At 61.0% G+C, this 110,819-nt stretch carries 113 protein-coding genes, 1 tRNA gene and 1 pseudogene (2 of these 115 cut by a window edge); 60 read left to right on the top strand and 55 right to left on the bottom strand.

Annotated features, from left to right (window positions below):
• Positions 1–165, top strand: the end of a protein-coding gene (locus SPHINGO391_RS21090) for an NADP-dependent malic enzyme (RefSeq protein WP_152010683.1). It extends 2,121 nt beyond the left edge of the window; 165 of the gene's 2,286 nt are visible here — the last part of the coding sequence; its start codon lies off the left edge, out of view; its stop codon occupies positions 163–165.
• A gap of 27 nt (positions 166–192) precedes the next feature.
• On the opposite strand, the gene SPHINGO391_RS21085 is transcribed toward SPHINGO391_RS21090, so the two are convergent.
• Complete coding sequence (locus SPHINGO391_RS21085; protein WP_152010682.1) at positions 193–933, bottom strand: TylF/MycF/NovP-related O-methyltransferase; 741 nt, start codon at positions 931–933, stop codon at positions 193–195.
• A 592-nt stretch (positions 934–1,525) separates the two neighbouring features.
• On the opposite strand from SPHINGO391_RS21085, the gene SPHINGO391_RS21080 reads away from it, so the two are divergent.
• Positions 1,526–2,758, top strand: a complete 1,233-nt coding sequence (locus SPHINGO391_RS21080; protein WP_193217367.1) for an O-antigen ligase family protein — start codon at positions 1,526–1,528, stop codon at positions 2,756–2,758.
• 154 nt (positions 2,759–2,912) lie between these two features.
• Here SPHINGO391_RS21080 and SPHINGO391_RS21075 read toward each other — a convergent pair whose 3' ends face one another.
• From SPHINGO391_RS21075 to SPHINGO391_RS21050, 6 genes are all read right to left on the bottom strand, one after another.
• A complete protein-coding gene (locus SPHINGO391_RS21075; RefSeq protein ID WP_152010680.1) occupies positions 2,913–3,782 on the bottom strand; it encodes a GNAT family N-acetyltransferase in 870 nt (289 codons plus the stop codon).
• 170 nt (positions 3,783–3,952) lie between these two features.
• Positions 3,953–6,274, bottom strand: coding sequence for an ATP-binding protein (locus SPHINGO391_RS21070; RefSeq protein ID WP_193217366.1), 2,322 nt, complete (start codon positions 6,272–6,274; stop codon positions 3,953–3,955).
• 72 nt (positions 6,275–6,346) lie between these two features.
• Positions 6,347–7,345 (bottom strand): MDR family oxidoreductase, encoded by a 999-nt coding sequence (locus tag SPHINGO391_RS21065; protein ID WP_152010678.1) that lies wholly within the window; start codon positions 7,343–7,345, stop codon positions 6,347–6,349.
• Positions 7,346–7,422: 77 nt separating this feature from the next.
• A complete protein-coding gene (gene lspA / locus SPHINGO391_RS21060; protein ID WP_152010677.1) occupies positions 7,423–7,932 on the bottom strand; it encodes a signal peptidase II in 510 nt (169 codons plus the stop codon).
• Positions 7,929–8,795 carry an RNA methyltransferase gene (locus tag SPHINGO391_RS21055; RefSeq protein WP_152010676.1) on the bottom strand — a complete coding sequence of 289 codons (867 nt, stop codon included), beginning with the start codon at positions 8,793–8,795 and terminating at the stop codon, positions 7,929–7,931. The genes lspA and SPHINGO391_RS21055 overlap by 4 nt, the downstream gene beginning before the upstream one ends.
• A complete protein-coding gene (locus tag SPHINGO391_RS21050; RefSeq protein ID WP_152010675.1) occupies positions 8,792–10,018 on the bottom strand; it encodes a class I SAM-dependent methyltransferase in 1,227 nt (408 codons plus the stop codon). The genes SPHINGO391_RS21055 and SPHINGO391_RS21050 overlap by 4 nt, the downstream gene beginning before the upstream one ends.
• 155 nt (positions 10,019–10,173) lie before the next feature.
• Here SPHINGO391_RS21050 and SPHINGO391_RS21045 point away from each other — a divergent pair, with 155 nt between their 5' ends.
• The gene (locus tag SPHINGO391_RS21045; RefSeq protein WP_152010674.1) at positions 10,174–10,629 is read left to right on the top strand and encodes a carbon monoxide dehydrogenase subunit G; all 456 of its coding nucleotides are present in this window, start codon (positions 10,174–10,176) and stop codon (positions 10,627–10,629) included.
• 49 nt (positions 10,630–10,678) lie between these two features.
• On the opposite strand, the gene SPHINGO391_RS21040 is transcribed toward SPHINGO391_RS21045, so the two are convergent.
• Complete coding sequence (locus tag SPHINGO391_RS21040) at positions 10,679–11,215, bottom strand: Crp/Fnr family transcriptional regulator (RefSeq protein WP_152010673.1); 537 nt, start codon at positions 11,213–11,215, stop codon at positions 10,679–10,681.
• A gap of 81 nt (positions 11,216–11,296) precedes the next feature.
• Here SPHINGO391_RS21040 and SPHINGO391_RS21035 point away from each other — a divergent pair, with 81 nt between their 5' ends.
• Together SPHINGO391_RS21035 and SPHINGO391_RS21030 are read left to right on the top strand one after the other, a co-directional pair.
• Entirely contained in the window at positions 11,297–12,028 is a 732-nt protein-coding gene (locus SPHINGO391_RS21035) for an SDR family NAD(P)-dependent oxidoreductase (RefSeq protein ID WP_152010672.1), read from the top strand.
• Between the two features lie 3 nt (positions 12,029–12,031).
• The gene (locus tag SPHINGO391_RS21030) at positions 12,032–12,694 is read left to right on the top strand and encodes a VTT domain-containing protein (RefSeq protein ID WP_152010671.1); all 663 of its coding nucleotides are present in this window, start codon (positions 12,032–12,034) and stop codon (positions 12,692–12,694) included.
• A 123-nt stretch (positions 12,695–12,817) separates the two neighbouring features.
• On the opposite strand, the gene SPHINGO391_RS21025 is transcribed toward SPHINGO391_RS21030, so the two are convergent.
• The 3 genes from SPHINGO391_RS21025 to sppA form a co-directional block, all read right to left on the bottom strand.
• Positions 12,818–13,168: a DUF1049 domain-containing protein gene (locus SPHINGO391_RS21025; protein WP_152010670.1), complete on the bottom strand. Its 351-nt coding sequence runs from the start codon at positions 13,166–13,168 to the stop codon at positions 12,818–12,820.
• Positions 13,169–13,280: 112 nt separating this feature from the next.
• Positions 13,281–13,571, bottom strand: coding sequence for an integration host factor subunit beta (locus tag SPHINGO391_RS21020; protein WP_152010669.1), 291 nt, complete (start codon positions 13,569–13,571; stop codon positions 13,281–13,283).
• A gap of 12 nt (positions 13,572–13,583) precedes the next feature.
• On the bottom strand, positions 13,584–14,552 hold the full coding sequence (sppA, locus tag SPHINGO391_RS21015) for a signal peptide peptidase SppA (RefSeq protein WP_244615298.1): 969 nt from the start codon (positions 14,550–14,552) through the stop codon (positions 13,584–13,586).
• Between the two features lie 350 nt (positions 14,553–14,902).
• Here sppA and lptC point away from each other — a divergent pair, with 350 nt between their 5' ends.
• The 6 genes from lptC to ptsN all read left to right on the top strand — a co-directional run bounded on the left by lptC (position 14,903) and on the right by ptsN (position 20,133).
• A complete protein-coding gene (gene lptC / locus SPHINGO391_RS21010; RefSeq protein WP_152010668.1) occupies positions 14,903–15,583 on the top strand; it encodes an LPS export ABC transporter periplasmic protein LptC in 681 nt (226 codons plus the stop codon).
• 1 nt (position 15,584) lies between these two features.
• Positions 15,585–16,133 carry an LptA/OstA family protein gene (locus SPHINGO391_RS21005; protein ID WP_152010667.1) on the top strand — a complete coding sequence of 183 codons (549 nt, stop codon included), beginning with the start codon at positions 15,585–15,587 and terminating at the stop codon, positions 16,131–16,133.
• A 35-nt stretch (positions 16,134–16,168) separates the two neighbouring features.
• Complete coding sequence (gene lptB / locus SPHINGO391_RS21000) at positions 16,169–16,936, top strand: LPS export ABC transporter ATP-binding protein (protein WP_244615297.1); 768 nt, start codon at positions 16,169–16,171, stop codon at positions 16,934–16,936.
• Positions 16,937–17,172: 236 nt separating this feature from the next.
• The gene (gene rpoN / locus SPHINGO391_RS20995; RefSeq protein WP_152010666.1) at positions 17,173–18,723 is read left to right on the top strand and encodes an RNA polymerase factor sigma-54; all 1,551 of its coding nucleotides are present in this window, start codon (positions 17,173–17,175) and stop codon (positions 18,721–18,723) included.
• A 247-nt stretch (positions 18,724–18,970) separates the two neighbouring features.
• Positions 18,971–19,543, top strand: a complete 573-nt coding sequence (raiA, locus tag SPHINGO391_RS20990) for a ribosome-associated translation inhibitor RaiA (RefSeq protein ID WP_152010665.1) — start codon at positions 18,971–18,973, stop codon at positions 19,541–19,543.
• Between the two features lie 125 nt (positions 19,544–19,668).
• Positions 19,669–20,133, top strand: coding sequence for a PTS IIA-like nitrogen regulatory protein PtsN (gene ptsN, locus SPHINGO391_RS20985; protein WP_152010664.1), 465 nt, complete (start codon positions 19,669–19,671; stop codon positions 20,131–20,133).
• A 160-nt stretch (positions 20,134–20,293) separates the two neighbouring features.
• Here the strand turns inward: ptsN and SPHINGO391_RS20980 are convergent, their stop codons facing one another.
• Together SPHINGO391_RS20980 and SPHINGO391_RS20975 are read right to left on the bottom strand one after the other, a co-directional pair.
• Positions 20,294–20,551, bottom strand: coding sequence for a DUF1150 family protein (locus SPHINGO391_RS20980; protein ID WP_152010663.1), 258 nt, complete (start codon positions 20,549–20,551; stop codon positions 20,294–20,296).
• 55 nt (positions 20,552–20,606) lie between these two features.
• Positions 20,607–21,038, bottom strand: coding sequence for an Hsp20 family protein (locus SPHINGO391_RS20975; RefSeq protein WP_152010662.1), 432 nt, complete (start codon positions 21,036–21,038; stop codon positions 20,607–20,609).
• Positions 21,039–21,199: 161 nt separating this feature from the next.
• Between SPHINGO391_RS20975 and SPHINGO391_RS20970 the strand changes: the two genes are divergently transcribed.
• Positions 21,200–22,138 carry a nucleoside hydrolase gene (locus SPHINGO391_RS20970; protein ID WP_152010661.1) on the top strand — a complete coding sequence of 313 codons (939 nt, stop codon included), beginning with the start codon at positions 21,200–21,202 and terminating at the stop codon, positions 22,136–22,138.
• Here SPHINGO391_RS20970 and SPHINGO391_RS20965 read toward each other — a convergent pair.
• Together SPHINGO391_RS20965 and rmuC are read right to left on the bottom strand one after the other, a co-directional pair.
• Positions 22,135–23,034, bottom strand: a complete 900-nt coding sequence (locus tag SPHINGO391_RS20965) for a ribokinase (RefSeq protein WP_152010660.1) — start codon at positions 23,032–23,034, stop codon at positions 22,135–22,137. The two genes, SPHINGO391_RS20970 and SPHINGO391_RS20965, sit on opposite strands and share 4 nt — an antisense overlap.
• A 102-nt stretch (positions 23,035–23,136) precedes the next feature.
• Positions 23,137–24,420, bottom strand: coding sequence for a DNA recombination protein RmuC (gene rmuC, locus SPHINGO391_RS20960; protein ID WP_152011670.1), 1,284 nt, complete (start codon positions 24,418–24,420; stop codon positions 23,137–23,139).
• A gap of 112 nt (positions 24,421–24,532) precedes the next feature.
• On the opposite strand from rmuC, the gene def reads away from it, so the two are divergent.
• The 5 genes from def (at position 24,533) to SPHINGO391_RS20935 (ending at position 30,213) form a co-directional block, all read left to right on the top strand.
• Complete coding sequence (def, locus tag SPHINGO391_RS20955) at positions 24,533–25,051, top strand: peptide deformylase (RefSeq protein WP_152010659.1); 519 nt, start codon at positions 24,533–24,535, stop codon at positions 25,049–25,051.
• A 66-nt stretch (positions 25,052–25,117) separates the two neighbouring features.
• Entirely contained in the window at positions 25,118–26,059 is a 942-nt protein-coding gene (gene fmt / locus SPHINGO391_RS20950; RefSeq protein WP_152010658.1) for a methionyl-tRNA formyltransferase, read from the top strand.
• A complete protein-coding gene (gene truA / locus SPHINGO391_RS20945; RefSeq protein ID WP_152010657.1) occupies positions 26,059–26,823 on the top strand; it encodes a tRNA pseudouridine(38-40) synthase TruA in 765 nt (254 codons plus the stop codon). Before fmt ends, truA begins: the two co-directional genes overlap by 1 nt.
• Positions 26,824–27,256: 433 nt before the next feature.
• Complete coding sequence (locus SPHINGO391_RS20940; RefSeq protein WP_244615295.1) at positions 27,257–29,740, top strand: methyl-accepting chemotaxis protein; 2,484 nt, start codon at positions 27,257–27,259, stop codon at positions 29,738–29,740.
• Positions 29,740–30,213: a chemotaxis protein CheW gene (locus SPHINGO391_RS20935; RefSeq protein ID WP_152010656.1), complete on the top strand. Its 474-nt coding sequence runs from the start codon at positions 29,740–29,742 to the stop codon at positions 30,211–30,213. Before SPHINGO391_RS20940 ends, SPHINGO391_RS20935 begins: the two co-directional genes overlap by 1 nt.
• Positions 30,214–30,329: 116 nt before the next feature.
• Here the strand turns inward: SPHINGO391_RS20935 and SPHINGO391_RS20930 are convergent, their stop codons facing one another.
• From SPHINGO391_RS20930 to dapD, 4 genes are all read right to left on the bottom strand, one after another.
• Positions 30,330–30,932, bottom strand: coding sequence for a hypothetical protein (locus SPHINGO391_RS20930; RefSeq protein WP_152010655.1), 603 nt, complete (start codon positions 30,930–30,932; stop codon positions 30,330–30,332).
• Between the two features lie 2 nt (positions 30,933–30,934).
• A complete protein-coding gene (gene dapE / locus SPHINGO391_RS20925; protein WP_152010654.1) occupies positions 30,935–32,137 on the bottom strand; it encodes a succinyl-diaminopimelate desuccinylase in 1,203 nt (400 codons plus the stop codon).
• Positions 32,138–32,201: 64 nt separating this feature from the next.
• Positions 32,202–32,582: a DUF805 domain-containing protein gene (locus SPHINGO391_RS20920; protein ID WP_152010653.1), complete on the bottom strand. Its 381-nt coding sequence runs from the start codon at positions 32,580–32,582 to the stop codon at positions 32,202–32,204.
• Positions 32,583–32,591: 9 nt separating this feature from the next.
• A complete protein-coding gene (dapD, locus tag SPHINGO391_RS20915) occupies positions 32,592–33,446 on the bottom strand; it encodes a 2,3,4,5-tetrahydropyridine-2,6-dicarboxylate N-succinyltransferase (protein ID WP_152010652.1) in 855 nt (284 codons plus the stop codon).
• Positions 33,447–33,593: 147 nt separating this feature from the next.
• Between dapD and SPHINGO391_RS20910 the strand changes: the two genes are divergently transcribed.
• Positions 33,594–34,448, top strand: a complete 855-nt coding sequence (locus SPHINGO391_RS20910; protein WP_152010651.1) for an LOG family protein — start codon at positions 33,594–33,596, stop codon at positions 34,446–34,448.
• 56 nt (positions 34,449–34,504) lie between these two features.
• On the opposite strand, the gene SPHINGO391_RS20905 is transcribed toward SPHINGO391_RS20910, so the two are convergent.
• Both SPHINGO391_RS20905 and SPHINGO391_RS20900 read right to left on the bottom strand, forming a co-directional pair.
• Positions 34,505–35,098, bottom strand: coding sequence for a hypothetical protein (locus SPHINGO391_RS20905; RefSeq protein ID WP_152010650.1), 594 nt, complete (start codon positions 35,096–35,098; stop codon positions 34,505–34,507).
• 171 nt (positions 35,099–35,269) lie between these two features.
• Positions 35,270–35,977 (bottom strand): pyrimidine 5'-nucleotidase, encoded by a 708-nt coding sequence (locus SPHINGO391_RS20900; protein WP_152010649.1) that lies wholly within the window; start codon positions 35,975–35,977, stop codon positions 35,270–35,272.
• 150 nt (positions 35,978–36,127) lie between these two features.
• Between SPHINGO391_RS20900 and SPHINGO391_RS20895 the strand changes: the two genes are divergently transcribed.
• The 3 genes from SPHINGO391_RS20895 to SPHINGO391_RS20885 all read left to right on the top strand — a co-directional run bounded on the left by SPHINGO391_RS20895 (position 36,128) and on the right by SPHINGO391_RS20885 (position 39,393).
• The gene (locus SPHINGO391_RS20895; protein ID WP_152010648.1) at positions 36,128–36,943 is read left to right on the top strand and encodes a GGDEF domain-containing protein; all 816 of its coding nucleotides are present in this window, start codon (positions 36,128–36,130) and stop codon (positions 36,941–36,943) included.
• Positions 36,944–37,098: 155 nt separating this feature from the next.
• The gene (locus SPHINGO391_RS20890; RefSeq protein WP_152010647.1) at positions 37,099–38,001 is read left to right on the top strand and encodes a DMT family transporter; all 903 of its coding nucleotides are present in this window, start codon (positions 37,099–37,101) and stop codon (positions 37,999–38,001) included.
• An 87-nt stretch (positions 38,002–38,088) separates the two neighbouring features.
• The gene (locus tag SPHINGO391_RS20885) at positions 38,089–39,393 is read left to right on the top strand and encodes an alpha/beta hydrolase (RefSeq protein ID WP_152010646.1); all 1,305 of its coding nucleotides are present in this window, start codon (positions 38,089–38,091) and stop codon (positions 39,391–39,393) included.
• A 67-nt stretch (positions 39,394–39,460) separates the two neighbouring features.
• On the opposite strand, the gene argB is transcribed toward SPHINGO391_RS20885, so the two are convergent.
• Positions 39,461–40,357, bottom strand: a complete 897-nt coding sequence (gene argB / locus SPHINGO391_RS20880) for an acetylglutamate kinase (RefSeq protein ID WP_152010645.1) — start codon at positions 40,355–40,357, stop codon at positions 39,461–39,463.
• Positions 40,358–40,567: 210 nt separating this feature from the next.
• On the opposite strand from argB, the gene SPHINGO391_RS20875 reads away from it, so the two are divergent.
• The 4 genes from SPHINGO391_RS20875 to msrB all read left to right on the top strand — a co-directional run bounded on the left by SPHINGO391_RS20875 (position 40,568) and on the right by msrB (position 43,191).
• Entirely contained in the window at positions 40,568–41,107 is a 540-nt protein-coding gene (locus tag SPHINGO391_RS20875) for a sigma-70 family RNA polymerase sigma factor (protein ID WP_152010644.1), read from the top strand.
• Positions 41,104–41,808, top strand: a complete 705-nt coding sequence (locus SPHINGO391_RS20870; protein WP_152010643.1) for an anti-sigma factor — start codon at positions 41,104–41,106, stop codon at positions 41,806–41,808. The genes SPHINGO391_RS20875 and SPHINGO391_RS20870 overlap by 4 nt, the downstream gene beginning before the upstream one ends.
• Positions 41,809–41,928: 120 nt before the next feature.
• Complete coding sequence (locus SPHINGO391_RS20865) at positions 41,929–42,495, top strand: fasciclin domain-containing protein (protein ID WP_152010642.1); 567 nt, start codon at positions 41,929–41,931, stop codon at positions 42,493–42,495.
• Between the two features lie 189 nt (positions 42,496–42,684).
• Positions 42,685–43,191, top strand: a complete 507-nt coding sequence (gene msrB / locus SPHINGO391_RS20860; protein WP_152010641.1) for a peptide-methionine (R)-S-oxide reductase MsrB — start codon at positions 42,685–42,687, stop codon at positions 43,189–43,191.
• An 11-nt stretch (positions 43,192–43,202) separates the two neighbouring features.
• Here msrB and yihA read toward each other — a convergent pair whose 3' ends face one another.
• The 4 genes from yihA to rpmH are packed head-to-tail and all read right to left on the bottom strand — an operon-like array spanning position 43,203 to position 46,338.
• Positions 43,203–43,880, bottom strand: a complete 678-nt coding sequence (gene yihA, locus SPHINGO391_RS20855) for a ribosome biogenesis GTP-binding protein YihA/YsxC (RefSeq protein ID WP_193217365.1) — start codon at positions 43,878–43,880, stop codon at positions 43,203–43,205.
• Positions 43,881–43,900: 20 nt separating this feature from the next.
• The gene (gene yidC, locus SPHINGO391_RS20850) at positions 43,901–45,718 is read right to left on the bottom strand and encodes a membrane protein insertase YidC (RefSeq protein WP_152010640.1); all 1,818 of its coding nucleotides are present in this window, start codon (positions 45,716–45,718) and stop codon (positions 43,901–43,903) included.
• Between the two features lie 3 nt (positions 45,719–45,721).
• Positions 45,722–46,144 (bottom strand): ribonuclease P protein component, encoded by a 423-nt coding sequence (gene rnpA, locus SPHINGO391_RS20845; protein ID WP_152011667.1) that lies wholly within the window; start codon positions 46,142–46,144, stop codon positions 45,722–45,724.
• Positions 46,145–46,200: 56 nt separating this feature from the next.
• Positions 46,201–46,338, bottom strand: a complete 138-nt coding sequence (gene rpmH, locus SPHINGO391_RS20840) for a 50S ribosomal protein L34 (protein WP_007199880.1) — start codon at positions 46,336–46,338, stop codon at positions 46,201–46,203.
• Positions 46,339–46,688: 350 nt separating this feature from the next.
• Here rpmH and SPHINGO391_RS20835 point away from each other — a divergent pair, with 350 nt between their 5' ends.
• The 6 genes from SPHINGO391_RS20835 to SPHINGO391_RS20810 all read left to right on the top strand — a co-directional run bounded on the left by SPHINGO391_RS20835 (position 46,689) and on the right by SPHINGO391_RS20810 (position 52,404).
• The gene (locus tag SPHINGO391_RS20835; RefSeq protein WP_193217364.1) at positions 46,689–47,498 is read left to right on the top strand and encodes a DUF547 domain-containing protein; all 810 of its coding nucleotides are present in this window, start codon (positions 46,689–46,691) and stop codon (positions 47,496–47,498) included.
• A 208-nt stretch (positions 47,499–47,706) separates the two neighbouring features.
• Positions 47,707–48,447 (top strand): TVP38/TMEM64 family protein, encoded by a 741-nt coding sequence (locus SPHINGO391_RS20830; RefSeq protein WP_152011666.1) that lies wholly within the window; start codon positions 47,707–47,709, stop codon positions 48,445–48,447.
• A gap of 52 nt (positions 48,448–48,499) precedes the next feature.
• Positions 48,500–49,930, top strand: a complete 1,431-nt coding sequence (locus SPHINGO391_RS20825; RefSeq protein ID WP_152010638.1) for an FAD-dependent oxidoreductase — start codon at positions 48,500–48,502, stop codon at positions 49,928–49,930.
• A 75-nt stretch (positions 49,931–50,005) separates the two neighbouring features.
• On the top strand, positions 50,006–51,433 hold the full coding sequence (locus tag SPHINGO391_RS20820; protein WP_244615467.1) for a HAMP domain-containing sensor histidine kinase: 1,428 nt from the start codon (positions 50,006–50,008) through the stop codon (positions 51,431–51,433).
• Between the two features lie 209 nt (positions 51,434–51,642).
• A tRNA-Arg gene (locus SPHINGO391_RS20815) sits at positions 51,643–51,719 on the top strand.
• A 280-nt stretch (positions 51,720–51,999) separates the two neighbouring features.
• Positions 52,000–52,404: a hypothetical protein gene (locus SPHINGO391_RS20810; protein WP_152010636.1), complete on the top strand. Its 405-nt coding sequence runs from the start codon at positions 52,000–52,002 to the stop codon at positions 52,402–52,404.
• Here SPHINGO391_RS20810 and SPHINGO391_RS20805 read toward each other — a convergent pair.
• From SPHINGO391_RS20805 to SPHINGO391_RS20780, 6 genes are all read right to left on the bottom strand, one after another.
• On the bottom strand, positions 52,394–53,131 hold the full coding sequence (locus SPHINGO391_RS20805) for an amino acid ABC transporter ATP-binding protein (protein ID WP_193217363.1): 738 nt from the start codon (positions 53,129–53,131) through the stop codon (positions 52,394–52,396). The genes SPHINGO391_RS20810 and SPHINGO391_RS20805 overlap by 11 nt on opposite strands.
• Positions 53,082–53,795: an amino acid ABC transporter permease gene (locus SPHINGO391_RS20800; RefSeq protein ID WP_210385806.1), complete on the bottom strand. Its 714-nt coding sequence runs from the start codon at positions 53,793–53,795 to the stop codon at positions 53,082–53,084. The genes SPHINGO391_RS20805 and SPHINGO391_RS20800 overlap by 50 nt, the downstream gene beginning before the upstream one ends.
• A complete protein-coding gene (locus tag SPHINGO391_RS20795) occupies positions 53,795–54,472 on the bottom strand; it encodes an amino acid ABC transporter permease (protein ID WP_152010635.1) in 678 nt (225 codons plus the stop codon). The genes SPHINGO391_RS20800 and SPHINGO391_RS20795 overlap by 1 nt, the downstream gene beginning before the upstream one ends.
• Before the next feature lie 63 nt (positions 54,473–54,535).
• Positions 54,536–55,345, bottom strand: coding sequence for a transporter substrate-binding domain-containing protein (locus tag SPHINGO391_RS20790; protein ID WP_152010634.1), 810 nt, complete (start codon positions 55,343–55,345; stop codon positions 54,536–54,538).
• Positions 55,346–55,642: 297 nt separating this feature from the next.
• The gene (locus SPHINGO391_RS20785; protein ID WP_152010633.1) at positions 55,643–56,539 is read right to left on the bottom strand and encodes a polysaccharide deacetylase; all 897 of its coding nucleotides are present in this window, start codon (positions 56,537–56,539) and stop codon (positions 55,643–55,645) included.
• Between the two features lie 184 nt (positions 56,540–56,723).
• On the bottom strand, positions 56,724–57,416 hold the full coding sequence (locus SPHINGO391_RS20780) for a glutathione S-transferase N-terminal domain-containing protein (protein WP_152010632.1): 693 nt from the start codon (positions 57,414–57,416) through the stop codon (positions 56,724–56,726).
• Positions 57,417–57,649: 233 nt separating this feature from the next.
• Here SPHINGO391_RS20780 and SPHINGO391_RS20775 point away from each other — a divergent pair, with 233 nt between their 5' ends.
• Genes SPHINGO391_RS20775 through gcvPB form a run of 3 tightly spaced genes read left to right on the top strand, consistent with a single transcriptional unit; the run spans position 57,650 to position 61,771 of the window.
• The gene (locus SPHINGO391_RS20775) at positions 57,650–58,762 is read left to right on the top strand and encodes an NAD(+)/NADH kinase (RefSeq protein WP_152010631.1); all 1,113 of its coding nucleotides are present in this window, start codon (positions 57,650–57,652) and stop codon (positions 58,760–58,762) included.
• Positions 58,763–58,820: 58 nt separating this feature from the next.
• Positions 58,821–60,227, top strand: coding sequence for an aminomethyl-transferring glycine dehydrogenase subunit GcvPA (gene gcvPA, locus SPHINGO391_RS20770; RefSeq protein ID WP_210385805.1), 1,407 nt, complete (start codon positions 58,821–58,823; stop codon positions 60,225–60,227).
• Positions 60,224–61,771, top strand: a complete 1,548-nt coding sequence (gcvPB, locus tag SPHINGO391_RS20765; protein ID WP_152010630.1) for an aminomethyl-transferring glycine dehydrogenase subunit GcvPB — start codon at positions 60,224–60,226, stop codon at positions 61,769–61,771. The genes gcvPA and gcvPB overlap by 4 nt, the downstream gene beginning before the upstream one ends.
• Positions 61,772–61,801: 30 nt before the next feature.
• On the opposite strand, the gene SPHINGO391_RS20760 is transcribed toward gcvPB, so the two are convergent.
• Positions 61,802–62,932, bottom strand: coding sequence for an FAD-binding oxidoreductase (locus tag SPHINGO391_RS20760; RefSeq protein WP_152010629.1), 1,131 nt, complete (start codon positions 62,930–62,932; stop codon positions 61,802–61,804).
• A gap of 52 nt (positions 62,933–62,984) precedes the next feature.
• On the opposite strand from SPHINGO391_RS20760, the gene SPHINGO391_RS20755 reads away from it, so the two are divergent.
• Positions 62,985–63,923: a dihydrodipicolinate synthase family protein gene (locus tag SPHINGO391_RS20755; protein ID WP_152010628.1), complete on the top strand. Its 939-nt coding sequence runs from the start codon at positions 62,985–62,987 to the stop codon at positions 63,921–63,923.
• Between the two features lie 77 nt (positions 63,924–64,000).
• On the opposite strand, the gene SPHINGO391_RS20750 is transcribed toward SPHINGO391_RS20755, so the two are convergent.
• Together SPHINGO391_RS20750 and SPHINGO391_RS20745 are read right to left on the bottom strand one after the other, a co-directional pair.
• A complete protein-coding gene (locus SPHINGO391_RS20750; protein ID WP_152010627.1) occupies positions 64,001–64,774 on the bottom strand; it encodes an SDR family oxidoreductase in 774 nt (257 codons plus the stop codon).
• A gap of 2 nt (positions 64,775–64,776) precedes the next feature.
• Positions 64,777–65,880 (bottom strand): NADH:flavin oxidoreductase/NADH oxidase, encoded by a 1,104-nt coding sequence (locus SPHINGO391_RS20745; protein WP_152010626.1) that lies wholly within the window; start codon positions 65,878–65,880, stop codon positions 64,777–64,779.
• Positions 65,881–65,986: 106 nt separating this feature from the next.
• Between SPHINGO391_RS20745 and SPHINGO391_RS20740 the strand changes: the two genes are divergently transcribed.
• The gene (locus SPHINGO391_RS20740) at positions 65,987–66,826 is read left to right on the top strand and encodes a sugar phosphate isomerase/epimerase family protein (RefSeq protein WP_152010625.1); all 840 of its coding nucleotides are present in this window, start codon (positions 65,987–65,989) and stop codon (positions 66,824–66,826) included.
• Here the strand turns inward: SPHINGO391_RS20740 and SPHINGO391_RS20735 are convergent, their stop codons facing one another.
• Complete coding sequence (locus SPHINGO391_RS20735; RefSeq protein ID WP_152010624.1) at positions 66,827–67,591, bottom strand: SDR family oxidoreductase; 765 nt, start codon at positions 67,589–67,591, stop codon at positions 66,827–66,829.
• A gap of 83 nt (positions 67,592–67,674) precedes the next feature.
• Between SPHINGO391_RS20735 and SPHINGO391_RS20730 the strand changes: the two genes are divergently transcribed.
• From SPHINGO391_RS20730 to SPHINGO391_RS20720, 3 genes are read left to right on the top strand one after another with little or no spacing between them, the layout of a single operon-like run.
• A complete protein-coding gene (locus SPHINGO391_RS20730) occupies positions 67,675–68,619 on the top strand; it encodes a 3-hydroxyacyl-CoA dehydrogenase NAD-binding domain-containing protein (protein WP_152010623.1) in 945 nt (314 codons plus the stop codon).
• Positions 68,612–70,285, top strand: coding sequence for an FAD-dependent oxidoreductase (locus SPHINGO391_RS20725; protein WP_152010622.1), 1,674 nt, complete (start codon positions 68,612–68,614; stop codon positions 70,283–70,285). Before SPHINGO391_RS20730 ends, SPHINGO391_RS20725 begins: the two co-directional genes overlap by 8 nt.
• Positions 70,272–71,399, top strand: coding sequence for an FAD-binding oxidoreductase (locus tag SPHINGO391_RS20720; protein WP_152010621.1), 1,128 nt, complete (start codon positions 70,272–70,274; stop codon positions 71,397–71,399). Before SPHINGO391_RS20725 ends, SPHINGO391_RS20720 begins: the two co-directional genes overlap by 14 nt.
• On the opposite strand, the gene SPHINGO391_RS20715 is transcribed toward SPHINGO391_RS20720, so the two are convergent.
• Positions 71,389–72,270 (bottom strand): IclR family transcriptional regulator C-terminal domain-containing protein, encoded by an 882-nt coding sequence (locus tag SPHINGO391_RS20715; protein WP_152010620.1) that lies wholly within the window; start codon positions 72,268–72,270, stop codon positions 71,389–71,391. The two genes, SPHINGO391_RS20720 and SPHINGO391_RS20715, sit on opposite strands and share 11 nt — an antisense overlap.
• A 171-nt stretch (positions 72,271–72,441) precedes the next feature.
• Between SPHINGO391_RS20715 and SPHINGO391_RS20710 the strand changes: the two genes are divergently transcribed.
• The 10 genes from SPHINGO391_RS20710 (at position 72,442) to SPHINGO391_RS20665 (ending at position 82,465) form a co-directional block, all read left to right on the top strand.
• A complete protein-coding gene (locus SPHINGO391_RS20710; protein WP_152010619.1) occupies positions 72,442–73,776 on the top strand; it encodes an extracellular solute-binding protein in 1,335 nt (444 codons plus the stop codon).
• 53 nt (positions 73,777–73,829) lie between these two features.
• Positions 73,830–74,726: a sugar ABC transporter permease gene (locus SPHINGO391_RS20705; RefSeq protein WP_193217361.1), complete on the top strand. Its 897-nt coding sequence runs from the start codon at positions 73,830–73,832 to the stop codon at positions 74,724–74,726.
• Positions 74,723–75,544, top strand: a complete 822-nt coding sequence (locus tag SPHINGO391_RS20700; RefSeq protein ID WP_152010617.1) for a carbohydrate ABC transporter permease — start codon at positions 74,723–74,725, stop codon at positions 75,542–75,544. Before SPHINGO391_RS20705 ends, SPHINGO391_RS20700 begins: the two co-directional genes overlap by 4 nt.
• 2 nt (positions 75,545–75,546) lie before the next feature.
• Positions 75,547–76,641, top strand: a complete 1,095-nt coding sequence (locus SPHINGO391_RS20695) for an ABC transporter ATP-binding protein (RefSeq protein WP_152010616.1) — start codon at positions 75,547–75,549, stop codon at positions 76,639–76,641.
• Between the two features lie 76 nt (positions 76,642–76,717).
• Positions 76,718–77,605: a dihydrodipicolinate synthase family protein gene (locus SPHINGO391_RS20690; RefSeq protein ID WP_152010615.1), complete on the top strand. Its 888-nt coding sequence runs from the start codon at positions 76,718–76,720 to the stop codon at positions 77,603–77,605.
• A 15-nt stretch (positions 77,606–77,620) separates the two neighbouring features.
• Complete coding sequence (locus tag SPHINGO391_RS20685; RefSeq protein ID WP_152010614.1) at positions 77,621–78,403, top strand: SDR family oxidoreductase; 783 nt, start codon at positions 77,621–77,623, stop codon at positions 78,401–78,403.
• A complete protein-coding gene (locus SPHINGO391_RS20680) occupies positions 78,404–79,114 on the top strand; it encodes an SDR family NAD(P)-dependent oxidoreductase (protein WP_152010613.1) in 711 nt (236 codons plus the stop codon). It begins immediately after the preceding gene.
• On the top strand, positions 79,111–80,493 hold the full coding sequence (locus tag SPHINGO391_RS20675) for an aminotransferase (protein WP_152010612.1): 1,383 nt from the start codon (positions 79,111–79,113) through the stop codon (positions 80,491–80,493). Before SPHINGO391_RS20680 ends, SPHINGO391_RS20675 begins: the two co-directional genes overlap by 4 nt.
• A gap of 61 nt (positions 80,494–80,554) precedes the next feature.
• Positions 80,555–82,000, top strand: coding sequence for an NAD-dependent succinate-semialdehyde dehydrogenase (locus SPHINGO391_RS20670; RefSeq protein ID WP_244615292.1), 1,446 nt, complete (start codon positions 80,555–80,557; stop codon positions 81,998–82,000).
• Positions 82,001–82,261: 261 nt separating this feature from the next.
• Positions 82,262–82,465 (top strand): hypothetical protein, encoded by a 204-nt coding sequence (locus SPHINGO391_RS20665; RefSeq protein ID WP_152010611.1) that lies wholly within the window; start codon positions 82,262–82,264, stop codon positions 82,463–82,465.
• A gap of 76 nt (positions 82,466–82,541) precedes the next feature.
• Here SPHINGO391_RS20665 and SPHINGO391_RS20660 read toward each other — a convergent pair whose 3' ends face one another.
• The 7 genes from SPHINGO391_RS20660 to cydD form a co-directional block, all read right to left on the bottom strand.
• Positions 82,542–82,892 (bottom strand): DUF5368 domain-containing protein, encoded by a 351-nt coding sequence (locus tag SPHINGO391_RS20660; RefSeq protein WP_152010610.1) that lies wholly within the window; start codon positions 82,890–82,892, stop codon positions 82,542–82,544.
• A 10-nt stretch (positions 82,893–82,902) separates the two neighbouring features.
• Positions 82,903–84,216 carry an FAD/NAD(P)-binding oxidoreductase gene (locus tag SPHINGO391_RS20655; protein ID WP_152010609.1) on the bottom strand — a complete coding sequence of 438 codons (1,314 nt, stop codon included), beginning with the start codon at positions 84,214–84,216 and terminating at the stop codon, positions 82,903–82,905.
• A 167-nt stretch (positions 84,217–84,383) separates the two neighbouring features.
• On the bottom strand, positions 84,384–84,527 hold the full coding sequence (gene cydX, locus SPHINGO391_RS20650) for a cytochrome bd-I oxidase subunit CydX (protein WP_152010608.1): 144 nt from the start codon (positions 84,525–84,527) through the stop codon (positions 84,384–84,386).
• Between the two features lie 16 nt (positions 84,528–84,543).
• Positions 84,544–85,707 (bottom strand): cytochrome d ubiquinol oxidase subunit II, encoded by a 1,164-nt coding sequence (cydB, locus tag SPHINGO391_RS20645; RefSeq protein ID WP_152010607.1) that lies wholly within the window; start codon positions 85,705–85,707, stop codon positions 84,544–84,546.
• 5 nt (positions 85,708–85,712) lie between these two features.
• Entirely contained in the window at positions 85,713–87,323 is a 1,611-nt protein-coding gene (locus SPHINGO391_RS20640; RefSeq protein WP_152010606.1) for a cytochrome ubiquinol oxidase subunit I, read from the bottom strand.
• 126 nt (positions 87,324–87,449) lie between these two features.
• On the bottom strand, positions 87,450–89,177 hold the full coding sequence (locus SPHINGO391_RS20635) for an ATP-binding cassette domain-containing protein (RefSeq protein WP_152010605.1): 1,728 nt from the start codon (positions 89,175–89,177) through the stop codon (positions 87,450–87,452).
• Positions 89,174–90,841, bottom strand: a complete 1,668-nt coding sequence (gene cydD / locus SPHINGO391_RS20630; RefSeq protein WP_152010604.1) for a thiol reductant ABC exporter subunit CydD — start codon at positions 90,839–90,841, stop codon at positions 89,174–89,176. Before cydD ends, SPHINGO391_RS20635 begins: the two co-directional genes overlap by 4 nt.
• 130 nt (positions 90,842–90,971) lie before the next feature.
• Between cydD and SPHINGO391_RS20625 the strand changes: the two genes are divergently transcribed.
• The gene (locus tag SPHINGO391_RS20625; protein ID WP_152010603.1) at positions 90,972–91,460 is read left to right on the top strand and encodes an Rrf2 family transcriptional regulator; all 489 of its coding nucleotides are present in this window, start codon (positions 90,972–90,974) and stop codon (positions 91,458–91,460) included.
• Between the two features lie 56 nt (positions 91,461–91,516).
• On the opposite strand, the gene SPHINGO391_RS20620 is transcribed toward SPHINGO391_RS20625, so the two are convergent.
• Positions 91,517–92,197 carry a GntR family transcriptional regulator gene (locus SPHINGO391_RS20620; protein WP_244615290.1) on the bottom strand — a complete coding sequence of 227 codons (681 nt, stop codon included), beginning with the start codon at positions 92,195–92,197 and terminating at the stop codon, positions 91,517–91,519.
• 162 nt (positions 92,198–92,359) lie between these two features.
• Between SPHINGO391_RS20620 and dctP the strand changes: the two genes are divergently transcribed.
• The 9 genes from dctP (at position 92,360) to SPHINGO391_RS20575 (ending at position 101,844) form a co-directional block, all read left to right on the top strand.
• Positions 92,360–93,325, top strand: coding sequence for a TRAP transporter substrate-binding protein DctP (dctP, locus tag SPHINGO391_RS20615; RefSeq protein ID WP_244615463.1), 966 nt, complete (start codon positions 92,360–92,362; stop codon positions 93,323–93,325).
• 79 nt (positions 93,326–93,404) lie between these two features.
• Positions 93,405–93,902 (top strand): TRAP transporter small permease, encoded by a 498-nt coding sequence (locus SPHINGO391_RS20610; RefSeq protein WP_152010601.1) that lies wholly within the window; start codon positions 93,405–93,407, stop codon positions 93,900–93,902.
• On the top strand, positions 93,899–95,215 hold the full coding sequence (locus SPHINGO391_RS20605; RefSeq protein ID WP_152010600.1) for a TRAP transporter large permease: 1,317 nt from the start codon (positions 93,899–93,901) through the stop codon (positions 95,213–95,215). The genes SPHINGO391_RS20610 and SPHINGO391_RS20605 overlap by 4 nt, the downstream gene beginning before the upstream one ends.
• Positions 95,212–96,534 carry a malonyl-CoA decarboxylase gene (locus tag SPHINGO391_RS20600; RefSeq protein WP_152010599.1) on the top strand — a complete coding sequence of 441 codons (1,323 nt, stop codon included), beginning with the start codon at positions 95,212–95,214 and terminating at the stop codon, positions 96,532–96,534. The genes SPHINGO391_RS20605 and SPHINGO391_RS20600 overlap by 4 nt, the downstream gene beginning before the upstream one ends.
• Positions 96,531–98,084, top strand: coding sequence for a malonyl-CoA synthase (locus tag SPHINGO391_RS20595; protein WP_152010598.1), 1,554 nt, complete (start codon positions 96,531–96,533; stop codon positions 98,082–98,084). Before SPHINGO391_RS20600 ends, SPHINGO391_RS20595 begins: the two co-directional genes overlap by 4 nt.
• Positions 98,085–98,359: 275 nt before the next feature.
• Positions 98,360–98,740, top strand: coding sequence for a GtrA family protein (locus tag SPHINGO391_RS20590; RefSeq protein WP_152010597.1), 381 nt, complete (start codon positions 98,360–98,362; stop codon positions 98,738–98,740).
• Complete coding sequence (locus tag SPHINGO391_RS20585; protein WP_152010596.1) at positions 98,737–99,714, top strand: glycosyltransferase family 2 protein; 978 nt, start codon at positions 98,737–98,739, stop codon at positions 99,712–99,714. The genes SPHINGO391_RS20590 and SPHINGO391_RS20585 overlap by 4 nt, the downstream gene beginning before the upstream one ends.
• Complete coding sequence (locus SPHINGO391_RS20580; RefSeq protein ID WP_152010595.1) at positions 99,698–100,450, top strand: ChbG/HpnK family deacetylase; 753 nt, start codon at positions 99,698–99,700, stop codon at positions 100,448–100,450. The genes SPHINGO391_RS20585 and SPHINGO391_RS20580 overlap by 17 nt, the downstream gene beginning before the upstream one ends.
• The gene (locus tag SPHINGO391_RS20575; protein WP_152010594.1) at positions 100,447–101,844 is read left to right on the top strand and encodes a glycosyltransferase family 39 protein; all 1,398 of its coding nucleotides are present in this window, start codon (positions 100,447–100,449) and stop codon (positions 101,842–101,844) included. The genes SPHINGO391_RS20580 and SPHINGO391_RS20575 overlap by 4 nt, the downstream gene beginning before the upstream one ends.
• A gap of 61 nt (positions 101,845–101,905) precedes the next feature.
• On the opposite strand, the gene SPHINGO391_RS20570 is transcribed toward SPHINGO391_RS20575, so the two are convergent.
• Complete coding sequence (locus tag SPHINGO391_RS20570) at positions 101,906–102,358, bottom strand: RbsD/FucU family protein (protein ID WP_152010593.1); 453 nt, start codon at positions 102,356–102,358, stop codon at positions 101,906–101,908.
• A 198-nt stretch (positions 102,359–102,556) separates the two neighbouring features.
• Between SPHINGO391_RS20570 and SPHINGO391_RS20565 the strand changes: the two are divergent.
• Positions 102,557–103,102: pseudogene (locus SPHINGO391_RS20565) on the top strand (aldo/keto reductase); the annotation flags it as partial.
• Positions 103,103–103,312: 210 nt separating this feature from the next.
• Here SPHINGO391_RS20565 and SPHINGO391_RS25370 read toward each other — a convergent pair.
• From SPHINGO391_RS25370 to SPHINGO391_RS20520, 9 genes are all read right to left on the bottom strand, one after another.
• Positions 103,313–103,942 carry a hypothetical protein gene (locus SPHINGO391_RS25370; RefSeq protein ID WP_343200335.1) on the bottom strand — a complete coding sequence of 210 codons (630 nt, stop codon included), beginning with the start codon at positions 103,940–103,942 and terminating at the stop codon, positions 103,313–103,315.
• A gap of 15 nt (positions 103,943–103,957) precedes the next feature.
• Positions 103,958–104,839: a hypothetical protein gene (locus SPHINGO391_RS20555; protein ID WP_152010592.1), complete on the bottom strand. Its 882-nt coding sequence runs from the start codon at positions 104,837–104,839 to the stop codon at positions 103,958–103,960.
• Between the two features lie 107 nt (positions 104,840–104,946).
• A complete protein-coding gene (locus SPHINGO391_RS20550) occupies positions 104,947–105,183 on the bottom strand; it encodes a hypothetical protein (protein WP_152010591.1) in 237 nt (78 codons plus the stop codon).
• A gap of 85 nt (positions 105,184–105,268) precedes the next feature.
• Positions 105,269–105,994 carry a TfuA-like protein gene (locus SPHINGO391_RS20545; protein WP_152010590.1) on the bottom strand — a complete coding sequence of 242 codons (726 nt, stop codon included), beginning with the start codon at positions 105,992–105,994 and terminating at the stop codon, positions 105,269–105,271.
• Positions 105,991–107,163 carry a YcaO-like family protein gene (locus tag SPHINGO391_RS20540; protein ID WP_152010589.1) on the bottom strand — a complete coding sequence of 391 codons (1,173 nt, stop codon included), beginning with the start codon at positions 107,161–107,163 and terminating at the stop codon, positions 105,991–105,993. The genes SPHINGO391_RS20545 and SPHINGO391_RS20540 overlap by 4 nt, the downstream gene beginning before the upstream one ends.
• 51 nt (positions 107,164–107,214) lie before the next feature.
• Positions 107,215–107,478 (bottom strand): hypothetical protein, encoded by a 264-nt coding sequence (locus tag SPHINGO391_RS20535; protein ID WP_152010588.1) that lies wholly within the window; start codon positions 107,476–107,478, stop codon positions 107,215–107,217.
• 26 nt (positions 107,479–107,504) lie between these two features.
• Positions 107,505–109,469, bottom strand: a complete 1,965-nt coding sequence (locus tag SPHINGO391_RS20530; protein WP_152010587.1) for a DNA-binding protein — start codon at positions 109,467–109,469, stop codon at positions 107,505–107,507.
• Positions 109,470–109,509: 40 nt separating this feature from the next.
• The gene (locus SPHINGO391_RS20525; RefSeq protein WP_280177933.1) at positions 109,510–109,968 is read right to left on the bottom strand and encodes a helix-turn-helix transcriptional regulator; all 459 of its coding nucleotides are present in this window, start codon (positions 109,966–109,968) and stop codon (positions 109,510–109,512) included.
• Positions 109,969–110,158: 190 nt separating this feature from the next.
• On the bottom strand, positions 110,159–110,819 hold the 3' portion of the coding sequence (locus tag SPHINGO391_RS20520; RefSeq protein WP_152010586.1) for an endonuclease/exonuclease/phosphatase family protein. The gene runs 434 nt beyond the window's last position; 661 of the gene's 1,095 nt are visible here — the last part of the coding sequence; its start codon lies beyond the right edge, outside the window — the gene reads right to left on this strand; the stop codon is at positions 110,159–110,161.

Genomic DNA, 110,819 nt, shown 5'->3' with positions numbered 1-110,819 from the left:
TCGGCCTCGATCTCGACCAAGATGCTGCAGGAACTCGGTGGCTCAACCGTCATCGGCCCGCTGCTGGTCGGCCTCGACAAGTCGATCCAGATCGTCTCGATGGGTGCCAAGGATTCCGACATCGTCAACATGGCGGCGATTGCGGCCTACAACGCGTCGAACTGAGGCTCGGGGAGCAGGCAGTGCTTCGGTTCAGGCGCGCTTGAGCAATAGCGGTTCGTAAATTTCCGCCGGTTGTTGTTCGGCCTGCGGCTTGCGAACGAACCAGACCGACTTGCGTCCGAGCATCAGCTGTTCCGGCTTGACCGGCTGGTCTGCAAAGAACTCGTCCACGGCGCGCGAGGCGCCGGGCCATTTCGGTTCGGCGTAATCATCGAACACCACGATGCCGCCCGGGACCAGCTGGTCATAGAGCACGTTGAGGCAGTCGAGATGCGATTCATAGATATCGCAGTCGATGAACATGAAGCAGTATTTGCGCCGGCGCATCCGGCGCAGCGTTTCTGAAAAGAACCCCTTCACCACGTGGCCGTTGACACGGTAGGTGTCGAAGAATGCAATCAGCCGACCCGGCACATCCATCGCATGGCGGAACTTGCGGCGGATCTTGAAGCGGAAGCGGAACGGGCCGAGATCGGCGTCGAGAATCCGGTCTTGGGGAAATCCCTCGAAACTGTCGCAGGCAAAAAGCCGCTTTCCGGGCGCGAGATCGCGCATCCTGCGGCCCATCAGGCGGGTGCTGCCGCCGCGGTACACGCCACACTCGATGACGTCACCCTCAAGCTCCAGGCTCTCTTCCAGAAGCCAGATCAAAGGGCTCTGATGGCATTCGTCATCAAGCCGGCGCCAGTACTCCGCCTGGCCGGCTTCTGTTTCCATCAATTTTGCGATCTCGTCGTCGTGACGGATCCGGAGCCGGTCAACCCGCTTCATCCGCGGTCCGCCATCTGCTGATGGCGGTTCGGAAATTCTGCGGCCTTTTGCAAATGCTGCACGAACTCAAACCTTCAAAGTGCATTTTCGGCTTGCAGCAGACCGTGCGGAAGCGATCCTCGGGTTCGGCTGCAACATGAAGATCCAGACTGCGGCATTCATGGTTAATTTTGGTTTAATTCCGGATGGTCACTCACAGCAATACGCCTTTGAAATGCAACCCTAAAAGGTGGCCTGTAACTCAGATGCGGACAATTCACTGGTAACGCGGGCCGCCGCGCTGGCCCCGGTGCCGCGATACGCGTATCTGCACTCGGGGATTTGGCCATGCCGCCCGTCAGAAAACGGCTTTCCGGTAACCGACGGGACGCGGGAAGCGGTCACGGTCTGGCAACCGAACTGACCTCAAGCCGGAAAGAAAATGATTCCTTGAGCGGGTTGGGTGAGATAATCGCAAGCAGTGCGCCCGTGTCAGTGGACTTTGGTCGGAGCTTTGTCCAGTGTTGACGCCCTTTCGGAGCCAAATCGAAAACGGAGATATCAATTCTCGATGAGCGCCTTAACAGCTGAAACACCTGCCCGGAAACCGGATTTGGTCTCGATACTGGCAAGCCTTGGCCTGATGGTTTTTCTGGCGGCAAGCCTGTCGGTGCCGGGGGGGTATTCAATCGGCACCGCGATAATTGCCATTGCGGGTCTGGTCTTTCTCGCGAAGCGCCTTTTCGCCCGCGCACCGTTGATCCAGCCCACTCTGGCTGGAAAGCTGCCTCTGGTCTTCATGGCTTTTGCGTTCGTCGGCGCAGCGATCAGCCTGTGGCAGCAGGCCCCGGCCGGCTACTATGAAATGTATATTCCGTTCCTGTGGGCGCCGCTGATTTTCCTGGCCGTGCTGGACGGTCGGGTCGATCGCCGCTTCATATGGCTTGGGTGTTTGCTGGGCGCCGGCCTTGCATGCGCCATCGCCATGTATCAATCGATCCACCTTGGCGCCGAACGGCCGAGCGGCTTCCTGACCAGTCCGATTTTCTTCGGCAACAATGCGCTTCTGTTGGGCTCGGTTACGCTTGCCGGCAGACATGACCCGCCCTTCAACCTGCGCAAGCCGGTTTGGCTTGCATTGGCCTATGCCGGTTTCTTTCTGGGACTCGCCGCCAGTCTGTTGACCCTTTCAAAGGGAGGTTGGCCGCTCGCGCCTCTCGTTTTTGCCTGGGTTGTCGTCGAGGATTTCTGGCGCGCCTCGAGGCGCGAAAGGCTGTCACTGGTTCTCGTGGCCTTGACCTTTCTCGCGCTTCTGCCGCTCATGCCGGTCAAGAGTACCATGGAACGCATCAACCATGCCGCGAACGGGGCGATGGAATGGTTCCGGAGCGGGGAAATGGTTGACGGTTCCGTATCGCCGCGCCTGGAGCTGTGGAAGCTCGGGTTGACCATATGGCCTGAAAAACCCTGGCTTGGGCACACAAGGGAGGGGGTGACGCAGAGAATTGAGCAAAACTTCGCTCACAAAGATGTAGCCAATGGGCTGGGTGGCTTCGGAGCCCTGCACAGTGAGCCGATACAGATCCTTGCGGAAAAGGGCCTGGCTGGCCTGTTGAGCTGGGCATTGGTGTACGCCGTGTCCGCTGTCGTGTTCTGGCGCGCTTACTTGAGGCCAGAACCGGTAAGGAAGATGCTGGGACAGGCCGGGCTCATCACCCTCGCGGGATCGTTTGTCTTCGGCCTCTCGGATACGTATCTGATCTGGAACGTCAACCGGCAGCTCTTTGTATTCTTCGTCATGGCGATGGCGGCGCTGCTGCTTGCGGAAAGCAACAGATCGGCATAGCGACCGATCATTTTACCTTCTCGCGCCAGCCAGAACGAACGCCTTGCCCTTCTGCTGCTGTCTGCAGTTGATCGGCAGCGCACGCGAAGACGCAAGGCGTCTGGCCCTTCAAGGGGGTCCGATTGGTTCGCGCAGAGCGAAAAGTCCGCGATGTTTACGCCGCGAAACGCGAAGCGTCGGCGCCGTAGTGATTGATGTAACGGCCGTTGATCTGCTTGACCGGCAGGATCACCAGCACATCGGTGGTGCCGAAGGCGCTATCGACGACGGCTTCGTGAGAGACCAGCGCCCCGATCCTGAGATAGCCCTTGATCAGCGGCGGCATCGCGGTGAGCGCTGCGCGGGGATTGATCGCTTCGACGGGCATCATGTCCGTTGACAGGCCACGGCCGGCGATCGCGCTCACTTTCCAGTCCGCATCGGCTGCGCAGCTGTGATTGAGAAACGACAGCGCCAGCGCATGCGCATGGGGACGGTCGCCGGGGAACGAGGCGCACCCGAACATCACGTCAATGCCATGGGCAAGCGCATAGGCCCAGTTGCCCTGCCACAGCGCTTCAAGCGTCCGGCGGGTGCGGTATTCGCGCAGCACGCAGGATCTGCCGAGCTCGAGAAAGCGCTTGCCAGGATTGCGCGCGGCCAGATCCATCACATCGTACTCGCTTTGCGAGTAGAAACCGTCATGGCGCGCTGCGACCTCCTGCCGGAGCAGCCGGTAGGTCCCGACGATCTGTTCCTCGACGGCACCGGCAAGGGCCGTGTCGAGCACCAGGAGATGATCGCAATAACGGTCGATCGTGTCGAAATCCCGCTTCTGCCGCATGGCGTCTTCGGGAAGTTTTGCCCCCATCTCCTCGACGAACACCCTGTAGCGCAACACCTGTGCGGCCTCGATCTCGCTCCGCGTTGCGGCCAGCCGGACTTCCAGCGAACCGATACGGCCAAGCACCCGGCTTGCCGGCTCGTAGCCGGCGAGGGGGGCCGGGAATGGATGAGAAACAGACCGGTTCAATTGCGTTTCCATGGGTAATCTCCCGCTTGGTGATGCCGGGTATCAACCATGATTCTGCGACATCCGAGTGACATTTGCCATCCCGCATGTGGTAATTTGGAGGTCATACTGTGTTCCGGCAAGGCCGATGCGATGAAAACCCTTGCTGACCTTCAAGTGGAGCCTTGTCTGCGAGACGGACCTTAGCCCGCAGCGCGCACTCTCTTGCCGGCAGTCATGGTCACAAGCTGCAGCAGCCACTCCGGATCGACCGGTTTTTCCGCATGTCCATCAGCTCCAGCGGCAAGCAGGTCGTCCCGGGTCGACGCCTGTCCGTCGGCCGTCAGCACGATGATCGGCAGACGGGCGAGGTGGCCCGCGGCTTCCTCCGCGCGGATCTGTTCGATGGCGCTGCGTCCATCGAGTTCCGGCATGGACAGGTCGGTGATGACGAGGTCGTAGCCGGCGGAGCCGCCGGGGCGTTCCATCGCCTGGGTTACCAGGTCGCGTCCGTTGACCACGACAGTAACGCGGTGGCCCTGACGTGCGAGATTGGTGCGCACGACCAGCGCGTTGACCGGATCGTCCTCGGCAAGAAGGATATCGAGGGTCGGGTTGTCGGACGACCGCTCCAGCATCACCGGCTTGGGCTTGCCGCACAACCGGTCGCGATCCTCACGGTCGTCGCGGCGGGTCAGCACATTGATCAGCGAGTCCCGCCGGACCGGACGAACCAGCCAGGCATTGGCGCCATGACCGGAATGACTTTCCAGATCGCGGCTGTCTTCTGGCGCGATCACCAGAGTACGGGCGATGTCGTTGGGAAGTTCGATCGGCGCCGATGCCAGAAGGCTATCCGCGCGATCGGCAAACCGGCGGTCGATGACGATGTCGCTGATCTGGGCGCCTGAGCGGCACAACCGGGTCAGCGCTGCAATCATGCTTTCGGCGTCGTCGGCAGTCTCGGCGATTCCGCCAAGATCCCGGATCGTCCACAGCAGGGCTGTCGAGACCGGACCGCGTGGTGCGATCAACAGCACGGCACGGTCGGCCAGCGGGCCACGAACCGGAGCGCCGTTCTCCGGCACCGCCAGTTCCCTCACCGGTACGGTGAAACGGAAAGCGCTGCCTTGCCCCGGCGTCGAGGCCACGCCGATTTCACCGCCCAGCGCCTCGACGATGCGCGCGGAAATGGACAGCCCAAGACCGGCACCGCCATGCTTGCGGGTCGGACCGTTGCTGGCCCGTTCGAACTCACCAAAAATGCGCGCCTGATCGGAGTCTTTGAGTCCCGGTCCGGTGTCGGACACGATGAACGCAAGCTGTCCGTCCTCACGCGTCACTTCGATCAGCACGCCGCCGGTTTCGGTAAACTTTATAGCGTTGCCGACCAGGTTGAACAGCACCTGTCGCAGCCTGCCGATGTCGGAGGTGATCTGCCGCGGCGCTTCCGGTGCGATGTGAACCGCAATCTCGATGCCTTTCTCGTGGGCGCGCGAGGCCATCAGTTCCGACACGCCGTTGACCAGGTCTTCGAGACTGCCTTCCTCGTGCCGAAGGTGAAGGCGGCCGGCCTCGATCGAGGTTACATCGAGCAGATCCTCGATCAGCGACAAGAGCGCCATGCCGGATTCGCTTGCGGTTTTCAGATAGCTTGCCTGTTCGGGCGTTGTCTGGGTCTGCTCGAGCAGGTGGGTCATGCCCAGAATGCCGTTGAGCGGCGTGCGGATCTCGTGGCTGACGGTTGCCAGGAAACGCGATTTGGCGTGGTTGGCGGCTTCCGCTCTTTCCCTTGCATCGACCAGTTCGGCTTCGGTGCGCCTTGCCTCGGTGATGTTGCGACCGATGCATTGCCGGGTCAGTGTGCCGGATACGGGATCGCGGGCCGTGGTCTCGTGCCAGGACCAGATGGTCTGCTCCGGCCCTTCGCCGAGCAGCAGTTCGAGAGGGCCTTGGCCGCTGGAATCGACCGGTTCGATCCCGGCCATGGCAAGTGTCAGGCCGACCGGATTGTCAAATCCCGTCGCGGTCCTGAAAGTCTCGTTTGCATAGACGATCTGGCCGTTCAGGCTGCAAATGACCACCATGTCGCCTAGCGCATCAAACAGCCCGGCGAGTTGATTGGAAAATTCGCCCAGTTCCCACTTGCGGTCACTCTCATGTTCCTGGAACCGGTTGGCGACCGGTTTCGCACGGGCCGGGTTTGTCGCTGCGGAGATGTTGAAGGACCGTCGCAACAAGGGCATGGCCGCGAAAACCGCGATCCCGGCCACCGAGGCAAGCAGCACAGCGGGCGCGTTGAAGGCCACCGAGGCTGCGGTGGCGCCCAGCGCGGCTGCAACCGCGAACAACGGTCGCGATGCCGGGGTATCCGGGATCTCCGGCGAGCGCCGTTCGCTGTCAACGACAATGTCGGGAACTGGTTGCCGGTGTGCCAGGTCGATGTGCGGCGCGCTAGAATGCGCCGCAACCTGTTCGCTCAGGGCGCGCTGGAGGGTTTCTTGCAGTCGGAGCGGTTCTGTCATCATGGGCCCGTGATAGCACGGGCCCCGTGAGCAAAGACTTCAGCGAAACCGTCAAATTTTAGAGATTGCGCATTAGCTCTTCTTCATGTCGACGACCACGCGTCCACGGATTTTGCCGTCTATGATCGAATGCGCCGCATCGACGATGCCGTCAAAGCCGATCTCGGTCGACAGCGCCTCGAGTTTGCCCATGTCCAGATCCTTGACCAGGCGCGACCAGGCTTCCTGCCTGAGCGCCAGCGGAGCCATCACCGAATCGATGCCGAGCAGCGAAACGCCGCGCAGGATGAACGGCGCTACCGATGTGGGCAGGTCCATGCCCTGTGCCAGGCCACAGGCAGTCACCGCGCCGCCGTAAGAGGTCATCGACAGAACGTTTGCCAGCGTGTGGCTGCCCACGGCGTCAACCGCACCGGCCCAGCGTTCCTTGTTGAGCGGCTTGGCCGGGCCGGAGAGTTCGTCGCGATGGATGACCTCGGAGGCGCCGAGGCTCTTGAGGAACTCGGCTTCCTCGGTGCGTCCGGTCGAGGCGATGACCTCGTAGCCGAGCTTGCCCAGCACCGCGATCGCAACCGTGCCGACGCCGCCATTGGCGCCGGTGACCACCACCGGGCCGCGTCCGGGCGTGATGCCATGGCGTTCAAGCGCCATCACCGACAGCATGGCGGTGTAGCCGGCAGTGCCGATCGCCATCGCCGAGCGGCCGTCCATGCCCTCGGGCATCGGGATCAACCAGTCACCCTTGAGCCGCGCGTAAGCCGCATAGGCGCCGGTATGCACTTCGCCGACGCCGAAGCCGTTGAGGATGACCTTGTCCCCGGGCTTGAAACGTTCGTTTTCGGAACTGACGACTGTACCGGCGCAGTCGATGCCGGGCACCATCGGCCAGCGCCGCACCACCGGGCCCTTGCCGGTGATGGCGAGACCGTCCTTGTAGTTGACGGTGGTCCATTCGACCTCGACGACCACGTCGCCTTCCATCAGATCGTCAAGGCCGAGTTCGGTCACATTGACCGACATCACCTTGTTTTCGTCGCGGGTGAGCAGAATGCCCTTGAAACGGTCTTGCATGGAAGCTCCTCTCATGTGTTGGCCCAGACTGGCCCGCCCCGATCCCAAGATCAAGGGTGGCGGCGCCGGGTCGGATCTCAGGTTCGGTTCTTGCGCTCGCGGAGTGTGGCGATCACTTCATCAAGCACGATCAGCCCTGCACCGATGCTGATGAAGCTGTCGGCAAGATTGAACACGGCAAACGACCAGCTTTCGGTATGAAACAGGATGTAGTCGACCACGTGGCCATAGACGGCCCGGTCAATCAGGTTGCCGAGCGCTCCGCCGATGATCAGCGCAAAACCCAGATGCGCAATGCCGCGGTCCGAAGGCGTCCGCCACCAAAGGTAAAGCACGAAGACGATCACCACAGCTGTCAGCGCGAGCAGGCCTGAATCGGGCAGCCCCTTGAGCAGCGAAAACGCGATTCCCTCATTCCAGGTCCGGTAGAGCGCGAACATGGGGATCACCGGTACCAGCTCGTGAAACGGCAGGCGTGTTTCCACCAGCCACTTGATCAGCTGATCCAGCGCCACGGCGCCGGTCACCAGCGACAGCATCGGCACGATCCGGCTCAGCGCCGACGGTTTCTTCACGCTCCCGCTCATGCGCTGGGCTCGTCAAGCTCGAGCAGGTGCCTGCGCGCCTCGAACAGCATGACGCCGGTGGCGATCGCCAGGTTGAGCGAGTCCGCCCGGCCGGTCTGCGGGATGCGCGCCAGCTTGCCACAGGCTGTGGCCAGGGTATCGGGCAGGCCCTGCTGCTCGTTGCCCATCAAGAGCACCACCGGCTGGTCTTTGTAGCCGATCGTGCGGTAATCGACGCTGCCCTTGAGGTGGCTGCCGACCACAAGTGCTGAGGCTTTCTTCGACCAGTTCAGGAATTCGGTTTCCGTGGCCCTCACCAGCGGAACGGCGAACACCGATCCCATGGTGGCGCGCACCGTTTCCATCGAGAATGGATCGACGGTTTCACCGATCAGGATCACGCCGGATGCACCGGCTGCATCCGCAGTGCGGATGATGGTACCCAGATTGCCCGGGTCGCGGACCCGGTCAAGTGCGATCCAGGTCTCGTCCCTTGCCGGGGCCATGCCCGCAAGCGGTGCCAGTTTCTGGTCGAAAACGGCAATCACGGCCTGCGGATTGTCGCGCCGGGTGATCGCGGTCAACACCTTCTCGCTGACTTCCAGAACCAGCCCGCCGCGCGCGACTGTCAGCGCCGCGATCTTTTCGACCTGTGGCTTGCCGCGCTGCGCCTTGGCGTAGATCAGCGTCCGGATGGTCCAGCCGAGATCGATCGCGTCGATCACCAGCTTGAGCCCTTCGGCGAGAAAGGTCCCGGTCTCGTCGCGGTGCTTCTTCATCGACAGTGCGCGGATGTCCTTGACGATCGGATTGGACAGGCTGGTGATGTCCTTCACCTGTCCCACCCGAGCCGCACCACTCCGTGGAGTTTCGTGATCGCTCATTGGGGCAGCCACCTTGAAAAAAGCGATGTCGACAGCGCCCGGCACTCGTCCGCCTCCGGCTTGCCGCTCTCGCGGATGATCAGTTCGCCCGACTCCACCCGGCCGCCGGCGCCGCGCATGGTTTCGCGCAGCAACTCGTGTGTGGCGTAGAACGAGGCCCGGATCGAGTACGCCGTCAGCACCAGGCCCACCGGCTTGTCGCTCAACAGTTCGCGGCAGATGTCGAGCATCAGCGGCAGATGCTCGAACAGCTGCCAGACTTCGCCATTCGGTCCCCGTCCGAATTTCGGAGGATCGGTCAGAATGATGTCGTAGCGGTTGCCGCGGCGTTCTTCGCGGGCGATGAACTTCATCGCGTCCTCGCAGATCCAGCGGATCGGCTTGTCCTCGAGCCGGGCCAGCGCCTGGTTCTCCCGCGCCCAGCCGATCGCCTTCTTCGAGGCATCGACATGGGTGACTTCGGCTCCGGCCTTGGCCGCCACCAGCGAGGCGACCCCGGTATAACCAAACAGATTGAGCACTTTCAGAGGCCGCCTGGAGTCCGTGATCCTGTCCGCCATCCAGCGCCAGTGGGCGATCTGCTCGGGAAACACCCCGACATGGCGGAACGAAGTCAGCCGGCCGTGAAAGTCGACCCCGAGCAGCTTCATCGGCCAGGTTTCACCGAGCGGGACATTGGGAAATGCCCAGCGGCCGATGCCGTCCTCGTCGGTGTCGCCGGTAAACACCGCGTCCGCCTTGGTCCATTCCGAATCCGGCAGCCCGCGGCTCCACAGCGCCTGCGCTTCCGGGCGGACGATCCTGAGGCTGCCATATTGCTCAAGCTTCTCGCCCTGGCCGGTCTCGTTCAGCCCCATGTCGAGCAGCTGGTAGCCGTCCTCGTTGCCGGTTTCCAGGATCAGCGGCGCGGTCTGCCCGGGCAGCGCCCCGCTGCGCTTGATCAATGGTCTAATCGGCGCTTGCTGTTGAACATCCCCGCGCTTGTCGGGCGCGGGCCTGTCAGCGGGCTTCCGGTCCGGCCGCGCGCGCGGGGCCGTACGGGCGCCTGCAGCAGCCGGCTTTGGACCCGACACACCGTCCCTCGGGCCGTCGCTCCGTTTGTCATCACGGGGCCTGCCGCCGCCCGGTCCGCCAGCCTTCGACCTGGCGGCGGCCTTCGGTCTGGCATCACCGGGTCTGGAAGAACTGCCGCGTCGTGGCTTTTGGGTGCGCTTGTCGGCCAAGGTCCGGAATGTCCAGTCTGCGAATGGGGTCAGGGCACAGGTGATGCCATGACCGGCGATTTCATGAGGGTTTGGACATAGCAACCCGATATGGACTTGGCAAAGCCGTTTTCGCTTTGCATAGATAGGGAAGCATTCAGGGAGGAACATGTCCGATGGAAATGAACGGCGAAGAACGCATTGCCGCCCCGCGTCAACTGGTCTGGGAGGCGCTCAATGACCCTGACGTGCTGCGCGAGTGCATTCCGGGCTGCGAAAGCCTGGAAAAGAGCTCCGACACCGAGATGTCGGCGACGGTCAAGATCAAGATCGGCCCGGTCTCGGCCAAATTCACCGGCGATGTGACGCTCGAAAACATCAACGCGCCGGAGAGCTACACGATTTCCGGCGAAGGCAAGGGCGGCATCGCCGGCTTCGCCAAGGGTGGCGCCGACGTCAAGCTCGTCGAGGACGGTGCGGAAACCGTGCTCACCTACGATGTGAAGGCCCAGGTCGGCGGCAAGCTCGCCCAGCTCGGCTCCCGCCTGATCGATTCCACCTCGAAAAAGCTCGCCGGCCAGTTCTTCACCAAATTCAACGAAGTGGTTAGTGCGAAGGCTGCAGGGGCGTGAGGGGGGCGGTTGCCGCCGCGCGGCACCGCAGGGAAATCGCCGACGCGCGCTAGGCCCGACGGTCGAGCACTCGCTTTTTGATGCGGCTCAGTCCGACCGGGGTGACGCCCAGATAACGCGCGATCTCGTTCTGGGTGACGCGCTCGAACAGCTGGGGCGTTGCCTGAAGCAGCCGCCGGTATCGTTCCTCCGCGGAAAGACACAAAAGCTCATATTCGCGCATTTCCTTCTTCATGCCGAAGCCCAGCAGGAAGTCCACGGTCTCGGCCGACAGTTCCGCATCCGAGCGGATTGCGGCGGAAAGTTCGGTGAAGCTGAACCGGATCAGTTCCGAGGGTTCCAGGCATATCAGGCTGAAGGTGCAGCTCGCGCCGCCATGGCAGGATGCCAAGCTACCGATGACATCGCCCTGCAGAATGAAGGACTTGATGTTCTCCTTCCCGTCGCCTGAGAGATAATAGGCCTTCAGCAGGCCACGGTTCACCAGGAACAGGGATGAGACCTCGTCGCCCTGGCGAAACAGATGCTCTCCGGTTTCCCTTTCAAGGTGGCGGCCATTGGCGGCGATGAAGTCGGCAATTTTCATCCGTGTTATCCCGGGTTAATTCCAGAGCGCGGTCGCAAGCCTAGTTTCCACGAAAAGTGACGTGGAAAACAGGTAATCAGCATGAACCTTCACGACAAACATATTGTTATCACCGGCGCGGCCTCGGGCCTTGGACTGGAGTTGCTGCGCCAGCTTCAACCCGGCAACCGCCTCTCGGTCATCGCTCGACCTTCCGCGGGATTGGAGGCATTGCGTCGGGCGTTCCCGAATGTTGACATCTATGAAGCCGATTTTGCCGACCTCGGCTCCGTTGAGCGTGCTGCCGATGCGCTGGCGAAATCCGCCGGGACGATCGACGTGCTGATCAACAATGCGGCTGTGCAGTACACCCCCCGCTTTACCGATCCGGATTTCCGCTACGAAACCATCCGGCGCGAGATCGATGTCAATTTCGCTTCCATCTGCACCCTCGTTCATCTTCTGTTGCCAAGCCTGATGCAGTCGGGCGCCGGAATGATCGTGAACGTCAATTCCGGCCTGGCGCTGGCTCCGAAGGCCGGTTCCGCGATCTATTGCGCCACCAAGGCTGCTTTGAACATCTTCTCGCAGTCGCTGGCCTATCAGCTGGAGGACACGGATGTTGCAGTGAAGCAGGTTTTCCTTCCTCTGGTCGATACCGCAATGACACATGGGCGCGGCAGTGGAAAACTGCCACCCGGCAGGGTTGCCGCAATGATCATTGCCGGGCTCGCGTCGGATCGGACCACCATCGATATAGGCAGGGTAAAGGCCCTGCGGATCCTCCTGCGCATAGCCCCGGGCCTTGCCGCCAAGATCATGAAAAGGGGATAAGCGATGAGATCTCTTCTCAAAGTCATGTTGACCCTCGGCTCTATCTTCGCCCTTACATTCATTGTCGGGCGGCTGCTCGGCATTCTCACCGTCGACAACGTACGGCTCTGGCTGGAATGGGCCCAGTCCGTGGATCCTGTCTGGGTCATCAGCGTTGTCGTGTTGTTGCTGTACGCGGACCTCTTCGTCGCTGTGCCGACATTGACCATAACGATCCTGGCCGGGTTCTTCGTGGGTTTTCCGGCAGGCGCAGCGGCGGCGTTCGCCGGCATGTCTCTGGCGGCGTTTTCCGGGTTCTGGATCAGCCGTATGTGGGGTGAAGGCGCCATCGCGCTGCTGATCAGGGATCCCGACGAGCGCCGGTCGCTCGCTCGTTCCTTCCAGCAAAGCGGACCGGTCATGATCATGCTGTCGCGGGCCGTTCCGATAGTGCCTGAGGTGACCGCCTGCATCGCGGGAGCCACCGGGATGCGGTTTGCCCGCTACTGCATGTTCTATGCGGTAGGCACCCTTCCTTACGTGCTGATCGCCAGCTATGCCGGCTCGATCAGCTCGATTGAAAGCCCGCAACCGGCAATCTATTCAGTTCTGCTGCTCAATGTCGTCCTTTGGGGCGGCTGGTTCTTGTTTCGCCGTCGAACAAAGCGATCGCGTGAGGTCGCCTAGGCGAGAGACTCACTGGGGGGAGGGGGCGGTCCGGCGGGGTGGCTTGTCGCCGGGAGGAAGATGTGTGCTGGCTGCGCCTTGTGTGGGGTTCGTCCCAAGGTGGCCGGATGGTCCGCTACTGCCTCAGGCAGCGTCGCGCTTGTCGGGTGCGGGCAGGGCGGCGGCGATCTGCTGGGCCTTGGCCTTCTGGCGGTCGGCTTCCGTATGCCACTTCACCGCTTCATTGGCCTGAACCCGCGCCTGCTTGCGATGCTTGCCTTGCTTGAACCAGGTTGCCAGCGATCCGAGGATCATGCCGGTGATCAGGGCAAGAAACAGAAACACGAAGAACGGCAGCGTGACCGAAAGCACCGTGTCCGTTGGATCGAACGGATTGAGCGCCAGCGTCACGGCGGTGCGGTTGGCAACCGACAGCATGATGAGAACGATGCCCAATGGAACCAAGATGGCCAGTGCGATGATGCGCTTGATCATGTTTCGATCCTGTCTTGTCCTTGATCCACGCGGCTAGCCCGCCTTTTTGTCGAGGCCGAAAACCGCTCAGCCTCGATCCTGCAGATAGGGCCGCACCGCGGATCGCGCAAGCTCAGTCCTTGTCGTCCGGATTGAGCCGCTCGCGCAACTCCTTGCCGGTCTTGAAGAACGGCACCCATTTTTCCTCGACGAACACCGGATCGCCCGTGCGCGGGTTGCGTCCCGAGCGTGGTGGACGGTTCTTCACCGAAAAGGCCCCGAACCCGCGCAGTTCGACGCGGTTGCCATCGGACAGAGCCTCGGTGATCTCGTCCAGCACGGCATTGACGATATTCTCGACATCACGGTGATAGAGGTGCGGGTTTCGCGCCGCAACCGCTTGAACCAACTCCGATTTGATCATGTTTCCTCGCCCCTACTCGACACGCTCCGACTGGGAGCCAACCTGCCAAACAGACACAAGGCCGTCAAGGAACAACTTGCCACCCGACAGGCGGTCGATTTCATCGGAAAGCGATGCCGGCAGGCCGGTCAGTTGACGCAGAATGCTCGCCACGCCTGCTCCGAGCAACAGGTTTTCGCTTTCGCTGGCAGGTTCCCAGTCGACAAACTCGAGCGTATCGTCGATATCGCGGCTTTTGAGATAGGCGCGGATTTCGGCTTCGCCCCCCAGCGCGTCGACGAGGCCGTTGGCCAGCGCCTGGCGTCCGGTGAAAATCGAGCCGTCGGCCAGCGTCAGAACTTGTGAACGTTCCATCTCGCGGCGCGCGGCCACCAGATCGACGAACCAGTCATAGCTGTCGAGCACCATCGAGCGGATCATCGCCTTGGCTTCTTCGCTCGCTTCGTGGAATGGGGACGGCTCGGCCTTAAGCGGCGAGGATTTGATCTCCTCGAGCCTGACTCCGATCTTGTCGAGCAGATCCTGTGCCTGCGCATACTGGAAGATCACCCCGATCGAGCCGACGATCGAGCTTTCGCCGGCCACGATATGGTCGGTGGAGGCCGCGACCATGTAGCCTGCCGATGCGGCCAGCGTGTGGATGTCGGCAACCACCGGCTTTGATTTGCCGGCTTCGACCAGCGCCTTGTGAATGCGCTCGCCGCCATAGGTGGTGCCGCCCGGTGAGGAGATCGAAACCACCAGCGCCTTTGCCGCCTCGTTCTCGGTGGCGTCCTCGATCAGGTCGAGCAGCCGCTGGTCGTCGGTGATCACCCCGCTGATATCGATGCGGGCGATATGGTCGCTGTTCCGGCCCGAACCCTGGAAACGCGCGAACAGGCCGGCCACCAGCGCAATCGCCACGACAACGGTCATGAACCGCCAGAAGCTCAGCTTGCGCCGGATCCGGCGGCGGTCTGCAAGAATGTTCGGGTCAGTCACGCGTGTTCCTCCCAAAACGGGCAGTTACTGCACCATGCAGTGGTTTACAGTCTTGCAGCGGCGTGCGCTTGATCAAACGCACGCCGCTGCAGGTTCGGCATCGGCCGCTATCGCCTATTTAAGGCAGCAAGCCGGCAGGGCCAGAGCATTTTGCCTGTGCCCGATATCCGCTATGGTTTTGCCATTGTCGCCAAGGCGTGGCAATCTGCGTCGACTGCTTCGCAAAATCACCATATTGGCATGTGAAACCAACCGCAACCGACACTTGGCGCCACAGCCGGACTGAAAATCTGACCTTGCCGCATCCGAGTGCAGATCGGCGCCGAAAGCCATCAAGACCGCAGGACCGAATGACAACATCGTCAGTCTCAGGGATGCCCAACAGCGGCAGTTATGCCGGGCGGTCTCATGCCGAATACAAGCGCGCGCTGGCCCATTCCCGGCTGGTCAGATTGTTCAAGATCCTGCTGCCGCTGTCGGCGGCTCTTGTAATCCTCGCCTTCATTCTCGTCTCCTGGGTCGATGGCCTGGTGCCGGAGGGCGTCGGCATCGAATCGGTGGTGATCCGCGATGGAAAGCTCGTCATGCAGAACCCGGTGATGAGCGGCGAGGGGCCCGGTGCACGGCCCTACACCATGCGCGCCGCCCGCGCGGTGCAGGACCTGACCTCGCCCGACGTCATCGTGCTCGAGGAGATTCTTGCCGATCTTCCGGTGTCGAACGGCGACCAGGCGGTGCTCAATGCCGTCAGCGGAACCTATAATCGCACCGCTCAAACCATGATGTTCGACAAGCCCTTTACCGTGACCAGTGAAAACGGCTTTTCAGCGGAGCTGCAATCGGCGAACATTGATCTTGCCAGCGGCGGACTGAGCTCGGATGCACCGGTCTCGATCAGTTCGGGGGAGGCCTCCGTGGTTGCGCAATCCATGCAGATGACAGATAAGGGCCGCGTCATCATCTTTCAGGACAAGGTCCGCATGACGATCAACCCATCGGCCATCAAGCCGACGGATGGAGCGAAGAACTGACATGGCAAGAACGCCTTTGCATATCTTGAGGGTTGCTGCGGTCGTTTTCGCCGCCGTCCTGCTTGCGCCTGCCGCCCAGGCCCAGACGACCGAAAGCCGGATGTCGGGCCTCGCCCTTTCGGGCGACGAGCCGATCCAGATCGAAAGCGACCTGCTCAAGATCAACGAGGAAACCAGCCAGGCCACCTTCACCGGCAACGTCAAGGTGGTGCAGGGCGATACCGTGCTGCAGGCCGGCGAGATGATCGTCAACTACACCAATGACGGTGGTTCGGTATCCTCCGGCACGGCTGATATCCGCGAGATCGAACTTTACAAGAAGGTGCTGATCCGCTCGGGCACCCAGACGGCCACCGCCGATGCAGGTAATTTCAACATGGCCGACGAGATCCTGGTGCTCACGGGCGAGAAGGTCGTGCTCACCGACGCCGAAAACGTCTTCATTGGCTGCAAGCTGACCGTGCAGATGAAGAATGGCCAGGCCAAGCTCGACAGCTGCGGCCGCCGGGTGATGATCCAGCTTGACCCCAAATCGCGACCCAAACAGTGATCCGCGGCCTGTTCTCGAAGCGAGTTGACGAGAGTGTGATCGGGAGCGGCGAGGAGCCCCCCGCCGCCAGCGCACGTTATGACGGTACATTGATTGCCCGCAATCTGACCAAGTCCTACAAGTCGCGCCGCGTGGTCGACGGTGTTTCTCTGGGTGTGCGCCGCGGCGAGGCGGTGGGTCTTCTCGGCCCGAACGGCGCCGGCAAGACCACCTGTTTCTACATGATCACCGGGCTGGTGCCGGTCGATGCCGGCTCGATCGAGATCGACGGCCATGATGTCTCAAGCCTGCCGATGTACCGCCGCGCCCGCCTCGGCGTCGGCTACCTGCCGCAGGAAGCCTCGATCTTCCGCGGACTGAGTGTCGAGGCCAATATCCGCGCTGTACTCGAAGTGGTCGAAAAGGACCGCGCCAAGCGCGAGCACAAGCTCGACAGTCTGCTGGAGGAATTCCATATCTCGCATCTGCGCAAGTCCCCTTCGATTGCACTGTCCGGCGGAGAACGGCGCCGGCTGGAAATCGCCCGCGCGCTCGCTTCCGATCCGACGTTCATGCTGCTCGATGAACCCTTTGCCGGCGTTGATCCGATCGCTGTTTCCGACATTCAGGACCTGGTGCGCCACCTCACCCGGCGCGGCATCGGTGTTTTGATCACCGATCACAATGTGCGTGAGACGCTTGGCCTGATCGACCGGGCCTACATCATGAATGCGGGCGTGCTCCTGACCCATGGCCGTCCCTCCGATATTGTCGCCAATCCCGATGTGCGACGGCTCTATCTCGGCGAACAATTCTCCCTCTGACTTGGTGGAGCCTTGTGCCGGGCTTCCGGACGATGGTTTTTCCTGCATTCCGGGGCCGGCGGGAGGCATTTTTACCCTGTCCATAGGTCGCACTTGACCCGAAGGGAGAAAAAAGCAATTTTCGGGCCAGATGGGTCGAAGGGGCGTCGATGGAGGCGTCCCGAATCCGGACAGAAGGAAGGCGGCGGTGCCGTTTTTGTTCTGGCGGCGGCCCGAGCGGGGAGTAGTGCGTCGCCATGGCCTTGTCAGCCGGTCTTCAACTGCGTCAGAGCCAATCACTGGTCATGACGCCACAACTGATGCAGTCGATCCGTCTGCTGCAATTCAGTCATGTCGAGCTGACCCGATTCATCGAACAGGAAGTCGAGCGCAACCCGCTGCTTGAACTGGTCAGTTCCGAAAACGATCAGCCCGATACTGTCTCCGAAGCCGCAGAACCGGCCAAGCCGCAGGTGGCAGAAGGTGATCTGGGGGAGGATGCCACCTGGGCTGGAAATGCAGATTCCCAGGCGGAGCGGATGACCTCGGAAATCGACGCGCGCTATGAAAATGTCTTTCCCGACGATCATGGCACCGAACGAGTGGATCAGCCCGAATTCATCGACAACTGGAAATCGATGCCCGGCAGCGATGGCGGTCGGTCGGGTGAAGGCTACGATCTTGATGATTTTGCCGCCAGAGCGCCGACCTTGCGCGATCATGTCGCCGAACAGATCGCCTTCGCCTTTGCCGAGCCCGCCGAGCGTCTGATCGCCACCGAGCTTGCCGACCAGCTTGATGCTGCCGGCTACATGGTCGGAGACATGGCGGAAACCGTTGAGCGGCTGAGCGCCGATCCGGAGCAGGTCGACGGCGTGCTGGCCCGGCTTCAGGAGTTCGAGCCCGCCGGCCTGTTTGCCCGCTCGCTGTCCGAGTGTCTCGCCCTGCAGCTCGCCCGCAAGGACCGGCTGGATCCGGCAATGGCGGCCCTGGTCAACAATCTCGAACTGCTGGCGCGCCGTGACTTTGCCGCGCTGACCCGGATTTGCGGTGTCGACGAGGAAGATCTGCTCGACATGATGGCCGAGATCCGGGCGCTCGATCCCAAGCCGGGCACCCGGTTCGAGACCGGTTCGAGCGAGATGATTGTGCCGGATGTTTCGGTCCGCCCCTCCTCTGATGGAGGATGGAACGTCGAACTCAACCCGGACACGCTGCCTCGGGTGCTCGTCAACCAGACCTATTTCACCACCGTCACCGGCAAGATGCCAAAAGATGCCGCCGGACATGATTTTCTCGGTGAGTGCCTGCAGACCGCCAACTGGCTGGCACGGTCGCTTGACCAGAGGGCCCGCACGATCATGAAGGTGGCCTCCGAAATCGTCCGTCAGCAGGATGCATTTCTGCTCCATGGCGTTGATCACCTGCGGCCGCTCAATCTCAAGGCGGTGGCCGAGGCCATCGGCATGCATGAATCCACCGTCAGCCGGGTGACCTCCAACAAGTACATGATCACGCCGCGCGGCGTTTTCGAGCTGAAATACTTCTTCACCGTCTCCATCGCTTCGGCGCAGGCCGGCGGCGACGCGCATTCTGCCGAATCAGTGCGTCACCGGATCCGTGTGCTGGTTGATCAGGAAGCCCCTGAAGCGGTGCTGTCCGATGATGATCTCGTTGACCTGCTCAAGAAGGCAGGGATCGAGATTGCCCGGCGAACGGTGGCCAAGTACCGCGAAGCCATGGCCATTCCCTCGTCGGTGCAGCGGCGTCGCGAAAAACGGGCGAGGGCCCGCGCGGCGGCGGTTTGATCCGCGGCCGTCAATGGCTTGAATTTGTTTTCGATTTAAGCAAAAGCCGTGCCAAACTTGACAGTCTGGCAACATCGGCGTAGAAGCCGCTCCGCATTGGGTGGCGTGTTTTGACCGCGCGCCTCGAGCCGGTACTGTCAAGCGAAAAATTGCATGGACCGGACCATTTGACCGCCGTCGGACGCTTGGATGAGCGCGGCGCATGGCTTAGACTAAATTCCCAAGTCATAACAAGAAGGGATGACCCATGAGCGTGCGAGTGTCGGGTAAGCATATGGAAATCGGCGAGTCGTTCATGACCCGCATTGAGGACCATGTCACAGGTGCGGTTCGGAAGTACTACGACGGTGGCTTTTCGAGCCATGTGATCGTGGAAAAGTCGGGGTCGCGTTTCAAGGCTGATTGCAAGATCCATCTCGACACCGGTGTCGTGCTGCACGCCACTGGGGAGGCCCAGGATCCGCAGCCGGCTTTCGACGCTGCAGCGGAACGCGTGGAAAAGCGCCTTCGCCGCTACAAGCGCCGTCTCAAGGATCATCACGCCAACAATCATCAGGCTCAGGCGGAGCTGGCCTATGCGGTTGTGGACTCGGCCAATGACGATGCCGTTGAAGTGCCTGAGGACTATGCCCCGGCGATTATCGCCGAAAGCACCAAGCAACTGGTGACGATGAGCGTGGCCAATGCTGTTATGGCTCTGGACATGACGGACGAACGGATCCTCATGTTCCGCAATGCGGGCAATGATGCCCTTAACGTCGTGTATCGCCGCGATGATGGAAATATCGGCTGGATAGACGCAGGCGGGGTCAGGTCCTGACGGCGTTGGCTGATATGATATAAGGCAGGCAGGCTGGCGCCCGATGGAACCGGCGGCGGCCTGCAGCCGTTCACATGATGCGAACAATGAGGTCCGGAAAGCGGACCCGGAACAAGGAATTTATTATGGCGCTTGCTGATCTGATTGCGCAGAACTCTGTTCTGCCAGCGCTCAAGGCAAACTCCAAGAAACAGCTGTTGCAGGAACTGGCAGCCAAAGCCTCGGAAGTCACCGGACTTGCCGAGCGCGAGGTGTTTGACGTCATTCTGCAGCGTGAGCGGCTCGGCTCCACCGGCGTTGGCAACGGTATTGCCATCCCGCACGGCAAGTTGGCCTCTCTTGACAAGATTGTCGGCGTGTTCGCGCGCCTCGACCAGCCCGTCGATTTCGAGGCGCTGGACGATCAGCCCGTCGACCTGGTGTTTCTGCTGCTGGCGCCCGAGGGGGCAGGAGCCGATCACCTCAAGGCACTCTCGCGGATCGCCCGTGTCATGCGCGACAGCGAGATGGTGGCCAAGTTGCGCGCCACCGACAACGCCGCGTCGCTGCATGCCTTCCTGACCGAGGAGCCGGAATCCAACGCCGCCTGAGGGCGCGTGCGTTCTGAAGGCTGCCGACAGCGCAAGCACCAATCTTCAAATTGACCACAGTGAAAAGCCCGGAAATCCAACGGATTTTCGGGCTTCAATTTTTGCGCATCCAGGTTTTGGCCGATGGGGCTGGAGCGATTCCAGCCGAAGATGACTGACTTTAGTGCAGGGCGACTGTCTTGAGTTCGTCTTCGGCGGCGCGGTAGAAGGTGCTCGACCGGTTGTCGGTCAACAGGATCGGCGTACCGTCGGCGCCGAACAGCGCCCAGAGTTCAAGGCCGGGGTCGAGCACCGGCGCTTCCGGAAAGCGGGCGCTGACGTCCTCGGAACGCATCTTGCGGATATAACCGATCTTGCCGGCGCCCAGCAGGGCCAGATCATTGGCGGACAATTGGGTCTTTCCCGATTTGGCAATCACGTCGATTTCCTCCTGTAGGTGGCAGGAAACATCCTGTTGGCTCGAACTCTAATCTTCAGTCTCGAACCGAAATGTTAATTTTTCGCACCATGCGCTCCGGTTCTGGTCGAATTAGATCGACGGAAAGCAATCCGTTCTTCAATTCGGCGCTGACGACCTGCATGCCATCGGCCAGCACGAACATGCGCTGGAATTGCCGCGCGGCGATGCCGCGGTGCAGGTATTCCCGGCCGTCATTGTCGGACTGGCGTCCACGGATGACGAGCTGGTTTTCTTCCGTCGTCACCTCCAGATCCTCGTCACAGAAGCCGGCAACAGCGAGCGTTATCCTGAGCCGCTCGGCCTTGCTTCCGTCGGCCGAGGCCCGGATTCGTTCGATATTGTAGGGTGGGTAGCCTTCAGAGCCCTTGGCGATCCGCTCCAGGGTCTTTTCCATCGTGTCAAAGCCCAGCAGCAGCGGGCTTGAAAAGGGCGTCATGCGAGACATGGCTTGTCCTCGTTTTCAAGCGACAGGCGCCAGACCCTCGATCGGCATCCGGCATGCATGTAATATGGGAACTTCATTCCTGCTTCGCAAGAACCTTGCCCGATCGCGGTTACGGCTCTTAAGGTCGCGCCAACCGAATCGCATTCCCCGAAGGACCGACCATGACGCCGCGCAAGATCATCATCGACACCGACCCTGGCCAGGACGACGCTGCCGCGATCATGCTGGCCCTCGCCAGCCCGGAACTGGAGGTGCTCGGGGTGACCGCGGTCGCTGGCAACGTGCCGCTGGCGCTGACGGCGCGCAACGCAGGTATCGTCACCGAGATCTGCGGAAGAAGTGACATCTCGGTCTATGCGGGGGCCGACAGGCCGCTTGCCCGCAAGCTGGTGACCGCCGAGCACGTGCATGGTAAGACCGGCCTTGACGGTATCGATCTGTTCGAGCCCGCGAGACCCTTGGAGACAGTTCATGCTGTCGACTTCATCATCGAGACCCTGCGCAGGGAGCCGGCAGGCACAGTTACGCTTTGCCCGCTTGGTCCGCTCACCAACATCGCCACGGTCATTGAGCGCGCGCCGGATGTCGTTGAACGGATCAAGGAGATCGTACTGATGGGCGGCGGCTATTTCGAGGGCGGCAACATCACGCCTTCTGCCGAGTTCAACATCTATGTCGATCCCGAAGCCGCGAAGATCGTCTTTGGCACCGGTGTCGCCATCACCATGATGCCGCTCGATGTCACCCACAAGGTTTTGACCACCAGGGTCAGGGTCGAGCGCCTGCGCGCCAATGGCAACCGTCCTTCGGTGGCCATGGCCGACATGCTGGAGTTCTTCGAGCGATTTGACGAGGAAAAATACGGCACCGACGGCGGCCCGCTGCATGACCCCACGGTTATCGCCTGGCTGATCGATCCCGGCATGTTTTCCGGCCGCTCATGCAATGTCGAGATCGAGACCGGTTCTGACCTCACCCTCGGCGCCACCGTGGTCGACTGGTGGAAGGTCACCGGCCGGACGGAGAATGCCTTTGTCGTCAGGGACGTCGACGCCGACCGCTTTTTCGATCTGTTTATCGAGCGCGTCAGCCGGCTTTAGAGCCGGGCATCTACTTCTCCAGAAAGCGGAATCGACGGCTGTGCGCCGGGTTTGAGGCAGGCCAGCGCGCCTGCCACGGCGGCGCGGCGGACGGCTGTGGCGAAATCCATCCCCGCGTCGAGCCCCTGGGCCAGATAGCCGCAAAATGTGTCGCCGGCGCCCACCGTGTCGACCGGCTTGATTTTCAGCGATGCCACGTGCTCCACTTGTCCGTCCCTGGCCCAGAGCACGCCGTCGCCGCCCAGCGTGACGATCAGGCATTGACCGGTTCTGGCATGCAACGCCTCGACTTCGTCGCGCGCCAGAGCGAGCGTTTCCGCCGGACGGCCGGACAGCCGGCTGAATTCGGTCTCGTTGGCGATGACGATGTCGGCAAGCGGCGCAAGCCGTTCGACCGCATCGGTTAGCGGCGCGATGTTGAGGATGCTTCTGACGCCCTTGGTCTTTGCGGCCTTCAGCGCCGCCTCTATCGCCGCCGCCGGGATCTCCATTTGCAGGACCAGCGTGTCGCTCGCCGCCATCGCCGCTACCGCCTGGTCGGCGTCCTCAGCCGTCACATGGCCGTTGGCGCCGGGAATGACGGCGATCATGTTCTCGCCATCACCACCAACAAGGATCAGCGCGGTGCCCGTGGGGCCTTCGATGTGGCGGACGCGGCCGAGGTCCGAGCCGGCGTCTTCAAGCAGGGCGAGCGCTTCGGTGGCGAAGCTATCATTGCCGACTGCGCCACACATCTTCACCGTTGCGCCGGCCCGTTGCGCCGCCAGCGCCTGGTTGGCGCCCTTGCCGCCCTGCGCCGTGGTGAAATCCGTGCCGGAGACGGTCTCGCCCGGTTCAGGAAGTCTCGGCGTGGTGGCGATCAGGTCCATGTTGACTGATCCGATGACGGTGATCATGGCGGCCTCCCTTGCTTGCCCGCATCCGCCATGTGGCAACCGGGCTGCGCTCGCAATCGTGTCGCAAGCTTTCTGTCAGCTTATCGGTGTGGAGAAAAGGGGTCAGTCGTCTTCATCGACAACACGCAGTTTGAGCGTTGAGGAGCGCGGTTCGAATTTCGGGCTCTCGCGTGACCCGGCGTCGGTCGTGGTCTGTTCCGGAGCAGGCGCTGCTGCCGTCCCCTCGCTCAGTTGCGCAAATTCCAGCGCCTCGATCTTTGCGCCGCGCCTGGTCAACTTGTCAGAGGAGGTCAGGATCAGGTCGACATCCTTCTGCGCCATCGAGAAATGCGCCTGCAGCTTGCGCACTCGGTCATCGAGCCGCGAGACATCCTCCATCAGCCGGATCACTTCGCCCTGGATCAGGTGCGCCTGTTCGCGCATCCGTGCGTCCTTGAGCAGCGCCTGGATCACCTGGATCGACAGCATCAGCAGCGACGGCGAGACGATCACCACCCGTGAGCGCTGCGCCTTGTGAACGATCGCCTCGAACCTCTCATGGATCTCCGCGAAGATCGATTCCGAGGGCACGAACAGGAACGCCGTGTCCTGGGTTTCACCGGCAATCAGGTACTTGTCCGAAATGTCGCGGATATGGACCTCGATGTCCCGGCGAAAGCGTTGCTGTGCACTTTGTGCCGCCTGCTCGCCGCTACCTTCGGCCTCCGCCTCGCGCATCGCGTTCCAGGCTTCCAGCGGAAACTTTGCATCGATGACAAGGTCCGGCGCACCATTCGGCATGGCGATGGTGCAGTCGGGCCGCATCCCGTTCGTCAGCGTCGGCTGAAACCGGAACGCCCCCATAGGCAGCCCGTCCTGGATGATCGTTTCCATCCGCGACTGGCCGAAAGCACCTCGGGTCTGCTTGTTCGACAGGATCGCCTGAAGCCCGACCACATCGCGCGCCAGCGACTGGATGTTGTTCTGCGCCGTATCGATCACCGCCAGCCGCTCTTGCAGTTTCGACAGGTTTTCGTGCGTCGACCTGGTCTGCTCGGTGATCGAGGATCCAAGCCGTTGGGTCATGCCGTCGATACGCTGGCCGATGGATTGATTGAGTTCGGCCTGCCGCGCACCAAACAGCTCGGCCATGGCGCCCATGCGGCCCTGCATTTCCGATTGCGCCTTAAGGATCTCGGCGAGCCGTGCTTCGGCCTGAGCTGTTCGCTCCGCGGCATCGGCCTCTGCCGTGGCTCGTCTCCGGCTGGTGCGCGCCAGGCTGACACCGATCCAGATCGCAATCAGCATGAGCGCTGCCAGCGCGCCAAGCAGGGTTTCGCCCAGCGTGACCATGTGGCCGTTGAGCTCGAGAAGCGGGGTTGAAAACAGCGTGGTGCCAGTCTGCATCGACATGGCCTAGCTGATTCTCCGCCCTTTGTCAGATCAAAACGGGAACATTGTGTTGGGGCGATGTCGGTCACAGATTGACGCCGCGCGGATCAATGACTATTTCAGCGCCATGACCATCAAGCCGATCATCTACCTGCCCGACCCAGTCCTCCGCCAGCAAAGTCTGGCGGTGGAGCGTGTCGATTCGGAAATGAACAGTTTCATCGATGACATGCTCGAAACCATGTACGACGCGCCGGGCATCGGCCTGGCGGCGATACAGGTCGGCGTGCCGCGGCGGCTGCTTGTGATCGATGTTGCCGGCAAGGACGAAGAGCCCGATCCGCAGGTCTTCATCAACCCCGAACTGGTGGCGACCGGCGACGAGACCAGCGTCTACGAAGAGGGCTGCCTTTCGATCCCCGACTACTATGCCGAGGTCGAGCGTCCCGCCACGATTACCGTCAGGCATCTCGACCGTGCCGGCAAGGAACAGGTGACCGAGGCCGACGGCCTGCTCGCCACCTGCCTGCAGCACGAGATGGACCATTTGAACGGCGTCCTGTTCATCGACCACATCTCCAAGCTCAAGCGGGACATGGTGGTGCGCAAGTTCACAAAGCTCGCCAAGCAGCGCGTCACCGCCTGAGACCAGGCTTGGAATTTGCCGTTTGGCGGCTGTTCGCCTGCCGCGACCGTGTTTTGAGGAACCGCCATGCGCATCATCTTCATGGGAACGCCGGACTACGCGGCGCCTACACTTGAGGCGCTGCATCAGGCTGGCCACGAGATCGTTGCGGTCTACTCCCAGCCGCCGCGCCCGGCCGGCCGCCGCGGGCTTGAAGTGCTTCCGTCACCGGTTCACCGCATCGCAGAGCGGCTGGGCATTCCTGTGTTCACCCCAAAGAGCCTCCGGAACGAACAGGAGCAGGCGGCGTTTCGGGCGCTTGAAGCCGACGCGGCGGTGGTCGTCGCCTACGGTCTGATCCTGCCCAAAGCAATCCTCGATGCGCCCCGGCTGGGCGCCTGGAACGGCCACGCCTCGCTGTTGCCGCGCTGGCGCGGTGCAGCCCCGATCCAGCGCGCCATCATCGCGGGCGACACCGAGACCGGCGTGATGATCATGAAGATGGACGAGGGATTGGACACCGGTCCGGTGGCGCTGACAGAAACCGTCGCCATCACGCCCTGCATGACCACTGGCGAACTGCATGACAAACTCTCTGCTGTGACGGCTGAGCTGATGGTTGAGGCCATGGCGCGGCTTGAAACGGAAGGCCTGCTGCCGGTCACGCCGCAACCCGATGACGGCATCACCTATGCTGCCAAGATCAGCAAGGCCGAAACCAGGGTCGACTTCTCCAGATCTGCGCAGCAGGTGCATGACCATGTGCGCGGTCTCGCCCCGTCGCCGGGCGCCTGGTTCGAGCTCGACGCCGCCGGCCGCAGCGAACGGGTCAAGCTGCTGGCCACAGAGCTCGCGGACACCCGCCTGCATCAGGTCGGTCCCGGGACCGCGCTCGATGACCACCTGACGATCGCCTGCGGCGAGGGCGCGATCCGGTTGCTCACCTTGCAGAAGGCCGGCGGCAAGCCGCTCGCGGCCGGGGATTTTCTGCGCGGAACGCCGGTTCCCCAGGGCACGGTGATCGGCTGATGCCGCGCTACCGGCTTGATATCGAATATGACGGCACCGGCTATGCCGGATGGCAGCGCCAGGACGATCATCCTTCGATCCAGCAGGCGATCGAGACGGCGATTCATGGCTTTTGTGGTGAGACCGTCAGCATCCGCGGCGCCGGACGGACCGATGCAGGTGTTCACGCGCTCGGCCAGGTCGCCCACGTCGATCTCGAGAAAACCTGGCCCGAGGACACGGTGCGTGATGCCATCAACGCGCATCTGCTGATGGCCAGGGAGCGGGTTGTCATCCTGGCCGCCCGCCAGGTCGATGAGGAATTCGATGCCCGTTTTTCGGCAGTGAAACGTCACTATATCTATCGCATAGTCTGCCGCCGCGCGCCGCTGGTGATCGAGAAGAACCGGGCCCTCTGGTCACCCAAACCGCTCGATGCCGCTGCCATGCACGAGGCCGCGCAGCGTCTCGTAGGTCGGCACGATTTCACCACCTTCCGCTCTATGAGCTGCCAGGCCAATTCGCCCGTGCGCAGCCTCGAGCGTCTCGATGTGGTCACGGGCGATGCCGATGGTCTCATCGAGATCCACGCCTCCGCGCGCAGCTTCCTGCACAACCAGATCCGCTCCTTTGCCGGAACGCTGCGGCTGGTGGGCGAAGGCAAGTGGTCCGCCGATGATGTCGAGGCCGCGCTCGTGGCCAGGGATCGCAAGGCCTGCGGACCGGTGGCCGCTCCCCAGGGCCTGTATTTTCGCGCGGTCGAATATCCCGATCCTGACAGTTGAGGCATGCGGATCTTGGAGCTGTTCCCGCAAGAGTGGGAACCGGTTTCGCGTCCGAAATGGCGTGAAACAGTAAGCCAGGGCTTTTTCGGCCAGTCCGCTTTTCACCGGAAATGGTCTGGCTTGCCACGGGACTTGATCGAAGCTCGGTCGCCCGTCAAACCGTTTGCTGTCATCCGGTCCGGCACCGCGTGAATGGTCTGCTTGCGGGTCAACAGTCCGGATGGAATCGTCTCCAGGGCCAATTTGGAGCGAAATCATCCATCAATGTTACAATTCCGAAAACTCGCAAACCTCGGTTAACTGAATAATAACATAAAAGACGGAAAGCTTCCGAAGCCAGTATCTACGCTCGCGTGGACCGCATGATGCCGTGCTGGATGTCTTCGACACAGCGAGACATGTCAACGAAGTTGTTCGAACACCGGGAATCCTGATGCTCATTTCGCGCAAACTGCCGCTTGCCGCCGCCTTGTTGACAATCATGTCCATCGGCGTTTCCAGCGTTGTCAGCCTTCAGATTGGGTCCAGTGCGGTTAACGAGAAGATCGTCGAGAAGCTCGAAGCTGTCGTTGACGGTCGTCGCAACCAGCTTGAAACCTTCCTCGCCAACCTTCAGCAGGACCTGACCGCAACGTCGCAGAACAATCTGATGCGCATGGCGCTCGAGAGTTTCAAGTACGACTGGGGCTTCCTTGGTAACGACGTTACCAACGAGCTGAAGCGGCGCTACATCACCGACAATCCCTTCCCGGAAGGCGAGCGCCAGAAGTATGACACCGCCAAGGATCCGGATGTCGCCAAGGTGAGTTCCTACGACCAGACCCACGAGCGCTATCATGCACAGTTGCGCGAGATGACGGAAAGCCGTGGATGGGAGGACTTCTACCTCGTCGATATGAGTGGCAACGTCATCTATTCGGTCAACAAGAACAACGACTATGCCGGCAATCTGCGTTCCGAGGCTCTCAAGGACACCGGCATCGGACGGGTTTTCGAAGGCATTGTCGGCGCCAATGTGACCGACAGTACGGTGTTCGCCGATTACACCGCCTATCCGGCAGCTGACGGTCGGCCCGTCGCCTTCATGGGCCATGCGCTCAATTCTCAGATGGGTATGGTCGGTGTCATCATCATCCGCGTGCCCAGTGGCAAGATTGCCGATATCATTTCGAACACTTCAGGACTTGGCGAAACCGGTGAAACCGTGCTGCTCAACTCTCAGGGCTACCTGATCAGCGACTCGGTCCGGACGCCGGAAAACGACAAGCTCACCGTCAAGATCGACAGCGACCTGGTCGCGCAGGCCAATGGGTCCGCCGTGATCGTCGGTACGGTTGACGGCTACCGCAACATGGAGGCCGACGTCGCCATGACCGGCGTCAAGTTCGATGGCGCCGACTGGACCGTCGCTGCGCTGATCGACCAGCGCGAGGCCGGCGCCAGCATGGTGATGATGCGCAACGCCATCCTTGGCATTGCGCTGCTGCTTCTGCTTGGCGCCATTGCCGTAAGCACCTGGTTCTCCCGCTCGATGACCAAACCCATCGAATCGCTTGTGGAAAACATGCGCCGGCTTGCCGAGGGCGACACGTCGATTGAACTCGCCGGTGAAAATCGCAAGGACGAAATCGGTGAAATGGTGCGCTCCGTGGCCGTGTTCCGCAATGCCGCCATCGAAAAGGTAGCGCTCGAGCGTGAGGCTGACGAGACCCGCACCCAGACCGAAAAGCGGCGCCAGGATCGCGAAACCGCCAAGGCCGAGGAAACCGCCAGGATGCAGCAGGCTGTCGACGCGCTTGCGAATGGTCTGCACAAGCTCTCGGAAGGCGATCTGACAATCCGGCTCAACGAGCCGTTCATCGAAAGCCTCGACAGGCTGAGAGTTGATTTCAACGCATCGGTTGAGAAACTCAATGCAACGCTCAGCGACGTGAGTGAGAACATTCTCGGCATCAATGGCGACACCGGCGAACTGCGTGCCGCAGCCGACGACCTGTCACGGCGTACCGAGCAGCAGGCCGCCTCGCTTGAGGAAACCTCCGCGGCACTCGACGAAATCACCGCCACGGTCAAGAACTCCTCCCAGCGCGCCGACGAGGCGACTAGCAAGGTGGCTGAAGCCAAACAGTCGACCGAGACATCAAGCAAGGTGGTGGCCGAGGCAATACATGCCATGGGCCGCATCGAGGATGCCTCCGGCGAGATCTCCAAGATCATCAACGTGATCAACGAGATCGCCTTCCAGACCAACCTGCTGGCGCTCAATGCCGGGGTCGAGGCTGCACGCGCCGGTGAGGCCGGCAAGGGCTTTGCCGTGGTGGCTCAGGAAGTCCGGGAACTGGCACAGCGCTCTGCGACCGCCGCCAAGGACATCAAGGGCCTGATCAACAAGTCGGGTGAAGAGGTCAAGTCCGGCGTCACCCTGGTCCGCGAAACCGGTGAGGCGCTTTCGTTGATCGCCGAGCACGTGAGCGCCATCAACGACCAGATCAACTCCATCGCCACCGCCGCACGCGAGCAGGCCAATGGCCTTACCGAGATCAACTCGGCGGTCAACCAGATGGACCAGGTGACCCAGCAGAACGCCGCCATGGTTGAGGAAACCACCGCTGTTACCCACCGGCTTACCAGCGGCGCGGCCTCGCTTGAGGGGCTGGTCCGTCAGTTCAACCTTACAGGCAGCCGCTCTGCATCCGTGCCGGTCCACGCCACGGCGTCCGGCTCCGCCAAACAGACCGCTTCACCCAGGCCGGCGGCAGGCGCTAATGGTCCGGCAAGTGTCAGCGCCTCCACCGCCGGGTCGCGTCCAGTTCAGTCTCCGGCCCGAAACATGCTGAAAACCGTCGCCAGCGCTTTCGGTGTCGGCAAATCCAACAACTCAACCGCAGCGTCACAGGACGACTGGGAGGAATTCTGATGCAAGAATCCGCGAACAACAACGTGGCCAACAGCGGCTATCTTGAGATTATATCGTTCCATCTGGGCAAGCAGGTGTTCTGCGTCAACATCATGTCGGTCCGTGAAATTCGCGGCTGGGCGCCTTCGACCACCCTGCCGCACTCGCCGCCGCATGTGCTGGGCGTGATCAACCTGCGCGGATCGGTGATTCCGGTCATCGACATGGCCATCCGTCTCGGCCTGCCGGCGATCAAGCCGACCGAGCGCTCGGCGATCATCGTCACCAACATTGCCGGCAAGCTGGTTGGGCTTCTGGTCGAAAACGTCTCCGACATGATCACCGTCAACAATGCCGATCTCCAGCCGGCCCCGGATGTACTGCCGGCCGCCGAGCGGGCACTGACCAGGGCGATCATTCCGGTCGACGAACAGATGATCTGCTACCTCGATCTCGATGCGCTGTTCTCGACGGACGAGGAACTCGCCGCCTGATCGACACTGCAGAATCCTGATCCGAGCCATCCCTGATCCTTTCTCGATGAAGGGGCAGGGATGGCTTTTTAGCACCCGACGATGCGAAAGCCCGTCCGCTTGTGGAACCCGTGGTGTCAGCGGGTCAGTGCGCTGAAGGCGATTTCGGAAACGGTAAGGCCGGCCATCACCATCATCAACGTGATGAAGATGGAAATCATCAGGTCGCCCTCGACACTCATCCGCACCACCCGGTAGTAGAGCCAGATGACAAAGGCATAGACGCCCAGCGAGATGAAGGCGTTGGCGGTGTCGGAGACCGGCGTCAGATAGCGCAGTGCCGCGGGAAAGAACCCGATATAGGCCGACAGCAGCCCGAACCAGTTGTTGACGATAACCAGCCTTGGGGCTTTCGCAGAGATACCGAACAACTGGCAGACGGCCAGCAGCAGCAGTGCCGGAAGCACCCAGGCAGCGACATCGAACCCGGTCGAGACGAGGAAGAACCTGAAGATCTCCTGGGCGCTCTCGGGCCGGGTTTCCGGCGCCGCGCGCCAGATCCCGGTCCACAGAAAGCACTGCACTGGCCAGGCCCAGAAGAATGCCCCGAAAGACCGCCAGAAGCCGTCCGCAGACAGATCGAACAGGCGCAAGCCGTCACGGTTGCCAAGGATCAGGTAGAACAGTCCGGCCAGGGACCGTCCGGCCTCAAGCCGCGATGGTACGAGGCCGCCTGCCAAGCTCAGCCCGCCCTTGAGCGCTGGCGTTCAAACCAGCGTTCGATGAAAAGCTCGTAGATCCCGGTCAGGCTTTCAAGATCGCTCAGCGCAACCCGTTCATCGACCATGTGCATGGTCTTGCCGACCAGCCCGAACTCGACGACGGGGCAGTAATCCTTGATGAACCGCGCATCGGATGTCCCCCCGGTGGTCGACAGCGCCGGCGTCCGTCCCGTGGCTTCCCTGACCGCTTCCGACAGCGCATCGATCAGCGCATCATCACGTGTCAGGAATGAGGGCGCGGAACGTTGGTCGAACTCCACAGTGTAGCGCACCGGATCCCGCCCTGGCCGGAGCCCCGCCTGTCTCGCGGCCCGTTCCAGGCGGGCGCGCAGTTCGTCCGCCAGGGTTTCGGCACTCCACATGTCGTTGAAGCGGATGTTGAACCGGGCGGTTGTTCGCGCCGGGATCACATTGGTCGCCGTGTTGCCGGTATCGATGCTGGTGATTTCGAGGTTGGACGGCGGAAAACGTTCGTTTCCGGCATCAAGCGGCGGGTCGAGCAATGCATCGGCCAGCATGACAAGTCCGCGCAGCGGATTGTCGGCCAGGTGCGGATAGGCGACATGGCCCTGCACGCCGTCGACCGTGAGGGTACCCGACAGTGAACCGCGCCGGCCGATCTTGATCATGTCGCCCATCTCGGCTGGGTTGGTGGGTTCGCCAACCACGGCCGCATCCCAGCTCTCGCCCTTGGCTTTTGCATGGGCGAGCAGCTTCTCGGTACCGTTGATCGAGGGGCCTTCCTCGTCGCCGGTGATCAGCAGCGAAACCGAACCTTCGGGCGCACCCTTGCGCTCGATCAGCCGGGCCAGGGCGGAAACGAAGCAGGCGATACCGCCCTTCATGTCGACAGCGCCGCGGCCATACATCTCGCCATCGACGATCTCTGCGCCGAACGGCCCCTGCGTCCAGGCAGCCTCGTCGCCGACCGGCACCACGTCGGTGTGCCCGGCGAACATCAGGTGCGGCCCGCCCGAGCCAAGCCGGGAATAGAGGTTCTCCACATCCGGCGTGGCTTCGTCGGAAAAGGTCACCCGGTCATTGCGAAAGCCGAGCCGGTCGAGCATTTCGGCAAGCGTGGTCAGCGCCCCGCCCTCTTCCGGGGTCACCGACGGACAGCGGATCAGGGCGGCAAGTGTTTGAGTCGGATCGGTAAGTTTCATGCTTCGTGATTAGACGATTGGCCCGGCACTGTCGACTGGCGCGGACCGCGAGAAAAGGCCGCGTTCAGTATCCCGGTTGGTCCGGTCCGGGCCCATGCTTGTTGGGGCCCTTCACCGACGGCCAGAGCATGATGATCAGCAGCATGAAGAAGGAGGCCGCCGGGATCACCAGCACACCGACCAGAATGCCCGGCAGACCGGCATCATGCAGGCGCTTGATGCTCGTCACCGCGATCGACCAGGCGGCGAGCAGGAAGGAGAAGATGAAACCGAAGCCGGCCATGGCCATTGCACCGCTGTCGGGGTCGGCCTGGACCGCCGCCGAGACCGGGATCGACAGCACCGCTGTCCAGAACAACATGGTCAGAGCATAGGTCTTGCGCGACAGCCGGCCGTAAACGCTGAACAGAAGCCAGCGCATGCCGGATCCGGGCCGCCGCGCCATCAGCTATTCTCAGGCCCTGAGCAGTTCGTTGATGCCGGTCTTCGACCGGGTCTGTGCGTCGACCGTCTTGACGATCACCGCGCAATAGAGGTTTGGCGCAGCCGCCCCGTTGCCCATCGTGCCGGAGCTCGGCATCGAGCCTGCAACAACCACCGAATAGGGCGGCACTTCGCCATAGCTGATCTCGCCGGTCATCCGGTTGACGATGCGGGTCGACTTGCCGATGTAGACGCCCATGCCGAGCACCGAGCCTTCACGGATGATGCAGCCTTCCACGACTTCCGAGCGCGCGCCGATGAAGCAGTTGTCCTCGATGATGGTCGGGCCGGCCTGCAGCGGCTCGAGAACCCCGCCGATGCCGACGCCGCCCGACAGGTGCACATTCTTGCCGATCTGCGCGCAGGAGCCGACCGTGGCCCAGCCGTCAACCATCGAGCCTTCGTCCACATAGGCGCCGAGATTGACGAAGGACGGCATCAGCACGACGTTCTTGCCGATGAACGAACCGCGACGGACGATCGAGCCGGGAACGGCGCGGAACCCGGCGCGTTCGAATTCATTGGCGCTCCAGCCTTCGAACTTCGACGGCACCTTGTCCCACCAGACAGCTTCGCCCGGACCGCCCTTGATGACTTCCATCGGATTGAGCCGGAACGACAGGAGCACGGCTTTCTTGAGCCACTGGTGGACGGTCCAGCTTCCGTCATCGCCGCGCGAGGCGACGCGGGCTTCGCCGAGATCGAGCAGGTTGAGCGCCGTTTCCACAGCATCGCGGACTTCGCCGCGGGTTGAGGTGGAGACCGTATCACGGGCGTCAAAGGCGGTTTCGATCGTGCTGGCGAGAGCGGCCAAATCATGTTTCATCGTGGCGATTCCTTAAGGGTTCAACGTCTAGTATGGGCGGCCTTGGCCTGTCGGGCCGGCCCGCCGGCGCCGTTGCACATCTCCTAAGGGAGGCAGGGCGCGGGGTCAATTCCGGTCTGGCGGGCAACGTCAAACGGGAATTTGCAGATGAATGCCAAGCGCACAAATCAGGTATGGGATCCGCTGGCCGACAGCCGCGAGGACAAGCTCAGGGCCGACCGCCAGCCCCGGACCCCGCAAAGCATGTCGCCGGCCTACCGGCTGGCCTATGCCGATGAGGATTTTCTCTGCCGCGAGGAACTCAGGCCGGTCCGGTTGCAGCTGGAACTGCTCAAGCCGGAAATGATCCTGATGGAAGCCGGCATCCGCTCGACGGTGGTCATGTTTGGCGGCGCGCGCATTCCCGAACCCGGCAAGGAGCCCTGGGCCGCCAAGAACGATGTTCAGGCAAAGAATCTCACTGCTGCGGCCCGCTACTACAATGAGGCGCGGGAATTTGCGCGGATCTGTTCAAACCACTCGCTGACCACCAAAGGCCAGGAATACGTCATCTGCACCGGCGGCGGGCCAGGCGTGATGGAGGCGGGAAACCGTGGTGCCCATGATGTCGGCGCGGCCTCGATCGGTCTCAATGTGGTCTTGCCGCACGAACAGGCGCCCAATGAGTATGTGACCCCGGAGTTCAGCCTGAACTTCCACTACTTCGCCATTCGCAAGATGCACTTCCTCATGCGCGCCAAGGCGGTCACCATCTTTCCCGGCGGCTTCGGCACCATGGACGAGCTGTTCGAATCCTTGACCCTTATCCAGACCGGCCGCATGGAGCATGTGCCGTTGATCCTGTTCGGATCCGAGTTCTGGAACTCCATCGTCGACTTTCAGGCGCTGGCCGATTTCGGCACCATCTCTCCGGGCGATCTCGACCTGCTCAATTTCGTCGACACCGCCGATGAAGCCTGGGCCGTCATCGCCGCCCATTACGGCATTATCAGCGCTCCATGAAAAAACCAGGCCGGATGTGACACCGGCCTGGTTCCATGTGCGACGATCCTTCAGGATCAGTTGTTGTCGGCGGCGGCCGAACGGTAGAAGTCGGTGACGTCGATCTTCTTGTCGCCGTTCCGGTCGAAACGCTCGAACATCTTGGCGTCCAGCGAGGTGAACTCCTCAAGGCTGATTTCACCGTTCTTGTCGGCATCCAGGCGTTCCATGCGCGGTCCGCCGCGACGCTCTGCCCGGTTTTCGCCGCCGTGGCGTTTGCCTTCACCGTGACGCTTGCCATCATGCTTGCCGGCCATCCGGCCGTCACGATCGCCGTCCATCTTGCCCTGGCGTTCGGCGCGGCGCTCTTCGCGGTTCTGCTGACGCATCTCCTTGCGCATCTCGCCGAAGGCCTTGAGCTCGTCCTTGCTCAGCGAGCCGTTCTTGTCGGTGTCGGCGCTTTCGAACATCGCCAGGCGATGTGCCGAGACTTCCTCGAGCAGGACAGCACCGTCGCGGTCGGCGTCAAAGCGTTCCATCATCCGTTCGATGCGTGGACCGTGGCGCGGCCCGTCTCCCTTGCTCTGTCCGCCTCCTTGTGCGGCCAGAGCCGGTGCGGCGGTGGATGCGATCAGGGCGGCGGCGATTGTGGCGAGAAATGTCTTTTTCATGAGAGATGTCCTTTTGTCGGGGTTGCGTTGCCTTCCACCCCAATGTGGCCACTCCCGCTGACGATCACCACTTAAAGCCCTGTAATGTAGATTAAACTTTGGAAAGGAAAGCGTCGGTCCAGCTCTTGCCGGCCCACTCTAGCCGGCCCCACTCTCGCGGGCTTTGCCTTGTCACGACACGATCCGGCTCAGGAAGGCTGCAAGGTCGTCGGTGACATGGTCGATATGGTTGCCGTCCTTGCCCTCGTGCTCCCAGACCTCGTCCAGCACCACGTCCAGATTGTTGGGTACGATCAGCACGGTTCGCATTCCCAGCGCATGCGGAGCCAGCAGGTTGCGGGGCAGGTCCTCGAACATCGCCGCCTTGTCCTTGTGCACGCCATGCCTGGCGAGAAACCTGTCATAGGTCTCGGGCGCCGGTTTCGGTTTGAGGTCTGCCGCGATGATGTCGAAGATATCGTCGAAATGATCGAGGATCCCGAGCGCCCGCGCCGTCCGCTCGGCGTGCGGGGTATCGCCATTGGTGAAAATGAACTTGCGGCCAGGCAACGCCCTGATTGCCTCTCCAAGCGCCGGGTCCGGCTTGACCCAGGAGTAGTCGATATCGTGAACCTTCTCGAGGAAGTCATTCGGATCGATGCCGTGATGCAACATCAGCCCCTGCAACGTGGTGCCGTGCTCACGATAATATTTTTTCTGGATGGCGCGCGCGTCGTCATGTTCAAGCCCGAGCAGCGTTCGGACATAGTGCGTCATCTTCTTGTCGATCTGGGAGAAAAGATCGATATGGCGCGGGTAGAGCGTGTTGTCCAGATCGAACACCCATTCGGTCACATGGGCAAACGCTGAGGGATCGGGCAGGGCCGATTTTTCGTGCATGAAGATCTCAATCCTGTCTGAAGGGCATCGGTATGGTTCAACCTGGGACACCGGCGCCGTTTGTAAACAGCAGATTTACCTAGTCTGTATACCCGCTGTCAAAACTATCCTGCGAAGCATCGCCCGCCACAACAGCAGGAAGCGCCCACCATGCAAACGACCGGCACGCCGCCGACGGTTTCACTTGCGATATTCAGAAAGATGGTTCTGCTGACCGGAGGCTCGGTTGTCCTCTCGCTGGTGATCACCACGACGATCATGGTGCTGATCGGCGAGACCGGTGCCTTGCCGCTGGCGCTTCCCATCGCCGGTTTCTGCCCGCTGCTGGTAACCCCTCCCGCGACCTATGTGTTTTGCCGCCGCACCATGGAACTCCAGGCCGCGAACAAGGCCTTGGGCGAAGCGCATCGCAACCTCTCCGAGGTCCATGCCAGGCTGAAGGCTGCCCACGAGGATCTCGAACACCGGGCAAGTCACGACACCATGACCGGGCTTGCCAACCGGGACCGGTTTCTTGCCCATCTCTCCGACCTCAAGCGTCAGTCCGATTCGGGCTATCTGCTGATGATTGACGCCGACCACTTCAAGCAGATCAACGACCTTCACGGTCACGATGCCGGAGATGGGGCGTTGCTGGCAGTGGGGCAGGCGATTGCCGGATCGATCAGGGACACCGATCTGGGTGCCCGGATTGGCGGCGAGGAATTCGCGGTGATCCTCCGTGGTTCAAGCACCGAAAATGCCACGGGGATCGCCGAGCGGATCCGCAGCAATGTAGAGGACATCTGTCTCACCGCCGCGGACGGCAGCCAGCTGAAGGTCACTGTCAGCATCGGTGGAGCCCCCTTCACTCCGGATACCCGCACCAAGGAGGTCATGCGCCAGGCCGACAGCCAGCTCTATCAGGCCAAGCGCAACGGCCGGAATTGTGTGGTCATTGCCAGCAGGATGACCCGCGCGGCGTAAGAAGTTTTCTTCGCTCTACTTCTTCTGCGATTGGCTTGCCGCGCCGGGTGCGCGGCTGCTAGATCCTTGATCCTGCGTTATTGGCCCGGCTTCGGTTTTGCAGGAAGGTGGGCCGTTTCATGTCTGCTCCCTGAAACAGGATCTGCCGCATCAAGATGGAAACCTGGGTTCTCATAACCATTGCCGCCGCATTCCTGCAGAACATCCGTTCGGTTCTGCAGAAACATCTCAAGGGGGTGATGGGCACCAGCGGCGCGACCTTCGTCCGGTTCGGTTTCGGCGTGCCGTTCGCGTTGGCCTTCGTCGCCTTGCTGGTCTTCGGCGCGGGCTACCCGCTTCCCAGGCCAAATCCTGCGTTTTTCGGATGGGTCACCCTGGCCGCCGTTGCCCAGATTACCGCCCAGGCTTTTCTCATCCAGATGTTCAGCCACCGCAATTTTACGGTGGGCACCGCCTATTCGCGCACCGAACCTGCCCAGGCCGCGCTGTTCGGCCTGATCTTCCTGGGCGACCGGGTCAGCGCCGGTACCCTGGCCGCAATCGCCATCAGCCTCGTCGGCGTTGTTCTGATCTCGGTCGCCCGCTCGGCGTCGGGCGCGGCCGCGCTGATGCGGTCGGTCTTCTCTCGCACCGCGGCTCTTGGCCTGGCTTCGGGGACGTTTTTTGGTATCGCCGCCGTCGGCTACCGAGCTGCCTCGTTGTCGCTCATGGGACCGAATTTCATGATGCAGGCTGCTGTTACACTGCTTGTGGCGATCATTCTGCAGACCATCATCATGCTGATCTGGATGGGAATGAAATCCCCCGGCGAACTGGCTAGGGTTCGCGCCGCTTGGAAGATCTCGGCGATGGTCGGCCTCGTCGGCGCAACAGCGTCCTTCGGCTGGTTCATGGCGATGACATTGCAGACCGCCGCCGCCGTCAAGGCATTGGCGCAGGTCGAAATGATTTTCACATTCGCCTCGTCGGTGCTAGTCTTCAAGGAACACGTCAACAAGCTTGAGATTGCCGGCTGCATCCTGATCGTAGCCGGCATACTCGTGCTTTTGCTGGTCTGAACTGCGGTGTGGCGGTGGCACTTTAACCGACGCCGGTTTCACAGCGAATAGGAACGGAAGAGAGTTATGCCCGCCCGGCGCCCGCAGATGATGAAGCCCAGGGGCCGCCCCCTGCAGCGACCGCTCGCCGTGGCGCTTCTTCTGCTCGGGCCGCTGATGTCCGGTTGCGCCAGCCCGCCCGAAGGTGTGCTGGCCCCCGTGGCCCAGACCGCATCGGACGCGACCGAGGTGTCGATCATGGTCGCCACCACCCGTGCGCCCTCCGACAATCCGGGCCTGCTATACTCCGGAGAGCGTGGCGCCCGCATTGATTTCAACGAAATTGTCGTCTCCATTCCGCCCGACAGCCGCCGCAAGATCGGCGAGGTCCAGTGGCCGAAGAAGATACCGCCCGATCCGGCGCGGGATTTTGCCACCCTCTCGGCCAAACAGATGGACTCGGTTGCCGAGGTGGAGGCCTGGTATGATCGCAACCGGTCGTCCAGCGGACGGTTGCTGGTGTTTGTTCACGGCTTCAACACCCGCTACGAGAGCGCGGTCTATCGCTTCGCCCAGATCGCCCATGACAGCAAGACCGACGCCACCCCGGTTATGTTCACCTGGCCTTCGCGCGGCAATGTCTTTGACTATGGCTATGACAAGGAAAGCACCAATTACTCGCGCTCCGCACTCGAACTGCTTCTGACCGGAGCGGTGGCCGTGCCGGAGATCAAGGAAATCACGATCCTCGCCCATTCGATGGGGACCTGGCTGACGGTGGAATCTCTCAGGCAGATGGCGATCCGCAACGATGGCATCCCGGCCAAGATCAGCGACGTCATCCTCGCCTCTCCCGATCTCGACGTTGACGTCTTCCAACAGCAGATCGTCGACATGGGCGCAAAGCGGCCGAAATTTACGGTCTTCGTCTCCAAGGATGACCGCGCCCTGACCCTGTCGCGCCGGATTTCAGGAAATGTCGACCGGCTTGGCCAGATCGACATCAGCAACCCGGTCTATCGCGAAAGCCTCGAGCGCAGCGGGATCACGGTGCTCGATCTCTCAGCGCTGCAGGTCGGTGACAGCCTCAACCATTCGAAATTTGCCGAGAGCCCGGAAGTGGTCAGACTGCTGGGTCAGCGGTTGATCGCCGGCCAGACCGTTACCAATCAGGATGTCAGTCTTGGCACCGAACTCGGCGCGTCCGCGATCACCCTGTCCAACACCGTCGGGTCCGTGGCTGGCGCCGCGATCACTGCACCGATCGCCATTCTTGATCCCAACTCCCGCGATGCTTTCACCGCGCAATCCAGGCGTTTCGGCCAGGGTCTCGGGGCGGCGGGACTGACACCGAACCTCTCCGGCCAGTTGCCGTCCGCGCCTGAATGCGATGCCGCCCAAGATTGCCGGTAGGCGATGGCGCGGGACGGATTGCGGCGCGCTTGGGCTTTTGTTCAAGACGCCGGCCGGACAGGCCCTGTCAGGGAACCAGAAGCGTGCCGGCGCCATGGGCGGTGAACAGCTCCAGCAGCACCGCATGGGCGGTCTTGCCGTTGAGGATCACCACGCCCTTCACGCCCCGCTCGATGGCTTCGATGCAGGTTTCCACCTTGGGGATCATCCCGCCTGAAATCGTGCCGTCGGCAATCAGTGCCCGCGCTTCGCGGACGGTCAGCTCGTCAATCAGCTTGCCGTTCTTGTCGAGAACACCGGGAACATCGGTCAGGAACAGCAGCCGTGACGCTTCGACAGCGCCCGCGATCGCGCCGGCAAAGGTGTCGGCATTGATGTTGTAGGTATGGCCGTCACGACCCGGCGCGACCGGCGCCAGAACCGGGATCATTTCCGACTTGGCGAGGAGGTCGAGCAGCGTGCGGTCGACTTCCACCGGTTCGCCGACAAAACCGAGATCGAGAACGCGCTCTATGTTGGAATCGGGATCGGTCATGGTCTTGTGCGCCTTCTCGGCGTAAACCATGTTGCCGTCCTTGCCGCACAGCCCGATGGCCCATTCGCCCTCGGCGTTGATCAGCGCGACGATCTCCTTGTTGATCGAGCCCGCCAACACCATCTCGACGATTTCGACGGTCTTCTCGTCGGTCACCCGCAAACCGCCCTCAAACCTCGATTCGATGCCCATCTTGGCGAGCATGGCGGCGATCTGCGGGCCGCCGCCATGGACCACGATCGGATTGACGCCGGATTGCTTGAGCAGGGCGATGTCCTGCGCAAAGGCCTTGCCGAGCGCGGCATTGCCCATCGCATGTCCGCCATATTTGACCACGACCGTCTTGTTCTCGTAGCGCTGCATGAAAGGCAGCGCCTCGGCGAGCAGGCGGGCCTGTGTGGCGGCGTCGCCGCTTGGAGTGTCAGACATTGGCGTGGCGTCCCGGTTTTGATTGCGCGCAGGCGACAAAAGGTCCGGCGCTGTTTAGCTCCAATCCGGCCCGGCTTCAATAACTGGTTCAAACATTGCGCCAGCCGGCCCGAAACCGTGCAACCCCGCCTGCAATTTCGCCGTATAGGGTTTCAGGATTTCAGGAAACTGCTATCTGTTGGGTGAACCTGCGGAGAAACCGAAGCTGTTATGAGTCAAGAATTACTCTCGGAATTGATCGCGCGCACCGCGCTGGGTGACCGCAAGGCGTTTTCTGCACTCTATGATGAGACCAACGCGAAACTATTTGGCGTCGCCCTGCGTATTCTAAAGGACAGGGCCCAGGCTGAGGATGCGATTCAGGAGGTCTATGTCCGCATCTGGCGACGCGCTGGCAGTTTCAGGGCGGAGCAGGCTTCGGCCATGGCGTGGCTTGTCACGATCGCCCGCAATCAGGCGATCGACCTGATCCGAAGCCGTCAGCCTGCGACGCTGGAGTATGACGATGCGCCGGAAATCGCCGATGCGGCGCCGGATCCGGAGGCCCGCGCGATGCTGAGCGGTGAAGCGCGGCGCATTGACGGGTGCCTGGGCGAGCTGGAGGAAAACAAGGCTGCCGCGGTCGTGGCGGCCTATGTGGAGGGGTTGAGTTATCAGGAGCTGGCCGACCGCAACGCGGTGCCGCTCAACACAATGCGAACCTGGCTGCGGCGCAGCCTGATGAAACTGAGAGAGTGCTTGAACCGATGAGTAGCGGTGCGCAAATTCCCGACGACAATGCCCTGGCCGGCGAATATGTGCTTGGCGTGCTGCCGCTCGCCGAGCGCCGCATGGTCGAGGAGCGCATGGCCCGCGACAGTCAATTCGCGGGGCTGGTGATCTCGTGGCAGGCTGATCTTTCAAATCTCGACGATGCCTACACGCCGGAAAGCCCGCCACAGGGCGTCAAGGCGCGGATCGACGCGCGCCTGTTTGCCGAAGCCGCCAGGCCGGCAGGCGGCTTGTGGGGCTCGCTGGTCTTCTGGCGCGGTCTTGCCTTTGCCTCGGTTGCCGCTGCGGCCGCATTTGGCATCTATACCAGCAATCTGGCAGGGCCTGCCGGTCCCGGTGCGCAGCCATCGCTCGTTGCCGAGCTGGGCGCTCCCGGAAGCTCCGTCGGCCTGATTGCCGCCCTCGACCCGGCGGACGGCGCTTTCACCATCACTCCCGCAGCGTTCTCGCCCGATGACGGCAAGTCACTCGAGTTGTGGCTGGTGGAAGGCGAGGGCGCCCAGCCGGTTTCGCTGGGCCTGGTGCCGGCTGATGGCGGCCGCCTGGTTCTCGATCAGGGCCTGGTCAGCAAGATCTCCGACGGCGCCCTGCTTGCTGTCAGCGTGGAGCCATTGGGTGGCTCGCCGACTGGCGAGGTCACCGGTCCTGTCGTGCTGTCGGGACCTCTTGGCAGAAAATAATCTCGGCATCCGAAACTTTTTCCGAATGCCTCCCGTCTTCCTCTTTAACCGCCGCAACAAAGATGCGGCGGGTGAACAAGGCCCGGATGATCCGGCCTGAAAACACAAAAGAGGCTGATTATGAAAAATACTCTTCGCTCCATTGCTGCAGCAGCAGTCCTTTTCTCCGGCGCAAGCTTGGCCATTGCCGCAAGTCATGGCGGAAACAAGATGGTCGGCGGCGCCGAAATGTTCCCCGACAAAAACATCGTCGAAAACGCCGTCAACTCCGCCGATCACACCACACTGGTTGCTGCGGTCAAGGCCGCGGGCCTCGTCGACACGCTGATGGGCGAAGGTCCGTTCACCGTCTTCGCACCCACCAACGCAGCCTTTTCCGCGCTGCCGGATGGCACTGTCGACACCCTTCTGAAGCCTGAGAACAAGGACCAGCTGACCAAGGTTCTGACCTGTCATGTTGTTGCCGCCGACGCGATGTCTGAAGCGATCATGAAGATGGTTGACGATGATGGCGGCGCGCATCCGGTCAAGACCGTGGGCGGCTGCATGCTCAGCGTTACCTACCAGGGTGACAAGATCATGATCGAGGACGAAACCGGTGCTGTGGCCAATGTCACCATTGCCGATGTCGACCAGTCGAACGGCGTTATTCACGTCATCGACAAGGTGCTTCTGCCCAAGGGCTGAACCTGAACACCGGCTTCCCCGAGGCTGCGGCGTGGCACGCCACCCCCTGATAAAGACACAGGCGTGTCACGCCAGGCCGACCTCTCGCCCTTAGGGGCGGGGGGGGGCACCTCACAGGCAAGTGAAAACATGTGGTTGGCCTTTGTCCGAGAGCCACCCTAGGTTCAGATCACCAAAAGGAGAAACACGATGACGACGAAGACAGAATTGAGCCGCCGCGCGCTTTTGACTGCCGGCGTTGCCGGAGTGGCCCTGTCGGTGTTTGGCCGATGGACCCCTGCGACCGCGTCGGAAGGCTCGTTCGAAATCACGCTCAGTGAAGCGGAATGGCGCGATCGCCTGACGCCCGAACAGTTTGCCATACTGCGCGAGGAAGACACCGAGCGTCCATTTACCAGCGCACTCAACTACGAGAAGCGAAAGGGCATGTTTCATTGCGCCGGCTGTGATCTTCCGGTCTATTCGTCGGAAACCAAGTTTGACAGCGGCACCGGCTGGCCGAGTTTCTGGGAGGCCGAGGACAATGCCGTGCGCACCAAGGAGGACCGGTCGCTGTTCTCGGTACGCACCGAAGTCCATTGCCGCCGTTGCGGTGGCCATTTCGGCCATATCTTTGATGACGGCCCGCCGCCGACGGGCAAGCGTCACTGCATCAACGGTTTTGCCCTGACCTTCAAACCGGCCGGCAATGCCTGAGAACGGGTGTGTTAAAGCGTGATCGCAAGAGCGATCGCGGTTCTCAGCTCGGCAATGCCTTCGCCCTTTTCGGACGAGGTGGCGATCACTTCCGGATAGGCCGCCGGCCGGCGCTTGAGCGCCGAAAGGGTTTCGGAGATCAGCCGTGGCACGCCCGCGGCCTTGATCTTGTCGGTCTTGGTCAGAACCACCTGATAGGACATCGCCGCCTTGTCGAGCAGGTCCATCACGCCCTCGTCGTTCTTCTTCAATCCGTGGCGCGAATCGATCAGCAGGTAGACCCGCTTCAGGGTCGACCGGCCGCGCATGTAGTCGAACACCAGCTTGGTCCACAGGTCGACCTGGTCCTTCGGCGCTTTCGCGTAGCCGTAACCGGGCATGTCGACCAGCGCCATTGGTGGCAGATCACCATCGTCGCCTGAATAGCCCGACGGAACGAAATAGTTCAGCTCCTGGGTCCGGCCCGGCGTGTTGGACGTCCGTGCAAGCCCGTTGACACCGACCAGCGCGTTGATCAACGAGGACTTGCCCACGTTGGAACGACCGGCAAAGGCAATCTCCGGCGGACCTTCAGGCGGCAGGAACTTCAGTGAAGGCACGCCGCGAATGAACACCCACGGCTTGGAAAACAGCGTCGCCGAGAGCTCCTTGGCAGCTTGCATTGCCGGATCTGCGGACAGTTGGGTCATCGCTCCGGCCTCCGCGCCGTTCAGCTGGTCTTGTTCTTGGGCTTGAACAGCGCCCTGAGATTGTCCCAAAGCTCGATCTTGGCGCCCTGGCGCTTCATGATCACACCCTGCTGGAGCACCGACAGCGTGTTGTTCCATGCCCAGTAGATCACCAGACCGGCCGGGAAGGTGGCCAGCATGAAGGTGAAGACCACAGGCATCCAGGTGAAGATCATCGCCTGGGTGGGATCCGGAGGCGTCGGGTTCATCCGCATCTGGATGAACATGGTGATGCCCATGATCAGCGGCCAGATGCCGATCATCAGGAACGTCGGCACATCATAGGGCAGCAGGCCGAACAGGTTGAAGATCGAGGTCGGATCGGGCGCCGACAGGTCCTGGATCCAGCCGAAAAACGGCGCGTGACGCATTTCGATGGTGACGTAAAGCACCTTGTAGAGCGCAAAAAATACCGGGATCTGCAACAGCACCGGCCAGCAGCCGGCCACCGGGTTGATCTTTTCCTTCTTGTAGAGCTCCATCATGCCTTGCTGCAGCGCCATCTTGTCGTCGCCGTGCTTGGCCTTGAGCTCTTCGAGCTTGGGCTGAACCTTTTTCATGTTGGCCATCGACACATAGGACTTGTTGGCCAGCGGGAAGAAGATGAGTTTCACCACAACGGTGGTGGCCAGGATCGCAAGGCCGAAGTTGCCGAACAGCTTGTAGAGGTAGTCGATCAGCCAGAACATCGGCTTGGTTATGAAGTAGAACCAGCCCCAGTCGATCATCAGGTCGAAATTGAGAATATTGTACTGATCCTGGTAGCCTTCGATGATCGGGACCTGCTTGGCGCCTGCGAAGACCAGCGTGGTCGAGGTGGCGCTGCCGCCCGGTGCGATTGCCATTGCATCTGACTTGAAGTCCGACTGGTAGCGGGCACGCCCGTCGGTGAAGTGGGCAAAACGGGTCTCGAAACCGGAGCCCTGTGGCGGGATCAGCGCTGCCGCCCAGTACTTGTCGGTGATGCCCATCCAGCCCGCAGTTGCCTTGGCGACGCTGATGACCGGGGTGTCTTCGACATCGGAATAGTCGATTTCCTGCAGGCCTTCTTCGCCGACGACGCCGATCAGGCCCTCGTGAAGTACGTAGATGCCCTGGGTCTTGGGCTTGAAGAACCGCGTTACCCGGCCGTAGCCGGCAACCGATGCGGCTTCATCGCCAGTGTTGGTGATCGTGTCTTCGAAGTTGAACAGCGAATGCTCATCGACTGAAATGACACGAGTGAACACCAGGCCTTCGCCATTGTCATAGGTCAGCGTGACCGGCGTGGTCGGCGTCAGGGTCTGTCCCGGAGCGGCGGTCCAGACCGTGTTGGGACCAGGAGCCGGGCCCGACTGCGCATCGGCAATGAAGCCGACTTCGGCAAAATAGCCGTTGGCCATGGCCGCGGGGCTGAACAGCGTGATGATCGGGCTCTCGGGATCAATCGTTTCGCGGTATTCCTTGAGCAGCACGTCGTCGATGCGGGCGCCGGACAGGTTGATCGACCCGGTGATCGACGGTGTGTCGATGCTGATCCGGTCGGTCTGGGCGAGTACATCCTCGCGCGAAAGGCCCGCGGCCTGCGTGATCGTTCCGGGAACTGCCGCATCGCTGCCGGGCGCCGAGCCGCTCACCGCGCCGGGAGTGACCGCACCGCCGGTGCCAGCTGCAGGGGCTTGCGCCGCCTGCTCGGCCTGAAGCGCTTCCGCCGCGAGACGTTCGCGTTCGATCTTCGGGCTGACATAGAGGAATTGCCAGGCAATCAGGACAAGCACCGACAAGAGAATTGCGACGAAATAATTGCGATTGTTTTCCATCACTCAATCCTGATGTTCAGGCCTAGGCTGCCTGTTGGTCTGGTGTTGTCCGTTACGCCGGGCGGCGCCGGCGTGCGTCTGTTGAGGCCGTTTCTGTCTGTCGGCTTCCTTCACCCGCTCGGTGAGCGCGGTGATCAGTCCGGCAAACGGCGCGCCGAGCGTATCCCTGCGTGCGACCACCACATAGTCATGTCCGGGCTTGAATGGAACCCCTGCCATTTGCCGCACGACTTCTCTGAGGCGTCGACGCATGCGGTTGCGCTCGACCGAATTGCCCTGCTTCTTAGTCACCGTAAAACCGATGCGGGCGGGCTGGTCGGGAGCGCCCCGATCGAGGGTTTCGAGCAGGAAATAGGGGCCGCGCAGGCGTTTTCCCTTCTGCACGGCGAGGAAATCCGGCCGGGTTTTAAGCCGCCCGGGTTTCATGATGGTATCGTCCTGTGCCACGCGATCGTAGTCCTTCGCGGGCCCGTCGCCAGCGCTTAGGCCGACAGACGATTGCGCCCGCGGGCGCGGCGAGCCTGGATGACCTTGCGGCCGCCCTTGGTTGCCATGCGTGCACGGAAACCGTGACGCCGCTTGCGAACAAGCTTGGATGGTTGGTAAGTACGCTTTGGCATTTATTTTAATACCGCGGTGTGCGGCCCTTCTTGGAACATCTTGGTTTGGGTGTTCAGTCCGTCAAAACACGCTCCCGGAAACCGGAAGCTTCCACGGACGAGCGGCTTATAGGCGCGATCGGGGCCAAAAGTCAATGAGCCCTCCGCCGTCGCCGCACGCCAGTACGGCTTGCCGCGCAAGGTCTGAGCGCATTTTCATTGCATCCGAAGCCGCTGCTGGCGGGATGCACTCCGCTCACGTCCGTTCACAAGCCGGTGACATTGCGGCTCAGGTGGTTGCCTCGGCTCGCAACCTGCGCCAAGTCCTTGTCAGCAATACCGCGCCGCCTAGAACCTGGGAAGCCGAAACCATGACCCTTGATCGCCGCACTCTTCTCATCGGATCTGCAAGCCTTGCCGCAACAACCGCGTTTGGACCCGTACCCGCGCTCGCAGCCATGACCGGTTTCAGACCAAAAGGGCAGGCGGGGGTCGACCATGCGGCCTTTGACGCGCTTCTCAAGGCTTTGGTCAAACCGGATGCCAGTGGCTACAACCGGGTCGATTATCGCGGCGTAAAGGCCAATCTGGCCTCCCTGCGCGCCTACATTGCCGCTTTGGAGGCGGTCAATCCGGTATCCCTGTCCCGCAACGAGGCCCACGCCTACTGGATCAACCTCTACAACGCCAAGACCCTTGAGATCGTGGCGGAGGCCTATCCGGTGACTTCGATCAAGAAGATCAATCTGGGAGGTTCGTTCCTGTTTGGCTCTGGCCCCTGGAAAGCCAAGGTCATGACAGTCAACGCAACCGAGCTGTCGCTTGACGATATCGAGCACGAGATCGTCCGTGCCCTTTTCAATGATCCGATGTCCCACTACGGGCTCAACTGCGCTTCCTATTCCTGTCCCAACCTTGCCACCCGCGCCTTCACCGGTGCCAATGTCGATGCGCTTCTGCGCGTCAACGCGGTGGACTATGTCAACCATCCCCGCGGCGTGGCGGTCGACAGCGGACGCATCACGGCCTCGAAGATCTACTCCTGGTATGCGGGTGATTTCGGTGGCAAGGGCCGGCTCAAGGAACACTGGATGTCACTGGCCGAACCGCAGAAGGCGGCACGGATCGCCTCCGCCTCCATTTCAGGTTATGACTACGACTGGAGCATCAACGCGCTTTAGGCCTGATGACGCCGCTCTCACGCTGCCGTGAGATTTAGGCGTTCCGGGCTCACGCGAGTTTGGGAAATGGCGAGGCATTGTCATTGGCGGTGGAGGCCGCAGTCTTCTATTCATGCTTCAGGCAAACCCGACGGCAAGCAAGCAGCCGCAACAAACCTGGAGATCCCGCATGACGTCACAATCCCCGACCGGGCAGATGGACAAGGCCATGGCAGAGACCCCCAAGGCAACGCCGGACACCGCCAAGCCTGCCAGCTGGCGGCGCTACCTGCCGCTGGCGATCATCGTGATGGGCCTTGTGGCCGCCTATGCCGCGGGCGTGCAGGATTACATCTCGCTTGCGGTGCTGGCCGAGCAGCGTGACGCGCTCAAGCAGTTCGTCGCCGATCACCGCATTGCCTCGGCGCTGGGCTATTTCGTGCTTTATGCACTGGCCGTCGCCTTTGCCTTTCCCGCAGCCTCGATCCTGACGATCTTTGCGGGCTTCGTGTTCGGCTGGTTCATTGCCGGCACCCTGACGGTCTTTGCCGCCACCACCGGTGCCGCTGCGATTTTCCTTGCCGCAAGGTCCGCCTTTGGCGATGTCCTGCGAAAGCGCGCAGGTCCCTTTGCCGCCAGGCTCGCCGACGGCTTTTCCAGGGACGCCTTCAGCTATCTGTTGGTGTTGCGCCTTGCCCCGGTGTTTCCGTTCTTTGTCATCAACATTGCCCCGGCGTTTTTCGACATCAAGCTGCGCACCTACGTGGCGGCAACCTTCCTCGGCATCATTCCCGGCACCTTCGCCTACACCTGGTTGGGCCAGGGCCTCGACAGCGTCATCGTTGCTGCGGCCGGGCGCGAGATCTCGATTTCGGACCTGGTGACGCCGGAGATCACCATCGCCTTTCTGGGGCTTGCAATCGTCGCGGCAATCCCCACCATAGTCCGCAAGTTTCGCGGGCGCGGCTGACACCGGACGGTTCCACTCCCCGCCAGCGTTCACATCAAATGGAAGACAGCCTATGAGCACCGCTTTGACACCTGACATCTGCATCATCGGCGCAGGCTCCGGCGGGCTCTCGGTCGCTGCCGCCGCCGCGGCTTTCGGCGTCGATGTCGTGCTCGTTGAAAAGGGCAAGATGGGTGGCGACTGCCTCAACTACGGCTGTGTGCCTTCCAAGGCGATGATCGCCGCCGGAAAGCATGCCCACGCCATTGCCGAGGCGCCTGAATTCGGCGTCACCGCGGGCGAGGCCAAGGTCAATTTCCGAAAGGTCCACGATCACATTCATTCGGTCATCGGTGCCATTGCGCCCAATGATTCCGTTGAGCGCTTCCGTGCGATGGGCGTTAACGTGATCGAGGCGGAAGCCCGCTTTGTCGACAAGACGACATTGATGGCCGGCCAGACCGAGATCCGCGCCCGGCGCTATGTCGTCGCTACCGGGTCGTCTGCCTTCGTACCGCCGATTCCGGGCCTTGATACTGTTGAATACCTGACCAATGAAACCCTGTTCGAGCGCACCCGTGCGCCCAAACACCTCATCATCATCGGTGGCGGCCCGATCGGCATGGAAATGGCCCAGGCCCATCGCAGGCTCGGCGCCGAGGTCAGCGTTGTCGAGGGCGCGAGGGCACTGGGCAAGGACGATCCGGAACTCGCTGCGATCGTGCTCGAGAACATACGCGCCGAAGGCGTGACCATCCACGAAGGCTCCAAGGTGACGTCGGTCGAAAAGCGCGGCAAGACCGGCGTCCGCGTAAATTACGAAACGGAATCGGGCGAAGGCTTCGTCGACGGCTCCGACGTGCTGGTTGCCGTTGGCCGCCTCGCCAATGTCGATGGACTGGGTCTGGATGCCGCCGGCGTCGAACATGACCGGCGCGGCATCAAGGTCGGCGCCAATCTCAGATCAAGCAACAAGCGCATCTATGCCATTGGCGACGTCGCGGGCGGCCTGCAGTTCACGCATGTCGCGGGCTATCATGCCGGCCTGGTGGTGCAGCAAATCCTGTTTCGCCTGCCTGCTAAAGAAAAGCGCGACATCATCCCCTGGGCAACCTATACCGACCCCGAGCTGGCCCATGTCGGCTTGACCGAGGAAGAGGCTGCGAAGCGCCACGGCGGCCGGATCTCGATCCTGCGCTGGCCCTATGCAGAGAACGACCGCGCCCAGGCCGAGCGCAGGACAACCGGACTGATCAAGCTGGTGGTTGATCGCAAGGCCCGCATCCTCGGTGTTTCCATCGCCGGTGCCGGCGCAGGCGAGATGATCAACATGTGGGCGCTCGCGATCACCAATTCGATGACGCTCAAGGATGTGCGTGGCTACGTCCCGCCCTATCCGACAATGACGGAGATTGGAAAACGCGCCGCGGTTTCCTATTATACACCCTTGACCCGCAAGCCGTTCGTGCGCTGGCTCGTGCGCTTCTTGAGGCGTTTCGGATGAGGGACACAAAGCAGGGGCCCGGCCATGGCGGACGACGACCAGACGCAAACTGACCCGGTTCCGGCCGGGCAAGTGATGAGGGGAATGAGCCTGTCTTCAAGGCTCCTGTGGCTTACCATCCTGTTCGTGATGATTGCCGAAGTGCTGATTTTTGTGCCGTCGGTTGCCAATACGAGGGTCCGCTGGTTGCAGGATCGGCTCAACACCGCCGCTGCGGCCGCCGTGGTGGTTGACGGCGTCAACGAAATGGATCTGCCGCAATCCATCCAGAACGATGCGCTGATGGCAACCGGCACCAAGGCCATTGTCCTGCACAAGGACGGTGCTGCCCGCATGATCGCCAGCGGTGACATGCCGCCTGTCGTCACTCATCATTATGATCTGTCGGCGGTCACGCCGCTGAGCGCGCTGGCCGATGCCTTCGACACCATCCTGTTTGGCGGCGACCGGGTGATCCGGGTCGAGGGGTTGGTGGCGGACGACCCGGGCATGACCATCGAGCTGGTGCTCGAGGACGCGCAACTGCGCCACGCCATGCTGATTTACGGGCGCAACGTGTTCTTTCTTTCGGTGCTGATTTCGCTCATCACCGCAAGCCTGGTTTTCTTCTCGATCAGCCGCATGCTGATCCGCCCGATCCACCGCGTGACCGAGAACATGAAGGCCTTCGCCAAGGACCCGGAAAATCCGGGCAACATCATCGTCCCGAGCCCGCCGGTCGATGAACTGACCGCCGCCGAGGGCCATCTTGCCGACATGCAGACACGGCTCCAGCAGACGCTCAAGGAGCAGCGCCATCTCGCCGATCTCGGTCTTGCGGTTTCCAAGATCAACCACGACATGCGCAACATCCTCACCTCCGCGCAGCTGATGTCCGACCGTCTGGCGACGGTCGATGATCCGATGGTCAAGCGCTTCGCACCCAAGCTGCTACGCACCATCGACCGGGCGGTGAGCTATTCCAGCGAGGTGCTGGCCTATGGCAAGGCCCGCGAGGCCAAGCCGCGCCGACGCTTCCTCAATTTCGCAGCCCTTGCCCGCGAGGTCACCGAGATCGTTGCCGAGGAGACCGAGGCCGATATCGACTACGTGGTCGATGTCGATGGAACGCTCGAGATCGAGGCCGACAGCGATCAGCTGTTCCGGGTGATCTACAATCTGGTGCGCAACGCCGTGCAGGCTTTTGCCTCCGACCCATCTGATGATCCGGTGCTTGTCCGGCGTGTGACCCTGTCCGCGCACCGCACCGGGTCGGTGGTGGAGATCCGGGTCAGCGATACCGGGCCGGGGCTTCCGGCACGGGCGCGGGAGAACCTGTTCCAGCCGTTCCGGGGCTCGGCAAGATCGGGTGGCACCGGCCTGGGACTGGCCATCGCCCGGGAACTGGTTTTGGCCCATGGTGGCTCGATCGCCCTTGACGACACCGTTTCGCAGGGAACATCCTTCTGCATCGAACTGCCCGACCAGCCGGTGCCGCTTGACGGGTACCGGGCCCGCGCCTGATTCCGGCGGCATGGACGCTACATCCTGCCGTATGGCCGCAACCCGGCCCGGCGGCAGCCTTCGAAGCTTGGAAAACCATGCGCTTGCCAGCCCGGTTTGGCCAGATGTGCGACAATTGCGGGACAATCGCTTTTTTCGCCAAATCCGCTTGCAATCCCCCGCAGTCCGTTTTAGGAGAACGCCTCGCAGGCGAAAGACACCTGCAGCGCGCGCCCGTAGCTCAGCTGGATAGAGCACCAGACTACGAATCTGGGGGTCAGAGGTTCGAATCCTTTCGGGCGCGCCATTTCTTCCTCTCTGGATCAGCAAGGCGCGTGTTCTCAGCTTATGCTGAAAGCGCATTCTTCATGATGAGTTGCAAACGGGTCGCCACCGAACTGTTGGTGTGAGACGCGGTGGAGAAGCTGGTTCTTGTCAAGCCGTCGTGCCTTCCCTTAGCGAAAACCATGGAAATCTGACGTGCGGCACTCGCAAACTTTACCGCCAAGGCAAAAGGCAGGCTGACGCAAAGCTCGAGGTGAGACGCCCTACCGGTTCATTGCGATAAGCCAGTCTGCGAAATACGCGTGGCTTTGCCTGCGTCCTTCGACGATGCGCTGTGGTCGATGCTCGGCCGGCTGGCCGAAAGCAGGTCCCCGGCAAGTATTCCGGTTCTCACCGGGCTTGAGCATCTGTCCCGGGCGCCCGACGATCTGAGTCAGCCCTGGCGGAAGTTCAATGCCGGCGGTGACAGGATCGATCTCGTCGCCATCTGCAGCCCGCATGCATTGCTCGCCGAAACCCGGCGGTTCGCGGATCGCCTCGACGCTCAACACTGTCATAATGGTACAAGGGCAATCGTCACCATTGCCCGCAAGACACTTGCCGACATGGCGGCTCAAGGCATTATCGACCGGCTCCCTTGGCTGACTGTGCTACCTGCCTGGTTCAATCAGCGAACGGCGGTTTCCTTCAAGTCGGTCAGTGCCTGAGTATCTTGCTGAAGAAATCCTGGGCCCTGTCTGTCTTCGGATTGTCGAACATCTCCCGCGGCGTTCCGCTCTCGATGATCTCTCCGCGGTCCATGAAGACGACCTGATTGGCGACTTCCCGGACAAAGGCCATCTCGTGGCTGACAAGGATCATTGTCATGCCCTCTCCCGCAAGCCGCCGGATCGTGTCGAGCACTTCGGTGACGAGTTCAGGGTCCAGAGCTGACGTCACCTCGTCTAGAAGCAGGATCTTTGGCTCGAGGGCCAGCGCCCGGGCGATCGCCACACGCTGTTGCTGGCCGCCGGACAACTGGTCGGGATAAGCGGCATACTTGTCTCCCAATCCGACGAGGTCGAGAAGTTTCTTTGCCTGGGCCTCGACTTCAGCGACCGGACGCCGCTTGATCTTGATCGGTGCAAACGTGACATTTCCCATTACCGTCATGTTCTGAAACAGGTTGTACTGCTGGAACACGATGGCCATGGTGTCGCGGGCAGCTCGGACCGAGCGTGCGCTGCGATAGTCGATGGTCTGACCTGCGATTTCAATGTTGCCGCCGGTGATCGGTGTCAAACCGACCAGCGCGCGCAGGACGGTTGATTTTCCCGACCCCGACGGGCCCACGAGCGCGGAAATCTCGCCCTTCTTGACGGACATGCTGATGCCGCGCAGGACTTCAAGGGCGCCGTAGCTTGCGCGAATGTCGTTGACCCCGAGGTGTAGCAAGCCGTTTCTCCAGATGTTGGCCCAAGAGGGTGAGTGGGAAGGATAGAATGAAATAGCAAAGCGCGATCGTGCCGAAAACGAGAACACCCGAATAACCCTGGTTGTTCAACTCCTTGCCGCGGAACGTCAGTTCGAACACGCCGATCTGGCTGACAAGTGCAGTGTCCTTGATGAAAGACACTGCAAAGGCGATCGACGGGGGAACAATGACCGGCCACGCCTGCGGCAGAACGATCATGAAGGTGGTCTGGAAACGCGAAAGGTTCATGGCACGCGCAGCCTCGACCTGGGTCTGAGGCACGGATTCAAGTCCGCCGCGGATGATGTCTGCCGTGTAGGCTATCGCGTAGAGGCAGATGGCGATGACGGCAATCGAAAACAGCGATGCGTTTGGCGTCAGGGCCTGGATGAAGAATAGCACCAGATAGACGATCACGAGGAACGGTATGCGCCGGAAGAACTCGACATAGGTCACGCAGACAAGTCTGAGCGGCAGCGCCCACAGGCCGGGTGTCTGGCGAAGGTAGACCAGAACGAGCGCAAGCCCAAAACCGATCAGGCAGCCAACGACGGTGATGGCCAGCGTCATATAGGCAGCTTCCGCCAGCATCATCACGTTGCTGGCGGTAAAGAAGCGCGGGATCTGTTCGATCAGGCGGTCCATCAGAAGATCCTCGCCTTGACCCGGAAGGCCCAGCGGCCGAGCAGGGCCAGTCCCACGCTGGCGATGAAGGTCAGCACCACATACATCAGCGCGACAACCGTGAAGTATTCGAGCCAGCGGTAATTCACCGAAGACAGGTTGATCGCCTGTCCGGTCAGTTCATCGACGCCGATCAGCGACCCGATGGAAGTTCCCATCACAAGGATCACGATGAAGAAATTGGCCATTGCGGGATAGATGGATTTGGCGATGTGCGGCACCACGATGTACCGCACCTGCTGCACGATCGACAGTCCGAGGACCTGGCCCGCTTCCAGTTCGGTCCGCCGCACCGACAGGAAGCCGGCTCGCATGATCAGGGTCAGGTAGGCACCTGCGTTCAATATCAGTCCGATCAGCAGGCAGGCTTCGCTCGACCAGCGTATCCCGAACTCGGGCAGGCCGTAGTAAAGGAAGTAGATCTGGATGAGGGCCGGCGTGTTGGTCACGGCCACGACATAGACATGGACCGGAAGGCGAAGGATGAACGGGCCGTAGGCGATCAGGGCGGCGCAAAACAGCCCGATCAGCGCGCCCCCCGCAAAGGAAACGGCCCCGAGCTGGAACGTGAGGATCGCCCCGTCGAAAAGTTCGCCAAGGTTTTTCCAGACGACGCCATATTGAAACGTGTAGTTCATGTGCCGATTTCGCCCCGAGGCACCCGCGGCCTGCAGGCCACGGGTGCGAACGCCGGTTTCCTATCAGAAGTAGGGGTTTGGCATGACTGCGCGCAGCATTGGGGCTCCGTAGAACTTCTCCCAGGTCGCGTTCACAGTGCCCTCCGAATGCAGGTTGTAGAGGGCGATGTTGAGGACCTCGGTGAGGTTGTCATTGCCCTGGCTGACGCCGATGGCGCAGTAGGCGACAAAGATCGGATCATCGACAACGCGCCATTTCACGTCAGGGTAGTTCTTGGTGAAGGCCATGTAGAAGTCGATGTTCTCGACGATTGCATCGGCGCGGCCCTGTGCGACCATTCGCACCGTGTCTGCGAGCGTGTCGACAAGCTCAACGTTTGCGGTCGGCATGTTTTCCGCGGTCCAGTCGACCGTCCAGTTGCCGCGCATGTTTGCCAGTGTCATTCCGTCCCGGTCGAAGTCCTTCCAGTTGTTGCCCTCGACGTTTTCGGTGGTCAGCACAGCAAGAACTTCGGTGTGCAGCGGAACGGTGTAGTCGATCAGTTTGGCGCGCTCGGTATTTCGGGTCAGGGCGCCAAGCGACATGTCGATGCGGTCCGAGACGAGGAACGGTACCCGCTGCGGAGTTTCTGTCGGCACCCATTCAACTTCCACGCCGATGGCTGCGGCCAGGGCCTTGCCGATCTCGATGTCGAAACCTTCCCATTCGCCCGCGCTGTTGCGCACGCTCATGTTGGGGAAGTTCGGGTTGATGCCGATGCGGATCTTGCCGTCAGCCAGAATGTCATCAAGGCTTCGGGCCTGGACCGTCGTCACCGTTGCAGCGGCAATTGCCAGACCGGCAATGCTAGTGAGCAGAGTTCTTCTGAGCATGTGACATCTTCTCCCATATGAATGCCCGTTTCGGGCCAAGTGGTGTCTTCCTGGCTACGTGCTCCGTAGCAGGCGATTTCGCACTTGTGCGCTAAACGAACATTTGTGCGATAATCTAGCCTCTTGTAGAATCCGGCTCATGTCAATCCTGTTTCTCGGTAATTGTGGAGAGCGTGCCAGATCTACTTCCGTGCCCCGATCCGTGACTGCGTGCACGGTTGCGCGCCCCGGCGGGCAGGGCCTTGTCTTCTCGGGTTGCAGTTGCGCAACGCGCAAGACGGCCTGACCGTCCCGGTTTTACTTTACGGGGCAACTGTCCTTGACGTGCTGCGCCACGGCGTCGTGGGATGCGATCCAGACCGGCCCGCGGGCCCTGGCATGGCGCAGGATTTCCTCCAGGATCCAGATACGTGACCTGTATCCGATCACGAACGGGTGCATCACGAGCTGGCAGAGGCCGCCTTCGTCGAATGCGGCATCGAACTCCCGAATGAAGATGTCTCGAACCTGTTCAGGTGAAGCGTAGGGTCGTGCCGGTGGAGTCCTGTTGAAGGACAGATAGACCGCGTCATCGCGCACCCAATCGACGGGGATCTCGACCACTCCCGAGGCTGTCCCGTCCAGAACCAGCTCGTAGCAGTCCTCGTCCGCCATCATTGAGCTGTCGTAGGCGAACCCCAGTTCGGCAACCAGTCGAATGGTGTTCTCGCTCAGGTCCCAATGGGCTGCTCGATGCCCGGTTGGTCGCTGCCCGGTGATTTGCTCAAGCGTGTCGCGGCTGCGCACCAACATGGCTTTCTCCGTAGCCGCGTCGAGGGTCGAGGTGTTCTCGTGAATCCAGCCGTGGACACCGACCTCGTGCCCTTCGGCGGCAATGCGGCGCGGTTCATCAGGGTCGATCAAGGCAGCGACGGCAGGAATGAAGAAACTGGCCGAAGCAGAGTAGTGTGTCAGCAGGTTGAGAATGCGCGGCACGCCGACCCGGCGTCCGAACTCGGCCCACCCAAGTCGGCCGACGGCCTGCCCTCCCGCGCCAAGCTCGGCGGTTTCATGGTCGCAGTCAAAGGACAGGGCGAGCGCACACCGGGCGTTGTCCGGCCAGTGATCGGGCGCCAGTCGGCGCCCCGCGCGCACGCGCGACACGGCTGTTCGCCAGACGCTTTCGGGCCAATCGACAGGCGGCGGCTTGTTCATCCGGAACACCCGCCCGGGACATGTGTTTGTGACTGGCGCGGGACAAGAGGCAAGAGCGCACCCGACATGCCCAGGCATGCCAGCGTCGGTAGAACCCATTCAGCTTCGGCAAGATCGGCGCCGCGGGTGAGTGCGGCATGAACGGGTACGGGCGTCGGCACTCGCCCCACCGGAAGGAGCGGTGTCACTGGCTTTGCCTGATGGCGTGGATATGCGGGTAGAGATTGCGGATCGCGTCTTCGTCGAAGGCCTGTTTGAAAGAGTGACGATCAGGCAGCGCCATCGCGCGGGCTGCTGCAGGGCGCGCATTGATTTCGGTCATGAGCCGCGCGATCGAAGGGTAATCCGCCATGGCATCCTCCCCCATCATGAAAGGGATCCTGCTTGCCCACCCCCACACCGACATGTCCACGATCGAGTAATCCTCGCCCAGCATGTAAGGCGAGAGCTTCAGCCGGTTTTCGATGATTTGCCAGTGTCGTCGCGCCTCATGTGCATACCGCTCGCGCGCATACTCGTTTTCACCCGGCGCGAAGTGGCGGAAATGAACCGCTTGTCCGGAATAGGGTCCGATCCCGGAGGCCACGAACATGAGCCATGAAAGAAGTTGCCCCCGGTTTTTCTCGGGCTCACTTGTCAGAAACTGGTCCGCCTTTTCAGCCAGATAGAGCAGGATCGCATTGCTGTCGAAGATTGCGGTGTCGCCATCGACGATCGCCGGCACCTTGGAGTTCGGGTTGATCGCGCGAAAGCTGTCGCTGTGCTGATCGCCGCGTTTCGTGTCCACGGGTATGGCCTCGTAGCTCATCCCTGTCTCTTCGAGGAAGAGGGCAATTTTCAGCGGATTTGGGGCCCCGTTGTAGAAGAATTTGATCACGTGGCTCTCCAATCCTGGTCGGTTGCCGGCGCATTTGCATGCCTGTGGCCAATGGTGCGCCTCGATGGCGTTGCGTCAAGCAGAAAAGTGCGCATAATAAACAAAAGTTCGATATGTTGCCTTGTGGCAAGGCAGATTTCAGCGTTGGATGGCGATTGATGAAGGTTTTCTCCATTGGCAAACATCTGTGCGGGTTCTGGAGCGCTGGTGATGTCGCATAGTAACGGCGAAACATGCAGATCGGCGTGATTGTCAATCCGATCGCGGGTATGGGGGGCACCGTCGGACTCAAGGGAACGGATGGTCCCGATGCGGTCGCCGAAGCCTTGCGCCGCGGGGCCGAGGCCCAGTCCGGACCGCGGGCGCGCAGGGCCTTGGCAATTCTTGCAAAACGATGCCCTCGGGCCAGGCTGAGGGTTGCTGCCGGAAGCCTCGGTGAGTGTTGGGCGAGTGATCTCGGACTTGATCTTGACGTTGTGTCCGCAGGCCCACCAACCGGTACCGCGCGCGACACACGTGAGGCGATTGCGGTGCTGGGTGCGGTGGACATGGTCGTCTTTGCCGGCGGTGACGGGACAGCCCGTGATGTTGCCGGAGCGCTTTCCAGCGGGGCGGGCATGCTCGGAATTCCCTGTGGGGTGAAGATGCACTCGGGTGTCTTCGCAGTGTCTCCGGAGAGCGCTGGGCACATCCTCGCTGATCTTGTCGAAGGCAATGGCAGGGCCGGCTGGACGGATGAGGCGGAAGTCATGGACATTGATGAAGTGGCCTTGCGTGCTGGACGCCTTGCGCCGCGTCTCTATGGTCTCGCGCGGGTTCCGGTGGTGGCAAACCGGATGCAGGCTGCCAAGGGTGGGCCGCGCCGCGATTCGGCGGCGGCTCTTGCCGCTGCCGCACACGAATGTGCACGGGCTTGCGAGCCTGGCGCTCTCTACATCGTTGGCCCCGGCAGCAGCGCCGGAGCTTTCGCAAGGGCTCTCGGTCATGAGCCGACGCTTCTCGGTGTGGATGTGTTCAGAGACGGTGAATGTCTTGTTCAGGACGCGACGGCACCCCGGATTGAATCATTCCTCGATGACCGGCCGGTACGCATCGTGCTTGGAGTGACGGGTCAGCAGGGCTTCTTGCTGGGCAGAGGCAACCAGCAAATCAGCGCTGACGTCATACGCCGCGCAGGACGCGAAGGGCTCAGGGTTCTGGCGACGGAAGACAAGCTCTCTACTCTTTCCGCTGCCGCGTTGTTCGTCGATACAGGCGATCCGGATCTCGATCAGGAGTTGGCCGGGTTCATCCGTGTGCAGACGGACAAGGGCAGATTCATGATGATGCGTGTCGTTGCGAGTTGAAACAATTCGTGCGTTGTGCGAACCTTTGTACGAAAATTGCAGGTGAGGTGAAAATTCCATGACTATCGAACAGCGTGCCCATCCATGGATGGCTCTATCGGCGCCGGGAGCGCTGCAGCAGATGCTTGACGAAATCGGGGTTAAGGATGTGGCCTCCGTTTTCGAGCAGATTCCCGCCGACCACTTTCGCAAGGCGCCACTTGATCTGCCTCCCGCGCTGGGCTCGGAAATGGAGCTGAAGCGGGATCTCGTGTCCAAGCTGCGCAAGAACGAGGATTGCGAGACCAATCTGAGCTTTCTCGGCGCGGGCGTTTGGCAGCACCATGTTCCCGCCGTTGTCGATGAGATCGTCGGCCGGACCGAGTTTGCCACAAATGTCTGGGGCTCATACCAGTCCGACCACGGTCGCAACCAGGCCTGGTTCGAATTCTCGAGCCAGCTGGGTGCTTTGCTCAATCTCGATGTCGTGCAGTTGCCGGTCTACTCCTGGGGCTGCGCGATAGGCCACGCCATACGAATGGCCACCAGGCTGACGGGCCGGCGCAAGGTGCTGCTTCCTGTTCTGTCAGACCCTGAGAGGCTCTCTGTGATCAGGACCTACTGTCAGCCCAGCGAAATGGAAAGCCACATCGAGGTGGTGACCGTCGCGGCCGATCCGACCAGCGGACGATTGTCAATCAGTGACCTGAAATCGAAACTGGGCCCGGATGTTGCCGCTGTCTATTTCGAGAATCCCGCCTATCTCGGAACGATCGAGAACGGTGCCGCCGAGATAGCGCGGCTTGCACGCGAAGCCGGCGCGGAAACGATTGTCGGCGTGGACCCCATAAGCCTCGGCGTGATGATGGCTCCGGGGGACTATGGCGCCGATATCGTCACCGGTCCGGTTCAGCCCCTTGGCGTGCACATGCATTGTGGTGGCGGGGTCGGAGGTTTCATCGCTTCTCGTGACGAAGAGCGCTATGTCCGGGAATACAACGGGTTTCTTGTTTCCATCGCCCCCACGGCCGAACCCGGCCAGGTGGGTTTCGGCCTCGCCGCCTCACACCAGAATTCCTATGGCTCGCGCGAGCATGGCAAGGACTGGACCGGCAATTCCACCTATCTCTGGGCCATCGCCGGTGCGGTCTACATGAGCCTGCTTGGGCCGCAAGGATTCCGCGAGGTCGGGACCCTCATCCTGTCGCGGGCCCGATATGCAGCCCGGTTGTTGAACGAGATCCCGGGCGTGAAGGCAGTCTGGCCCGAGACAGGCTTCAAGGAGTTTGTGGTCAATTTCGATGACACCGGAAAGACGGTTGAAGCCGTCAATGACGCGCTGAGGGCGCGCGGCATCTTTGGTGGAAAGGACATTTCAGGCGAGGGGCACGGTTTGGGGCAGGCAGCACTTTACTGCGTGACGGAAGTCCACAGCGCCGCCGATATCCGCCGACTTGCCGATGCAGTGAAGGAGATTTGCCAATGAAACTGCCAAACTATCACGCCCCCCGTTGGGATGAACCGGTAGTCATGGAGCTGGGACGCCCCGGCGCCCGCGGGCAGCTGTTTCCCGCGCCCGAGCAGGAAATTGAGGTGGCCGAGATCCCCGCAGCGATGCAGCGCAAGGACAGGCCGGAACTTCCCGAGATCACCGAGTTCGAGGCGCAGCGCCACTACCTCCACCTGTCTCAGATGACGCTCGGCATGATGGGCATCAGCCTGTTTGGCACCTGCACGATGAAGTACAATTCCAAGACAGCAGAAGCGGCAACCTTGCGACCGGAACTGGCCGAGGTTCATCCCTATCAGCACCCGGATACCCTGCAAGGCGTTCTTGAAATCATTCATGATTTCGATGGAATCCTGCAAAACCTCTCGGGAATGGACCAGTTTGTGTTCCAGGCGGGCGGCGGCGCGGACGCAGCCTATACGATGGCGGCACTCGCCCGCGCCTACTGGGCCGACCGGGGCGAGCTTGGGCAACGCACCGAGATGGTGACTTCGATCCAGGCGCATCCGTGCAATCCGGCAACGGCTGCGGCCGCCGGCTTTACCGTGATCAATCTGCCGCTCGAGGAAAACGGCTACCCTTCAATCGAAGCGCTGAAAGCTGCGATCGGTCCCAAGACCGCGCTTCTCATGATCAACAATCCCGACGACATGGGCATCTACAATCCGGAGATAAAGGAATGGGTGCGCCTGGCCAAGGAGGCCGGCGCCCTGTGCTTCTACGATCACGCAAACTTCAATGGCGTGATGAGCAAGTTGTCTGCCCGTGAACTCGGTTTCGACGCCTGCATGTTCATGCTCCACAAGACCTTTGGTGCCCCCAAGGGTGGAGGTGGCCCGGCAGTTGGCGCCTTTGGGTGCTCGGATGAATTTGCTCCTTATCTGCCGGCACCGGTTGTGGTGAAGCAGGGCGACGCCTATCGTCTCGACAATGATCGTCCGAAATCGCTCGGCAAGATCCGTGAGTTCTGGGGCAACGTTCCCCAGGTCGTGAAGGCCTATGCATGGGCCCGCGCGATGGGCGCAGAGGGGATCGCAATCGCCTCCGACATCTCTGTCGTGGCCAACAACTACATGGACAAGAAGCTCGGTGAGATTGCCGGTATCGAGATATCCAATCCGCACATCCGCAAGCGGCGCATGGAGATGACCCGCTGGTCACTTGGTCCGCTGGCTCAGGAGACCGGAATCGGCACCGCCGATTTCGCCAATCGCATGGCCGACTACGGCATCGATCCCTGGTGGATGAGCCATGAGCCCTGGATCGTTGCCGAACCGTTCACGCCGGAAGCCGGGGAATTGTGGTCCAAACAGGACATTGACCAGTGGATCGGTGTCGTCGCCCGTATTGTCCAGGAAGCCCGGGAGACGCCCGAACTGGTCAAGTCGGCTCCTCACAACCAGGCGATCGCACAGGTTGACGGCAGCGTCTTCGAGGATCCGAAAGCATGGGCAATGACCTGGCGGGCGTGGCAGCGAAAGCGTGCCGGCGATGCGAAGGCGCGCAGCGGTTCAGTCTGAGGCATGTTGGCGATGCTGGTGCCTTGGCGCTCAGAAAAGCGCTGAAACACCGTTGAGCGGCAATCGCGGTTGGCGGCCGAGAATCATGTCGGCCGTCAGCCTTGCGGTGATCGGGCCCGCCGAGAAGCCCACCCAGGGAAACAGCGACAGAAAGAAACCCTTATGGCCTGGCACCTCGCCAATGATTGGTCTCCAGTCTTCCGTTCCATTGACAGTCGCTGTCCAGCTTCGAACCGCCCGGGCCTGCCCGAGCGTGGGCACCAGGTTGGCTGCATTGGTCATGTTGCCGGCAAGATGAGCCGGATTGGTCACCAGCCGTCCGTCGGCAAGCCGGCGGGCATGCCATCCGCCGCCAATCAGACAGCTGCCGTTGTGGGCCTGCTTGAGCGAAAGTTTGCCCGCTGCGGAATAGACCAGATGCGGAATCAGCGGCGCCACCGGTTCGGTGACCGTGACCTGCAGCGGAACGCCCTGCAGAGCAATCGGGATCCCGAGCATGGCCGCGATGTCGGCGGCCGCTGCACCGGCGGCGTTGACGATCCTGCGCGCCTTGATTGTTCTCTCCCCGGTCCTCACGCGGTATCCTCCGGACGTCGGTTCAAGGCCGAGGATGCGGGTCCGCGTCAACATGCTCGCGCCCCGGCGTTCTGCAGCCGCCGCAAATGCCGGCGTAGCTTTCAGCGGGTTGGCCTTTCCCTCGATGGGGCAGAACCCGGCACCGATCGCGGTCTCCGCGAGATAGGGCGCGAGTATTCTCAAGCTGTCCCTGTCGAGGATCTCGATGGGAACCCCGAAACTGCGCTCGATCTTGGCCTTTGCCTCGATCTGCCGCATCTGTTCCGGTGTTGTGGCGACGAGCAATCCGCCTCCCAGGCTGACGTCAAGATCCACCCCAAGTTCTGCGCCCAGTCCCAGCCACATCTGTTGCGATTCGATCAGAAGCCGGAGTGTGGGGCCATAGGCTCGGGCCCAGTCCGGTCCCAGGCTGACAAATTCGGGGTGCTGGATCTGCACGTGAATCGACCCGGCATTCGCACCGGATGCCTGGGTGTTGAGATCATCGGCCTCCACCAGTGTCACATCGACACCTTCGGTGGCCAGGTAATAGGCGGTCGCCGCCCCTGCGATACCGCCGCCGATCACGAGAACATCAGTTTTCATATCCAACCTTCAACCCAGCCCGGGCATTCCGGGGACTCATGAGGACCATCCAATGACGACGACTTTTTCCGGCAGCTATACGGTTACGATCACGCCTTTCACGCCGGGTGGAGAAGCGATTGACTATTCGGCCTGGGAGCGCTTTCTCGATTGGCAGGTTGCCTGTGGTGTTCCCGGCATCATCATTCTCGGCACCACTGGCGAATTTCTGACGATCACCGACGAAGAGCGCAGCGCTTTTGTCGAAGCAACCGTCAAACACGTCAACGGGCGTATGAAGGTGCTGGTCGGGACCATGAATGCCTACACTCCGAACGCTGTGCGTTATTCCAAGGAGGCCGAGGCGCTCGGTGCGGATGGACTGATGATTATCCCGCCTTACTACTACACGCCGACCGAAGACGAGATCTTCAACTATTACAAGGCGATATGCGAAGCGCAAAACCTCCCGATCATGCTCTACAACAACCCGTTCACGTCCAACGTCGACATGTCCGCATCGCTTGTCGCCCGGTTGACCAAGGCGTTCAGCCAGATCCGCTATATCAAGGAGGCCAGTCAGGACACCGCGCGCGTCCATGACATCATCGTTGCAAGCGAGGGGGTGATGAATGTCTGGGCGGGACAGCGTGTGCTTGAAAGCTACAAGATGGGCGCCACCGGTTACGTCAACCCCTATGGCAACTACATTCCGAGAGCCTCGGTCAAGTTCGTGGAGTGGGCGGAGCAGGGGCGCTGGGAGGATGTCTGGGCAGTGCAAAGCGTGATCAAGAAATTCGACGCCATCATCACGGAGGGCCATCCGCTCTACGGGCATCAGTGCTACTCGAAGGCGCTGGCTGCGGCAGCGGGTTACCCGGTCGGTGATGTGCGCGCTCCGATCACGACATTTGCCTCGCTTCGCAAGGAAGGCGCTGAACGCGTGGCCAAGATGGTCCCACTCATGGCCGAACTTGAACGTATCGTCGACAGGATCGAGGCTGGTTCGTAGCAGGCAGGCCGCCAGCGGGCGCATTCCGTGGCAGGAACACGGTGCGGAAGGCCCGCGCGAACGAAGCGCGGACCTCCTCATCGTATATAGGCCGCACCGTTGATGTCGATGGTGCTGCCGGTGAGATGGCGGGCACGCCCATGGGCCAGGTAGACCGCCAGATCCGCGATTTCTTCCGGTGGAACCCATTCCCCCATCGGCAGGGTGGCGGTGACGGCGGCTTCGCCTCCGGTGCGGGCCGCCGACTCTTCAGACATGCGTGTGCGCACAACACCAGGCGCAATCACATAGGCAAGAATTCCGTCGGCTGCGTGATTGCGGGCGACCGTCTTGGTGGCCGCTGCGATTGCAGCCTTTGATGCTGCATAGGCAATTGCGCCGGGATTTGACGATCCGCGCGTGCTTACCCAGCTCCCGATTCCGATGACGGCTCCGCCACAGCCCGCGTCAAGCCACGACTGGACAGCAAAACGCATCAGCCGAGCCGGTGCATGGACGTTGACCGCCATCGCCTCCTGCCAGACCTTGTCCCATTGCTCGATCGGGTCGGCGATGCCGCCGGATTGGCGCATGATGCCTGCATTGTTGACGAGCACGTCGATCTTGCCGGCAATCTCGATTGCCTCGCTCCAGAACCGCTCGACCTGGTGCATGTCACTGAAATCGGCCTGCAGCAGGTGAGCCTGCCCGGGCCCTGCCGCCGCCAGGGCGATTTCCGCCCCCGCGCGATCGCCGCCGTAATGGGCGATGACGTTGGCGCCGGCGTCAACCATCGCCTTGGCGGTTGCGGCTCCGATACCCTTCGAGGCACCGGTAACGATCACCGTCTTTCCGTGAAGATCGTGCGACATTGCTAACTCCTGGTGATGAATGGCTTGCCGCGCATTGATGGATTGCAGCGGGCATAGGGGGCTGGGAGCTGAACGTCGGCGCCCAGTTCCTTGGCGGCGTGCCACACCCAGCGGGGGTCCCACAGCATGCCGCGAGCCAGAGCCACGGCATCTGCCTGGCCGCTCAGCAGGATGGTTTCCGCCTGCATCGGCTCGCTGATCTGCCCGACCGCCAAAGTGGCGATGTCAGCCTGTCGTTTGATCTCGTCGGCAAACCGGACCTGATAACCCGGGCCGGCAATGATTTCCTGGCGTTGATCGAGTCCCCCCGAACTCACATGGATCATCTCGCATCCGGCATTTTTGAGCGCCTTGGCAAACTCGACCGATTGCACCAGGTCCCAGCCGCGCTCGATCCAGTCCGTGGCCGACAGTCTCAGGATAACCGGCCGCTCGGCGGGAAAGGCTTGCCGCACCGCATCGAAAACCTCGAGCGGAAACCTCATGCGGTTTTCCAGAGAGCCGCCATAGGCATCCCTGCGGCGGTTGCTGATCGGCGAGAGAAACTGGTGCAACAGATAGCCGTGCGCCGCATGCACCTCGATGAGATCGAAGCCGGCGCGAGCTGCCCTCCGTGTGGCATCCACAAAGGCCGCCTTTATGCGATCAAGGCCGTCCTGATCGATTTCCGAAGGCGGTTCCCAGCCCTCCAGATAGGGCTCGTTCGAAGGAGCGCCTGTTTTCCACCCTCCCTCCGCGAGACTGATCTGGCCTGCACCCTCCCAGGGTTTGCGCGTGCTGCCCTTGCGCCCCGCATGGCTGAGCTGAATTCCGATCTTGCTCTCGCCAACCGAGCGGCAGAAATCGATGATCCTGGCAAAGGCTGCTTCCGAGGCATCGGAATAAAGGCCGGTGCAAGCAGGGGTGATGCGCCCCTCGGCCTCGACACCGGTGGCTTCAACCAGGATCAACCCTGGCCCGGACTGCGCAAACTGGCCCAGATGGACCAGGTGCCAGTCTGCCGGTACGCCGTCACTGGCCATGTACTGGCACATCGGCGCAACCACAATTCGATTGGCAAGTTCGAGCTTGCCAATGGTGAGCGGTGAAAACAGCAGACTGGACATGAGGTTCCCGGATTTCGAGTTGAATGATCCGCTTCGTGCGGTATAGTAACATTTGTGCGCAAATGAACATGTCGGGCAAGGCCTGACAAGCGAAAAGGAAATTTTTATGTCCGGTACCGACGTTGCAGCCAGCACCTTTCCCTTCCTCTATTCCCATGGTGGCCTCGACGCGCTGAAGCATTTGCGCGGTCTGGGCTATGACAAGTTTGAGATGATGATTTTTCCTCCCCACTGCTGGCCGCGCGAAATGGATGCCGCAGAGCGGCGTTCCTACAGCGATTGGCTGGAAGGTGAAGGCTGCAGTCTCACCTCGTTCTGCTACCCCCTGCTCGACAACAATCCAAACGGTGTCGACAAGTTGATGCGCGAGTATACGCTTGACCGGTACCGGGAAGCCATCGACCTCGCGGCGGAATGGAAATGTCCTTACCTTGTCGCCATTCCGGGACCGGTCAACAGCCTGATCAATCCGCCGACGAAATGGATGCTGGACTGGTTCGTCGAGGGCATGAAGAAGCTGGTCGACCATGCCAGAGGTACGGGCGTGACCCTGCTTCTAGAGAACGTTCCCTTCACCTTCCTTCCGACCGCGAAGGACATGAAGGAAACCGCCGAGTTGATCGATCCGTCGATCGGGATCAATTTCGATATCTGCAACTCGGTCTTCATCAAGGAAGATCCGGCTGCGGCCATCCATATGCTTGGTGACATGCTCAAGAACGTTCACATATCCGATTCAGGCGCCGAAGAGTTCAAGCACGCGCGACTCGGAACGGGCATTGTCGATCCGGGCCCGTCATTCAAGGCACTCCAGGAGATCGGCTATCGGGGCGCGACCGTGATGGAGATCATCACCGATGCCCTGGATGCCAATTCCGATCCGGACGAAGATATTCGCGCAAGTCACGCGATCCTTGCCAGCCATGGCTGGAAACCTCTGGGCTGATCAGCCCAGACCGGATTCCACGGGCACCACGGTGCCCGTGATTCCACCCGCAGCGTCCGATGCCAACCACAACGCCACTTCGGCCACATCATCCTCGGTCGCAAGGCGGCCGGTTGAGGTCTCTGCGGCGAGGATCGCCAGGGCTTGATCTGGCGAGGGGCCGCCGTTGCTGTGCCGGCTTTCCAGTCGCGCCATCAAGGCATCCGTGGCGATCGGACCCGGAGCTATCGCGTTCACCCGGGTCCCGTCGGCCCCCATGTCGAGCGCTGCGGCGCGCATCACCCCAAGCACGGCATGCTTGGATGTCGTGTAGAGGACCTGTTTTGGATGGGCCCTGTAGCCATTGATGGATGCCATCACGACAGCGCTGCCATGATCCGAGCGGGCCAGCGCTGCGGCAAAGGCGCCAAGAGTGGCCGCAACACCCCATACATTGATGGTCATCACGGTCTGCCACTCGGCAGCGTCAAGCTGGCGCATCCCACGCCAGGGCGGCACCACTCCGGCATTGGCGATTACGATATCAACATCTCCAACCTCGTCTGCGATCGCTTCAAGCGCCTGACCGCAATCCGGCCGTGAAAGATCGATGTCGAATGTTGTCCAGTTCGATGGCAGCTCGGCCTTTGCCAGCGCCTCCGGCAAATCGAGTATCACGACGGCTGATCCGGCATCGGCCAGCTTGCGGGCTATCGCTCGTCCGAGGCCGCGGCTGCCACCGGTGACCACCGCGGTGCGACCTTTGAGACTGTTGGTGTTTGCCATGTTGCGCGTCCCGCATCCTCATCCTATAGGTGTTTCGTACATTTGTGCGTTATGTGAACTCAAAATGCAAGAAATGAAGATTCATGAAGCAAGCAGGCCATCTTGTCGTTCTGGGAGCCGGGTCAATCGGCGTTTCCTTTTCAGCCGTGTTCCGGGATGCCGGTTTCGAAGTCACCATCTGCGACCCTGATACGGAACGCAGCAGCGCTGCAACGCAGGCCATTGAAGCGCAGCGCGCTGCAATGGCACTGGCCGGTCTGGAGCGTGGCGGAAACGGCAAGCTGAATGTAGTGGGCAGCCTCGATAGTACCCTGGAAAAAGCCGATATGGTGATTGAGGCCGGGCCTGAACGCCTGGAGGACAAGCAGGCGATCTTCCTGGACCTGCTGGAGCGGGCATCCCAGGATGCAATCCTCGCGACGGCATCGTCGGCAATTCCGATGTCACGTATTCTCCCGCGTCCTGCGGATCAGGCACGCTGTCTGGTGGCACATCCGGTCAATCCGCCCGCAATCCTTCGCCTGATTGAATTGTGCCCGGCGCCGGCGACCTCTCCACAGAACATGGAGAAGGCTTCGCTTCTTTTCGATCGTGCGGGTTTTCGGTCGGTCCGGCTGGGTCACGAGATCGAAGGCTTTGTGCTCAATCGTCTTCAGGGGGCCGTGCTGCGCGAGGCCTACCGGCTGGTTGACGAAGGAGTCGTCGGCGCCGAGGATCTCGATGCGGTCATGCGGCTCGGTCTCGGCCCGAGATGGGCACTCTCGGGTCCCTTTGAAACGGCGGAACTCAATACGCCGGGCGGCATCAGCGCCCATGCTGCGCGAATGGGTCCGGCCTATCGGGCGATGGGAGAGGGCAGAGGCGAAACCGGCTGCGACTGGAGTACAGCGCTGGTGTCGCGGGTTGAATCGGAACGCCGCGCGGTTGTTTCCGAGCAGGCTCTTCCGAAACGGGCGGAATGGCGTGTAAAGGCTGTCGCGCGGCTTGTGGCCGTTCGTGACAAACTGCTGGGAGAGGCCGATGTCTGATCAACCTTCGGGTTTCACCTTCAATGGACGTCCGGTCGCATTGCGCATCGGCCAGTCGGTGGCTGCAGCATTGACCGAAGCCGGCCAGCGCCCTTTCCGCGTCACGGCGAAGGGGGAAAAGCGCGGCATGTTCTGCGGCATGGGTGTGTGTCAGGACTGCCTGGTCACCGTCAATGGCGTGCCGAACCAGCGGGCCTGCATGACGCCCGCCAGGGACGGAATGCAGGTTGCCACGCAGGTCGCCTTTGCCGCGCTGACCGAGCAGCCGGCCGTGCAAACGCAGGAAGGCCGGCAGCTTGCGCCAGACGTTCTGGTCATCGGTGCCGGAGCCGGTGGGCTCAATGCAGCAATCGCAGCGGCCGGATCCGGTGCCGGAGTTGTCGTCCTTGATGAGCGCAAGGTCTCGGGCGGGCAATACTATAAGCAGGCGGCCGGGGCCGCCTCTGTGCTGGATACCCAGCAGCAGGATGGTGCGGCACTGATCGCCGCGGCCGTGTCCGCCGGTGTGGAGATCCTCTCGGAGGTTGAGGTCTGGGGCGTCTTTGAAGGCCTTCTCGTCATGGCCCATCACGAAGGCCGAGCGCTCATTGCCAGACCCAGGACACTCATCGTCGCGACGGGCGCCTTTGAGCGCCCACGCATGGTGCCTGGCTGGACGCTGCCCGGAGTCATGACCACCGGTGCCGCGCAAACGCTCTGGCGGAGCTATCGGACCCTGCCGGGCAAACGCGTGGTCGTCGCCGGCTCCGGGCCGCTCAATCTTCAGGTAGCTCTGGAACTGTCTCGCGGTGGGGCGGATGTGGTGATGGTCTCCGAGTCCGCCCGCCCGCCACATCGGCAGCCGCTGGCTGCCGCCAGGATGGTTGCTTCGGGCCCTCGGCTTGCGGCACGCGGGCTGGCGATGTCGCTGGGGTTGCGGCAACGCGGGGTCAACGTGGCCCACCAGACCAGCCTGTCCCGTGTCGTTGAGGTCGAAAACGGTCTGAAGGCGAGTTTCAAGGATGCCCACGAACGTCAGATCGACCACCTGGTGGATGCCGTGTGCATGAATGATGGTTTTGAGCCTCAGAACGAAATCCTGCGTTTGCTTGGTGCGGACATGAGGTATGACCCAGCTTTTGGCCACCTTCGGTGCAAGCGGGATTCAACCATGCAAACGAGCGTGCCGCAGCTTTATGCCATAGGCGACTGCGCTGGCCTGGGCGGCGCGCCTGCTGCCAGCGTCGAGGGCACCATTGCGGGGCTGGCTGCCGCTTCCTACTGCCGCGACATGCCATTGCCGGATCTGCGAAAACTGCAGTCCAGTCTTGCCGCGCATCGCCGGTTCCAGCAACGGCTGTGGGCACTCTATGACATTGGGCCTCGGGATCTGTCGGCGCAGGACGATGATCTTGTCGTGTGTCGCTGCGAAGAGGTTTCTCTCGGCGAGCTTCGCCAGGCGCTGGGCACCGCGCCCGGGCACGCAGGAACGGTCAAGCGCGCGACGCGGGCCGGGATGGGCAGGTGTCAGGGGCGTTATTGCGGGCCGGTGACGGCGCGCATGGTCGCGGAGCGGGACAATCGTCAGGTGGAAGACCGTAGTTTCTACGCGCCACGGGTTCCAATCAAGCCCGTCAGCATAACCGCCATCCTCGCAGCACAGGAGATGCTGGATGGAACCGATTGATCTGCTTGTCGTTGGCGGCGGTATCGTCGGATTGACGGCGGCGATCGCTGCGGCCGAAGGCGGCGCACGTGTTGCACTCGTCGACGCGGCCATCAACGCGGGATCGAACGCGAATGCGGGCAGCCTTCATGTCCAGATGCAAAGCCGGTTCATCAGGCTGTTTCCCGATCAGGCCCCCAATGTCGAGGCCTCGCTGCCGCTTTACCTCAGTGCCGTGAAGGAATGGGAGCGGCTGGACAGGGAGATCGGGCCGTTCGAACTTGTCCGAAAGGGCGGCCTGATGCTGGCTGAAAGCGCGGAGCAAATGGCGTTTCTCGAGCAAAAGGCTGCGCGGGAAGCTCGCCAGGGTCTTCACGTTGACTTGCTGGATCGAAGCGAACTGAACAAGCTTGCCCCTTGGCTTGGAGAACAGATCGTCGGTGCCGAGCTCTGCCACGATGAAGGCAAGCTGAACCCGCTTGTGGCCAATGTCCGCCTGCGCGCGCGTGCCATCGAGCTGGGAGTGGACATGCAGATCGACCATGTGACCGGGCTGGGACAGCAGGGACATGTCACCGTCCATTGCGCCAGCGGCCGTGTTCATCACTGCGACAAGGTCATCCTTGCAGCCGCCTGGGGGGTTGGATCTCTTGTGCAGGGGTTCGGACTGGACCTGCCCGTCAGGGCCGAGCCACTGCATATGAACATAACCGAGGCGGGGGCCGGGCAGATCAATCATCTCATTCAGCATGCTGAGCGGTCCATCACCCTCAAACAATTCGGATCAGGCCAGATCGTTATTGGCGGTGGATGGCAGGCGCAGAGCCGCGGCAATCAGGATGTGCCCGGCGTTCTGGCGCAATCCCTGCTCGGCAATGTTGCCCTGGCGGCACGGCTGGTGCCTTCCATCGGTCAGCTCAGGGTGATCAGAACCTGGGCGGGGATGAACACGACGTTGGACGGCAAGTCGCTTCTGGGCGGCGTGCCCGGCGCCGAAAGGATCATCCTCGCAGTGCCCGGCGACGCCGGCTACACATTGGGACCGTTGTGTGGGCGGGCGGCCGCTTGCCTGGCGCTCGGCAATGAGCCGCCACTGGATATCGATCCATTCACGCCGGGGCGGTTCAGTGCTTGAGTGCCTGTGAGATGGTCGCTGCGGTCTGCTGCAGCTTGGGCAACACCGTTTCCACCATGTTGTCCGCGCTCATGCGCAGGGTCGGGGCGCCGACATTGATTGCGCCAACGAGGCCGCCAAAGGAATTGCGCAGAGGAACCGCGATCGATAGCAAGCCCTTTTCCAGTTCCTGGTCGACAATCGACCAGCCTTTGTCTCGGACGGTTTCGAGTATCTTTCGAAACTCGTTGCGGTCGGTCACGGTGCGATCTGTCATGGGAAACAGCGGAATGTTCTGCAGAATGCCCGGCCACATCTCCGGTGGTTGTGCGGCCAGCAGCACGCGTCCCGTCGCCGTGCAGTGAGCCGCGAAACGCGCGCCTACGGTTATGCCTACGGAAATCACCCGGTGGTACTGGGTGCCGCTGACGTAAACCACTTCGAATTTGTCCAGAACCGCTGCTGAGACCGATTCGCGGATCTCCTCGGAAAGATGGTCGAGAAAGGGACGCGCAATATCCCAGGCGCCCTTGGAGGACAGCACCGAATAGCCCAGTTCGAGCACCTGCGGGGTCAGGTCGAAGAGTTTTCCATCGGCGACCGCATAGCCTTCATGCACGAGGGTCAGCAGAATTCGCCGGGCACCGGCCCTGGTGTTTCCGGTTTCGGCGGCAACTTCCGACAGGGTCATCTTCCGGCGTGTGCGATTGAAGGCGCGGAGCACTTCAAGCCCCCGGGCGAGCGAACTCACATAGTCCCGCGGATTCAGGCCACCATTGTCTGGATCATCCTGGAAATCGGATGAAGCGGTCATCAAACCTGTGCGCTGCCCGGACTTTGGACCTATGCCAGTGCTCTCATGCTTGGCTTCCGATTTGGGTTTCTGCGCCATGATTCGGCTCCTCGCGCACAATTGTAAATTTCCCAGACGCCTTAGCACACGCGATTGTGGGGGTGCAGCGGAAAAATCTCAAAATCAACACTTGCCACACAATCCAAAAATGGTGTTATATCGCACAAGAGTACGGTATGTGAACAAAATCAGCAACCAAGGGAGACGATAATGAGCAATTCGGGGAATGGGAAATTCGATGTGACGCGCCGCGGCGCACTCAAGGGCCTGGCGGCTTCGACCGTTTTGGCGACGCTTCCGGTGCGGGCATGGGCCCAAGATGTGACCCTGCGCTGGTGGTCGCCGCAAGGCTCACCCGACCAGGTGGCGGCCTACAAGTTCCAGATCGAGCAGTTCGAAGCCATGCATCCCGGTATCAAGGTAGTCTTCGAGACGACGTCGGATGAGGGGTATGCGCCGCAGCTCGCTGCTGCGTTCTCGAGCGGCGAAGTGCCGGACGTGGTTACGCACCTGCCGTCCTTTGCGGTCGCGAGCTATTACGCGAACGGTCTGGTCGAGCCGTTTGACGATGTCATCGAGGCTATCGGCGCCGATGATTACTATGCTGGAGCCAATGATGTCTTCAAGGCTGCCGACGGAAAGTACATCGGCACGGGCATCGGCAACACTGCCGCCAACATGCTCTGGCTGCGAAAAGACCTGATGGAAGCTGCCGGCGTCGACAAGGCGCCCGAGACCTGGGACGAATTGCGCGCGGCCTGTCAGGCCATGCAGGGCGGTGGCGTGTACGGTGCCCCGCTGCCCTATGGCCGCAATTCCATGACCTCGCTGATCTTCATCGGCGTCATCCACCAGGCAGGCGGGCAGGTTTTCACGCCGGATCTTGAAGTCGACATCGACAGTGACGCCACTCGCGCTGCGCTGGACTTCTATGCTTCCATGCGTGAGCTGTGCCCTCCCGGTGCCACCAACTACAGCTGGGGCGAGAGCCTGACTGCATTTGTCAGCGGCGCATCAGCCACCGGCATCTATGCAGGCCGCGTGCTGGCCAACGTCAATGCTCAGAATCCGGGCATCGCCAACTCCGTCACCTGCGTGACCTATCCCCGGATCTCGACCGATGTGGCTCCCTGGACGTTCAACGACTTCCCGAGCGTCTTTATCCCGGCGCAGTCCAAGCACAAGGATGCGGCCAAGATGTTCGCGGCCTTCCTGTTCAACCCGGAAGGCTACATCAAGCAGCTGCACGCAGCTCCCGGCCATGTGCTGCCGGTGCTCAAGTCGATCAGCACGAATCCGATGTATCTCGATAATGCGATCATCAAGGCGTACGAATCCGAAGTCGATCTGATGGCTTCCGCTGCGGCGGGCGGTTACAATCTCGGCTATGAATCGGCAGCGCACAAGTCCAACGACAAGGGCGGTGAGGTTGTCGGCAGCGGAGTGATTGCGGACCTTGTTCAGCGCGTCGTGCTCAATGGCGAGAACGCCGATACTGTTCTGGGCGAGACATCGAAGACAATCGAAGCCATCATGAAGGGCTGAGATCGCAACTCGCGTGGCGGTGATTTCGCCGCCACGCGCTCATGAGAAACCCAATGATCAAAAACAAGCAGACAAAGCTGGAGCGGCACTACGCCACTCTGGGTATGATGTTGATTGCGCCTACCGTCCTGGTGTTTTGCGCGGTTATCGTCTACCCGCTGGTTTCGGCAATCTATCTGAGCCTGTTCGACATCTACACCCCGACGCTGCAAGGCGAATGGGTCGGTCTGGACAATTATCGCGAGCTGCTTGGCAAGGGTGAGTTCTGGGCATCTCTTCGCACCAACCTGATCTGGACCGTTGGCACACTCAGCCTTCAGATCCTGTTCGGTATCGGCATGGCCCTGGTGCTGCACCAGAACATCTGGTTTCGCAGTCTTGCACGCAGCCTGATCCTGTTTCCATATTTCATCTCGACCGTTGTTGCGGTTCTGGTCTGGCGCTGGCTGTTCAACGATCTCTACGGCATCCTCAACCATCTGATGATGGCCGCAGGGCTGATCGACATGCCGGTCGACTATCTTGGTTCCATGCCCAATGCGATGATTTCGGTCATTCTCGTGGGTGCATGGAAGTATTTTCCGTTTGTTGTCATCGCCGTGCTGGCACGGCTGCAGACGATCCCCGACTCGCTTTACGAGGCTGCCCGCATTGACGGCGCCGGTCCGGTTGCACGCTTTTTCGACATCACTTTGCCGCAGCTGCGTGATGTGCTCGTGGTTATCATCATGCTGCGCGCAATCTGGGACTTCAAGGAATTCGACCTGATCTTCCTGCTCACCGGTGGTGGCCCCGTCACCTCGACCCAGACACTGCCGCTGCTCGTCTACAAGGAAGCCTTCTCCCTCAACAACATGGGAATGGCTGCGGCTTACGCGGTCGCCATGATGGCGGTGATGCTGGTCTTCATGATCCTCTACATTCGCAAGACCGGGGAGAAAGACGCATGATACGCCGCGTTCTCTTCAACTTGATGGCCTGGGCCATTGTGCTGGCAGTCGCCTTTCCGCTGTTCTGGATGGTGGTCACGTCGCTCAAGCCGCAGTCCGAGCTCTTCAGGCGACCTCCGACAATATTGCCCGAAGTCACCACGTTCGAGCACTACTGGCGGCTGCTCAGTGAAACGAATTTCCTCACCTACTTCCAGAACTCGGTGGTCCTCTCGGTTGTCACCACGGTGGTGGTGGTCTCGATCGCGACGCTTGGCGCCTATTCGATCGTGCGTTTCAAGTACTGGGGACGCGAGAGCCTGGCGTTTCTTGTCCTCTTTACCTACTTGCTGCCTTCGGTCGTCCTCATCATTCCGCTCTATCTCATGCTGGTCGGCCTTGGCTTGTCGAACACCATATTCAGCCTGGTGATAGCCTATACGACCTTTGCGCTGCCCTATGCGCTGTGGCTGCTTCGTTCGTTCATGGCAGGAATTCCGGAGGATCTGGAATCGGCTGCCTTGGTTGACGGTGCTTCCCGCATGGGCGCGTTTCGCGACGTGATCTTGCCGCAGCTTCTGCCGGGCATCATCTCGACGGCGTTGTTCACGTTCATCCTGTCCTGGAACGAATATCTTTACGCTCTGGTGCTGGTGAATTCCGACAACACCCGTCCCCTCACAACCGGCGTGATGAACATGCTGATCTCGTCATTCAACGTCGAATGGTCGCTGTTGATGGCGGCCTCGGTGATGATGAGCGTTCCGCTGATCATCGTGTTTGCCTTCCTGCAAAGTTATCTAACCCGCGGCTTCGGCGCTGGCGGGGTCAAGGGTTGATCATGGCCGATGTAGTATTCAAGAACGTCCACAAAAAATTCGGCGACTTCATTGCCGTTGAAGGACTGGACCTGTCGATAGAAGAAGGCGAATTCGTCTCTCTGCTTGGACCGTCCGGATGCGGAAAGACAACGACGCTGCGCATGCTTGCCGGACTGGAATTTCCCAGTTCCGGGGAGATCAGCATCGGCGACAGGGTAGTCAATGACCTGCCTCCAGGTAAGCGCGATATCGCAATGGTCTTTCAGAGCTATGCGCTCTACCCGCACATGTCGGTGGAAAAGAACATCGCCTACCCGCTCAAGAAACGGGGCGTTCCCCGCAGCGAGCAGGGCCCTATGATCGCCCGTGTTGCAGAGATGCTGCAACTGACCCCGCTGCTGTCGCGCAAGCCAAGGCAGCTTTCCGGCGGCCAGCAGCAGCGTGTGGCCCTGGGTCGTGCCCTGGTGCGTGATCCGAAAGTGTTCCTGCTCGATGAACCGCTGTCCAACCTCGACGCCAAGCTTCGTGGAATCATGCGCGCTGAACTGGTCGAACTGCATCAGCGCCTCGGCCGAACCATGGTCTACGTGACCCATGACCAGCTTGAAGCGATGACCATGTCAGATCGGATCGCGGTCATGTATGACAAGAAGCTTCAGCAATTTGCCCCACCGCAAGAGGTCTATCGCGAACCCGCCAACCGGTTTGTCGCCGGTTTCATCGGGATGCCGTCGATGAACCTCATAGACGGTGACCTTTCCCAAGAAGGTGATCGGTGGATGTTCCGGTCGGGAAGCATTTCGGTACCCGTGGGGCCTTTGGTCGCCGATGCCCGCGGCGGTGAAGCCTGCCTCGGAGTGCGCCCGGAAAATCTGCTGCTGGGCGAGGGGCCAACGCCGGCAGTGGTGCAACTGGTCGAGAGAACGGGACACGAGAACATCGTGGTTGTCGAGATCGAAGGTGGCCTTCGCATGACCGGGCGAGTGCCTGCCAGCACTGATTGGAAGACCGGCGAAACAATCCAGATGTCCATTCAGTCCGAAGCAGCCCACGTGTTTGCGGCTGGCCCCACGGGCAGGAGACTGAACATCGCTTCCGTCGCGGTCCGGCCGTGACCCGTTACCCATTCAAAGCTGCACTTTCCTCAGGAGATCCAAGTTGAACCGCTCATCTGTAAATTGGTTCGGGCCGATGCCCGCCATAACAACACCATTCCGCACGGATCTCAGCATCGACGAAGCGGCTTTCGTCGCCAACATAGAACGTCTCTTCGATGCCGGAGCCACTGGAATGGTCGCATCCGGATGTACGGGAGAGTTCTGGGCGATGAGCATGGAAGAGCGCTCTCAGGTTGCACGGCTGACCGTAGAGGCCTGCCAGGGCAAAGGCCCTGCCATCATCGGTACCGGCGCAATTCGTCCCGAAGACGTGATCGACCAGATCCATGCGGCGAAGGAAACCGGAGCGGACGGTGTTCTCGTTATGCCACCCTATTTCGCGCATCTGACGGAAGCGGAAACGATTGCCCATTTTGAAGCGGTCAACAAAGAAGCGGTGCTGCCGATCCTGCTGTACAACATTCCGGGAAATGCCGGGAATGCCATCACGCCCGAGATTGCCGACAAGCTCGCCGATCTCGACATGGTTGTCGGTATCAAGGAAAGCTCTGGCAGCTGGAGAAACTTCCATGCCACGCTCAATGCCGTCAAGGACCGCCTGCTGGTCTTCTGCGGCCCCTCCTCGGTCTATGGCGTGCCGGCGACGCTCGCGGGCGCAGATGGCCTGATCGACTGTTTCCCCAATGTCTGGGCCAAGGGGTGCCTCGATCTCTGGCATGCAACGGTCGCCGGTCGTCTCGACGAAGCCTGGGAACTGCAGCAGACCGGCATGGAACTTACGGATCTGTTCACCAGTGACGGCCGCACGCTATACCCGGCGACAAAGGCTGCGATGAACCTGCTGGAATTGCCGGGTGGCGGTTTGCCGCGTCCACCGTTGCTGCCATTGACCGGCACTGCATTGGTTGGATTGAGCAAGGGGCTGGAAGCCTTGCTTTCGCCTGTCACGGAACCGGCCTGATCAAGGGAGATAGACATGGATCTTGGATTGAAGGGCCGCAAGGCCATCGTGTCCGCTGCAAGCAGGGGGCTTGGCCTCGCCGCCGCACGTTCGCTGGCGCGCGAAGGCGTTTCGCTGATCATGAACGCAAGGTCTGCAGAGGCACTGGAGAAGTCTGCCGCCGATATTCGTTCGGAATTCGGCGTCGAGGTGACAACGGTCGCTGCCGATTTCAACTCCGCCGAGGGCCGCAAGCAGATCCTCGATGCGGCGGGTGATGTCGATATTCTTGTCAACAACCCCGGGGTCAGGCAGGTTCCGACACCCTATGCCAAGATCTCGGCCGAGGATTGGCGGTACTGGATGGAGACCCATTTCCTGTCGTCGCTGGAACTGATCACCGCCGTCGCACCGGGAATGCAGGCCCGCAAGTTCGGCCGCATCGTCAACATGTCGGTCAGCTTCATCAAGTTTCCGCAGGTGGGTTTTGCTCACAGCCATGCCGCGCGACTGGCGCTGTCGGGTGCGGTCGCTGCCATGGTCCGGGAACTGATGCCCGACAATGTGACGATCAACACGGTCTGCCCGGGCCTCTTCGATACCGACGCGCTGCACACCAATCTCCACGGCCATGCCAAGCGCGGCAACACCACCTACGAAGCCATCGTGGAAAACCGGTTGTCGACCTGTCCCGCCGGGCGGTTCGCAGACCCCAGTGAGTGCGGGGACCTGATCGCCTTCCTGTGCTCTGCCCAGTCCGGCTTCATGTCGGGCCAGAACATCGTAAACGACGGCGGCGTCTATCAGGGGCTTTTCTAGATGGAAGCGCGTGTTGCCATGATTTCAGGCGCTGGGCGCGGTCTTGGCGCGGCCATTGCAGAGCGGCTGCTGGCTGACGGCTGGTCGGTTTCGCTCGGCATGCGCAATCCGGCAAAAGCCCAAGCTGAGATGGAAGCGCGAGCGCAAGGCCGTATGCTTTGCTGTCGTTTCGATTCCGCTGATGCTGCCACTGCGCAATCATGGGTCGACCAGACGGTTGCGCATTTCGGTCGCATCGATGCATTGGTCAACAATGCCGGCATCCTGCGAATGGTCGACTTCGAGCAGGGCAGCGAAGAAGATCTCGATGATCTCTGGTCGGTCAACGTCAAGGCGCCGTTCCGGTTGATCCGCGCCGCGCTCCCTCATCTCAAGCAAACAGGGCAGGGACGTGTGGTCAACATCGCTTCAACCGACGCGAAGCGCTTTAGAGGCGGAACATCCGTCGGCTATGCGATGACCAAGCATGCCCTTCTGGCCATGACCCAGGCGGTCCGCTTTGCCGGATGGGACGAAGGCGTCCGGGCGACCGCCATGTGTCCGGGCGCGATCGATACCGATTTGATCGGCAATGCCCCCGCCGCCACCCCGAAGGCCGACAGGCTCCAGCCGGAAACTGTGGCTGGGATGGTGGCATTTGTTCTCTCTCTGCCAAATCAGGCATCCGTGCCCGAACTGATCAGCAACACCCGACTGGAGAGCTTCATATGAACCTGGCAGGCCCGATCAACGACGAACTTGCCGCCTGGGATCGGGACTGTCTGCTCCATCCCACCACGCACACCGCGAACCACGCCCGCGGCGATGTGCCCGGCCGGATCGTGACTGGCGGCAAGGGTGTTCATATCGAGGACCGCGACGGCAACCGGTTCCTGGACGCGTTTGCTGCGCTCTACTGCGTCAATGTCGGCTACGGTCGCACGGAAATCGCCGACGCGATGAATGATCAGGCGCAAAAACTCGCCTATTTTCACGCTTTTGCCGGGCACGGCAATGAACCGGCGATAACGCTGGCCCGGATGATCATGGATCGGGCGCCGGAGCACATGGCCAGGGTCTATTTCGGCCTGTCCGGATCTGATGCGAACGAAACCAATGTTAAGCTTGCCTGGCATTACAACATCCTGCGCGGCAAGCCTGAGAAGAGAAAGATCATCAGCCGCTGGCGGGCTTATCACGGTTCCGGAGTCGTATCCGGGTCGATGACAGGTCTGAAGGCCTACCATGCCCGCTTTCATCTGCCGCTTGAAGGGTTTCTGCACGCCGCAACACCGCATTATCTGCGCAGGGACGATGCGACACTGAGCGAGGCTGCCTTCACCGACCGTCTCATCGCCGATCTCGAGGCGATGATCCTGTCTGAGGGGCCTGAAACCATCGCGGCATTCATTGGCGAGCCGGTCATGGGAACCGGTGGGATCCTGCCGCCACCGGAGGGATACTGGGGACGGGTTCAGGAGCTGCTTGATCGCTACGATATCCTCTTGATCAGCGACGAAGTCGTCTGCGGCTTTGGCCGCACCGGAAGCATGTTCGGCGCAACCCACTATGGCCTGAAGCCCGATTTCATGACCATCGCCAAGGGGCTGACCAGCGCCTATGCGCCGCTGTCGGGCTCGGTCATTTCCCAAAGGGTGTTCGACGTCCTGATGCAGGGGTCCGATGATTTCGGCGCTCTTGCCCATGGCTGGACCTACTCCGCCCATCCGGTCAGTTGCGCTGCCGGAATTGCCACGCTCAATCTGGTCGATGAACTGGGATTGCTCGGCAACGCGTCCAGCACCGGTCCCTATTTGCTTCAGCGCTTGCGTGATGCTGTCGGAAGCCATCCCAATGTCGCGGAAGTCCGCGGTGTAGGCCTGATGGCTGCTGTCGAATTCATGGAGGATCCCGGCACGTTCAAGTGGTTTGAGCCGCCGATGAGCATGAGCGGTAAGATTTCCGCGGCGATGCTGCGGCGTGGTGTCATTGCCCGCCCGATGCCCGAAGGCGACATCATCGGTTTCGCTCCCCCGCTCTGCATTACCCCCCAGGAGGTTGATCAGGTTGTGGAGGCCTTGCAGGGCGCGGTTCAGGAAGTTCTTGGCTGACCGCGGCGGGCACGACCAATCGGCCATCGAAGGCCTTTACCAACACGAAATGGAACGTCCAATGTCGCATGAGCACCTTGTCCGTCAGGCCAATCTTATCTCCGGAAACTGGGTTTCAGCGGACTCGGGGAAGACCATTGATGTGGTCAATCCCGCTGACGGCAGTGTGATTGCGACGGTGCCGAATTGCGGTGCCGCAGAAACCCGCCGCGCCATTGAAACGGCGCATGCTGCCTTTCCGCAATACGCCGCAATGCCGCTTAACGAGCGCGTCGTATTGTTGCGCCGGCTGCATCAGTTGATTGTCGACAATCTCGAAGGTCTGGCTTCGCTGTTGACAGCTGAACAGGGCAAGCCTCTTGCGGAATCGCGCGCCGAGGTCGGCTCCTCCGCGGCATACGTATTGTGGTTCGCGGAAGAGGCACGCCGCACCGACGGCGCCGTCATTCCGGCGCCGGTCAAGGGTCGGAAACTGATGACCACGCGCCACCCGGTTGGCGTTGTTGCCGCGATTACACCCTGGAACTTCCCTTCATCCATGCTCGCCCGGAAAATAGGACCGGCGCTGGCCGCTGGATGTACGGTCGTTGTCAAGCCAGCCACGGCAACTCCCTTGTCGGGGCTGGCCTGGGGGCTTCTGGCCGAGCAGGCCGGCTTTCCGCCCGGTGTGGTCAATATCCTCACCGGCTCGGCGCGCGAGATCGGCGGAGAAATCACCGCCAACAAGCTGGTCCGCAAGATCACCTTTACGGGCTCGACGGAAATCGGAAAGCAGATACTGCGCGAAGCGGCCGGCACCGTCAAACGCGTGTCGATGGAACTGGGAGGCAACGCGCCCTTTATCGTCTTCGACGACGCGGACCTCGACCGCGCGGTGGAAGGCGCATTGATTGCCAAGTTCAGGAATGCCGGCCAGACCTGCATCTGCACGAACAGGCTCTACGTTCAGTCGGGCATCTACGATCAGTTCACGGCACGCTTTGCCGAACGGGTCGCAGCTCTCAAGGTTGCACCTGGCAACGAGGATGGTGCCGAGCAAGGCCCGATGATCGACGAAGCCGCACTGGCAAAAATGGAAGAGCTCGTCGGCGATGCGCTGTCAAAAGGGGCACAGGTCGTCACCGGAGGCGACCGGCACGCGCGCGGTGGCCTGTTCTATGCCCCCACGGTGCTTTCCGACGCGAGCAGTGAGATGCGCTTTACCCGGGAGGAAATTTTCGGGCCTGTTGCTCCGGTCTACCGGTTCGACACCGAGGAGCAGGCAATCACTGCAGCAAACGACACGGACTACGGGCTTGCCGCCTATGCCTACACCAGGGATCTGGCAAGGATGTTCCGGCTGCAGGATCAGCTCGAATATGGCCTGATCGGCATCAATGAGGTGCTGATTGTCAGCCCTGAGGCACCGTTTGGCGGCCTCAAGGAATCTGGTATCGGCAAGGAGGGGAGCTGGCAGGGGATCGACGACTATCTCGACACAAAATACACTTGCATAGGCGGACTTTGAGCCCCGGAGAGAGGGTCGAGACAGATCTAGGCTTGTCACGGCAGGGAACGTGAATCGGATCAACTCTCTCAGAAGCGACCGCCTCCGGCAAACCCGGCACGGTTGCGTCATCACCTTCAGACTCACCGCCACATTAGGTGAGGTTCGTGTTCGTCCGGGTAGGAATACGGGTGGCGAAACACGTGGTTTGACGGCTCGGTCATTCCGATCACCGGCACCAGTTTCGCAGCCGCCGAGGCTACCCGTCTTCTCTCTCGAAAAATGGCGGAACTGACGGCCGGCTGCGCATCGGGAGCCAAGATATCCGGTTTTGACCCCGACACCTGGTTTCGCGTCATCGCCGAAGACGAGGATGGCGCAGACCTGGCATCGCTGCCAAGGGCGAAGGTCGGCTGGGGAAGGGTCGGCTGGTCCGAGCCGCATCGGCAGAACCGGCGTTTCTGGCAGTCTGGCGGCAAAATCTGAAACGCAACTCCATCGTCGCGGGGCAGGGTGTTGTCCGGAACCATGCCGCCCCGCACGTATCCCGGGATTGCTGATTCTATCCGGTCCGGGATCGAATGAGCGATTGCAGGGTGTAAACCAGAACGGCGATGCCGACAGCGCCGAGGCTTGCCACGCCCAGAAGCACGATCAGGTCGATCGGGCCGCCGATGTCGCTGAAGCCGGAGTTTGTGATCAGCTGCACGAACAGGACGGCGGCGATGGCGCCGAAGGGCATCGACAGCTGCGCCAGCAGGAACTTGCGCATCGACATCGACCGGTCGCGCACGAGCACGTAGAGATAGGCGGCGGTGATCACGACTGCGGCCACCACCATGGCCCAGAACAGGCCGCGGCCGAAGATCTCCTCGAAGACGGCAATCAGGGTGGTGAAGGTCAGGTCTTTCATGGCGTTCTCCTCAGGCCTTGCCGCGCAGCATGGCGTTGTAGGTGGCTTTCAGCGCCACTTCCTTCATCAGCCAACTGATCCACAACTCCTCCATCGGCGCGATGATGCCGGGGAAGGAGGGGGTGAGATTGTTCTGGTAGTCGAACTCGATCAGCATGGCGCGACCGACGCGGGTGATCAGTGGGCAGGAGGTGTAGCCGTTGTAGGTCGCGGTGCCTTCCGTGCCGGCAATGGCTGCGACAAGGTGATCCTCGACCACCGGAACCTGCCATTTGACCGAGGCGGCGGTCTTGCCCTTGGGCACGCCGGCGACATCGCCGAGCGCGAAGATTTCCGGGTAGCGCAGATGCCTGAGCGTCTGCTTGTCGACTTCCACCCAGCCTTGGTCGGTCCATTTGTCGGCCCAGGACAGACCCGACTGCCGGATCACATCGGGCGCGCGCTGCGGCGGGATGACATGCAGGTAGTCGTATTCAAGCTCCGTATCACCGTCGGGAGTGGTGAATGTGGCGCGCTGGCTGCCCGGCTCGATGGACTTGAGCACATGGCTGTAGGCCGGCGTGATGCCGCGGTTCTCAAACAGCATCCGCACCTTTTCCGAAACGATCGGAACGCCGAAGAGGCTTTGGTTGTTGGCGGCGTAGATGATCTCGGTCTTGCCCGCGTTGCCTGCGGTGCGGGCGATGTCATCGATCAGGAAGGTGTGCTTGAGCGGCGCACCGGCGCATTTCATCTCGGTCGCCGGGCGCGTGAAAATTCCGACGCCGCCTTCCTCGGTGTATTTCGATGCGGCCTGCCATGTGCGCGCGGCATACTCCGGACCGGCATAGAGCGCGCCGATACCGTTCGAGCCGACGAGGTCGAGCGAGAAGCCCTCGATGGCGTCGTGATCAAGAACGAGACCGGGGGCGACAACCAGGAAGTCATAGTCGACCGCCTGCCCGCCGGAGGTCGTCACCCTGCGGGTCTCGGGATCGATACCGGCGGCGGCCTCGTTGATATATGTGATGCCGCCGGGCAGCCAGTCGGTGGTCCTGCTCTCGGTGTAAGATGCTGGTTTCAGCCCCGCCGCGACCAGCGAAAGCCCGGGCTGGTAGAGGTGCTTCTCGCTGGGATCGATGATGGTGATTGACGCGCCGTCGAGGCGATCAATCAGCCGGTTGACCAGGGCAGTACCGCCGGCCCCCGCGCCGATGATCACCACGCGCGCGGAGGTCTTGACCGAGGCCGCGCGGACCGGACCGCTCCAGGCGGCTGCGGCCATGCCACTTGCGGCAAGGCCCAGGAACATGCGTCTCGAGGGTGCGAAAGCTGATTGGGTCATCCCGTCCTTCTCCTGAATTATACCGCATGTTTGCCACATGAATTGCCGGTAAACCTTGATCTGGGTCAAAATACATTCATATATTTATATTCTTTTATAAAATGGAGTATCGCGAAAAAAGGCGCCCGGTTCAGGGCGCCTTTGAGGTTCGGATCGGGACAGCCGAATCAGCCTCGGGTTTTATCCCGATGAGGATTGCCGCCCTGATCGTTGATCATGCGGCTGTCTTCCTGCAGTTCCAGCCACATGGCGTTGACGACGGCGAACATTGCGGCCAGCGGAAGACCCAACAACCAGGCGAAATACCACATATCTTGATCCTCCTGATCAGTAGACGGAATGAGAATTGTCGGTGACGTCGGCCTCGGTGACCTTGCCCCACAGCACCTTGTAGACCCATGCCGTGTAGGCAAGGATCATCGGCATGAAGATCACGGTCACCACCAGCATGATGAACAGGGTCATGTGCGAGGATGAACTGTTCCAGACCGTGAGTGACGACCGCGGGTCGGATGAGGACGGCATGATGAACGGGAACATCGTCAGCCCGACCGACGAGATCACCCCGAGGATCGCCATCTTGGAAACCAGCAGCGTCGAGACTTCGCGCCCGGCGCGCAGCCCGAGGAAAGTCAGCAGGCCGCCGGCAATGCCCATGATGGGTGCAATGGCGATCCATGGGCGGTCCGAATAGGCGGTGAGCCAGCTTGCCGTCTTTTCCACCTCGAAATGCAGCGGGTTTGACGGGCCGGTGGTAAGGTAGTCGCCGACGATGCGGTAGCCCTCGATCCCGAGGGCCATCCAGACGCCGGCCAGCGCATAGGCCGCCACGGCAACCAGTGCCGCGATGGAGCCGAAACGGCGGGCCCGGTCACGCACATTGCCTTCCGCCTTCAGCGTCAGCCATGCGCCGCCATGCATCACCAGCATCGACAGCGACACCACCCCGGCAAGTAGCGAGAAGGGATCGAGAAGGCCGATGAACTTGGTGTACCAGGCGCCCTCATAGATGGTGTGCAAATCATCGGTGAAATGAAACGGCACGCCCTGGATGACATTGCCGACGGCAACGCCGAACAAGAGAGCGGGGATCCCGCCACTGGCAAACAATGCCCAGTCCCAGGACGTCCGCCAGCGCACGTCATCCCGCTTCGAGCGGTACTTGAAGGCGACAGGCCGGACGATGAAAGCGGCGAGTACCACGAACATCGCCAGGTAGAAGCCGGAGAACGAGACCGCGTAGAGCGGTGGCCAGGCGGCGAAGATCGCGCCGCCGCCGAGAATGAACCAGACCTGGTTGCCTTCCCAGACCGGGCCTACGGTGTTGATCGCCACGCGGCGCTCGACATCGGTTTCGGCAACGAAGGGCAGCAGGGCGCCGACACCCATGTCGAAGCCGTCGGTGAGCGCGAAGCCGATCAGCAGGACGCCGAGCAGACCCCACCAGATCACGCGCAAGATGTCATAGTCGATAAGAGAGTGCAGGATCATGGTTCTTACTCCGCCGGCATGGCGATGGCGTCGGCATTGCGCCGGCCGGCCAGCCGTTCTGTGTGTCTGATAACCCAGGCGTCGGTTTCCTCGACGTCCTGGAAGGGTCCCTTGCGGATGTATTTGAGCATCAGCCCCATCTCGATGACGAACAGGACGGTGTAGAAGATGACAAATCCGGCAAGCGTCAGCGCCACCTCGGTCATCGAAAGCGCCGAGACCGACATGGCCGTCGGCAGCACGCCGTCCACGGTCCAGGGCTGACGACCGAATTCGGCGACAAACCAGCCCAGTTCCGCTGCAATCCAGGGCGCAGGGATCATCCACACCGCCAGATGCAGGGCCGGGCGCGGGAAATCCATGCCCTTGAACGAGGCGCGATAGAAGAAGTAGAGCATCGTCGCGATGAAGCCGAAGCCAAGCGCAACCATGATCCGGAAAGCCCAGAACAGCGGCCAGACGGTCGGAATGGTGTCATTGGCGGCCTGGACAATCTGCTCGGGCGTCGCTTCGCGCGGATCATCGACGTATTTTTTGAGCAGGAAGGCGAAGCCGAGATCGGCGGAATGGGCTTCGAACCGAGCGGTCTCAGCCGGATCGGCATTGTCGCGCGCCTCGCGGATATGCATCAGCGCGTCATAGGCGATCAGGCCGGATTTGATGCGGGTTTCAGCTTGCGTTTCGAGTTCCTCGATCCCCGGGATCGACGTGGTCAGCGAGCGGGTGCCGATCAGTCCCATCACATAGGGAACATGAATGGCATAGTGGGTGGTCCGCGCTTCCTGATCGGGAAAGCCGAAGGCGGTGAACGAGGCCGGCGCCGGCTCTGTTTCCCACATGCCCTCGATGGCAGCGAGCTTCATTTTCTGACTGTGCGTGGCGCTGTAGCCCGATTCATCGCCCAGCAGCACCACCGAAAACGCAGATGCGAGACCGAAGGCGGCGGCCACGGTGATCGAACGCCGGGCCAGTTCGATATGGCGCCCGCGCAGCAGGTACCAGGCCGAGACGCCGAGCACGAAGACCGAGGCGGTGACGTAACCGGCCGAGACGGTATGGACGAACTTGGCCTGGGCCACCTCGTTGAACAGCACCTCGTAGAAATCGGTCATTTCCATGCGCATGGTCATCGGGTTGAACTGAGCGCCGACCGGGTTCTGCATCCAGCCATTGGCAATCAGGATCCACAATGCCGAGAAGTTGGAGCCGATCGCCACCAGCCAGGCGACGGTCAGGTGCGCCACCTTGCTCAGCTTGTCCCAGCCGAAGAAGAACAGCCCGACGAAGGTCGCCTCGAGGAAGAAGGCCATCAGCCCCTCGATCGCCAGCGGCGCACCGAAAATGTCGCCGACATAATGGCTGTAATAGCTCCAGTTCATGCCGAACTGGAATTCCATGGTGATGCCGGTTGCGACACCGAGCACGAAATTGATGCCGAACAGCGTGCCCCAGAACTTGGTCATCTGCCGCCAGATCGGACGGTTGGTCATCACATACACCGTCTCCATGATGGCCACGAGGATCGAAAGACCCAGCGTCAGCGGCACGAAGAGGAAATGATACATGGCCGTCATGGCGAACTGCAGCCGTGACAGCTCGACGATCCCGAACTCCATTTGCTTTGCTCCTTGGAACGGGGAGCACACCATGCACCCCCAGAATATATCTATGAATTTTTGAATATGTCAGGGCGGGGTGGCTGACATTGATTTGGATCAATAAAGCTGCATTACTGATATATCTTATTTGGACGGCTGGAGCTTTTTGGGTCCCGCCGGTCCTATGGCTCGGCATTGATCCAGCTGGATGACGCGATCCGCCCAGCCGATTTCGGCAGGACGGTGGGACGCGGTCAGAATGGATGCCGCCGGCAGGTAGGCCCGTATCCCGGCGAGCACGGCGAGGGCCGTCTTTTCGTCCAGCCCTTCGGTGGGCTCGTCCATGAGCAGCAGTCCTGGTCGCCGCAACAGGCTGCGGGCAAGAACAAGCCGGCGGGCCTCGCCACCCGACAGGCCCGCTCCCTGTGGACCAAGCCTGCATTCCAGTCCGCCTTTGGAACGGATGACCAACGTCAGCGAGACGGCCTCGAGCACCTCCCACAGGGCCGCATCGGATGCGTCCGGACACCCGAGCCGCAAGGCATCCCCGACTGTGCCTGCCATCAGCGCGCTGCGTTGCGGAACCAGAGTGACAACGGCGCGCAGTCGGGATTCGTCCCAATCTGCGAGGGGCAGGGAGCCAATCGTGATCTGTCCGGCTTCCGGTGCAAGCAGACGGGCGGTTAGCAGCAGCAATGTGCTTTTTCCCGATCCGCTCGGCCCGGTAATGGCCACGCTTTCGCCGGCCGAAATGGCCAGGGACACCTTGTCGAGGATTGGCAGGAGCGCCCCGTCGCGTCGAAAGGAGAGATCCCTGATCTGCAACTCGGCAGTCTGGCCGGAAAGCCCGTCCTTGGGTGCCAGCGCGACAGCGTTCAGGCTTGCCGCAACCCGTTGTGCGGCCACGCCCATCCGGCCGAGATCAGCCATCGCCCGGCGCAGGGGAGCGATGGTTTCCATCAATGCCAGTGAAGCAAAGAACCCGATGGCTGCCAGTGCCGGTGTGATCATGCCGTTGCGTGCGAGCATCATCCCGATCGCAAGAGCGCCTGCCGCCACCACGGTTCCGGTCAGTGACAGCGCGAACCCTGCCCGCCGTTCGATACGGTCCAGATCAGCGCGGCGGCGCTGCCGTTCGGCATCGGTAGCCAGAACGGTCTCGCCCTGGCGCGTCAATTGTCCATAGGCCGCCAGATCGTCGCGGGCACGGATCAGATCTATGAGCTGCGACCGGAAGGCCTGAGCCGCGGCCTCTTCTTCGCCGGAAGAGCGTGCGGCAGCGCGTGCTGCGCGAGCGAGGACAATGGTTGCCGCGCCAAGGAAGCCGGCGGCGATCCACAATGCCACGCTCAGATCCAGCAGCCACCACAGCGCCGCGAAGGTCATCAGCTGCGCTGCAATGCCGGCCGCGAGTGGCAGGATCAGCCGCAGTGGAACACCATCCAGCGCGTCGACATCCGCCATCAGCCGGTTGAGGGCCTGGGGGCCACGCAGCCGCACCAGCAGGTCATGCGGGGCGGTGACGGTGGTGGCCAGCAGCCGGACCCGGATCGTCGTCAGTGCTTTGAGCGTGGCGTCGTGGGTCAGCAACCTTTCGCCATAACGTGCGGCGGTCCGGCCAAGTGCCAGAAAGCGGACCATGGCCGAGGGCCGGAAGACATCGAAGACCGCGCCCATCCCGGCCAGTCCCGCAGCTGCGGCTGCGGTGATGAACCATCCGGAAAGGCCGAGAAGCGCGATCCCGGCGATCAGCACGACAAGGCTCAGCGCGGCGCCGCGGATCAACGCGGTTGACTGGTCCCGCAGGATCAGCCGGAAAACCTGCCACAACGCCGCGCCGCCACGATGGCGATTGTGATTGCTCGCGGTCATGCGTCAGCTCCGATCAGGATTGTGCGGTCCATCCGGGCGGCCAGCGCCGGGTCATGGGTGGCAATAATCAGACCGCAGCCTTGGCCAGCCAGCCTGGCCAGTCCGGCCATCACCACACCGGCGGTTTCGGCATCGAGATCGGCCGTCGGTTCGTCGGCAAGCAGAATGTCGGGCCGGGCGAAGATCGCCCGCGCCAGCGTGATCCGCCGGGCTTCGCCGCCGGAAATGCCGCCGCCGGTTTCTCCGAGCCATGCTTCTTTTCCACCGGGCAGTGCAGCAATCACCGAGCCTGCCGCGGCGGCCTGCAGCGCCTCTTCCAGATCGCCGGTCTTCCCAAGGCTTATATTGTCGGCCAGATTGGCATCGAGGAAATGCGGCGTCTGCGGCATCCAGCCGAGCCGCGCGCGCCAGCCATCCGCGGTCGCCGAATCAAGCTTCTCGCCCGCGACATGGATCACTCCCTCGTCCGGCAGCGCCAATCCGGCAAGCAGCCGCAACAGCGTGGTCTTGCCCGCACCCGATGGCCCCATCAGGGCCACGCTTTCTCCCGCCTGGATCGCAATGTCCGGATAGCGGATCACCCGGCCGCCGATATGCACCGCCACGCCCTCAAGTCTGATCTCCGCTGCTCCGGGGAGGCGCTCCGAGGCGCCTCCCTTGCCCGCCAGTTCCCGGGGTGTTCGCGCCCGCCATTCCGAGAATTCGCCTGCAACCGCCAGCGCCGCGGCCTTGTCGTGCCAGGCTGCCGAAAGATCCCGCAATGGCTGGTAGAAATCCGGAGCCAGCAGCAGCAGAAAGATCCCGGCGGCGGGAGTGAGTGGTGCTGCATAGGATCCGAACTCGATGGCCCCGAGCAGGGCAAAGCCGACATAGACAGCCATCATCGCCACGCCGATCGCGGCAAACAACTCCAGCACCGTTGAGGACAGGAAGGCAATCTTCAGCACGTTCATGGTGCGGGATCTGAGCTGGTCGGCACTGGCGGCGAAATCAGCGATCACGGCCGGTCCGGCATCAAGCAGCCTGATGTCGACAAGTGCCGATAGCCGGTCGATCAGAAGATCGTTGAGCGTACCGATATCCGCCATCTGTCGTTGACTTGCCTCCTTTGCGGCAAGCCCGACCAGCGCCATGAAAACAGGAATCAGCGGGCCGGTGACAAGCAGAACCAGTCCTGCCGCCCAGGAGAACCAGAAGCTCAAGGCCAGGATGACAAAGGGCACTGTAATCACCCGCGCCTGCGCCGGTGCGTAACGGGTCACGTAAGGAATCATGTGGTCGAGCTTCTCGCTCGCCAGGACGGCTGTGGACGCCGCCCCGCCACTGTCCGTCGTGCGCATCTCGCGCCGGACGATTTCCTCCCTCGCGCTGCTCACGATGGTCACGCCGGCCGCAAACAGAAGCCGCTCCGCCTGGTGGTTCAGCAAAGCCCTGACAAGTCCGAGCAGGACGAACACCGATGCGACTGCAAGCGGTTCCGGTCCCTCCACCGGCCCAAGCAGCCCGGCAATCGCCATTGCGACGACCCCGGCCTGCAGCGGCCAGATCAGCGATGAGGCTGCGCTCAGCATTGAGGCAAGGCGCACTTTCCCCTCAGCGGCGCTCATCATTTGTTCGAGCGTTTGCGCATCCGCTTTCGGGTGGGCATCTTGTTGTGACGACATATTCGCCTGCAAAGTTGTTTTCACAATGCGTGTTATCTGTTCCCTAAGGGCAGGAAAGTGATCTGGATCAACTCGCAACGGATCAACGAAGTGTATTTTCCAAGTTGGTCAAATCCAACGGAAACATGCCATGCGACTGACAACCAGAACCAACCTCGCCGCCCGTGTGCTGATGTTTTGCGCCGTCAATGACGGCAAGGTGGTCCGGTCCTCCGACATCGCCAGGGCGTGCAATGCGTCGGGCAATCATCTCGGACATGTCATTCACCAGCTTCAGCAGCATGGTTTTGTCGAGACCCTGAGAGGCCGGACCGGCGGGTTGCAACTGGGTCTCAAGCCGTCCGAGATCAGTATTGGAAAGATTTTCCGGGTTTTCGAATCGAGTGTTCCCTTCGCCGAATGTTTCGCGGGCGATCAGAACACCTGCCCGCTCACCGCTGAGTGCCGGTTGCGCAGTTTTATCGAGCGTGCGGTGGAAGCGTTCTATCACGAACTCGATATGGTTACGCTCGACGATCTCGTGCGTGGCAATTGCGGTCTGGAATCCATGCTCAAGCTGGCACCCGAACGTCTGCCGGCCTGTTCCAAGAAGGCCATTGAAAACCTGCCCGTCGCTTAAGAGAGTATGGTCTTTACGTTCCGCCCGGCATCCAGGCTGGGGGACGGCTGCAGCCGTCAGCCGGCTTTCCTCGGCGCGATCTGCCGGTAGCTTGCCATGAGATCATTGAAGCGCTCGCCCTGGATGGCGACGTGTTGCCGCAATGTTGCCGCGGCGGCTTTCGGATCGGACTTCTCGAGCGCCGCATAGACCGCCCTGTGCTCCCGCATTGACTGAGGCATGCGGCCGTTGACGCGCAACTGCATGCGCCGGTAGGGCTTGAGCCGCTTGTGCAGCCTTGCTGCTTCCCGCGCCAGGAAACTGTTGCCGCTGGCCTCGTAGAGCAGATGATGAAAGGTCTCGTTCTCGCGGTAGTACTCGTCGGAATCACCGCGTGCGATCGCAGCCTCACAAGCCTCGATCGTGCGGCCGATGTCGCGCATCTGCTGCTCGTTCACCCGCCGCGCGGCGCGGAAACCGCACATCGCCTCAAGTTCGGCCATCACTTCGAACATCTCGACCAGTTCGACGAAATCCGGATGCCGGATGAAGGCGCCGCGCCGCGCTTCCAGCGTCAGCAGCCCCGAGGCTGCGAGAGACTGGAACGCCTCGCGCAGCGGCGTCCGGGACACGCCGAACTGCTCGGCCAGCTTGACTTCATCGAGCCGTTCGCCATCGGCAAACTCGCCGGTGACAATCATCTGTTCGATGCGTTCGCGAATGGTGTCTGCGATGCGTGTGCCCATGGATCGCATCATGCGCAATCCGTTCCGAAATGCAAATTCAATATTCTTGTATACAAGAGATTTGACATTGCATTCAGAAAGTGATCCCATTTGGTGGCCAGGACCGGAGGAGGTTCGCTGGCCACAATCTTCTGGGAGGTAGACATGAAACTAGGATTATCAGCTCTTGCGGGCATGCTTGCCGCATCCATCGCCATGACCGGGCTTGCACAGGCAGAAACGCTCAAGGCGTCGCACCAGTTTCCGGGCGGCAAGGGCGATGCGCGCGATGAGATGGTTCAGCTTTTCGCCAGGGAACTCGCAGCCGCCAATGTCGGTCTCGATGTCCAGGTCTATCCCGGCCAGTCGCTTTACAAGGCCAAGGAGCAGTGGGGCGCGCTGACCAAGGGCCAGCTCGACATCACCTCGTTCCCGCTCGACTACGCATCGGGCCGCGTGCCGCAGTTTTCGGCAACGCTGATGCCGGGCCTGGTGCGCAATCATGACCGAGCCAAGCGGCTCAACGCCTCGCCCTTCATGACCGAGATCAAGAAGCTGATCGAGGACAATGGCGCAATCGTCATTGCCGATGCCTGGCTCGGCGGCGCCTTCGCCTCGAAAAAGAACTGCATCACCTCGCCCGACACCATCAAGGGCCAGGTCACCCGCGCCGCGGGCCCTGCCTTCGAGCAGATGCTGGTTGGCGCAGGCGCATCGATTTCCTCGATGGCGTCGTCGGAAATCTACACCGGCATGCAGACCGGCGTTCTCGATGCCACCAACACCTCGTCGGGATCCTTCGTCTCCTACCGCATCTACGAGCAGGTCACCTGCCTGACCGAGCCGGGCGAGAACTCGCTTTGGTTCATGTACGAGCCGATGCTGATCTCGAAGGAAACCTATGACCGTCTGACGCCGGAACAGCAGGCCGCCGTCATGGCTGCCGGCAAGAAGGCCGAGGAGTATTTCGACAAGGAGGCCGCAGGTCTCGATGACAAGATGGTCGAAACCTTCAAGAAGGCCGGCGTCGAAGTGGTGTCGATGTCCAAGGAAGACTACGACGCCTGGTTGGCGATCGCCAAGGAGACTGCCTACAAGCAGTTCGCCGAAAAGGTGGATGGCGGCCAGCAACTGATCGATGCGGCGCTCGCAGTAGAATAAAGCGGCGGACCGGGGGGAGGTTCGCCTCCCCCTTCTTTCGTCTGCTATGCCCTTTCTTCGATCCGAGGATTTTTCACCGATGAAACGCTTTGTTTCGGCCATTGAGGCGGCATCGCGGCTGTGCGGCATGGCGTCAATGCTGTTGATCGCCGCATCCACGCTTGTGGTTTCGCATATGGTATTCATGCGCTATTTTCTGGGCGCTTCCACCATCTGGCAGACCGAATTCGTGGTTTACGCCATGATTGCCTCCACCTTCATCGGTGCACCCTATGTGCTGATGCTCAAGGGCCATGTCTCGGTCGACCTTCTGCCCAATCTGCTCGGAGGCACGGCCAAGCGACTGCTTGATGTCCTGGCTGCGCTGTTGAGTCTGGCGTTCTGCGGCCTGCTCGCCTGGTCCGGCTGGCACTATTTCTACGAAGCGCTGTCGAAGGGCTGGACCACTGACACCGTCTGGGCTCTGCCCTTGTGGATCCCGCTTCTGCCCCTGCCGCTCGGGATCATCATCCTGTGCCTGCAATACGTCGCGGAAATCTACAAGAACTGGACCGGAACCTCGGAGGCCGCAGCATGAGCCCGCTTGAAATCGGCCTCCTCATTCTCCTCGTGCTGATCGCGCTGTTTGCCATCGGCATGCCCATCGCCTTTGCACTTGGCGCGGTCTCCATCGGAACCCTGCTGCTGATCGACGGCTTCCGTTCGCTCGACATTCTTGGCGAGACCTTCTTCTCCGGGCTCAACTCGTTCACGCTGGTCTCGATCCCGATGTTCATCCTGATGGGTGCCGCGGTCTCGAATTCTCCTGCCGGCAAGGATCTCTACGAGGCACTCGACCGCTGGCTCAACCGCGTGCCGGGCGGCCTGGTGCTGTCCAATCTCGGCGCCTGCTCGATCTTCTCGGCGCTGTCCGGTTCGTCGCCCGCCACTTGTGCTGCCATCGGCAAGATGGGCATCCCCGAAATGCGCAAGCGTGGCTATCCGGACGGAATTTCGGCTGGCTCGATCGCTGCCGGCGGTACGCTCGGAATTCTCATTCCGCCCTCGATCACCATGATTGTCTACGGCATTTCGACCGAAACCTCGATTGGCCGGCTGTTCCTCGCCGGTTTGATTCCCGGTCTGATGCTGACCGCCATCTTCATGGCCTGGACACTGTTTTCCTGCTGGCGCAGCGGTCTGAAGCTGTCAGATGTGACGCAGCATTACTCGCTCAAGCAAAAGCTCGAGATCCTGCCGCGGGTGTTGCCGTTCCTGGCCATCGTCGCGGGTATCCTGTTCGTACTCTATGGCGGGGTCGCCACACCCTCCGAAGCCGCCGGCGTTGGCGCACTGTTCTGCCTGGTGCTGGTGGTCGTGGTCTACAAGATGTTCTCGGCCAGGCCGTTCCTGTCGATGTTCCGCGATTCGACCAGGGAATCGGTGATGATCATGATGATCATCGCGGCCTCCGAACTCTTCGCCTTCACCCTGTCCTCGACCTTTGTCACCCAGTCCATCGCCGGCTGGATTTCCGACCTTGAGGTCAACCGCTGGGTGTTGATGGCAATCATCAATGTCTTCCTGCTGGTCGCCGGCTTCTTCCTGCCGCCGGTGGCGGTGATCCTGATGACCGCGCCGATCCTGCTGCCGATCATCATCAATGCCGGATTTGATCCCTACTGGTTCGCCGTCGTGCTGACCATCAACATGGAAATCGGCCTGATCACGCCGCCGGTCGGCCTCAACCTCTACGTCATCAACTCGATTGCCCCGGACATCTCGCTCGGCACCATCCTGCGCGGTTCGCTGCCTTACGTGATGTGCATGATCCTCGCCATCGTGCTTCTGTGCATCTTCCCGTCGATCGCAACCTTCCTGCCAAACCTGATCATGGGGGGTGCGATTTGAACCGGTCGGGTTTCTTCTACGACCTGCTCTCGACGCTGTTCGAACGACCGAACCTCGCTCGTATCAAGGGCGACGGGCGCTCGATCACCGAGCTCTGCGAGGCGCTGATTACAAGTTCGAGCGAGGGGGCCTCGCACAGCATGGGGCAGCAGATCCTGTCGCAGTTCAGTGAACTCACGCCAGAGGCCGAAGTTGAATTCTTCCGCTACCTTACCGAACAGCTCGATATCGATACCGAAAAGTTGAAGGCGCTGACCGCGGCCTATCAGGCCGACCGTTCTCCGGACAACCTTGCGGGCCTCCTGGAAGCCGCCGAACCCAGGCGTCAGGAGCTGCTGCGCCGCATCAACAGGGTTCCGGGCGCCACCGGCGAACTGGTCAGCATGCGCGCACACCTCCTCGGATTGCTCAGGGACAACCCAAGCTTCGGCCGGACTGATCTGGATTTCCAGCACCTGTTCGGCTCCTGGTTCAACCGCGGATTCCTGGTGCCGCGCCGCATCCACTGGCAGAGCCCGGCCAATATTCTCGAAAAAATCATCAAGTATGAGGCAGTGCATGCCATCGATGACTGGGATGACCTGCGCCGCCGTGTCGAACCCGCCGATCGGCGCTGCTACGCCTTCTTTCATCCCGCCATGCCGGATGATCCGCTGATCTTTGTCGAGGTTGCGCTGGTGAAGGGTGTTCCAGGTTCGGTGCAGGCCATTCTGGCCGAGAACCGCGAGATCCTCGATCCCGCAAGTGCCGACACGGCCGTGTTCTACTCGATTTCCAATTGCCAGGCGGGATTGCGCGGCGTCTCCTTCGGCAATTCGCTGATCAAGCAGGTGGTCGAGGATCTGCAGGCCGAGGTGAAGTCAATCACCACCTTCGTCACCCTGTCGCCGATTCCAGGCCTCTGTCGTTGGCTGAGCCAGTCTCTCGCCGATCAGCCAAATGCGGACGCGGTGGCCCAGGCTGTCAAGGTTGCGACTGACACCGGTGATCTGGCCGGGCTTGGGGACCAGTCGCAGTGGTTGCGCCGCCAGGCGGCGAGCTACCTGATCAACCAGAAGGACCGCAACGGCCTGCCGCTAGACCCGGTGGCGCGCTTTCACCTCAACAACGGCGCCATGGTGCACGACATCCACGCCGGCGCGGACCTCTCGGCAAACGGGGTGCGGCAGTCCTGCGGCTTGATGGTGAACTACCTTTATGATCTCAGGAAGATCGGTCAGTTCCACGAAGGCTTTGCCGAAAACCACACCGTGGCGGCCTCGCGGGATGTGAAGACGCTGGCCGATGCAGCGGCCGCAAACAGCAATGGCAGGAAATGAAAATGGCTGACAACTATCTTTTTGACGGACTGCTCGCCGACAAGCTGGCGACACCGGACGGCCGAAACGCGCTGTTTGCGACCCTGCCGAAAGACGGCCGCCGCTACACCTATGGCGATGTCGAGGATGTGTCGGGCCGTTTTGCCAATGTGCTGGTGGGCCTGGGCGTCAAACCAGGCGACCGCGTTGCCGTCCAAGTGCCGAAATCCATCGAAGCCATCATGCTCTATCTTGCCGTGGTTCGTGCCGGCGGCGTCTTTCTGCCGCTCAACACCGGCTACACGCCGGCGGAGATCGAGTATTTTCTCGATAACGCCACCCCCCGTATCTTCGTCTGCGATCCGAAGACACGCGCGGACTACGAGACGCTGACCGCCAGGCTTGGCATCGGGCTTGAAACCATGGGCGTCTGGCAGAGCCACGAAACCAGCGCGGGCTCGCTCAATGACGCCGGGTTGGCCGCACCGACCACCTTTGAAACCGTCGCGCGGTCGGCGGGTGACCTTGCCGCCATTCTCTACACGTCGGGCACCACCGGCCGCTCCAAAGGCGCGATGCTCAGCCATGCCAACCTGCTGTCGAATGCCCAGACCCTGGTCAATGTCTGGCGCTTCACCAGCGACGATGTGCTCTTGCATGCGCTGCCGATCTTCCACACTCACGGCCTGTTCGTTGCCACCAACGTGACCTTGAGCGCCGGCGCATCGCTGATCTTCCTGTCCGGCTTCTCCGCCGAGGCGATCATCTCCAATATCCCTGAGGCAACCGCACTGATGGGGGTTCCGACCTTCTACACGCGGCTGCTTGATGAGCCCGCCTTCACCGGTGATCTGGTTAGGCACATGCGGCTGTTCGTTTCCGGCAGCGCGCCGCTTCTGGCCGAAACCCATGTCCTGTTCGAACAGCGCACCGGCCACCGCATTCTCGAGCGCTACGGCATGACCGAGACCAACATGAACACCTCCAACCCCTATGACGGCGAGCGCCGCGCGGGCACCGTTGGCTTCCCGCTGCCCGGCGTCGACTTGCGCATCGTCGACGCCGAGACTGGCAAGGTCCTGCCGCAGGGTGAAATCGGCATTATCGAGGTCAAGGGTCCCAACGTCTTTTCCGGGTACTGGCAGATGCCGGAGAAGACCAAGGAAGAACTGCGCGATGACGGCTTCTTCATCACCGGCGATGTCGGCGTCATCGATGCAGACGGCTATGTCCAGATTGTCGGCCGCTCCAAGGACCTGATCATCTCCGGCGGCTACAACATCTATCCCAAGGAGCTCGAACTCCTGCTTGACGAGGAAGACGGCGTACTGGAATCCGCTGTCATCGGCGTGCCCCATGCCGACTTCGGCGAGGGCGTGGTGGCGGTGCTGGTACCCAGGCCGGGCGCCAGGCTCGAAGAGAAGACAATCCTCGAAAGCATCAAGCCGAAGATCGCCCGCTTCAAGCAGCCCAAGCGTGTCGTCGTTCTTGATGAACTGCCCCGCAACACCATGGGCAAGGTGCAGAAGAACGTTCTGCGCGACGCCTACAAGGCATTGCTCGCCGAGTGAACAGGCGATGACCTGAGATTCCCTCCCGCCCGGGAGTGGAACGGGGCCTGATCGCCGCGCGGGGCGGCACCCGGTCGTGCCCGGCCAAGAGACGCCGGTGATTGCGGCGCGCCCGTCCGCCGGCTCCCAATCCAACTATTGCCGTTGGTGGCGGCACCCAATATACCGGCTCCCCAACAGTTTGAATTTGGGGCTCACCGCGTCAGCGGTGGTAGCGGTCGTCACATGATCGGATCGTACCGGTCAGGGCCCGCCCTTAACTGGAAGAATTGACGATGCTCAGGAAATTCTCCCTTTTTGCCAGCGGATCGGTCATTGGCGCAGCCATTGATTATCTGGCGACACTGGCGCTGGCCCGCTGGATGAGCCTTGATCCCGCCATCGCTCTGGCTTTGACGATGATCGTCAGTGCCACCGTTGTGTTCCTTTTTCACAGCCGCATCACGTTTCATGAAGCCAATGACAACCTGGTGCGGCGTTATCTGATTTTCATGGCCTGGAGCGGTTTGGTCTTCCTTCTGCGCGCCCTGCTGCTAAAACTCTCGCTTTATGCCGGTCTGCCCCTGACCGTGGCGCTGCTTGTCGCGATCGGTGTGGCCTCGATTATCAATTTCGCTGTGTCGTCAGCAGTCATTTTCGCAAAGAAGCCGTCATGACCGGAAAAACCCTGTCAATCGTCGTTCCCGTCTACAACGAGGCCGCGGTGCTGCCCGAGTTGCTCGACCGGCTGGAAGCCATTTCCGGCAATCTGGCGGACGAATTCAAGCTCGCCGTCGGCTTCATCTTCATTGACGACGGCAGCAGCGATGACAGTTTTTCCATTCTGAATGCCCATGATTTCGGTCCGCGCCCGGTCCGCCTGCTGCAATTCTCCCGCAATTTCGGCAAGGAGGCCGCGCTGTCGGCAGGCATAGACGCTGCCCGGTCCGCCGATGCGGCGGTTCTGATGGATGCCGATCTCCAGCATCCGCCGGAGATGATCACCAAGTTCGTCCGGATATGGCTCGATGAAGGCGCCGACAGCGTCTATGCCTACAAGGTCAGCCGCCATTCCTCGGAGGGTTATCTGAAGGCTGCGGCCTCCAGGGTTTTCTTCTGGGTTATCAACCGCAACATCCGCTATAAGATTCCGCCGGGCGCCGGCGATTTCCGCCTGATCAATCGTCGCTTCATGAAGGCCCTTTGCTCGCTTCCCGAAAGTGACCGGTTCATGAAGGGGCTGTATGGCTGGGTCGGCTTCCGCCAGGTCGGCCTGCCGCTCGCGCCCGCCGTGCGGGAGCACGGCACGAGCAGCTTCGGTGCGCTCCGTCTGTTGTCGATAACGATGGACGCCATCACCAGCTTTACCACAACGCCGCTGCGGCTGATGGCCATGGCGGGCATTGTTATCGCCATGTTCAGCTTGGTTTACGGCCTGTATGTCGTCATTGAGACGCTGTTCTTCACAGGGGTGGCCAACGGCATTGCCTCGGTCCTGACACTGATCGCGTTCTTCGGCGGCGTCCAGATGATCTTTCTCGGCCTGCTTGGCGAATACATCGGCAAATCCGTTCAGGAGGCCAAGAAACGCCCCCCTTACATCCTGGCGGAAGACATCAGCCGCAAGGGAGACGTTGTTGAGGATCGCTGATGATTTCGGGCTTGGCCGCAAGCATGACCGGGTCATCCTTTCCCTGATGGAGGCCCGGCGGCTCGATGCAACCTCCGTGATGGTCAATGATGCCATCAACGCCGGCGACGTTGCGCGGCTCAAGGCACTTAGGGATGCGGGCGCGCAGGTCGGCCTGCATCTCAATCTCACTCAGGCGCTGCCCGGATACGCCGATGTCTGGCCGCTGTCGCGGCTCCTGCGGCTGTTGCCGGATGCCCGGTTGCGCGAGGTCGTTGAAGCCTCGCTCAGGCAACAGGCTAAGACATTTGTCGCGCTCTTCGATCATCTGCCCGACTATTATGATGGCCACCAGCATTGCCACTGTGTTCCGTGGATCGCGCCGCTGGCCGCGGAATTGCCTTTTGGACCGAAAACCTGGATCAGGGTGCCGCTGCCTGCCACATGGATGGGGCGGTGGCGCAATCTTCGCGCCGGTGGCGCAAAGGGCGTGCTGATCATGGCGCTGGCCGCGTGGGCGCGGCGGGTCTTCAGGCGGGCGGGACACGAGGTCAACCGGGATTTCTCTGGCTTCCTTCGTCTTGACGATCCGGCCAGTGTTCGTCACTGGTTACCTCGCCTGCTGGAAACGGCGGGGCCGGACTGCCTGATGATGGTGCACCCCGGTGATGCCGATGATGAAATGCAATGCGCCGGCCATGCTCCGGAAAGCCGCGACTGCGAGACAAAAATCCTGCTTCAAGGGACAATGAATTGACCAAAAGCCAGGCCATCCTCTCGGGTTTGCTGCTGCTGCTGGCCGTGCGCGTGGCCGCGATGGTCTGGGTTCCGCTGACCGATACGACGGAGGCGCGCTATGCCGAAATCGCCCGCACGATGGCCGAAACCGGTAACTGGATAACCCCGCTGTTCGACCTTGGCATTCCGTACCTGGCCGAGCCGCCGCTGCACAGCTGGCTCTCGGCGTCCGGAATAGCGCTGTTCGGTGTCACGGCCTTTGCCGTGCGCCTGGGTGTCCTTCTGTCGGCTCTCGCCACACTGGCAATCCTGTGGTTGTGGGCGCAAAGTTTCACTGACCGGATAACAGCCGCCGTTGCGGTACTGCTGGTGGCGAGCTCCGGGCTCTTTTTCGTGGCGTCGGCCCTGGTTCAGGCAGACATGGCGCTCACTCTTGGTGTCACTGCCGCCATGGCCGGATTTTACAATGGTCTGTCGGGAAGCCGCCGCTGGGGCTGGCTGTTCTTCGCAGGTCTCGCCGTCGGGCTTCTGGCCAAGGGCCCCGTGGCCTGGATCCTGTCGCTGCTGCCGATCGGCATCTATATGGTCTGGCGCGGCAGCTGGAAGGACCTGCAGCAATTGCCCTGGATCGGCGGAATCGCCTTGATCGCGATCCTGGTCATGCCCTGGTATGTCGCTGCAGAAAGCATCGCACCCGGATATCTGGGGATCTCCATCATAGGCGAGCACGTCCAGCGCTACTTCGAGCCGGGATGGGCCGGCGGGCTATACAGTTCCGGGCCGGCGCATCCCAGGGGCATGATCTGGCTGTTCTGGATTCTCGCCACGCTTCCCTGGAGCCCGCTGTTGCCGATCCTGCTCTGGCGCCTGCGCAAGGGCGTGCCGCGCAAGACGCCCGACGACACCGGTCTGTATCTCTACCTGCTGCTGTTCGTTCTCACGCCGCTGGTGCTGTTCACGCCCGTGCAAAATACGATTGTGACCCATGTGCTTCCGGGTGTTCCGGCAGCTTCGCTGCTTGCCGTCATGCTCTGGCTGCGCTCCGGCCCTGCCCAGGCGAAGTGGGTCCATCTCGGCGTGGCGGAGGTTGTGGTGGTCGCGGGGGGCATTATCCTTGTCTCTGTCCTTGGCCTCGCCCGCACGGCTCTCCCTTCCGAAGCGGCGCTGATAGGTTCCTTCAACGCATCCGGCAGACTGGCAATTCTCTGGGACCGGAGTTTTTCTGCCGAATTCTACACAGATGGCGATATCACCCGGCTCAACTCACTTGAGGATCTCGAAAGCTGGCTTGCCGCAGGCGACGGGGTAATGGTGCCGAAATACCGCCAGGCCGAGTTCCTGGCCCGTTTCGGCAATGTCGGCGCGCCGGTCGCGGAGAGCCGCAAATACATGCTCTACATTCCGGTGCCTTGAGTGGCGGGTGGGCTTGCAAGGCTTCCCGCCCGTCAACTCCGGTATAATCGGCGCGGCTGGCCTATGCGTCCGGCGGGATAACACCCTTGCGCAGCATGATGCAGCCGTAAAACCGACGTTCACCGGTCTGGATCACTGCATAGGCTTGTTTGGCGGTATCGTAGAAGGCGAACCGTTCGATTCCGATCATCGGCCGGTGCCTCCCCTCCGCCGCATCGATCACAGCCTGGACTTCCGCCTGCACCGGGGCGATTTCATCCGGACTTCCGACGATTTCCATCCGGCCGGCAAAGTCGTCGACGAACGTGTCGAGCGGCAGCACCGAAAGCACCGCTTCCACGGCCTGGGCCGAGGTCAGGTTGTCCATCCTGAGCAGCTCGCCGAGCACCGTCTGCCGGGCAAGCGTGTCTGACGGAAAATTCGTGTCGGCGATAATCAGCGTGTCGCCGTGCCCCATGGCGCGAAGCGCGTAGAGCACCTCGGCATTGAGCCGCGGATCCAGTCCCTTGAGCATGAAGTCCTCCCGGTAATGTCCTTGCGCGCCGTTGCCGGAGGGCGCGATTGCCGGCGATCCTGCAGCGGGACAGTCCGCTATTCAAGCCCTATCGGCCTGCGGACGGGTTCTCCCACTGCAAATTGCCGACACAGGCAATAGGAGGGATGCGGTTCACGAGAGGATCGGTTAGGTTTCCGCGCGAACAGGGAGAGACAGATGAAGACACGGCACTGGGACAGGATCGGCAATGGCGGGCTCACATTCACCGAACTCGGCTTCGGCACGGCGCCGCTCGGCAATCTCTATCGCGCCATTTCCGATGATGAGGCCCATGCGGTGCTGACCAAAGCCTGGGATCTCGGAGTCCGCTATTTCGACACTGCGCCGCTCTATGGGTTGGGGCTTGCCGAAACCCGGCTGAACCGCTTCCTGCGCGGCAAGCCGCGCGGCGACTACGTGCTTTCGACCAAGATCGGACGTCTGCTGCGCCGCTGCGAGCCCGGCGAGGAGCGCACCGGCGCGGGCAAGTTCTTCGACGTGCCCACACGTCGGGAAGTCTACGACTACAGCTATGACGGCGTCATGCGCTCGCTCGAATTCTCTCTCGAACGCCTCGGCGTCGACAGCATCGATATTCTCTATGCTCATGATCTCGACATATTCACCCATGGCAGCGAAGCGTCACGCAATGCGAGGCTCGAGGAGCTGATGGCCGGCGGTTACAAGGCGTTGTTGTCTTTGCGCGATCAGGGCGTCATCAAGCGGGTCTGATGCCGGAGGGGGCAGGATCCTACGTTAAGGGCTGATTTGGCGTTCTGTCCGTTGCAACGTCCTGTATACAGTTGGCCTCGAAACTGAGAAGAGTTCGGCAAGATCGCTGATGGAGTATTCCACGGTGTAGATCCCCAAGCCCTCCTGCATTCGTCGCAGAAGGAAAATAGGTGGCCGGATTTTACTCCGCCCGCGGCCGGACTATTCCGCCGCTACCATGGCCGACTTTTGCACCGCCGCTCTCACGTTTTCCATTGCCTGTATTTTCCCTTTGGATACAGCAATCAAACCTTCCTTGTCGCCATCGGTTAAGCTGGCGACTGGAACGCCGACCAGAAATACGCCAACAGCATCGGCGTTAGCGGCGGAGTTTTGCGACGCCGACAGTGTGGCAAGTGTTTGCCTTTCCGTCAGCAGATCCCGCTGGAGCTGCTGGCACTCTATGTTTGCATAGGTCTCGACTGGCAAGTTGACTGGAACAATCGCGTCTGGCCGCTTGGCGCAACCGGCCAGGACCGCCATTGCCAATAAGGCAAAGATTCTAATTTGCATCACGATGCCCCTAAAAGTTTGTTGTCTCGTAAGAGGCACGCTATGCGGGTTTCCCTTCTGATGCAAACGATAGCGCGGGCTGTTTGTCAAAGCGGGGCTATTGGGGCTGCGGATGTTACAGTTTCGGTGTTTCGAGAGTGAATTGAACTCTCTTCCGTGGAACCTGCATGAAGAAAACGGTCTTTGTCCAAATAGCTGATTTTGTCTGATGCCGGCGAGAATGGCGAATATAGAATTCGGCGATCGGATGATGTCCGATTGCCTGTTGTTGTTACGCATTTGAACTGTACCACCTCAACGACAAGCGGGTAGCGGGATGCTGATCGGGTCAGGGTCGCCGATGAATTTCAAAGAACGTGCACCGACCTCGATGTGCCGTTTATCTCTTGAGATCCTATTTCCCTGAATTTGGGAGGACAGTCCGCAGCCTGCATTTTCTGCGGCAGCAAACAGAACCTGCCGGCTGATGCTGTTTTGGTCCTCATCAGAGCAGTCCACCAGCGTGATCGTTGTGTTTGTTGTGAAATTGTTGCCGGTCTTTGCTTTTACGATGGCTGAAAGTTCGACGATATGCCGTGATATTGTCCCGAAGGCGCGTCCTGGGCAGAGACCCATCTCATCAGTACGGGTCATGCGCTTGCGGGAGTTCCCTGCCTTGGGAACCAACAAATTCACGCTCACAAGTGAATCAGCGTGTTCCGGCTTAAGGCCTGATAAAAATGCGCTTTCTAAACCCGACATAAGGCTCTCTGCCGGAGTGTGGTCGTTGACTAAAGCTGTAAACTCAATGCGAGGTAGGTATGAATCGAGAGGAGTGTCTCCGCGCTTCTGAGGCTCACCGATCCGTCCCCGTTCAAGAAAGTAGCGGTTTATTGTGTCGAGGTTGCCTTCAACACACCTGCGGGAATCACGGCTGAATTCACCACGCAATTCCTCGGAAAGGCGTTCCATAAAGGAAGAGTACTCTTCGCGCTTGATTGTGAAATCACCGCCCACGCCTTTGCGTAAAAAACGAATGCCTGCATCGCCATTTGCGGTGATTTCCACGCCCATTCCGAGCAAGCAAACCCGAAGAGACTGTGTCATCATTTCTTCGTAAGTCGGCTGTTCTTGAGCGTTTGCGGTACCGCTCATAGTTAGTGCAAAGGCCAGTGCAACAAGTAATTTGGAATTCATTGTGAGCCCTCTCTTCTAAGCAATCATGCAGGTGAAAGCGCCGCAATTGCCTGTGCAGATAGGTGTTGTGGAAGCTTGCGTCTGGATCGCCGAAATGACTGCTGAATTCAGTGCAGCTCCGCGCCGTCGGATCTATCCTTGCAAGCCATCACCTGCGTCACATCAGCCCCGGCTTCTACGATTTCCTCGAAAATCGAACCTAATGCCAGCTCCAGGCAGTAGGTCGGAAACTCGATATCCAGCGATTGCGCTGATTGGCGAGCAAAGGTGACAAGTCTCGCGAGCGCCGCCAGCTCTTTGACGAATTCAGGATTCTGACGGCCAGTGTTTTGATTGAGTGTCATAGCAATACCCTCTCCCAATGGATCAGTTTACGCACCCATCAAATCACGTCTGGCGTGATACGAGCGTGACAGGTGGGGCAAACGTCTATCCTTGGAGAGACTCTTGGGCGCCCCGCCATGGTCTGAAGAGAGATGTTTGGCGCAGTGTCCAATCGGTCGGGGGCGACGCTCTGCGAGCGGCGACCATGGTGACATGTTCAAGCACAAGCTCAGCATCCATTTGCTTCTGCCTCATGGGTTTTCTGCATATAAGTGTATGCAGTTCTGCGCCACGGTCCTTGGGAAAGCCTGCCCCGGTGATGATTGTTCGCCACGTGCGATCTTTGAAGAATTGGTTCTCTGCCGTTTGGAGCAAATGACATCCATCTTCACGGCTCAGATTGTTTTGCTGGACATGCCAACTGATTGTTGCTCGGACATCAACCATGGCCTCTGTCAGGGGTCGATATCCAAGTTCCTTGGGTGCGTGAAGCAATGCCACATCGGCATCATCGATGAGATTTCCGGTTTGGTAGTCGCGGAAGATCTCACCCACGCCAATCATGCCAAAAGCAGTGCATTCAGCCGCACGCAAAGCGCCTAGGCTTGCTCCTCCTATCACCTGCACACCCTCCGATAGAGCGAAGAGAATCTCCTTATGCCAAATTGCGGCAATGCTCTCATAAACCCCGTCGATGAGACCAATGACGTTCACGCCCCGATGCACTGCGGCCGCAATGTCTCCCTGTGCGGCCGGGGGCAGCAGAGTGATCGATGGATCAACTGTTTTCGTGGAGCCATGGAGCGAGGGGCCCGCGAACAGCACCTTCATCGAAACACCAGCAGTTTGGCCAGGGCGCGCGCGCCAAAGGCGCTTCTTCTGTCCCCTTTGGGGTTTTCCAGCTTGGGGACAAGAAGCTTGACGACCGCCATACGACCCTCTTCGGCGTTGAGGCGAACCTTGATAGCAGGGCCTATTTTTCCCATCTCCATCGTTTCCAGCAGACGAGGCAACATGTCGGCGACCGACAGGTCTGCGGGGACAAGATCCTTGCCGGTCCAAGGCAGGGAGTAGGCCGCCAGTTCCATGACGGCATCTGCATGCGCCGGCCAGCCATAGCTCTCTGGCGGCACGTCATCCCTTGCGCCGCTGATCAGTGTCAGCCGTGATTGAACGGCTTCGGTGATAGCGCGTATTGCGGCCCGAACAGCGATCGGATGACATCCCGAACCGTTGGTCACATCAATGTAGCGGAGGGGTCTTTGGTCAATCGGTGCCAGTAGTGCAGAGAATGCCGGCACACCAAGATCGCTGGTGATGTCAAACAGCTGCAACCGAAATGCAGCCGCTTCAATTCGATCAATCAGGTGCGCGATGACAGGGTCATGAAATGAGCGAGGATCAATGGCCGTAGTGGTGCGTTTGCCCACGGGCTCGAGCTGCCAAAGCGTTTCCGCATCCCGCTCAATGCGCTCGAGCAGTGCATGGAAGATCGCTTCATCCTCCGTATTCCCGGATGCAAGACCGTCCGAGGATTGCCAGAACCGGGTAGGGCGTGTTCGGTCAAGTCTTACCGCATCTTCCGGCACCCAGACATCCTGGTCGCTCGCCAGGTCATAGCCTTGCACCCATCCCAGCACGTCAAGGGGCTGGAGCGGTGGTTGTCCAGCACCAATAAGGCCATTCAAAGCTTCGCTCCGCGCGCCTTCCGCGTTCAGCTTCGCGATGGAAGTCTCTCTGGTCCGGATGATAGGGTCTTCGGCGACCGCGCGTTCGAGCGCTTCCATTGTCGCCGAGACCTTCGCGTCAATGTCCCTGATGCCCTTGCCCTGGTGAATGGCAATCGAGCGCGCATTAGGACGGATCGCATTCCACACAGGAATCCCTATGCGATCGAGCCCGGTAATGCGGGCTAGGCGTGTGATTCCATGCGTCGCAAGAAGCGGTGCCACGCGCTCCAGCGTTTCCTCCGCCGAACATACACGGTCAGAGTAGATCATGGACGGAGGAGAGCCCCGCCGCCGTGGCGGCAGGGTGTGTGTTGATATCCATCACTTAGAAGAGGAGGATCCAGCGTCGAGCTGACCGGAAAAGGCCTTGGCATCAAGCTGACCAGAGAAAGCCGCGTCTCTATCAGATACGACCACAGCAAGATCGATCCCGGCCGTCATGGTTGCGCCAACTTGCCGTGCTGCTGCTGAATACCCAAACGGATCAGCATCCAATGGGGGCAGGGCCGATACGGTGCCTGCATCAAAATCGACCATCCAGTAGCCATCTTCCCCTGTCACTCCAAGGACTGCATATTTCGCCATGGTTTTCTCCTTTGCTGTTGAAAATCTCACTTAAAACCGGCTCTGCTTAAGCCTTCGCGGTACAGTTCCCGTTGCCATTTTTCCTTGAAAGTGCAGACGGATAACCAACTCTCAATCTCAAAATCCGGGTAAATGTCGATGGTCTTTGCGGCAAGTGTGCGGGATCTCTCTGTGTTGCCCATCATGCCGCAACAGGCGGCCGAGAGCCTGGTAGCCGCAGTTTGATCTTCCATCTTGCCGATGCACGTCAAAGCCGTCTCATACTCTTCCAGGCAGAAATTTGCGCCGGCCGCGGTCCACCAATAGATGTCCGGACAGAGTGGGTTTAACGCGATTGCCTCGGAGATCTTCCTAAGCCCGGATTCTGGCTGGGAAGCGTGGACCAATGTGTCGGCAAAGTCGGCGAGCAAATCAGCGTGCATCGGCGCACTCTGTTCCGCCGCAGAGAAAACATCGATGCTCTCGTCAAATTGTCCGCAAAACAATTTAACGACCCCCAATACCCGGTAGCCAGCCGCATCATCTGGATCTTTGAGGACCGCCGTCATTGCGTTGGCTTCGGCTGCCTTCAGTAGCGATGTATCAGCCCGTGCCAGCAGTAACCATTCCAGATGCTGTGTCCGTGCCACACCACTCAGTGCGCTCGCATACTCTGGTGAGCCATTCAACGCAGCGCGAAAGCTCTTACGGGCTCTTCTGATGCTGGGAAGGTCAATCCGGCCAAGATGGTTCTGCCCGATGAGATAGTGTTGGTAAGCGTCCGGACTGCTTGCAATCCGGGCTTTGGCAAATTCATGGCGCTCTATGAGGTCAATGACAGATGCGGCAATCCGCCGGATCAGCTGAATATAGCTCGATGATAGCCCGCCGCCGATGAGCGAGAACCTCTCCGCCCAGATCATGGAATCGACCCTGCAATCAGAAAGCGTCGCGTAAAGTGTCGGCTCCCCCGTCTCCGCGCTGAGCCGCGTTTCAAGCGCATATGTCACATCGTATTGCTCGAACGACACTGCATTGCCCTGAGTGCCACTGGCTAGTCGCCTGGCTGTATGGGCCGCGACAACAGCCAGTGACCTTGTCCGGCAAAGGCTGATCGTGATGTCTTCAACAAAAGCCTGTGCCAGTTGGACATTTCCTTTAGCCTCCGATGCATCAATGGGCGGCAGGATCAGCAGGCGAGGGATTTTTGGTTTATCCTGGTATGGGTCAGGTATCGCTTCAATCGCGTTCGCCGGTGAAGGCTCCTGGTCTTTAGCTCTTGCTGGTATCCGATCACCAAACAGACTTTCGGCAAACTCGATCATCTCATTCTGGGGTAAAACCTGAAGATCGCTCCACAGAAGGTCCTTGTACCGATGGAGATGCGTCCTCACCTGAGAAATCAGGCCTTCGCTGGCGAACGCGCCCATGAGAGCTTTGTAGGCTGTCTCGTTGTAGCTATCGAACTCCAGCAACCGGTAGGCAGCTTCTTTGATGAGGGGCCTGTCCGTATCATTGATGGGGCCGCGTATTGCTCGGTCCAGGCAGATGGAGACATGATGCAGGATTTGTGACCGTGTCGCGTGTAACCAAGCCTCGCCCTTCTCGGAACTGAGTTCGCAACCTGACAAGAATTCACCGGTCACCAAATCGAGAAATTTTTTTAGGTAGAGGAGTGGCTCGTCCGTCGTGCCGCCGAGAAGCATGGAGAAATCGTATTGCACGGCGGTGCGGTTTACTGCGATATCGGTCTGGGTAAGGACGAAAATCGGGGAGTCCAGGTCTTTCTGACGCGCCTTTATCCGCAAAAGCAGTTGGCGCAGATTGACCCGCGGGTTTGTGCTCTCGCAGTTTTGCCAGAGGAAATCAGCCAGGTCTTGGCGCGGTATGTGTGAATTGGACCGTGTCAAAAGATAGCTGAGCGCGACCAACGCCTTTTCGGGAAAGGCGACGACGTCCCCTGTCGAGGCAGTGAGATAGAGTTCTCCGAACGTATGTAGTTGGTAGACCACCTATGCCCCCTATGTGGTCAGACGTCAGAACAGTGGATAGCTAGTGGCTGTGCCTTTCTTGGCTTGCCGAAGCATCCTGCGCCTCCGGAACGGTCTGCCCTTCGTCGCTACTGAGCGTTTTTGCCAGCTCAACAAAAGACCTACGGATCTTCGGATTTTCAATTTTCGAAAACGCTCTTATGAGGGCCAAGCCTTCACGAGAGGCTAAAAAGCGGGACACATCCTTGTGTTCCGAGTCCTGTTCAAGCCCCTCTAAGTTGGCTTCCTCTCCGTCATATTGCTCAAAGAAGTAGCTGATCTCGACGCCAAGTCCTCTGGCAATCGCATAAAGGCGAGAGGCACCAATGCGATTGGTCCCTTTTTCATATTTTTGGACTTGTTGAAACGTAATCCCCAAAAGTTCAGCAAGCTTCTCCTGACTCATGCCAATCAAGTTGCGCTGCATTCGCACCCGCGAACCAACATAGGCGTCCACTGAAGTGAATGCTTTTTTTGACACTTTGCTTCCTCCAGAATTGCAAAAAAAGAGAGTGAGCACACAACCGTGGCGGATTACTGGATTGCAATAATTGCGAGTAATCCTGCCTGCACTCAATCAAATGTGCAAGGTCCGGCAAATGATTTATTTCATGCTGGTCGGAAGAGCTAACAATTTTCTTGTCACATCGGCCGCATAATGCGTCCCTTGACTACTGTGAGCTTCCGAGCGTCATCCGAATAGGGCAATGGTCGCTGGGATTGGCCGGGGAAAACACCAGCACCTTGTTTTGTCCAGCGAAAGGCTTGGGCGCGGAATCCGGCGGGCAGGTTTTCAAGTAGTTTGAGGGCTTGTCCAGGCGCCGGCCTTCGCTCATCTGTAATTGTTCAGCCGAGATTTGGATGTCGGACGGGACACCGAGAACCACGAAGAAATCTATGTCGTTTCCTGAGTCTGGGGTGTACGCCCACGGTTGATTGCCTGATGCCCTGATTTCCGGAAAGGCCGCTTCAGCGTCCGTGCGGATCTGCTGGTAGTCATACGTGTAGTCTTTCCAGCAAACGCGCTCCTGTGGCTCAAATCGGACGTTTGCATCAACCGCTTCCAATCGTTTGCGGATGGTGTCGCTTGAGGTTCCAAGCTCGCGATTCCAATCCCCCGTCAGGATGAACCGATAGCCAGCCTGCTCGGGTTCCCCGATCCACTCAATCAGACGGTCAATCTGCTTCGCTTGGGTCACACAATCATCGGCCAGGTCTGGCGTATTTGAAGCACTGTTGCGTCCGCAGGAGGCTTTGAGGTGCAGTGATGGCACGGCGTATTTTTGTCCGTCCCAGGTGAATTTTGCGACCGGTGCGCCACGAACCTTGCGG

Origin of the sequence: Hoeflea sp. EC-HK425, from assembly GCF_902498795.1 — a bacterium.
Lineage (GTDB): Bacteria > Pseudomonadota > Alphaproteobacteria > Rhizobiales > Rhizobiaceae > Hoeflea > Hoeflea alexandrii.
This window is presented reverse-complemented; position numbering and strand designations above follow the sequence as displayed.

Bases quoted from the DNA above. Each gene is read 5' to 3' on its own strand.
- def (WP_152010659.1), top strand. From the start codon at position 24,533: ATGACCATCAAGCCGATCATCTACCTGCCCGACCCAGTCCTCCGCCAG.
- SPHINGO391_RS20755 (WP_152010628.1), top strand. From the start codon at position 62,985: ATGACGACGACTTTTTCCGGCAGCTATACGGTTACGATCACGCCTTTC.
- SPHINGO391_RS20790 (WP_152010634.1), bottom strand. From the start codon at position 55,345: ATGCTCAGAAGAACTCTGCTCACTAGCATTGCCGGTCTGGCAATTGCC.
- yihA (WP_193217365.1), bottom strand. From the start codon at position 43,880: ATGACCCAACTGTCCGCAGATCCGGCAATGCAAGCTGCCAAGGAGCTC.
- lptC (WP_152010668.1), top strand. From the start codon at position 14,903: ATGACAACATCGTCAGTCTCAGGGATGCCCAACAGCGGCAGTTATGCC.
- SPHINGO391_RS20835 (WP_193217364.1), top strand. From the start codon at position 46,689: ATGACCCTTGATCGCCGCACTCTTCTCATCGGATCTGCAAGCCTTGCC.
- SPHINGO391_RS20590 (WP_152010597.1), top strand. From the start codon at position 98,360: ATGCTCAGGAAATTCTCCCTTTTTGCCAGCGGATCGGTCATTGGCGCA.
- gcvPA (WP_210385805.1), top strand. From the start codon at position 58,821: ATGACTATCGAACAGCGTGCCCATCCATGGATGGCTCTATCGGCGCCG.
- SPHINGO391_RS21070 (WP_193217366.1), bottom strand. From the start codon at position 6,274: ATGACAGAACCGCTCCGACTGCAAGAAACCCTCCAGCGCGCCCTGAGC.
- cydX (WP_152010608.1), bottom strand. From the start codon at position 84,527: ATGTGGTATTTCGCCTGGTTGTTGGGTCTTCCGCTGGCCGCAATGTTC.
- SPHINGO391_RS20700 (WP_152010617.1), top strand. From the start codon at position 74,723: ATGATACGCCGCGTTCTCTTCAACTTGATGGCCTGGGCCATTGTGCTG.
- SPHINGO391_RS20775 (WP_152010631.1), top strand. From the start codon at position 57,650: ATGCAGATCGGCGTGATTGTCAATCCGATCGCGGGTATGGGGGGCACC.
- SPHINGO391_RS20690 (WP_152010615.1), top strand. From the start codon at position 76,718: ATGCCCGCCATAACAACACCATTCCGCACGGATCTCAGCATCGACGAA.
- SPHINGO391_RS20785 (WP_152010633.1), bottom strand. From the start codon at position 56,539: ATGAACAAGCCGCCGCCTGTCGATTGGCCCGAAAGCGTCTGGCGAACA.
- SPHINGO391_RS20595 (WP_152010598.1), top strand. From the start codon at position 96,531: ATGAAAATGGCTGACAACTATCTTTTTGACGGACTGCTCGCCGACAAG.
- SPHINGO391_RS20670 (WP_244615292.1), top strand. From the start codon at position 80,555: ATGTCGCATGAGCACCTTGTCCGTCAGGCCAATCTTATCTCCGGAAAC.
- cydB (WP_152010607.1), bottom strand. From the start codon at position 85,707: ATGATCCTGCACTCTCTTATCGACTATGACATCTTGCGCGTGATCTGG.
- SPHINGO391_RS20715 (WP_152010620.1), bottom strand. From the start codon at position 72,270: ATGGCGCAGAAACCCAAATCGGAAGCCAAGCATGAGAGCACTGGCATA.
- SPHINGO391_RS20710 (WP_152010619.1), top strand. From the start codon at position 72,442: ATGAGCAATTCGGGGAATGGGAAATTCGATGTGACGCGCCGCGGCGCA.
- SPHINGO391_RS20585 (WP_152010596.1), top strand. From the start codon at position 98,737: ATGACCGGAAAAACCCTGTCAATCGTCGTTCCCGTCTACAACGAGGCC.
- SPHINGO391_RS20555 (WP_152010592.1), bottom strand. From the start codon at position 104,839: ATGAATTCCAAATTACTTGTTGCACTGGCCTTTGCACTAACTATGAGC.
- SPHINGO391_RS20830 (WP_152011666.1), top strand. From the start codon at position 47,707: ATGGCAGAGACCCCCAAGGCAACGCCGGACACCGCCAAGCCTGCCAGC.
- SPHINGO391_RS20760 (WP_152010629.1), bottom strand. From the start codon at position 62,932: ATGAAAACTGATGTTCTCGTGATCGGCGGCGGTATCGCAGGGGCGGCG.
- SPHINGO391_RS21025 (WP_152010670.1), bottom strand. From the start codon at position 13,168: ATGATCAAGCGCATCATCGCACTGGCCATCTTGGTTCCATTGGGCATC.
- SPHINGO391_RS20900 (WP_152010649.1), bottom strand. From the start codon at position 35,977: ATGCACGAAAAATCGGCCCTGCCCGATCCCTCAGCGTTTGCCCATGTG.
- SPHINGO391_RS20965 (WP_152010660.1), bottom strand. From the start codon at position 23,034: ATGATCACCGTCATCGGATCAGTCAACATGGACCTGATCGCCACCACG.
- yidC (WP_152010640.1), bottom strand. From the start codon at position 45,718: ATGGAAAACAATCGCAATTATTTCGTCGCAATTCTCTTGTCGGTGCTT.
- SPHINGO391_RS20705 (WP_193217361.1), top strand. From the start codon at position 73,830: ATGATCAAAAACAAGCAGACAAAGCTGGAGCGGCACTACGCCACTCTG.
- rnpA (WP_152011667.1), bottom strand. From the start codon at position 46,144: ATGAAACCCGGGCGGCTTAAAACCCGGCCGGATTTCCTCGCCGTGCAG.
- SPHINGO391_RS20875 (WP_152010644.1), top strand. From the start codon at position 40,568: ATGAGTCAAGAATTACTCTCGGAATTGATCGCGCGCACCGCGCTGGGT.
- SPHINGO391_RS20640 (WP_152010606.1), bottom strand. From the start codon at position 87,323: ATGGAGTTCGGGATCGTCGAGCTGTCACGGCTGCAGTTCGCCATGACG.
- SPHINGO391_RS20820 (WP_244615467.1), top strand. From the start codon at position 50,006: ATGAGGGGAATGAGCCTGTCTTCAAGGCTCCTGTGGCTTACCATCCTG.
- dctP (WP_244615463.1), top strand. From the start codon at position 92,360: ATGCTTGCCGCATCCATCGCCATGACCGGGCTTGCACAGGCAGAAACG.
- truA (WP_152010657.1), top strand. From the start codon at position 26,059: ATGCCGCGCTACCGGCTTGATATCGAATATGACGGCACCGGCTATGCC.
- SPHINGO391_RS20675 (WP_152010612.1), top strand. From the start codon at position 79,111: ATGAACCTGGCAGGCCCGATCAACGACGAACTTGCCGCCTGGGATCGG.
- SPHINGO391_RS20570 (WP_152010593.1), bottom strand. From the start codon at position 102,358: ATGCTCAAGGGACTGGATCCGCGGCTCAATGCCGAGGTGCTCTACGCG.
- SPHINGO391_RS20800 (WP_210385806.1), bottom strand. From the start codon at position 53,795: ATGGACCGCCTGATCGAACAGATCCCGCGCTTCTTTACCGCCAGCAAC.
- SPHINGO391_RS20885 (WP_152010646.1), top strand. From the start codon at position 38,089: ATGATGAAGCCCAGGGGCCGCCCCCTGCAGCGACCGCTCGCCGTGGCG.
- rmuC (WP_152011670.1), bottom strand. From the start codon at position 24,420: ATGCAGACTGGCACCACGCTGTTTTCAACCCCGCTTCTCGAGCTCAAC.
- SPHINGO391_RS20610 (WP_152010601.1), top strand. From the start codon at position 93,405: ATGAAACGCTTTGTTTCGGCCATTGAGGCGGCATCGCGGCTGTGCGGC.
- SPHINGO391_RS21045 (WP_152010674.1), top strand. From the start codon at position 10,174: ATGGAAATGAACGGCGAAGAACGCATTGCCGCCCCGCGTCAACTGGTC.
- gcvPB (WP_152010630.1), top strand. From the start codon at position 60,224: ATGAAACTGCCAAACTATCACGCCCCCCGTTGGGATGAACCGGTAGTC.
- SPHINGO391_RS20745 (WP_152010626.1), bottom strand. From the start codon at position 65,880: ATGTCCAGTCTGCTGTTTTCACCGCTCACCATTGGCAAGCTCGAACTT.
- SPHINGO391_RS20725 (WP_152010622.1), top strand. From the start codon at position 68,612: ATGTCTGATCAACCTTCGGGTTTCACCTTCAATGGACGTCCGGTCGCA.
- SPHINGO391_RS21065 (WP_152010678.1), bottom strand. From the start codon at position 7,345: ATGCAAGACCGTTTCAAGGGCATTCTGCTCACCCGCGACGAAAACAAG.
- SPHINGO391_RS25370 (WP_343200335.1), bottom strand. From the start codon at position 103,942: ATGCGTAACAACAACAGGCAATCGGACATCATCCGATCGCCGAATTCT.
- SPHINGO391_RS20975 (WP_152010662.1), bottom strand. From the start codon at position 21,038: ATGTCTCGCATGACGCCCTTTTCAAGCCCGCTGCTGCTGGGCTTTGAC.
- SPHINGO391_RS20750 (WP_152010627.1), bottom strand. From the start codon at position 64,774: ATGTCGCACGATCTTCACGGAAAGACGGTGATCGTTACCGGTGCCTCG.
- SPHINGO391_RS20550 (WP_152010591.1), bottom strand. From the start codon at position 105,183: ATGACACTCAATCAAAACACTGGCCGTCAGAATCCTGAATTCGTCAAA.
- rpoN (WP_152010666.1), top strand. From the start codon at position 17,173: ATGGCCTTGTCAGCCGGTCTTCAACTGCGTCAGAGCCAATCACTGGTC.
- SPHINGO391_RS20935 (WP_152010656.1), top strand. From the start codon at position 29,740: ATGCAAGAATCCGCGAACAACAACGTGGCCAACAGCGGCTATCTTGAG.
- SPHINGO391_RS21020 (WP_152010669.1), bottom strand. From the start codon at position 13,571: ATGATCAAATCGGAGTTGGTTCAAGCGGTTGCGGCGCGAAACCCGCAC.
- lspA (WP_152010677.1), bottom strand. From the start codon at position 7,932: ATGAGCGGGAGCGTGAAGAAACCGTCGGCGCTGAGCCGGATCGTGCCG.
- SPHINGO391_RS20655 (WP_152010609.1), bottom strand. From the start codon at position 84,216: ATGACCCAATCAGCTTTCGCACCCTCGAGACGCATGTTCCTGGGCCTT.
- SPHINGO391_RS20895 (WP_152010648.1), top strand. From the start codon at position 36,128: ATGCAAACGACCGGCACGCCGCCGACGGTTTCACTTGCGATATTCAGA.
- SPHINGO391_RS20535 (WP_152010588.1), bottom strand. From the start codon at position 107,478: ATGGCGAAATATGCAGTCCTTGGAGTGACAGGGGAAGATGGCTACTGG.
- SPHINGO391_RS21030 (WP_152010671.1), top strand. From the start codon at position 12,032: ATGAGATCTCTTCTCAAAGTCATGTTGACCCTCGGCTCTATCTTCGCC.
- SPHINGO391_RS20605 (WP_152010600.1), top strand. From the start codon at position 93,899: ATGAGCCCGCTTGAAATCGGCCTCCTCATTCTCCTCGTGCTGATCGCG.
- SPHINGO391_RS20940 (WP_244615295.1), top strand. From the start codon at position 27,257: ATGCTCATTTCGCGCAAACTGCCGCTTGCCGCCGCCTTGTTGACAATC.
- SPHINGO391_RS21055 (WP_152010676.1), bottom strand. From the start codon at position 8,795: ATGAGCGATCACGAAACTCCACGGAGTGGTGCGGCTCGGGTGGGACAG.
- cydD (WP_152010604.1), bottom strand. From the start codon at position 90,841: ATGTCGTCACAACAAGATGCCCACCCGAAAGCGGATGCGCAAACGCTC.
- SPHINGO391_RS21005 (WP_152010667.1), top strand. From the start codon at position 15,585: ATGGCAAGAACGCCTTTGCATATCTTGAGGGTTGCTGCGGTCGTTTTC.
- argB (WP_152010645.1), bottom strand. From the start codon at position 40,357: ATGTCTGACACTCCAAGCGGCGACGCCGCCACACAGGCCCGCCTGCTC.
- SPHINGO391_RS20905 (WP_152010650.1), bottom strand. From the start codon at position 35,098: ATGAAAAAGACATTTCTCGCCACAATCGCCGCCGCCCTGATCGCATCC.
- ptsN (WP_152010664.1), top strand. From the start codon at position 19,669: ATGGCGCTTGCTGATCTGATTGCGCAGAACTCTGTTCTGCCAGCGCTC.
- dapE (WP_152010654.1), bottom strand. From the start codon at position 32,137: ATGAAACTTACCGATCCGACTCAAACACTTGCCGCCCTGATCCGCTGT.
- SPHINGO391_RS20680 (WP_152010613.1), top strand. From the start codon at position 78,404: ATGGAAGCGCGTGTTGCCATGATTTCAGGCGCTGGGCGCGGTCTTGGC.
- msrB (WP_152010641.1), top strand. From the start codon at position 42,685: ATGACGACGAAGACAGAATTGAGCCGCCGCGCGCTTTTGACTGCCGGC.
- SPHINGO391_RS20720 (WP_152010621.1), top strand. From the start codon at position 70,272: ATGGAACCGATTGATCTGCTTGTCGTTGGCGGCGGTATCGTCGGATTG.
- SPHINGO391_RS20540 (WP_152010589.1), bottom strand. From the start codon at position 107,163: ATGATCTACTCTGACCGTGTATGTTCGGCGGAGGAAACGCTGGAGCGC.
- SPHINGO391_RS20635 (WP_152010605.1), bottom strand. From the start codon at position 89,177: ATGACCGCGAGCAATCACAATCGCCATCGTGGCGGCGCGGCGTTGTGG.
- SPHINGO391_RS21085 (WP_152010682.1), bottom strand. From the start codon at position 933: ATGAAGCGGGTTGACCGGCTCCGGATCCGTCACGACGACGAGATCGCA.
- SPHINGO391_RS20920 (WP_152010653.1), bottom strand. From the start codon at position 32,582: ATGGCGCGGCGGCCCGGATCCGGCATGCGCTGGCTTCTGTTCAGCGTT.
- SPHINGO391_RS21075 (WP_152010680.1), bottom strand. From the start codon at position 3,782: ATGGAAACGCAATTGAACCGGTCTGTTTCTCATCCATTCCCGGCCCCC.
- SPHINGO391_RS20735 (WP_152010624.1), bottom strand. From the start codon at position 67,591: ATGGCAAACACCAACAGTCTCAAAGGTCGCACCGCGGTGGTCACCGGT.
- SPHINGO391_RS20545 (WP_152010590.1), bottom strand. From the start codon at position 105,994: ATGAAGGTGCTGTTCGCGGGCCCCTCGCTCCATGGCTCCACGAAAACA.
- SPHINGO391_RS20865 (WP_152010642.1), top strand. From the start codon at position 41,929: ATGAAAAATACTCTTCGCTCCATTGCTGCAGCAGCAGTCCTTTTCTCC.
- SPHINGO391_RS21040 (WP_152010673.1), bottom strand. From the start codon at position 11,215: ATGAAAATTGCCGACTTCATCGCCGCCAATGGCCGCCACCTTGAAAGG.
- SPHINGO391_RS20695 (WP_152010616.1), top strand. From the start codon at position 75,547: ATGGCCGATGTAGTATTCAAGAACGTCCACAAAAAATTCGGCGACTTC.
- SPHINGO391_RS21035 (WP_152010672.1), top strand. From the start codon at position 11,297: ATGAACCTTCACGACAAACATATTGTTATCACCGGCGCGGCCTCGGGC.
- SPHINGO391_RS20795 (WP_152010635.1), bottom strand. From the start codon at position 54,472: ATGAACTACACGTTTCAATATGGCGTCGTCTGGAAAAACCTTGGCGAA.
- rpmH (WP_007199880.1), bottom strand. From the start codon at position 46,338: ATGCCAAAGCGTACTTACCAACCATCCAAGCTTGTTCGCAAGCGGCGT.
- fmt (WP_152010658.1), top strand. From the start codon at position 25,118: ATGCGCATCATCTTCATGGGAACGCCGGACTACGCGGCGCCTACACTT.
- SPHINGO391_RS20660 (WP_152010610.1), bottom strand. From the start codon at position 82,892: ATGAAAGACCTGACCTTCACCACCCTGATTGCCGTCTTCGAGGAGATC.
- SPHINGO391_RS20910 (WP_152010651.1), top strand. From the start codon at position 33,594: ATGAATGCCAAGCGCACAAATCAGGTATGGGATCCGCTGGCCGACAGC.
- SPHINGO391_RS20620 (WP_244615290.1), bottom strand. From the start codon at position 92,197: ATGATGCGATCCATGGGCACACGCATCGCAGACACCATTCGCGAACGC.
- SPHINGO391_RS20825 (WP_152010638.1), top strand. From the start codon at position 48,500: ATGAGCACCGCTTTGACACCTGACATCTGCATCATCGGCGCAGGCTCC.
- SPHINGO391_RS20685 (WP_152010614.1), top strand. From the start codon at position 77,621: ATGGATCTTGGATTGAAGGGCCGCAAGGCCATCGTGTCCGCTGCAAGC.
- SPHINGO391_RS20740 (WP_152010625.1), top strand. From the start codon at position 65,987: ATGTCCGGTACCGACGTTGCAGCCAGCACCTTTCCCTTCCTCTATTCC.
- SPHINGO391_RS20970 (WP_152010661.1), top strand. From the start codon at position 21,200: ATGACGCCGCGCAAGATCATCATCGACACCGACCCTGGCCAGGACGAC.
- dapD (WP_152010652.1), bottom strand. From the start codon at position 33,446: ATGAAACATGATTTGGCCGCTCTCGCCAGCACGATCGAAACCGCCTTT.
- SPHINGO391_RS20665 (WP_152010611.1), top strand. From the start codon at position 82,262: ATGGCGGAACTGACGGCCGGCTGCGCATCGGGAGCCAAGATATCCGGT.
- SPHINGO391_RS20870 (WP_152010643.1), top strand. From the start codon at position 41,104: ATGAGTAGCGGTGCGCAAATTCCCGACGACAATGCCCTGGCCGGCGAA.
- SPHINGO391_RS20730 (WP_152010623.1), top strand. From the start codon at position 67,675: ATGAAGCAAGCAGGCCATCTTGTCGTTCTGGGAGCCGGGTCAATCGGC.
- SPHINGO391_RS20890 (WP_152010647.1), top strand. From the start codon at position 37,099: ATGGAAACCTGGGTTCTCATAACCATTGCCGCCGCATTCCTGCAGAAC.
- SPHINGO391_RS20625 (WP_152010603.1), top strand. From the start codon at position 90,972: ATGCGACTGACAACCAGAACCAACCTCGCCGCCCGTGTGCTGATGTTT.
- raiA (WP_152010665.1), top strand. From the start codon at position 18,971: ATGAGCGTGCGAGTGTCGGGTAAGCATATGGAAATCGGCGAGTCGTTC.